The following is a 111,118-nucleotide window of genomic DNA, read 5'->3' as shown; positions in this document are numbered from 1 at the left end:
GGTGCGCCTGATATACCCGACGAAGATAACCGCGCTTGGGGACATAGCGGAACGGCCAGCGGCCATGCACCAGCCCGTCATGCAGGAAATAGTAGATGACGCCATAGCAGGTCACGCCCACGGCGATCCACCACGCCAGATCCGACCCGAGCGCCCCGACCGCGAAAAGAACGATCGCGATGACCGCGAAGACGACACCATAGAGGTCGTTCTTTTCCAGCGCGTGATCGTGATCCTCGTCGTGATGCGACTTGTGCCAGCCCCATCCGATCGGGCCGTGCATGATCCAGCGATGGACGGAATAGGCCGTCAGCTCCATCGTGGCGACGGTCAGGACGACGATCAGGATTGCGGCCCAGATGCTCATGCCGAAACTCTCTTGCATAATTCGGCGGTCAGGCTACGCCGGTTCGGCTGCCATGACCAGCGGCGGGGGGTGCGGCGAAAATGCATCAAGCCTCCTGCAGGGGGGCGCGGCGAAGGGCCGCCAGATCGGCGCTGCCCGTGCAGAACATCGCGATCCGCAGCTGCTGCGCCACGTCTGACAGATGCGCGACCAGCGCCTCGGTGCCGGTGCGTGCCGCGCTGAGCGCGCCTGCCGCCTGCCCCGCGATATCCGCGCCCAGCCGGATTGCGCGCGCCACGTCCAACCCATGCCTGATCCCGCCCGATCCGATCAGGATCCGGCCCTGCCCCATCAATGGCGCCGCCGCCCGCAACGCATCCGCCGTCGGTATGCCCCAGTCGTGAAAGGGTGCGGCAATGGCCTGGAGCTGGGCATCGCCGCGTTCGGCCTCGACCCGCGCCCAACTGGTCCCGCCGGTGCCTGCCACATCGAAGATGCGCACCCCGGCATCGCCCAAGGACCGGATGACCGACGCAGACAGGCCCGAGCCCACCTCCTTTGCCCCGATCGGCACGGGCAGTGCATGGGCCAATTCTTCGATCCGGGTCAGAAGCCCTGAGAAATTGCGATCCCCTCCGGGCTGGATCGCTTCCTGCAGGGGGTTCAGATGAAGGATCAGCGCGTCGGCCTCGATCATGTCCACGGCGCGGCGGGCTTCGTCGATGCCGATGGCATAGTTCAGCTGCACCGCGCCGATATTGCCCAGGATCGGTACATCGGGCGCAGCACGGCGCAGCTCGCGCCCCAATCCGCCCGCATCGCCATGTTCGACCGCGATCCGCTGAGAGCCGACCGAAAGCGCGATCCGCAATTCCTGGCAGGCTTCGGCGATATGGGCGTTGATGCGCCCCGCCTCGACCGGGCCGCCGGTCATCGCGGATATCAGCAATGGCGCGCGCAGTTCGCGCCCCAGGAATGTCGTCCCCAGGTCGATCGCATCGAAGTCCAGTTCCGGAAGGGCGCAATGCCTGAACCGCACGAGGTCCAGCCCGGTGGGGACCCGGTCCTGCGCGCCCCGGCCTTCGGTGACGATGCGCAGATGCTCGGACTTGCGCAGCGAGATGTCGGTCATGCGGTCGGGAAATCCTGTAAAGCCACGGAACAACATGGCCGCGCGCCATCCGTTCCCATCGACCCAAAGGGTTTCACGACGGGGGGCGGATTGGCAACAGTCCGGGCGCGTTTTCCCACGACCACATCGACCCGCAAGGGTCTTTTCGGTGTCCGATATTCGTGGAAGTGGTCGGGGCGAGAGGATTCGAACCTCCGACCTACGGTACCCAAAACCGTCGCGCTACCAGGCTGCGCTACGCCCCGACGAAAACGGCTTTAGCCGATTGTCCTGACAAGGGAAAGACCTAGTCGCACGCGAAGGTCGCATCGCCGCCAAGCGCCGGATGCGCCAGGGCCTGACCGACAGCCAGCCCGTGGCGATCCGCCTCGCCCCCGCCGATTTCCAGCACCATCAGGCGATCGGGCGACGGATCGCCCACGGCGGCACCGGGGATCGGCGTTTCGTCCAGCGGGCGAGCATTGCGATGAATGTGCCGGATCACGCCCTGCATGTCGATGAAGATCAGGTCCAGCGGGATCAACGTGTTCCGCATCCAGAAGGATACCGGCTGAGGCGATTCGTAGATGAACAGCATCCCGGCATCCGGGTCCAGCTGCCTGCGGAACATCAGCCCCCGGGCGCGTTCGGCCGCATCGTCGGCGATTTCGACCGAGATGCGGACATCCGCGCTTGCCGTTCCGATCACGACGCTGTCGGCGGTGCATTCCACGGCCCCTGCCATTCCCGGCAGGGCCATCGCCAACAGCAGGGCGGCCCTATTCGGCCACATGAGCGAGGAACGACCCGTCATCTGTGGCATCGGGCTTGTCGCCGGCCTCATCCGTCCGGTCGTGCAGGGCCAGGTCCCAGGCGGTGATCTGAGCGGCCATCAGGCCGCGCGGACCCTCGACGACGCGGACGCAGATCGCCTCGCCTATGACGAGGTCCGAGAACCCGGAATGGCGCAGCACCTCGATATGGATGAAGACGTCTTCGGGATGCCCGAAGATGTTGGCGAAACCGAAGCCCTTGGCCTTGTCGAACCATTTGACGCGCGCGGGACGCAGCGGCAACGAATCCAGATGCTCGATAACCTCGGCGTCCAGATCGGCGATGGGCGGCTGGCCGTCGGTTTCGGGCGGCTCGATCGACATGACCTCGGCCGCCTGAACGCCGCGTTGGGTATCCTGAACCTTGACGGTCACCCGTGACTGATCCGCGACCGAACTGCGGCCGAAGTTGCGCAGGACATTCGCGTGCAACAGAATGTCCGCCCCGCCTTCGCTGTTAAGAATGAAGCCGTAACCTTTGGCGGGGTCGAACCACTTCACCAATCCGGATACCAGCTTCATGCCGCTGTCGTCAGTCATCTCGATCCCACTGTCACGAATTAATAAGTCAAGTTACCTTTAGATATTACCCGACCGAACCCTTCACAACTGTATAGCTTTCATATGAGGGACTTGTCGCTATTTATTTACCACGGCGGCGCAGAACTGCCGATGTTCAGGGGCAAAGCCGCTGGATTGCCCACTTTGATTGCGTGTTTCTTGTCCATACAAATCTGTCGTGCAAACGGAATGCGCCGTCGGCCCAAAACTCGATCTGGGTCGGTCGTATCCGGAAACCGCCCCAGAACGGCGGCCGAGAGGGCGCGGTCCCGTGCCGCAGCCCGACCTTCGCGACCTCGGTCATGAGCGAGGTCCGGCTGTCCAGCGGGCGCGACTGCGCAGAGGCCCAGGCGCCCAGCCTGCTCTGCAGTGCCCGACTGTCGTAATAGGCATCGGCCTGGGGTCCATCCTCGCGCACGACCTCTCCGCGGACCCGTATCTGGCGGCGCAGGGATTTCCAGTGCATCACGAAGGCCGCCTGGGCGTTCTGGGCAAGCTGCTGCCCCTTGGCGCTGTCGTAATTCGTGTAGAAGACGAAGCTGCCATCCTCACCCTGCCCGTCCACGTCCTTCAGCAGCACCATCCGCACGTCGGGCATCCCCGAAGCGTCCGCGGTGGCAAGCGCGATGGCGTTGGGGTCGTTCGGCTCGCTCGCCTCGGCCTCCTTCATCCAGGATCGGACGATCTCGAACGGGTCGTCGCCTGCGAATATTCCGCCACGGTCGGTCATCAGAACGGTCCTTGTGCTTGATGCGGCACGGCACTTGGCCTAATCACCGCTGATAATGGGTTGAAAGCGCGGGGGACATTACATGTCAAGCGATCACACGGGCGGCCTGATGGCCGGCAAGCGCGGCCTCATCATGGGGCTGGCCAATGACAAGTCCATTGCATGGGGCATCGCCAAGGCGCTTGCATCCGAGGGCGCCGAGCTTGCCTTCAGCTACCAGGGCGAGTCCCTGAAGAAGCGCGTCGACCCGCTTGCGGCCCAGCTGGGCTCGGATACCGTGCTGCCCTGCGACGTCTCGGACGAGGGCTCGATCGACCAACTGTTCGGCGCATTGTCGCAGAAATGGGGCAAGCTGGACTTCATCGTCCATGCCATCGGCTTCTCGGACAAGGAACAGCTGCGCGGCCGCTATGCCGAGACCACGCGCGAGAACTTCCTGATGACCATGGATATTTCGGTCTACAGCTTCACCGCCGTGGCACGCCGCGCCGCCGCGATGATGACGGATGGCGGGTCGATGCTGACGCTGACCTATTACGGCGCCGAACGCGTGATGCCGCATTACAACGTCATGGGCGTCGCCAAGGCCGCGCTCGAGGCGAGCGTGCGTTATCTGGCCGAGGATTTCGGCAAGAACAACATCCGCGTCAACGCCATCAGCGCCGGCCCGATCAAGACGCTGGCCGCCAGCGGCATCGGCGATTTCCGCTACATCATGAAGTGGAACGAGCTGAACGCCCCCCTGCGTCGCAATGTCACGCAGGAAGATGTCGGGAATTCGGCGCTGTATCTGCTGTCGCGTCTGGGTGCCGGCGTCACCGGCGAGACGCATCACGTCGATGCGGGTTATCACGTGGTGGGCATGAAGGCCGTCGACGCACCCGATATCGCCACGACCAAGAAGGACTGACGGGCGCGGGGCCATGCTGAACATCACGCCCGATCAGCTGGCCCTGTTCGTGGCCACATTGGCCGCCGCCATCCTGTCGCCCGGACCGGGCGTGATCGCCGTCAGCCAGGGCGCCTTCGCCCTGGGTCGCCGCGCCGCGCTGTCCTATGGCTGGGGGCTGGCGGTCGGCGCGTCCTTCTGGTGCCTGTTCGCGCTGCTGGGGCTGACCGCGCTGTTCCGCATCGCGCCCTGGACCCTGGTCGCGATGAAGATCATGGGCGGCGCCTATCTGATCCATATCGGCGTGAAGATGTGGCGCCATGCGGCCGATCCGCTGCCCGACGCCGCAAGTGCCGCGATGGGCTTTGCAGGCGGCGTCGCATTGAACATGTCCAACCCGAAACCCGCGCTTTTCTATTCCGCCGTGCTGTTGTCGATCTTTCCGGCCATGCTTGCCCCGATGGACAAGGGCGCAATCTATCTGACAGCCTTGTCGGTCGAGCTTTTCTTCTATACCGCGCTTGCATTGCTCATGGCGTTGCCGGTTCTCCGGCGGCGCTATCACGCTGCCAAGTTCTGGATCGACCGCGGCGCGGGGCTGGCCATCGCCGCCCTGGGCCTTTCGCTGATCCTGCGTCACTAGGGGCCACCAGGCCCGAACAGAAGGATGGGAAAGATGAACGATCGCCTGCCCCACGAAAAAGGCTTTCATGTCAGCTGGGATCAGCTGCACCGCGATGCGCGCGCACTTGCGTGGCGGCTGGACGGCAGGGACTGGCGCGCCGTCGTCGCGATCACCCGCGGCGGCCTTGTGCCCGCGATGATCGTCGCGCGCGAACTGGACATCCGCACGATCGACACGATCAGCGTGAAATCCTATCACAAGCAGGAACAGGGCGGGCTGAAGGTCCTGAAATCCCCCGATGCCGAACTGATGGGCGACGGCGAGGACATCCTGGTCATCGACGATCTGGTCGATTCCGGACGCACGCTGGAACTGGTCCGCCAGATGTATCCCAAGGCGCATCTGGGCACCGTCTATGCCAAGCCCAAGGGCAAACCGCAGGTTCACACTTATGTGACCGAAGTCAGCCAAGACACCTGGATCTTCTTCCCGTGGGACATGGCCCTGCAATATGTCCAGCCTTTTAGGGGCGAGGACTGACGAATCACCCCCTTCGGGCGGCATCTGGGGCACCGGCGATTTTCGTCCGGTGCCCTTTCTCTTGGGAACCGTGCTTTCAGATTGCGCATTGGTCAGACATCCAACGTGGCGACGCGCCACGCAGTCAAAGAGGAGATTGACATGCGCAACATTCTGATGACAACCGCCCTGGTTCTGCCGCTCGGCTTCGGTGCCGCTTATGCACAGGACAGCACGGCCACCGAACCCATGAACGACGACGCGATGACCCAGACCGAGCCGATGGCCACGGATCCGTCGAACGACCCGGCAGGCGAAGACGCCATGGCAGCCGATGCCGAAGTCGATGCATCCGAGGCCGAGGAGCAGGCAGCTGCCGCCGAAGCCGCGAACATGGTCGAGGTCGAGCAGGCGATGAACGAGCTGCGCGTCGACTGGATCACCGGCACGACCGTCACCTCGCCCGAAGGCGATGACATCGGCGATATCAACGACCTGATCATCGACGGCGACACCGGCGAGATGAAGGCGGCGGTCATCGGCGTCGGCGGCTTCCTCGGTATCGGCGAAAAGCAGATCGCCCTGCCCTGGACCGACCTGACGGTGAATTCCGATGCGCAGGAAATCACTGCCACGCTGACGCAGGAACAGGCCGATGCCGCACCGGAATACGTCTTCCGCGATCAGGCCGCGACCGAAGCTGAAACGACCGATGCCATGAGCGGTGGCGACGCCGCCGATCCGATGGCCGCTCAGCCGATGGAAGGCGAGACCGAAGCCATGGAAGATCCGGGTGCCGCACCCATGGAGGGTGCCGACATGGAGCCCGAGATGGATACCGAAGCGAACATGGAAGAAGCCGAGAGCGACATGACCGGCAACGACCCGAACGCACCGGAAACCACGACCCCGGCGAACTGATAGATCACCGGATCACGGATACGAAAGGCGACCCCTCGGGGTCGCCTTTTTCATTTCAGCCATTTCCGCGGACGAAACGCGCGGCAGCTTCGGCCGCACGGTGCAGGGCGCGGCTCTTGTTCACCGTCTCCTGGAACTCGGCCTCGGGGTCGCTGTCATAGACGACCCCGCCCCCGGCCTGGATATAGAGGCTCTCGTCCTTGATGACGCCGGTGCGCAGGGCGATGCACATGTCCATCTCGCCATTGGCGGCGAAATAGCCGACCGCCCCGCCATAGACGCCGCGCTTCTCCGGCTCCAGCTCGTCGATGATCTCCATCGCGCGAACCTTGGGCGCACCGGAAACAGTCCCCGCAGGAAGACCCGCCAGCAGCGCCGACAACGCATCCTCGCCCTCGCGCAGCTCGCCCACCACGTTCGAGACGATATGCATGACGTGGCTGTAGCGTTCGATCACGAATTTCTCGGTCGGGCGGACGGTGCCCGGACGGGCGACCCGACCCACATCGTTGCGACCCAGATCCAGCAGCATCAGATGCTCGGCCAGTTCCTTGGGATCGGACAGCAGATCCTCTTCCAGCGCGCGATCCGCGGCCTCGTCGGCGCCGCGCGGACGGGTGCCGGCGATGGGACGGATCGTCACCTTGCCCTCGCGCAGGCGCACGAGGATCTCGGGGCTGGCACCCACGATGTGGAAACCGCCCATGTTCAGATAGAACATGAAAGGCGAAGGGTTCGTGCGCCGCAGGCTGCGATAGAGCGCGAAGGGCGGCAGCGGGAAGTCCATCTTCCAGCGCTGCGAGGGCACGACCTGGAAAATGTCGCCCGCGCGGATATAGTCCTTGGCCTTCTCGACCGCGATCAGGTAATCCGCCTTGGCGAAGTTCGACACCGGCTCGCCGATCTGGCGATCCTCGCCCAGGGCACGCGGCTCCGACGGCTGACGGTCCAGCGACCGCAGTGCCTCCATGACGCGTTCGGCGGCGCGGGCATAGGCAGCGCGGGCATTGTCGTTTCCGTCATGCCATGCCGGCGCGCACAGCGTCACCTCGCCCTTGACCCCGTCCAGCACCGCCACGACGGACGGGCGCATCAGGATCGCGTCGGGCAGATCTAGCGGATCGGGGTTCACGGCGGGCAGGTTCTCGACCAGCCGGATCATGTCATAGCCCAGATACCCGAACAGACCCGCCGCGACCGGCGGCACACCGTCGGGCATGTTCTCGATCCGGCTTTCGGCGATCAGGGCGCGCAGGCTGTCCAGCGCGGGGCGCGTGTCATCCTCGAAGCTGTCCGAGAAACGCGCCTGCCGGTTGATGCGCGCCTTGCCGTCGCGGCACTGCCAGACCAGGTCGGGCTTCATGCCCACGATCGAATAGCGCCCGCGAACCTCTCCTCCGGTCACGGATTCCAGCATGAAGCTCTGCGGTCCGGCCTCGGCCAGTTTCAGCATCAGGCTGACGGGTGTGTCCAGATCGGCGGCAAGGCTGATCGTGACCAGCTGATTGCGACCGGCATTCCATTCGGCCTCGAAGGCCGCGAACTCGGGTTGGATCTGCATCACTGCACCTGGGAATTGACGGATTCGACGGCCTGCTGGTTCACCGTCACATCCAGGTTGCGCTGCACATGGCGCGCATAGAAGTCGAAGATGTCGCCCTGCAGCGACTGGTTCAGCCGCGCGCTCAGCGCATCGCGAATACCGGCGGCGTTGTCGTCCGACAGGTCGGCCTCGGTCACCTGGTCCAGCCGCACGAGGAAGACGCGATCGCCCGCATCGACGACCTCGGTCTCGCCCGGCTCGTCCAGATCGAAGGCCTGCGCCAGAAGCTGCGGCGGCAGCCCGTCCATATAGGCGTCGCGCGACAATCCGGTCTCGCTCTGCCAATCGAGGCTGGCCACGGTCTGTTCATCGGCGGGTTGTTCGTCTGCCGGCTGATCGTTGGCGGGCTGATCGTCCACGACGGGCACTTCGTCGGACATCTGCTGCAGGCGCAGGTCGGCGGCGCGGGCCAGCAGCTGACGGTGCAGTTCGGACCTGCGCCAATCGGCGGCGACCTCGTCGCGGACTTCGTCGAAGGGGATCAGCGTCGGCTGCACGATTTCATCGAGGCGCAGCGCGAAAACGCCGCCATCGGCCAGTTCGTGCAGTTCCGGGAAGTCGCTGGTCGACACCTCGGCCGCGATCTCTCGGAAACCGTCATAGCCCGCGATGCTGCCGCCCTCGGGGCGCAGCTCGGCGCTCCAGTCGATCTGGCCCAGCTGCATCTCGGTATCCTCGGCGACCTCCTCCAGCGGGACGCCACCTGCCAGCAGATCCTCGTAATCGGCGCTGCGGGTGGCGATCTGACGTGCGGCACGGTCGATCGCGGCCTCGGTGCGCAGGTCTTCCTGTGCCGCCTCGAACGGGATGTCGATCGGATCGAGGATCGCGTTCACCTGGAACAGCGCCGGGCCCAGATCGGTCTGCAGCGGGCCCACGACGCCGGTATCGGCCAGCGCGAAGACATCCGCGCCGTTGGCACCAAGATCGGCCTCGGTCACCTCGCCCAGTTCGGCGTCTTCGGCGGACAGCCCGCGCGCGGTCACGAAGCTGTCGAAATCGGCCTCGCCCGCGGCGATCTGCGCCTGCGCGGCCTCGGCCTCATCGACCGAGGGGAAGACGAGGCGGCTGACGATGCGACGCTCGGGCTGCTGGTATTCCGCGATATGCTGCTCGTAGGTCTCGCGCAGGGCGGCCTCGTCCAGCTCGACCTCGGGGGCCAGCCGGTCGGGCGTGACCCAGGCATAGGTCAGCTTGCGGATCTCGGGGGCGGTGAAGCGGTCGGCATTGGCCTCGTGCCATGCGCGAAGGGCCTCCTCGTCCGGGGTCGCGATCTCCTCGATCAGGTCGTCCTCGGACAGCTCGACCCAGGACAGGTCGCGCGTCTGCAGGATCCAGCGCGCGGTCTGATCGACCATCGCTTCGGGTGCCACGACGCCGCCGGTGACGGCGCGCTGCAGGATCAGGCGCGCTTCATCCTCGCGGATCTGCTCTTCGAAGGTGGATTCGGTATAACCTTCGCGCTGCAGCACCTGCCCATAGGCCGTCCGGTCGAAATCGCCGTTCGGGCCCTGGAAGGCACCCAGTTCGCGGATCGCCTGCGCAACCTGCTGATCGCCGACGGATACGCCGATGCGGTCGGCCTCCTCGGCCAGGGCGGCGGCGGACACGAGCTGCTGCATCACCGATTGCGGCACGCCCATCTCGCGCGCCTGCGCCATGGTGATGCGCTGCCCGGTCTGCTGGGAAATCGCGTTGATCTGGGCCTGCAGCGCGCGGCCATAGTCCTGGGCGCTGATGTCGGTATCGCCGACCTTGCCCAGACGGCTGGACCCGCCCGAGAAGCTGGTGACGCCGAAGCCGCCCAGCCCCATCACCATCAGACCCATCAGGATCCAGACGATGGACGATTTCCCCTTGGTGCGCAGATTGGGCATGGTCGGCATTCCTCGTGGTCTTGTCGCTGCCGTCTTTAGGACGCGTGCACGTCCGCCACAAGTCCGGCAAGCCTGTCGGACAGCCCCGCGATGCCATCGGCATCCACATTGGCGAAGGCGATGCGCAGATGGCGCGCGCCCTGGGGGTCGTGATCGGGGGTAAACATCGTGCCCGGCAGCGCCAGGACCCCGACCTCGCGGACCATCCGCCGCGCGAGGTTGTCCGAGGCTTCCGCGAACGGATGTTCCAGCCAGGCGAAATAGGCGCCCGCGCTCTTGAGCGTCCAGCCTGGGATCGCGCCCAGCCTGTCCATGGTGGCCGCGCGGCGGGTCAGGATCTCGGCCCGTTCGCCCTGCACCCAGTCGCCCAGGTTCCGCATCCCCCAAAGCGCCCCGATCTGCCCCAGCTGGTTCGGGCAGATGGCCACGGTATCGAGGAACTTCTCGATCTGGATCATGAATTCGGCATCCGCGATCAATGCGCCCACGCGATGCCCCGTCAGCCGATAGGCCTTCGAGAAGCTGTAGAGCTGAACGACCCGCGCCCCTTCGCGCGCCCGCAGGTCATGGACCGGGCCGGAACGCGAATCGAAATCGCGATAGGTCTCGTCCACGATCAGCGTCACCCCGGCGCGGGTCGCGACATCGTGGAAGGCCGCGACAAGGCCCTGCGGATATTCGGCGCCCGTGGGGTTGTTCGGGGTCACCAGCACGATGGCATGGGTGCGATCGGTGATTAGGCGGGCCGCTTCCTCGGGGTCGGGCAGCATTCCCTCGCGGCAGGGCAGCGGCACGGCGCGCACGCCCGCCATGTCCAGCCACATCTTGTGATTGAAGTACCAGGGCGTCGGCAGGATCACCTCGTCCCCCTGCCCGGCCAGCGCCGCGATCGCCGCGCAGAACGCCTGGTTGCAGCCCTGTGTGATCGCCACCTGAGACGCGTCCAGAACGACCCCCGGCAACGAGAATGCGTCCGCAACCTCCTGCCGCAATTCGGGATGGCCCATCACCGGACCGTAAAGATGCGCCTCGGGCAGGTTCATCGCCGCCTCCGCGATCACGCGGCGCAGATCCTCGGGCGGGGGCGCGACGGGGGCGGCCTGGCTTACATTGATCAGCGGGCGTTCCGGCGCGAACTGCACGCCCTCCAGCCAGCGGCGCGCCTCCATCACCGGGGGCAGGAAGGTCTGGGTCAGGGCGGGGTTCAGCGGGCGCATCAGCGTTGTTCCATTCCAGGCAGGTCAGAGAGGTCGGGCGGCAGCGACAGGTCCAGCGCGGGCTGCGGCAGCGCGGGCGGCTGCGTGTCGCCTGCCTGCGGTCGGTCGGGCAGCCCGTCGGGGGCGGCGCCCGGTTCGGGACGGATGGCGGCGGTATCGGTGCGCATGACCTGGGGCGCGGCGGGAACCGCCAGGCTCGGGGCGTCCTCGGACGCGGCGGGTCCTTGCTGCACGGGCGTGATCGGATCCGCCGCGGTCTGCGGCCGGGCGTTGTCCACGGGCGCGCGGACGGGCGCGGGCTCGGCCACGGGTGCGCGGACCGCCATGGGTTCGGATTGGCGCGCGGTTTCCGCCACGGGCGAAGGCAGGTTCGGGGTCACGTCGCCGCCGCGCCCGAACTCCGATCCCACGGGCAGATCGACGGCATCGGCCAGGGGCTGGTCCGGCTGTCGTTCGGGGGGCGGCGCTTCGGCTGCGGGCAGCGCGGCTTCCGGGGTCGTCTCATTCCGGGCGGGCGGTTCCTGCCGCGACTGGGGCGCGATCAGGGACAGCACCACCAATCCCGCGACCCCGATCATTCCGCCGTGAAACGCCCCTTTCCAGAAACCCTTCGCCATTCCGTCCCGCCTTCGTTTCCGGTCGCGACAAATTGCAGCGTCCGTGCCTGTTCTCATGCGGGTTTTCGGGCGCCTGCCCTTGACCCCCGCATGTGCTTTGCCACATCTATAGCCGACGCCGAAGCAGGGGGAAACCGCCCCTGCACCCTCTGCACGACCCCAAGCCAACAGGTGGCCACGATGATCCTTCTGATCGACAATTACGACAGCTTCACCTGGAACCTGGTCCATTACATGGGCGAGGCCGGCGCCGAGGTGGTCGTGCGCCGCAACGACCAGATCACGGTCGAGGAAGCCCTGGCCATGAAGGCCGATGGCATCGTCATCTCGCCCGGTCCCTGCGATCCCGCGCAGGCGGGCATCTGCGTCGAGCTGATCCGCGCCGCGGCCGAACGCGAAATCCCGCTCTTTGGGGTCTGCCTGGGGCATCAGGCCATAGGCGAGGCATTCGGCGGCAAGGTCGTGCGCGCGAACCGCATCCTGCATGGCAAGGTCGATGCGATCAGCCATGACGGCACCGGGATCTTCGCGGGCCTTCCCTCGCCCATGAACGCGACCCGCTACCATTCGCTGACGGTCGAACCCGACAGCCTGCCCAACAGCCTGCGCGTCACGGCCACGTCGGATGATGGCACGATCATGGGCCTGATGCACGAGGCCCTGCCGATTGAGGGCGTGCAGTTCCACCCCGAATCCATCGCATCCGAAAACGGCCACGAGATGATCCGCAACTTCCTTCGCCGCTGCGAAGCCGCAAAGGAAGCGGCATGACCGACATCCGCCCGCTGATCGGGATCGCCGCCACCCGCCCCCTGACCGGCCCCGAGGCCGAAGAGGCCTTCTCGATCCTCTTCGACGGTGCCGCGACCCCTGCCCAGATCGGCGGCCTGTTGATGGCCCTGCGCGTCCGAGGCGAGACGGTGGATGAAATCGCCGCCGCCGCCAGCGCCATGCGCGCCCGCATGAACCGCATCACCGCCCCGGATGGCGCGATGGACATCGTGGGCACCGGTGGCGATGGCAAGGGCACGCTGAACATCTCGACCGCGACGGCCTTCGTCGTGGCGGGTGCGGGCATTCCGGTCGCCAAGCACGGCAATCGCAACCTCTCGTCGAAATCGGGCGCGGCGGATGCGTTGACGCAGATGGGGATCAACGTCATGGGCGGCCCCGCCGTCGCGCAGGACGCGCTGGACCGCGCGGGCATCTGCTTCATGATGGCGCCGATGCATCATCCCGCCATGCGCCATGTCGGCCCGCCCCGGACCGAGCTTGGGACCCGCACCGTCTTCAACCTGCTGGGGCCGCTGACCAATCCCGCCGGCGTCCGACGTCAGCTGACAGGCGCCTTCAGTGCCGACTGGATCCGCCCCATGGCCGAGGTGCTGCGCGATCTGGGCAGCGACGCGGCATGGCTGGTTCATGGCGGCGACGGCACGGACGAGCTGTCGATCGCGGAATCCAGCCGCGTCTGTCAGCTGAAGGACGGCCAGATCACCGAATTCACCATCACCCCCGAGGATGCGGGCCTGCCCCGTCACCCGTTCGAGGCCATCATCGGCGGTGAACCGTCATACAACGCCGCCGCCTTCCGCAGGCTGCTCGACGGCGAAAACGGCGCCTATCGCGATGCCGTGCTGCTGAACTCGGCTGCCGCATTGCTCGTGGCGGGCAAGGTCGACGACCTGCGCGAAGGGGTGGCGATGGCCGCGACCTCGCTCGACAGCGGCGCGGCCAAGGCCAGCCTGACCGCCCTTTCCGATGTCACGGGCGCGCCGGAAACGTGAGACCGCCCGAGCCTTGGGCCCATCTGGCCTTCTTCCGGAACGAATGGCCCGCAATCCGCGAGAGGTTGCCCGACGGCTTCCTGCCCGGCCCCGAGCGCGTCTTTGCCGCGCTGGACGGGCTGCGGCCGCAGGATGTGCGCGTCGTGATCCTGGGTCAGGACCCCTATCCGACGCCCGGGCATGCGAACGGCTTCGCCTTTTCGGTAACGCCCGGAACGCCCCTGCCGCGGTCGCTGGCCAATATCTACAGGGAAATGGCCGACGATCTGGGCGGCCGCCCACATGATGGCGATCTGTCGCATTGGGCGGCCCAGGGCGTCCTGCTTCTGAACACCGCGCTCAGCGTGATGCCGGGTCAGGCGGGGGTTCACGCCAAATGGGGCTGGGACGCCTTGGCACGCCAGGCCGTGGCCGAAGCGCAAACCCATCGCCCCCTGGCCTTCATCCTTTGGGGTGGGCACGCGCAGAAGGCGCTGAAGGGACTGCCCCGGGATCGGGATCTGGTGATCGAGACCGCGCATCCCTCGCCCCTCTCCGCAAGACGCGGATTTTTCGGCAGCCGCCCCTTCAGTCGCGTGAACGACTGGCTGATCGCACGGGGCGAACCTGCCATCGACTGGATCGGAGCCGGGGGACTTTTCGCGCCCCCGCAGGAAGGATAGAAGACGGCCATGGATATTCTGGACAAGATCAAGGCCTACAAGCTGCAAGAGATCGCCGCCGCCAAGGCCGCGCGGCCGCTTGCGGATGTCGAGGCCGCCGCCCGTGCCGCATTGCCCGTTCGCGGCTTTGCCACCGCGTTGACCGAAAAGGCGAAAGCGGGGCCCGCGCTGATCGCCGAGATCAAGAAGGCCAGCCCGTCCAAGGGACTGATCCGGCCCGATTTCGATCCGCCCGCACTGGCCCGCGCCTATCAGGCAGGCGGCGCGGCCTGCCTGTCAGTTCTGACCGACGGCCCCAGCTTCCAAGGTGCGCCGGAATTCCTGACCGCCGCGCGCGATGCCTGCGATCTGCCTGCGCTGCGCAAGGATTTCGTCTATGACACCTATCAGGTGGCCGAGGCGCGCGCCTGGGGTGCGGACTGCATCCTAATCATCATGGCTTCGGTCGACGATGCCCTTGCGGCCGAACTGGAAGACGCCGCGATCCACTGGGGCATGGACGCCCTGATCGAGGTTCACAACGCCGATGAAATGGACCGCGCGCTGCGCCTCAAATCGCCGATGATCGGTATAAACAATCGCAATCTCAAGACCTTCGAGGTTACTCTTGATGTGACGCGCGAACTTGCGCCGCGCATTCCCGACGATCGCGATGTGGTCTGCGAAAGCGGCCTGTTCACCCCCGCCGATCTGGGCGCGATGATGCAGGTCGGGGCGCGGCGCTTCCTGATCGGGGAAAGCATGATGCGGCAGGACGATGTCGCGGCGGCCACCCGCGCGATCCTGGATGTCCCGGCATGAGCCTGACGCATTTCGACGCCCAGGGTCAGGCGCATATGGTCGATGTGTCCGACAAGGACGAGACCCGGCGCGAGGCGGTGGCCACCGGTCACGTGATCATGTCCCCTGCGACGCTGGATCTGGCACGCGGTGGCGCGGCCAAGGGTGATGTCATGGGCGTGGCGCGTCTGGCCGGGATCATGGGCGCCAAGCGGACTTCGGACCTGATCCCGCTGTGCCATCCGCTGCCGATTTCCAAGGTGGTGCTGGATCTGGAACCCGATGACAGCTTGCCCGGGATCCGTGTCACCGCCACCGTTCGCACGACCGGACGCACGGGCGTCGAGATGGAGGCCCTGACCGCCGTCAGCACCGCCTGCCTCACGATCTATGACATGCTGAAGGCCGCCGAGAAATCCATGCGGATCGAGGGCATCCGCCTGCTTCAGAAATCCGGCGGGAAATCCGGCGATTTCGTGGCCGTGCCATGATCCCCGTCGACGAGGCCCTGGCCAAGGTCCTGGCACTTGCGCGCGGGCCGCGGCACGAAGTCGTCGGGCTTGCCGATGCCTTCGGTCGGGTTCTGACGAAGCCCGCCACGGCCCGCCTGACACAGCCGCCCTTCGATGCCTCGGCCATGGACGGCTATGCGATGCGACTGGCCGACATCCAGTCGAAGCTGCCGGTCGTGGGCACCAGTGCCGCGGGCCATCCGTGGCAAGGCAAGCCGGCCCCCGGCACGGCGATCCGCATCTTCACCGGCGCGCCCGTCCCTGAAGGTTTCGACCATGTCGAACTGCAAGAGAATGCGGAGCGTGCGGGCGACGATATCCGTGTGATCCAGGCCTCTCGTGGGCGCAATATCCGCAAACGCGGAAATGATTTTGCCGAGGGCGATCAGCTGCAGCCCGGACGCAGGCTGAGCGCCGCCGATATCGGGTTGCTTGCCGCGATGAACGTGGCGCAGGTGACCGTGGCCGCGCGTCCGCGCGTGGCGATCCTTGCAGGGGGCGATGAACTCGTGCGCCCCGGCGAGGATCCGGGCCCAGGTCAGATCGTCAGTTCGAACGATCTGGCAATCGCGGCGCAGGTTCGCGATGCCGGCGGCGAGCCCACGATCCTGCCCATCGCCCGGGACACCGAAGAAAGCCTGCGTCAGGCGTTCGACGCCGCGCGAGGGGCCGATCTTTTGGTAACCATCGGAGGAGCGTCGGTCGGTGACCATGACCTGATCGCCAAGGTCGCGGAAAAGGTCGGCGTCGACCGCGCCTTCTACAAGGTGGCAATGCGTCCGGGCAAGCCCCTCATGGCGGGAATGATGGCGGACACCGCAATGCTAGGCCTTCCGGGAAATCCCGTGTCCGCAATGGTTTGCGGCATGATCTTCATGCAAGCCTTGATCAGGCGGATGTCCGGGATGACGGATACCGACCGATCAGAGATGCTGCCGCTAGCCGTTGACTTGTTGCCCGAAGGGCCACGCCAGCATTACCTGCGCGCGGCCATCACGCGGCGGAACGGTCAGGTTCTGGTAAGGCCCTTCGAGGATCAGGATTCGGCGCGCCTGTCGATCATGTCGCAAGCCGATGCCCTGCTGGTCCGTCCCGCGAATGATCCTGCGCGCGCAGCAGGAGAGCCCGTGACGGTCATCAGGATCGGCCGTTAACCCCTTGTTCATCCTCATGTGCTGTTGTGATTGACGCGATTCATGCGCTGGTCTAGAACAATAACGGAACATAGATGACGAGGGCGGGCATGCTCACCAAAAAGCAGATACAACTGCTGGAATTCATCCAACGCCGCATGTCGCGCGATGGGGTACCGCCATCCTTCGATGAGATGAAGGACGCGCTGGACCTTCGCTCGAAGTCCGGCATTCATCGGTTGGTCACGGCGCTGGAGGAACGGGGCTTCATTCGCCGTCTGCCCCATCGTGCCCGTGCGCTGGAGGTTCTTCGGCTGCCGGATGCCCTGACGCATCTGACGGAAGACAAACCCGATACCGCCGTCAAAGAGAGCGGCTTCACGCCCCGCGTCATCTCGAATGCCCGGCCTGCACGGCCACGGGGCGCGATGACGGTCGTGGACAGCCCCGCCGTCCAGCTGCCCCTGATGGGCCGCATCGCCGCCGGTGTGCCGATCGAGGCCATTTCCGAAATCTCGCATCATGTCGCCGTGCCCGGCACCATGCTGGCCGGGCGCGAACATCATTACGCGCTGGAAGTGACCGGCGATTCCATGATCGAGGCGGGGATCAACGATGGTGATGTCGTTGTCATCCGCGAACAGGACACGGCCGAGAATGGCGATATCATCGTCGCTCTGATCGATGATCAGGAGGCGACGCTGAAACGCTATCGCAGGCGAGGGTCGATGATCGCGCTCGAGGCCGCCAATCAGGCATACGAGACGCGGATGCTGCCGGAATCGCGCGTCCGTGTACAGGGTCGCCTGGTCGGTCTGATCCGCAGTTACTGACCCTCAGAGGGTCAGGAACCCCGGGCCGGCGCGCTTTAGCAGCTCGTCGGCCAGATCGCGGCCCATTGCCGCACCATCGCTGATCGAACCCTCTCGCGTTCCTGCATGGACCTCGCTGCCATCGGGACGCAATATCTCTCCGCGCAGAACTAGACGGTCACCGACCAGATCGGCCAGACCCGCAATGGGGGTCTCGCAGGATCCATCCAGACGCGCCAGGAATGCGCGTTCGGCGGCGATCCGGTCGGCGGTCGCGATGTCGTTGATCGGCGTCAGAAGCGCTGCCACCATATCGTCATCCGCACGCCTCTCGATGCCGATGGCACCCTGGCCCACCGCGGGCAGCATTTCATCGGGATCGACCGCCCCGCGTGCGACATCGGTCATGTCCATGCGGCGTAGACCTGCCATGGCAAGAAACGTCGCTTCGGCCACGCCATCCTCCAACTTGCGCAGACGGGTCTGCACATTGCCGCGAAACTCGACCAGCTGCAGATCGGGACGACGATGGGCCAGCTGCGCGCGACGGCGCAGGCTGGAAGAGCCGACCACGACACCCTTGGGAAGCGCCGCGATGCTGTCGTGCTTCAGGCTGACGAAGGCGTCGCGCACGTCATTGCGCGGCAGCAGGCAATCGATCAGCAGCCCATCGGGTTGAAGCGTCGGCATGTCCTTCATCGAATGCACCGCGATGTCGATCCCGCCCTCGGTCAGGGCTTCCTCGATCTCTCGGGTGAACAGCCCCTTGCCGCCGATTTCACGCAGGGCGCGGTCGGTGATGCGGTCGCCGGTCGTCTTGATGACGACGATCTCGAACGCGTCAGCGGGAAGGCCATGGGCCGCCATCAGACGGTCGCGCGTCTCATGCGCCTGGGCCAGGGCCAGGATCGAGCCTCGGGTGCCGATTTTCAGGGGGCGGGTGGGGTCGGGCATCGTGTTCATGGGCTTGGCATAGCTGCATGTGCGCGGGTTGACAACGGGACCATGGTGACCTTGATGACCTGCAGGAGGCCATATGACCAAACTTCTGCTGCGCGCCCTCGCGGGCGAGACCCTGCCCACCCCGCCGATCTGGATGATGCGCCAGGCCGGGCGCTATCTTCCTGAATATCGCGCGACGCGTGCCAAGGCAGGCGACTTCCTTTCGCTGTGCTACAATCCCGACCTTGCGGCCGAGGTGACGCTGCAGCCGATCCGGCGTTACGGCTTCGACGCGTCGATCCTGTTCGCCGACATCCTGCTGGTGCCCCAGGCGCTTGGCTCCGATCTGTGGTTCGTGACAGGCGAAGGGCCGCGGCTATCGACGATCACCACGGCCGAACAGGTGGATCAGCTGCGCCCGGCAGACGAGGTTCACGAGACGCTGAACCCAATTTACCGCACCGTGTCGATCCTGGCTGCGGAACTGCCACGCGAAACGACGCTGATCGGTTTCGCGGGCGCGCCCTGGACGGTTGCGACCTACATGGTCGCGGGACGCGGCACGAAGGACCAGGGTCCGGCGCATGCATTCAAGGATGCCGACCGCGCGGCCTTTACCCGTCTGATCGACCGCATCACGGATGCGACGATCGAATATCTGTCGGCCCAGATCGACGCAGGGGCCGAGGTCGTAAAGCTGTTCGACAGCTGGGCCGGCAGCCTGAAGGGCCGCGACTTCGACGACTTCGCGATCGCGCCCGCGCGACGCATCATTGCTGATCTGAAGGCGCGTCATCCGGGCGTTCCCGTCATCGCCTTCCCGCGCGAGGCGGGCGAGCGATATGTCGGTTTTGCCAAGGCCACGGGCGCGGATTGCGTGGCCATCGACAATTCGGTCGCATCCGAATGGGCCGCGAAACACGTGCAGCCCGAAATCTGCGTGCAGGGCAACATGGACCCGCGTCACATGGTCACGGGCGGCCCTGAACTGGTGGCCGAGGCCCAACGGATCACGCGCAATCTGCGCAACGGGCCGCATGTCTTCAACCTTGGGCATGGCATCACGCCGGATGCCGATCCGGACAACGTGGCCCGCATGATCGAGGCGGTGCGAACCGCCTAGCGCGCGACGGCCCCGGCGAAGCCCCCGACACGAAGATCGGCCAGCGCGGCGACCAGCGCCGCGCGTTCGCCGAACGGTCCCGCAAGGATGATCCGCGGGCCCTCGTCGCCGGACGGCCTGATCTGGGCCGTGGGATGCCCCCTGCCCGCGATCCGGCGCAGCGAGGCATCTGCGCTCGCATCGTCCGCGAAAATGCCCACCTGCACATATCTTGCCCCTGCGGGGATCATGTCGCCCTTGGGCTGCGCTGCGGCCTGGGCTGCGTCGGCGGTGGCTTTCGGGCGCTCGATCTCGGCCGATCTGACCTTGGGGGCCGCAGGTCGAACCAGGGGCGCGGCAGGCACAGGCGCGGCAAGCACAGGCGCGGAAGGCACGGGCTTGGCATCCCCCAGCTTCATGCCAGGGCACAGCCCGATACCTGATGACGCATCGGGCGCGCCTGCATATCCCAGCCCTGCGCAGACGTCATCCTGCGCCGACAGGCCCGTCCGCCGGTCCAGCACGGGCTGGATCGCGATAGAGGTCTTGATCGCCTCCTGCAGCGGATCGGGGCGCGAAGGTTCGGGCGCGGGGCCGCGCGTTTCCAGGGGCGTCGGGTCGGCGGTGAATTCTCCGGGGCGAAGCCCTTCGGCCAGGCGCTCGGTCAGGATCGCCTCGGGGTCGGGCGTTGCCGGGGCGGGCGCAGATCCCAGGCTGGGGGGAAAACCGCAGATCCCCGCGCCCGCATCGTCCAGATGCGCGGTCCATTGCCCGCCCGCCCGGCGAAAGACGCAACCCGCGGCATCGATATACTGATCGCCCTGATATTCCGGGGGTGGCGGAGGCACGGGGGCGGCCGAAACCGCCCCCCCGATGCAGATGCCGATCAAACCGTATTGCCAAGCCGCCACAAGCCGCCCCCTTCCATTCCTTGCGTCTTGATAGGGCCGCAAGGTCTAAGGCGGGGTTAACACTCGGCCTTATTTCGTGCCGAACATGCGGTCGCCCGCATCGCCCAGACCCGGCACGATATAGCCGTGATCGTCCAGCTTATCGTCCAGCGCGGCGGTGAAGATCGGCACGTCGGGATGGGCCTGGCGCATCCGCTCGACGCCCTCGGGGGCGGCAAGCAGGCACAGGAAGCGCAGGTTCTTCGCGCCGCGTTCCTTCAGCATGTCGATGGCCGCGACCGAGCTGTTGCCCGTGGCCAGCATGGGATCGACCACGATGGTCATGCGGGCGTCCAGCTCGCGCGGGACCTTGCAGTAATATTCGACCGGCTTCAGCGTCTCGGGGTCGCGATACAGCCCCACGAAACCGACCCGCGCACCCGGGATCAGTTCCAGGATGCCGTCCAGAAGCCCGTTGCCCGCACGCAGGATCGAGATCAGCGCAAGCTTCTTGCCTTCCAGCGTGGGGGCCTCCATCTCGCAGATGGGGGTCTCGATCCGGGCGGTGGTCAGTTCCAGCTCTCGCGTGACCTCATAGGCCAGCAGCAGGCTGATTTCGCGCAGCAGGCGGCGGAAACCGGCAGTCGACAGATCCTTCTGGCGCATGACGGAAAGCTTGTGCTGAACAAGCGGGTGTTTGACGACGGTCAGATGGGGTTGGGTCACGAGAGCTCCTTTCGCAGGCGGGCGCGGGTATCGTCGTCGCAGAAGGCGGCGTCAATGGCCCAATGGGCGATGCGGTCGAATTCCGGCTCGGCAAAATCGAAGACGCGGGCCAGCGCGTCGTATTCCTGCCGCATCGTGGTGTGGAAGAATGGCGGATCGTCGGTGGACACGGTCACCCGGACGCCGCGTTCGATCAGCTTCGCGATGGGGTGATCGCGCAGCCGGGGATAGACCCCGAGCGCGATGTTCGACCCCGGGCAGACCTCCAGCGTGATCCCGTCCTCGGCCAGGCGATCCACCAGCGCGTTGTCCTCGATCGCGCGGACGCCGTGGCCGATGCGCGTGCAGCCAAGCGACAGCGCGTCGCGGATGCTGTCGGGGCCGGCCCATTCGCCCGCGTGGCAGGTCAGGCCCAAGCCCGCCTCGCGCGCGCAATCGAAGGACCAGGCATAATCGGTCGCGCGGCCGACGCCCTCGGCCCCACCCATGCCGAAGCCCGTGACCCAGCCGCCCGCGGTCTCGGCCGCGCAGATCGCCGTGGTCTTGGACCGCTCGGGGCCGAAATGCCGGATCGAGGTCAGGATCGCACGGCTGTCGATCCCCTGCCCACGCATCTTCGCGGCCATTTCCGTCATCGCGTGCAGATGCTCGTGCCAGGCCGCCAGATCGCCGCCGCCGCAGAACTCGGGCGAGACGAACAGCTCGGCATAGATCACGCCGTTCTCGGCGCAGTTCTGCAGCACCACCTCCAGCAGGCGGGCATAGTCTTCGGGTCCGCGGATCACGCTGGTCGCTGCCTCGTAGACCTTCAGGAACTCGTCGAAGCCGCGATAGGCGTAATTGCCCCGTTCGTCGAAGATGCGGCCGATATCCTCGGATTTTCGTGCGGCCAGATCGCGGACGAGGCCCGGCGGGGCCGCGCCCTCCAGATGCAGATGCAGTTCCAGCTTCTTCACAGGAAGCTCCTTCCATGTTCGGGCGCGGGCAGGCCCAGATGGGCCATGACCGATGCCCCGATATCGGCAAAGCCCACCTGCCCCACGGCGCGCGGCCCGACGCCATGGCCCAGGACCGGCACCCGTTCGCGGGTATGGTCGGTCCCGCGCCAGGTCGGGTCGTTCCCGTGATCGGCAGTGAATATCGCAAGATCGCCGGGGCACAGGACATCCATCAGGCGACCGGCGATGCCGTCGAACCATTCCAGCTGCGCGGCATAGCCCGGCACATCGCGCCTGTGGCCGAAATTCGTGTCGAATTCGACGAAATTGGCGAAGGTCAGGCTGCCATCCTCGGCCTCGCGTCCCAGTCTCAGCAGATGCTCGGCAAGATCCGCGTCGGATCTTCCCTTGTGCAGATGGGCGATGCCGCGGTGGCTGAAGATGTCGCCGATCTTGCCGATCGCATGGGTGACCCGCCCCGCCCCTGCCGCGATGTCCAGGATGGTCTGCGCGGGCGGCGCGATGGCGAAATCGCGACGGTTCGGCGTCCGTTGAAAGTTCCCCGGTCCGTCACCCAGGAAGGGACGCGCGATGACACGGCCCAGCCGCATCTCGTGCAGCATGGGGGCCAGCCCCTGGCACAGCGCGATCAGGCGATCCAGCCCGAAGACCTCTTCGTGGGCGGCGATCTGCAGCACGCTGTCGACCGAGGTATAGCAGATGGGCCGTCCCGTTTGCAGATGCTCGGCCCCGAAATCCTCGATCACCTGCGTGCCCGATGCGTGGCAATTCGCAAGGATGCCGTCCGTGCCCGCGATCTCGCAGATGCGGGCCGTGACCTCGGGGGGAAAGGCGGGCTGCGTGTCGGGAAAGTAATGCCAGTCCCAAGGCACGGGAACGCCCGCGATCTCCCAATGGCCGGACGGTGTGTCCTTGCCGTTCGAAACCTCGGTCGCGGCACCCCAGAGGCCCTGCGGTTCGCCGCCAAGGCCCGGCGCGTCCAGCCCCGAGGCCAGCCGAACCGCGGCCCCCAGACCCAGGCGCGCAAGGTTGGGCATCGCAAGACCCTGCGCCTGCGCGATATGGCCCACGGTATTGGCACCGGTATCGGGCAGACCGTCGTTGAAGAAGCGGTCGGCGTCGGGGGCACCGCCGATGCCCACGCTGTCCAGGACGATCAGAAAGGCGCGGCTCATGCGGTGATCCTTTCGCGGACAAGGGGGCCGGGTTCGGTATCGCCCGCACCGTATGCGGCCTGCACGGCGGCGATGGCGATATCGGCGGCGGTGTCGTCGGCCGCATGGACCATCGCCAGCGGGCGGTCGGGTCCGGTCTCCTCGCCCAGTTTCGCAAGCGCGGTCAGCCCGACCGCATGGTCGATCGCCTCGTCCTTGCGCACACGCCCGCCGCCAAGCGCCACGACCGCATGGCCAAGCGCCGTCACGTCGATGCGCCCCACCCGACCCTCGGGTGCGGGCACGGGCCGGATCACCGGGGCCTGCGGCAGATGCGTCTCGGGGCGGTCCACCAGATCGGCGGGCCCGCCCTGGGCTGCGACCATCCGGCCGAAGACCTCGGCCGCGGCACCGCTGTCCAGCAGCCCCGCCAACCCGTCCGAGGGGCGCCCCGCCAGTGCCAGGCATTCGCCCGCAAGCGCCAGCGTCAGGTCGCGCAAGGGGCCGTGTTCGCCCTTCAGGACGCGGATCGCCTCGTGCACCTCGACCGCGTTACCTGCCGAACGGGCAAGCGGCTGGTCCATGTCGGTGATCAGCGCCGAACAGCGGCATCCCGCGCCATTCGCGGTGGACACAAGCGCCTGCGCCAGACGCTGCGCGCCGCCATCCTCGCGCATGAAGGCACCGGAGCCCGCCTTGACGTCCAGAACAAGCGCGTCGATCCCGGCGGCCAGCTTCTTGGACAGGATGGACGCGGTGATCAGGTCGATGGATTCGACCGCCCCGCTTTCGTCGCGGATGGCATAGAGCCTGCGGTCTGCAGGTGCGACATCGCCGGTGGCCGAGACGATGGCACAGCCGATGCGGGTGACGATGCGGCGGAACGCGTCCTCGGGCTGGTCGCATCGGAAACCCGGGATCGCCTCCAGCTTGTCCAGCGTCCCGCCGGTATGACCCAGACCCCGCCCCGAGATCATCGGCACGAAGACCCCTGCCGCCGCCAGCAGCGGCGCAAGGATCAGGCTGGTCGTGTCCCCGATGCCGCCGGTCGAATGCTTGTCCACCACGGGTCCGGGCAGGTCCCAGTGCAGCACGTCGCCGGAATCGCGCATCGCCCGCGTCAGCGCCACGCGTCCGGCATCGCCCGTGCCCCGCGTCAGGACCGCCATGGCGAAGGCCCCGGCCTGCGCGTCGCTGACCGAACCGTCGGCCAGCCCCTGCGCGATCAGCGCCGCACCCGGACCGTCCAGCCCGCGCCCGTTGCGCACGGCCGCGATGACAGGTCTGGGATCGGTCATGAGCGCGCCATGTGGGCCGCGTCGAATCGACCGGGCAGAAGATCGCCGATGGTGGTCCGCAGCGTCACCCCGTCCGTCGTGGCCAGCGTGACGGGCGTGTCGGCATCCCCGAATTCGGCCAGCTTCTGGCGGCACCCGCCGCAGGGCGGCACCGGGGCCGGGCTGTCGGCGATGACCGCAACCTCGGTCAGGCGGGTCTGGCCCGCGGCGATCATGGCGGCGATGGCGCCGGCCTCGGCACAGGTTCCTTCGGGATAGGCCACGTTCTCGACGTTGCAGCCCGCATGGATGGCGCCGTCGGGGCTGCGCACCGCAGCGCCCACCTTGAATCGCGAATAGGGCGCATAGGCGCGTTCGCGCACATCGCGCGCGGTTTCCAGCAATGTCATCTGTTCGGTCGCCATCCGGCCGCCCTCCTGCGTTCTTCGGCGTCATTTCTGCGCCCGCCCGACGGGCGGTGCAAGGCCGCTGTTCTTGCCCGCCAAAATGATTTAACGGTCAACCAATTCCGGAACCGGAGGCAGATATGGAAGACCGCAGGCAGGACAAGGCGCGACAGGCAGCGCTGGATTATCACGAATTTCCCCGTCCGGGTAAGCTGGAGATCCGCGCGACCAAGCCGCTTGCAAACGGGCGCGACCTGTCCCGCGCCTATTCCCCCGGCGTGGCAGAGGCCTGCCTCGAGATCAAGGCCGACCCCTCGACCGCCGCACGCTATACCAGCCGCGGCAACCTGGTGGCGGTCGTCAGCAACGGCACCGCGGTGCTGGGCCTGGGCAATATCGGGGCGCTGGCATCCAAGCCGGTGATGGAGGGCAAGGCCGTCCTCTTCAAGAAATTCGCCAATATCGACTGCTTCGACATCGAGCTGGACCAGCCCGATCCCGAAAAGCTGGCCGAGATCGTCTGCTCGCTCGAACCGACCTTCGGCGCAATCAACCTGGAAGACATCAAGGCGCCCGACTGCTTCATCGTCGAGAAGATCTGCCGCGAGCGGATGAACATTCCCGTCTTCCATGACGACCAGCACGGCACGGCCATCGTGGTGGGCGCGGCAGCCACCAATGCGCTGCGCATCGCGGGCAAGAAGTTCGAGGACATCAAGATCGTGTCCACCGGCGGCGGCGCGGCGGGCATCGCCTGTCTGGACATGCTACTGAAGCTGGGCGTCAAGCGCGAGAACGTCTGGCTGTGCGACATTCACGGCCTGGTCCACGAGGGCCGGACCGAGGACATGAACCCCCAGAAGGCCGCCTATGCGCAGGCGACCGACAAGCGGACCCTGGGCGAGGTGATCGACGGCGCGGACCTGTTCCTGGGCCTGTCCGGTCCCGGGGTGCTGAAACCCGAGATGGTCGCCCGGATGGCCAAGCGCCCGGTGATCTTCGCGCTGGCGAACCCCATGCCCGAGATCATGCCCGACCTGGCCCGCGAGGTCGCCCCCGATGCGATCATCGCCACCGGGCGCAGCGATTATCCGAACCAGGTCAACAACGTCCTGTGCTTCCCCTTCATCTTCCGCGGTGCGCTGGACGTGGGTGCGACCACGATCAACGACGAGATGAAGATCGCCTGCATCGAAGGCATCGCCGCACTGGCCCGCGCGACCACCGCGGCCGAGGCTGCGGCCGCCTATCGCGGCGAGACGCTGACCTTCGGGCCCGATTACCTGATCCCCAAGCCATTCGACCCGCGCCTGGTCGGCATCGTCAGCAGCGCGGTCGCCAAGGCCGCGATGGACAGCGGCGTGGCCACGCGCCCGCTCGAGGACGTGAACGCCTACAAGCAGAAGCTGGACAATTCGGTCTTCCGCTCGGCGCTGATCATGCGCCCGGTCTTCGATGCCGCCGCCACCGCGACCCGCCGCATCGCCTTTGCCGAGGGCGAGGACGAGCGCGTGCTGCGCGCCGCCAATGCCATGCTGGAGGAAACCACGGACGTCCCGATCCTGATCGGCCGCCCCGAGGTCATCGCCATGCGCGCCGAACGCGCGGGCCTGCCCATCCGCCCCGAACGCGACTTCGAGATCGTGAACCCCGAAAACGATCCGCGCTATCGCGACTATTGGGAAACCTATCACCAGCTGATGGCGCGCCAGGGCGTCAGCCCCGACATCGCGCGGGCGATCATGCGCACGAACACTACCGCGATCGGCGCCGTCATGGTCCACCGGGGCGAGGCCGACAGCCTGATCTGCGGCACCTTCGGGCAGTACAGCTGGCACCTGCGCTATGTCCGCGAGATCCTGGCACGCGGCGGCCTGCGTCCGCAGGGCGCGCTGTCGATGATCATCCTGGAGGACGGGCCGCTGTTCATCGCGGATACCCAGGTCCATCAGGAACCGACGCCCGAACAGATCGCCGAAACCGTCTGCGGTGCCGCCCGCCATGTCCGCCGCTTCGGCCTGACGCCGCGCGTGGCGCTGTGCAGCCATTCGCAGTTCGGCAACCTGGACAGCGAGAGCGGTCGCAAGATGCGCGACGCGATGGCGCTGCTGGACCTGCGCGAACCCGATTTCATGTATGACGGCGAAATGCATGTGGACAGCGCGCTGGACCCCGACATCCGCCAGCGCATCTTCCCGGGATCGCGGCTCGAAGGCGTGGCGAACATCCTGGTCTTCGGCAATGCCGATGCGGCCTCGGGCGTGCGAAACGCGCTCAAGATGAAGGCCGGCGGGCTGGAGGTGGGGCCGATCCTGATGGGTCTGGGCAACCGCGCTCATATCGTCACCCCCTCGATCACGACGCGCGGGCTCTTGAACATGAGCGTTCTGGCGGGCACGCCCGTCGCCCATTACGGCTGATCTTTGCAAACAGGCGGCGGCGGTCCTTCGGGGCCGCCCTTCGCTTTCGGCCTTTGCAAACTGGGCCGAACGGTTTGCGAATGCAGGGCGCTAACACGCTTGCATCGCGCCCCCTCACCCGCGCTAGGATGGCGCCGAGGGAGAGGGAGGAATTGCCATGTCGTATCGCGACATCCATGCCGCGTGGAAGGCCGACCCCGAGGGGTTCTGGGCCGAGGCCGCGCAGTCGATCGATTGGGACCACGCGCCATCGGCGGCCTTCTTCGACCAGGGGCCGGTTGGGGAATGGTTCGCGGACGGGATGGTCAATACCTGCTGGAACGCGGTGGACCGCCATGTCGCTGCGGGCCATGGCGACCGGGTCGCCATCATCCATGACAGCCCGCTGACGGACAGCATATCGCAGCTGACCTATGCCGAACTTCAGGACCGGACGGCGCGGCTTGCCGGGGCCTTGCGGGCGCGCGGTGTCGGCATGGGCGACCGGGTGATCATCTACATGCCGATGATCCCCGAGGCGCTGGTCGCGATGCTGGCCTGTGTAAGGCTGGGCGCGATCCATTCGGTCGTGTTCGGCGGCTTTGCGGCGCATGAACTGGCCGTCCGGATCGACGACGCGCAGCCCCGCGCCATCATCGCCGCATCCTGCGGGATAGAGCCCGGACGCATCGTCGCCTACAAGCCGCTGCTGGACCGCGCCATCGACGAGGCCCGTCACAAGCCCGATCTGTGCGTGATCCTGCAGCGCGAACAGGAACACGCCGCCATGGTCGCGGGTCGCGATCTGGACTGGCAGGACATCACGCGCGATGCCGAACCCGCCGATTGCGTGCCGGTGCCCGGGAACCACCCGGCCTACATCCTCTATACCTCGGGGACGACCGGGCAGCCCAAGGGCGTGGTGCGTCATACGGCGGGCCATATGGTCGCCCTGGCATGGAGCATGGCGCATATCTATGCGATCCGGCCGGGCGACGTGTTCTGGGCGGCCTCGGACGTGGGCTGGGTCGTGGGCCACAGCTATATCTGCTATGGCCCGCTGATCGCGGGGGCCACGACCATCGTCTTCGAGGGCAAGCCCGTCGGCACCCCCGATGCGGGATGCTTCTGGCGGGTGATCGCCCAGCACCGGGTCAAGAGCTTCTTCACCGCGCCCACCGCGATCCGCGCCGTGCGCCGCGACGATCCGGATGGACGGATGATCCCGGATCACGACATATCCTGCCTTCAGGCACTGTTCCTGGCGGGCGAACGCGCCGATCCCGACACGATCACCTGGGCCGAGGATCACCTGAAGATCCCCGTCATCGACCATTGGTGGCAGACCGAGACCGGTTGGGCCATCGCCGCCAACCCCCTGGGGATCGAGACCCTGCCCGTGCGCAAGGGCAGCCCCGCGGTCGCCATGCCCGGATACGACGTGCAGATCCTGGATCCCGATGGCCGGGCGGTGCCGGCGGGGCAACTGGGCGCGATCGCGATCCGCCTGCCCTTGCCGCCCGGCACGCTGCCGACGCTCTGGAATGCCGAGGACCGGTTCCGCAAGGCTTACCTGGATCGGTTTCCGGGCTTCTACGAGACGGGCGATGCGGGCTATGTCGATGATGACGGGTACCTGTTCATCATGGCGCGGACGGATGACGTCATCAACGTCGCGGGGCACCGCCTGTCGACCGGCGCGATGGAGGAAGTGCTGGGCAGTCATCCCGCCGTCGCCGAATGCGCCGTCATCGGGATCGCGGATGCCCTGAAGGGTCAGATCCCGCTTGGGCTCTTGTGCCTGAAAAAGGGCGTCACGACCCCGCCCGAACAGATCGTCAGAGAGGTGATCGCCATGGTCCGCGACCAGATCGGACCCGTGGCCTGCTTCAAGCTGGCCTGCATCGTGGAACGCCTGCCCAAGACGCGCTCGGGCAAGATCCTGCGCGCCGTCATGGCCAAGATCGCGGACGGGCACGAGGTGACGACCCCTGCCACCATCGACGATCCCGCCATCCTGACCGAGATCGAGGCCGCCCTTGCGGCGCTTGGATATCCCATGAAGGCCAGCGCGTGAAAAAGGGGGCCGCGGCCCCCTTTCCCTTACCCGAAACTTGCGCCCAGGCGTTCCATCAGCGGCACGAAATCGGGGAACGAGGTCATGATCGGACCGGCATCGTCGATACCGACGGCGTTTTCGGCATTCAGGCCCAGAACCATGAAGGACATCGCGATGCGGTGGTCCAGATGGGTCACCGCCTGCGCCCCGCCCGGAACGCTGCCGGTGCCGTGGACGGTCATGCTGTCCTTCGTCTCCTCGACCTTGACGCCGTTCGCCTCGAGGCCGCGGGCCATCGCGTCGATCCGGTCGCTTTCCTTCACGCGCAGCTCGGCCACGCCGTTCATCACGGTCGTCCCTTCGGCATAGGATGCGATCACCGACAGGATCGGGAATTCGTCGATCATGCTGGATGCCCGTTCGGCCGGAACGGTGACACCCTTCAGCGGCGCATGGCGGACCAGAAGATCGGCGACCGGCTCTCCGCCTTCCTCGCGCGGGTTTTCGAAGGTGATGTCGGCGCCCATCTCCAGCAGGGTGACATAGAGGCCGTCGCGCGTCGGGTTGCGGCTGACGCCCGGCACGCGGATCTCGGATCCCGGCACGATCAGGGCAGCCGCCACCGGGAATGCCGCGCTGGAGGGATCGCGGGGGACCGCGACGTCCTGTGCGCGCAGCTCGGGGCGGCCCTGCAAGGTGATGACATGGCCGTCCGCCGTCGTCTCGGCGCGGATGTCTGCGCCGAAGCCCGCCAGCATGCGTTCGGAATGGTCCCGGGTGGGTTCGGCCTCGATCACGACGGTTTCGCCGGGGACGTTCAGCCCGGCCAGCAGGATCGCGGACTTGATCTGCGCACTGGCGACCGGTGTGCGATAGGTGACGGGAACCGGATCGGCAGCCCCCTCGATGGTGATGGGCAGGCGGCCGCCTTCGCGGGCGGTGATGCGCGCGCCGAATTCCGCGATCGGGTCGGTCACGCGCGCCATCGGGCGGCGCGACAGGCTGGCATCGCCCGTGAAGGTCGCGGTGATCGGCGTCGTGGCGACAGCACCCATGATGAGGCGCACGCCCGTGCCGCTGTTGCCGCAGTCGATCACCCCCTCGGGCGAGGCGAAGCCGCCCACGCCCACGCCGTCCACCGTCCAGCTGCCGGGTCCGTGGCGCGTGACGGTCGCGCCGAACGCCTCCATCGCCTTGGCGGTGTCCAGCACGTCCTGACCTTCCAGCAGGCCCGTGATGCGCGTCTGCCCCACCGACATCGCGCCCAGGATCAGCGCGCGGTGGCTGATCGACTTGTCGCCCGGCACCAGCGCCTCGCCCGACAGCGGGCCGCATTTGCCAGAGGTCATCGGACGGGGTTCGGCGGAATGGGACATGGGTCTACCTCGTGATTTCGCGAAGGTTCTATCGTGGGGCGCAGGGCACTGCCACCATCTTCTTGCCGCCGCGCCCGGGGATTTCTAGAAGGGCCGAAACGGAAAGGACCGCAAGATGCAGGAAATCGAACAGCTGCGCGCACTGGCCAACCCCGAGCGCGCCGCGAAAATGGCCGCGCGGCACAAGCGCGACCGCGAGACGCTTGGCATCGCGCCCGCCGAACTGGAGCCGCTGGTCGCAGGCTGGCGCGCCGCCATGACCCCGGACGAACGCGTGGCACTGGCCCGCGACCTGTGGGAGGCCGACATCCACGAGGCCCGCATCGCCGCGGCCAAGCTGCTGCTGCAGGCGCGGATGCGGCCCGATGCGGATGCATGGGCCACGATCCTGGAATGGGCCCCCGCGATCGACGCGCTGGACATCGCCGACGCGGTGGCCGCCGCAGGTCAGCGCAGGTTGGCATCGGACCCCGAGCGGCTGGCCGATCTGGAGGGCTTTGCCGAGGCGAAGAACCCGCTGCAGCGGCGGTTGCTGATGACGATCACCAATGCCTGGGCCAAGATGAACCACCCCAAGCCCGCGGATCTGCCGATCCGGGACCGGGCGCTGGAATGGGCATCGCATCTGCATCACGACGGCAATGGCGCGGTGCGTCAGGCCGTGGCCGCATGGCTGTCCGACCTTGCCCGCCACGACCCCGAACGGGCCGCGGCATGGGCGCCCGCCGAGAAGGTCGTCGATCAGGTCGCCGAGGACGACCGGCCCGATCAGGACCCCGAATAGACCTCGAGCGTCGGCAGATCCGTCAGCGACACGCCCAGCAGCTGCAGCGCGGACAGGGAAACCTGGCTGCCGCTGCCGCCGCCCGTCAGGGGGATCAGTTCGACCTTGGCGGATTTGCCGCTGGCGGGATGCACGATCCGGCCGGGCATGCGCGACTTGACCAGCGGCGTCTTCATCCACAACCCGCCCTCGGTCGGATTGCCGAGCGACCCGACCGTGGTGCCCAGCTTCTGCTCGGCCGCGTCGGTCGGCACTTCGGCGGCCGCGGCACGCTGTTCGGGCGTCGTGGTGTCCAGCTGCGCGACGGTCGCGCGGGCGGCAGGACGGGGTGCGGGCGCACGGGTGATCGCGGTCGCGGCGGATACCTGTTCGGCGGTGGCCGGTGTGGTCTCGGGCTTGGCCGTGGTGGTCCCGCTGCCCGTCATCTGCGTGCAACCGGCCAGCGCCACGCCGATTCCCGCTACTGTCGCAAGGGTGCTGATACGCATTGGGCTCTCCTCATCAGGCTTGGGCGACAGATTGCACGGGCCATTGCCAAAGGTCCACCACCCCCGACATCACGCCCGCGCTTGTGAGCGGCGCGTCGCATGCCTAGATTGCACCGCATGAGCCAGATGCCGCATCCAGCCCCGCTGATCGATCCCTTCGCCCGCCCGATCTCCTATCTTCGGGTGTCGGTCACCGACCGCTGCGATTTCCGCTGCGTCTATTGCATGGCCGAGCATATGCAGTTCCTGCCCAAGGCCGAGCTGCTGACGCTGGAGGAACTGGACCGCCTGTGTTCGGCCTTTGTCGGCATGGGCGTCCAGAAGCTGCGCATCACCGGCGGCGAACCGCTGGTGCGGCGCGGCATCATGGGCTTCTTCCGCAACATGTCGCGCCATCTGGGCAACGGCCTGGAAGAACTGACGCTGACCACGAATGGCAGCCAGCTGGGCCGCTTCGCGCAGGAATTGTTCGATTGCGGTGTCCGCCGCGTCAACGTGTCGCTGGACACCTTGGACGAGGGCAAGTTCGCGCAGATCACCCGTTGGGGCCGCCTGCCCCAGGTTCTGGACGGCATCCGTGCCGCCAAGGATGCAGGCCTGCGGGTCAAGCTGAACGTCGTGGCGCTGAAGGGCGTGAACGAGGACGAGCTGTTCGACATCACCCGCTGGTGCGCCGAAGAAGGCCACGACCTGACCTTCATCGAGGTGATGCCCATGGGCGATCTGGGCGGCGAGGATCGGCTGGACCAGTATTGGCCGCTATCGGACCTGCGCGCCCGCCTGGCCGAGCGTTACACCCTGACGGAGCTGCCCGAACGCACCGGCGGCCCCGCCCGCTATGTCCGGCTGGAGGAGACGGGCCAGAAGATCGGCTTCATCACGCCCCTGACGCATAATTTCTGCGAAAGCTGCAACCGCGTCCGGCTGACCTGCACCGGAGAGCTGTTCATGTGCTTGGGCCAGGAGGATCGCGCCGATCTGCGCGCACCGCTGCGCGCCCATGGCGACGATGCCCCCCTGCGCGAGGCGATCCGCGCGGCCATCGCCCGCAAACCCAAGGGCCATGATTTCGACTATTCCCGCCAATCCGTCGGCGGGCAGATGACGCGGCACATGAGCCATACGGGCGGCTAGGCCGCCATTCCACGCGCGATGATCGACTGCCCTTCAGGCAGCGGTCGCCCTGACCGCATTTTTCGCCCCGGCACCGCAGTCGGGAATGGTCCATGGCACAGGCCGCCGCAGGGCGTCATCTTCGGGGGCGTGCTGCCGCATGGACAATTCCACGTGGCAGCACCGTCACCGATCCGCGTTCAGGCCGTGGCCTCTGCCTCGGCCTTTTCGGCCTCCAGCTTGGCGGCGCGTTCCTCGACCAGTTCGACGATATGATCGACCATCTGTTCGTTCGACAGCTTGTGGCTCTGCTTGCCGGCCATATAGACCATGCCGCTGCCCGCGCCGCCGCCGGTAAAGCCCAGATCGGTCATCAGCGCCTCGCCGGGGCCGTTCACGACGCAGCCGATGATCGACAGCGACATCGGCGTCTTGATGTGTTCCAGCCGCTGTTCCAGCGTCTCGACCGTCTTGATGACGTCGAAACCCTGCCGTGCGCAGGACGGGCAAGAAATGATCTGCACGCCGCGCGTGCGCAGCCCGAGGGATTTCAGGATCTCGAACCCGACCTTCACCTCCTCGACCGGATCGGCCGAGAGGCTGACGCGGATCGTGTCGCCGATCCCCATCCACAGAAGGTTGCCCAGACCCACCGCCGATTTCACCGTGCCGCCGACAAAGCCGCCGGCCTCGGTGATGCCAAGGTGGATCGGCTTGTCCGTCGCATCGGCCAGCTGCTGATAGGCGGCAGCGGCCAGGAAGACGTCGCTCGCCTTCACGCTGATCTTGAATTCGTGAAAGTCGTTGTCCTCGAGGATCTTGATGTGGTCCAGCCCGCTTTCGACCATCGCGTCGGGACAGGGTTCGCCGTATTTTTCCAGCAGGTGGCGTTCCAGGCTGCCGGCATTCACCCCGATCCGGATCGAGCAGCCGTGGTCGCGCGCGGCCCTGATGACCTCCTTCACGCGATCCGGGCTGCCGATATTGCCGGGATTGATGCGCAGGCAAGCGGCGCCGGCCTCGGCGGCCTCGATGGCGCGCTTGTAGTGGAAATGGATGTCGGCCACGATCGGCACCGGGCTCTCGCGGCAGATTTCCTTCAGGGCCCGCGTCGTGTCCTGATCGGGGGCCGAGATGCGCACGATATCCGCGCCCGCATCGGCGGCCCGGATCACCTGATCCAGCGTGGCACGCACATCGCGCCCGTCGGTATTGGTCATCGTCTGGACGCTGATCGGCGCGTCGCCCCCGACGGGGACATTGCCGACCATGATCTGGCGAGATTTGCGGCGTTCGATGTTCCGCCAGGGGCGGATCGGGTTCAGCGACATGTGGCGTTCTCCGTGTTCGCCCCACGAGATAAGCCATGAGGCGGGCAACGACAACCGCCCCGGCGTCAAAGCGCCGCCAGCACCTGTCCCAGGCAGTCGCGCGGCAGCATGACCAGCATCGGGCCCTCGATTTCCAGCGTCACGGGGCCCGTCGCGCGATTCGACGTGCCGACCCGCAGGGCGGGCGCGAATTCCAGCCCGTCGATGGGCCATTCGAGGCCCGTGCCGCGCCCCCGTGCCGGCCCCATCGGGAACAGCGAAACGCGGGTGCCCGCAGCGATATCCAGGCGCAGACGCGCGGGCGCGGCCAGCACGACATCCTCGGGGGCCAGCATGACCACCCGCGGGGCGCCGGGCGCGACCATCGCGGTCAGCGCGGCCAGGTTGTGATCCAGCCGCAACCCGGCGAACCCCACCGCCATGATCAGCGGCGCATGGCTGCGGCGCAGGCACTTGGTGAAATCGGTGCTGTCCTGTTCGGCGATGTGATGGATGCGATCGGGTGCGATCCGGGCACGGGCATGGTCGCCAAGGCTGTCCAGATCGCCGATGACGTGATCGGGTATCCGCCCAAGGCGCAGCGCACTGTCGGCCCCGCCATCGGCCGCGACCAGCAAGGGCGCCACCGCCAGGGCCTGCGTCAGATCGGCGTCATCCACGGCACCGCCGCCGATGACGGTGATGCCCTTCGGATGGGCGATCATTCGCGCCCGACGCCGTTGAAGATGCGCCGGAACGGGAATGCCCAGAGGACGCCCAGCAGGATGTAGATCCCGACCTCGACCAGGATCGGCTGACGCCCGAAGCGGGCGTCGAGCCAGTTCATCAAAGTGACCGCCACGACCACGTAGATCGGCATCACCACGACCAGCACCAGGATCGAGAGCCTCTTGCGTGTCTGCAGCTTCATGGCGGTCCCTTTCCGATCAATCCGCGAAGGGATCGGTCACCAGGATGGTGTCGTCACGCTCGGGGCTGGTGGAAAGCAGCGCGACCGGGCACTGGATCAGTTCCTCGACGCGGCGGACATACTTGATCGCGGCGGCGGGCAGATCGGCCCAGCTGCGGGCACCGGCGGTCGATTCCTGCCAGCCGTCCATCTCTTCGTAGATGGGGGTGACGCGGGCCTGCTGCGCGGCGGCGGTCGGAAGATAGTCGTATTCGACGCCGTCGATCTCGTAGCCCGTGCAGATCTTCAGCTTCTCGAACCCGTCCAGCACGTCCAGCTTGGTCAGCGCGATGCCGTTCACGCCGCTGATGGCGCAGGTCTGGCGGACCAGGACCGCATCGAACCAGCCGCAGCGACGCTTGCGGCCCGTCACGGTGCCGAATTCATGGCCGCGTTCGCCCAGCCGCTGTCCGTCATCGTCGTTCAGCTCGGTCGGGAACGGGCCTTCGCCCACGCGGGTGGTGTATGCCTTGACGATGCCCAGCACGAAGTCGATCGCACCCGGCCCCATGCCGGTGCCCGACGCCGCCGCCCCCGACATCGTGGTCGAGGAGGTGACATAGGGATAGGTGCCGAAATCGACATCCAGCAGGCTGCCCTGCGCGCCTTCGAACAGGATGCGCTTGCCGGACTTGCGGGCCTCGGCCATCACCTTCCAGACGGGGCGGGCATAGGGCAGCAGCTTGGGCGCGATCTCCTGCAGCCTGGCCTTCAGCTCGGCCCGGTCGATCGGTTCGGCGCCCAGACCCTGACGCAGCGCGTCGTGATGGGCCAGCAGGCGGTCCAGACGGTCGTCCAGCGTCTGCTCGTCGCCCAGATCGGCGACACGGATCGACCGGCGGCCGACCTTGTCCTCGTAGGCCGGGCCGATGCCGCGACCGGTGGTGCCGATCTTGGCCTTGCCGGCGGCTTCCTCGCGCAGCTTGTCCAGGTCCTGGTGCAGCGGCAGGATCAGCGGCGTGTTCTCCGCGATCATCAGGCTCTCGGTCGAGATCTGGACGCCCTGCCCGGTCAGCTTCTCGATTTCCGAGAACAGCGCCCACGGGTCCAGCACGACGCCGTTGCCGATCACGGCCAGCTTGCCTTCGCGCACGATCCCCGAGGGCAGCAGCGACAGCTTGAACACCTTCTCGCCGATGACGAGGGTGTGGCCGGCATTGTGGCCGCCCTGGAAGCGCGCAATGACATCAGCGCGTTCGCTGAGCCAGTCCACGATCTTGCCCTTCCCCTCGTCGCCCCACTGGGCGCCGACAACCACGACATTGGCCATGAGCCATCCTTCCGTTTTACCGAAACTGCTTTTCGCCCCGGCTCTAGCGCATCATGCGCGACTGTGAAAGCACTGAAAACGCGCCTACCAGTGCGGAGGCCGCTGATCGGCCAGCGGGATCGAGCCGTCGGATTCGGATTGCCGCTGCGCCTCGGCCTGCATCAGCATCTGCATCCGGCCCGCCAGCCGGTCGATGACCCGGTCCTGCCGCGCGATCACCTCGGACAGATCCTCGGTCACGCGGGCCAGATGGGCCAGCTTTTCCTCAAGCTCGGTGATCCGTGCCTCTGCGTTCTTGTCCATGTCGTCCCCTTCCGTTATGGCGTCCATCGGATTTGGCCCCGTAAAGGCAACAAGACCATGGCAAAAGACCAGAAGAAACAGCCCCGCCCCAAGGCAGAGACGCCAAAGGGCTTCCGCGACTATTTCGGTGCGGAGGTGACGGAACGCAAGTCGATGCTGGACCGCATCGCCGAGATCTATCATCGCCATGGCTTCGAGCCGCTGGAAACGAGCGCGGTCGAGACGGTCGAGGCACTGGGCAAGTTCCTGCCCGACGTGGACCGCCCCAATGCCGGCGTCTTCGCCTGGCAGGAAGAGGCCGTGCCCGGCGGCGGCACCGCGGGCGACTGGCTGGCGCTGCGCTATGACCTGACGGCGCCGCTGGCGCGCGTGGCTGCGCAGTATCGCAACGATCTGCCCAGCCCCTATCGCCGCTTCGCGATGGGCCCCGTCTGGCGCAACGAGAAACCCGGTCCGGGGCGTTTCCGCCAGTTCTATCAATGCGATGCCGATACGGTGGGCAGCGCCTCGGTCGCGGCGGATGCCGAGATCTGCGCCATGCTGGCCGATGCGCTGGAAGGCGTGGGGATCGATCGCGGCGACTACATCGTGCGGATCAACAACCGCAAGGTCCTGAACGGCGTGCTCGAGGCCGCCGAGGTCCGTGCCGACCAGGCCGAGGACGTGCTGCGCCAGATCGACAAGTTCGACAAGGTGGGCCGCGACGGAGTGCTGGCCCTGTTGACCGAAGGCCGCAAGGATGACAGCGGCGCCTTCATCGACGGCGTCGGCCTGTCCGTCGATCAGGCCCAGCCGGTGCTGGCCTTCCTGACCTCGAAGGGTGACGACAACGCGGCCACGCTGGCGAACCTGCGCGCCGCTGTCGGTGCATCGGCCATCGGCGCCGAGGGTGTGGACGAGCTGTCGCAGATCGCGGGAATGCTGGCCGCGATGGGCGTGTCCGAGGATCGCGCCGTCATCGACCCCTCGATCGTGCGGGGGCTTGGATATTACACCGGCCCCGTTTTCGAGGCCGAACTGACCTTCGAGATCCTGGACGAGAAGGGCCGCAAGCGCCAGTTCGGCAGCGTCGCGGGCGGCGGTCGCTATGACGGCCTGGTCGAGCGGTTCACCGGCCAGAAGGTCCCCGCGACCGGCGTCAGCATCGGCGTGGACCGCCTGCTGGCCGCGCTGCGCGCCAAGGGGCTGGCGGGTGCCGACAGCCAGGGTCCGGTCGTCGTGACCGTGATGGATCGCGACCGCATGGCCGATTACCAAGCCATGGCCGCGGAACTGCGGGCTGCGGGCATCCGGGCCGAGGTCTATCTGGGCAACCCCAAGAATTTCGGCAACCAGCTGAAATACGCCGACAAGCGCGGCGCACCCGTCGCCATCATCCAGGGCGGGAACGAGGCCGAACAGGGCGTCGTGCAGGTCAAGGATCTGGTGCTGGGCGCCAAGATCGCCGCTGAGGCCAGCTTGGACGAATGGAAATCCCAGCCCGCCCAGACCGAGGTGCCCCGCGCCGATCTGGTGGCCGAAGTGCGGCGGATCCTGTCATGATCCCCAAGCGCGACAAGCAGAACGTCGGCCAGCGCCTTCTGGCCGCCTTTCGCGACGCGGGCGGGGTCGAGGTCGCGCCCGACCTGCTGCTGCCCGCCGAAAGCCTGCTGGATCTCTATGGCGAGGATATCCGCGCCCGCGCCTATGTCACCGCCGACCCGATCCGGGGCGAGATGATGCTGCGCCCGGACTTCACCGTCCCGGTCGTGCAGGCGCATATGCAGAACGGTGCGGAACCCGCCCGCTACTGTTACCTGGGCGAGGTGTTCCGCAAGCAGGACATGGGCGACACCCACCCCGCGAACCCGCGCGACAGCGAATATCTGCAGGCCGGGTTCGAACTGTTCAGCCGCGATCCCGATGCCGATGCGGAACTGTTCGCGCTGTTCCACGACCTGCTGTTGCCCCTGGGGCTGACCGCGCAGATCGGCGACATGGGGCTGCTGCTGGATGCCGTGGCCGCCCTGCCGCTGCCCGACACGCGGCGCGATGCGCTGATGCATCAGATCTGGCGGCCCGGTCGCTTCCGCAGGCTGCTGACCTCGTTCGGGGAACCCAGCATTCCGCGCAGCTTCCCCGAAAGCGACAGCCCCTGGGCCGGTCTGCGATCCGAGGATGAGATGATCCGCCGCATGGCCCGCCTGAAATCCGATGCCGCCGTGGCCCCGCTGGCCCCGGTCTGGTCAGAGCGGCTGGACCGGTTGTTCGCGCTGCAGGCCCCCGCGAACGAAGTGGCACCGATGCTCTATGAACTGGCGCAGGACATGCCCGCCATCGCGCCTGCCGTGGACCGCATCACCGCGCGTCTGCGTGCCATCGCGGATCGCGGGATCGACCTGTCGGGCATCACCTTCGATGCCAGCCACGGGCGCACCACGCTGGAATATTACGACGGCTTCACCTTCAGCTTCACCGCCGACCGTGCGGGCTGGCCGCCCGTCGCATCGGGTGGACGATACGACGCGCTGACCCGCGTCCTGGGCAAGGGCCGCGAAATCCCGGCGGTGGGCGGCATCATCCGCCCCGGCCTGGTTGCCGAACTGGAGGGCGCAGCATGATCCGCCTTGGCGTGCCGTCCAAGGGGCGGCTGATGGAACAGACCTTCGACTGGTTCGCCGATCGCGGCGTCACCCTGTCGCGCAGCGGGTCCGACCGCGAATATGCGGGCCGGGTCGAGGGCGCGGATGGCGTGTCGCTGGTGCTTCTGTCGGCGGGCGAAATCCCGCGCGAACTGGCCGCGGGCCGGATCGAGCTGGGCGTGACCGGCACCGACCTCGTGCGCGAGAAGCTGGCCGGCTGGCGCGATCTGGTGGCCGAGGTCGCACCGATGGGCTTTGGCCATGCGGACCTGATCATCGCGGTGCCCGCCTGCTGGCGCGACTGCAGCGATCTGGACGATCTTGCCGCCATCGCCCGCGACTTCCGCGAGGAACACGGCTTCCGGCTGCGCATCGCCACCAAGTATCACCGCCTGGTGCGGGCATGGCTGTCCGAGCACGAGGTCGCGGATTACCAGCTGGTGGACAGCCAGGGCGCGACCGAAGGCACGGTCGCGAACCAGACCGCCGAGGCGATCGCGGACATCACCTCGTCGGGGGCGACGCTGCGGGCGAACAACCTGCGCATCCTGGACGAGGAACCGATCCTGCGGTCGCAGGCGACGCTCTTTGCCAATCGTGCGGCGATGGGCCCCACGATGAACGCGTTCCTGACGCAGCTGGGCCTGACCTAGATCAGCAGAAGAAGCGACAGGGCCGCGACCAGCAGCCCTGCCGCAAGCTGTGCGACGCCCGGCAGCCAGCGCGCGGCCGGACCGTCCGCCAGCGCGGCCGCGCTGCCGCGTCGTGCCCAGACCGACAGCATGGCCACGGCCAGGGTGACCAGCGCGGTGCCCAGGCCCATGGCAAAGGCCCCCAGCACGCCGATGCCGAAGATGTCCATCCGCCAGGTCAGGATCAGCAGGAACAGCGCCCCCGTGCAGGGACGTGCCGCGATGCCCGCGATGACGATCAGCCCGTCGCGAAGCCCGTGGACATGAGCCGCCTGGTCGATGCTGGGCCCGTGCGAATGCCCGCAGCCGCAGCCCTCGTGATGATGATGGTGGTGGTGCCCCCCGGCATTGCGCAGCTGGCGCAGCCCGCGCCATGCCAGCCACAGTCCGACGCCCGCGATCAACAGCGCGCTCAGATCCGCCATGTGCCGCTCGGTCAGGTCGGTCAGCCTCTCGCGGCCCAGGTCCAGCAGGCTGATGCCGCCCCAGACCAACAGGACGGCCATGCCCGCCTGCGCCAGCGACGATGCCACCGACAGCAGCGCCAGCCGACCCATCGGCACATCCGCGCCATAGCCATAGCTGCCGATGACCATCTTGCCATGCCCCGGCCCGACCGCATGCGCCACGCCATAGCCGAAGCACAGCCCGATCAACGTCCAGACGGCGCCCGGCTGACCCGCGCGCAGCCCGCGCAGGGCACCCGCCATCAGGGTCTGCGTTTCGCGCTGAACGGACACGGCCCAATGCTCGATGCCCGTCAGCCCGCCCGTGACCCACAGGATCAGCAGCAAGGCACCGACCAGCAGCCCCGACAGGCTTATCGCGCGCGCCGCGCTCATGCCGGGCCCTGGCAATCCAGCCGCAACTCGTCCGCACCCGTCGCGCCGATATCGACCGACAGCATCTCGGTGGCGGTGTCGTCGTCTTCCTCCAGCGCCTCGGCCACGGCGCGGGCATAGGCATCGGCGGCGGCATAGGGATCGCCGGTCAGAAGCCGCGTGCTGCATTCCGCACCCTCGATGGCCGGGTTCTCCATCAGCGCGAACTGGACGTAATATTCGGGGTCATAGACCTGCGCCCGCAGATCGCCGGCGGCATCCGCATCGCCCGACACCTTGCGCACATGGTGCGAGATCAGGCGCCCGTCGCGATATTCCGCCGTGAAGTCGCGCGGATCGTCCAACGCGATGCGCCGATCCCCGTCCGAGAGATAGAGCCGCCCGTCGAAGCCTTCCTCCCAGTCGCCGTCGAAACCCTGGATCGCCGCATTCTCGGCCTTGGTCAGGACGCCGTCGCCATCGGGATCGAGGCCCATATCCTCGATGATCAGCAGCGAATAAAGTTCGTCGTAACTCCATTCGACCGTGATATCGGTCAGGCGCCCGTCTTCGAAGCGGAAGGCCAGGGACGCGTCGATGAAGACGTGCGGATGGGCCGATGCGACCTGCGGCAGGGCCATCAGGGATGCGATCAGGGCAGCGCGGCGAAGGGACATCACGTCGTTCCGTCTTGAATGGCGGGACCAGTTAGGCGCAAACGGGGGGCATTGCAAATCACCCCGGCGGCATCCGCCGGGACATGCCGGGGAATTGCCGATGAGGGGGTGGAGAAGGATGCTGGGGATCGCGAGCCTGTTCGCAGCTCTGGGGGGATGCGCGCTGATCGATGCCCGCGCCACCCAACGAGAGCGCAATTTCGAGACCACGCATCCGCCCTCGGGTCAGTTCATCGAGGTCGATGGCCGCCGCGTCCATGTGCTGATCGCGGGCGAAGGCCCCGACCTGGTCCTGCTGCACGGGGCCAGCGGCAATCTGCGCGACTTCACCTTCGATCTGGTGGACCGGCTGCAGGACCGTTACCGCGTCATCGCCTTCGACCGGCCCGGTCTCGGCTTCAGCGACGATATCGGGGCGCAGAACCACAGCCCGATATCGCAGGCCGAATTCCTGCGCCATGCGGCCGATCAGCTGGATGTGCGCAATCCCATCGTGATGGGTCACAGTTATGGCGGCGCGGTGGCGCTGGCATGGGGGATGCGCGCGCCCTCCGAAACGGCGGCGCTGGTCGTCGTGTCGGGCGCGACCGAACCCTGGCCCGGAGAGCTGGAGGGCTGGTACCGCTTCGTGGGCACCCCCATCGGCAACCGCGTCGGCCCGCCGCTGCTGACCGCGCTGGCCCCCATGTCGCTTGGCGATCGGATCATGGCGGGCATCTTCGCGCCCGACCCCGTCCCGGAGGGGTATTCGGACCATATCGGCGTGGGCCTTGCGGCGCGGCGGGCGAATTATCGCAACAACGCGCGCCAGATCACGCAGCTGCGCCCCTTCCTGCGCGTCATGTCCCGACGATACGAAGACCTGGACCTGCCGGTCGAGATCCTGCACGGCGCCGACGACCGCGTCGTGCCCGCGCGGATCCACGCGATGCCCCTGGCCCGCGATCTGCCCAATGCGAACCTGACGATCCTGCCGGGCGTGGGCCACATGCCACAGCATTCCGACCCGCAGGCGGTCGTCGATGCCATCGACCGCGCGGCGCTGCGGGCCGGATTGCTTGCATCGCTGCCGGCCGCGCCCCAAGCTGCCCCAAACTGACGAAGGACACCCTATGCTGGTCATTCACGGCGTCACGCGGTCGCGCGCCTCGCGCATCATCTGGCTCTGCCACGAACTGGACCTGCCCTTCCGGCAGGTGCCGGTCATCCAGGCCTATCGCACCGTCGATCCCGACGCGCTCAGCACGGCCAGCCCCGAATTCCTGGCCCTGTCGCCCGCCGGTGCGATCCCCGTGATCGAGGATGACGGCCTGGTCCTGTCCGAGAGCATGGCCGCGAACCTGCATCTTGCGCGCAAGCATGGCGGCACGGTCGGCCCGCAGGACGCATCCGAGGATGCGCTGATGATGCAATGGTCCTTCTATGCCGCCACCGCGATCGAGGATGACGCGCTGACGATCCAGATGCTGACCCGCCCCGAGGCCACCGACGAGGACCGAGAGATCATCGACGAGGCCATCGCCCGGCTGGAACGCCCGCTGGCCGTGCTCGAGGCGCATCTGACGGCCCATGCCTATCTGGTGGGCGGGCGCTTCACCGTCGCGGACCTGAACATGGCCGAGGTGATCCGCTATGGCTGGAACGACCAGCGCCTGCATGCCGCATGGCCCGCGATCAGCGAATGGCTGGACAGCTGCCACGCCCGCCCGGCCTTCCTGCGCATGTGGGAGGCCCGCCTGCAAGAGCCCGTCTGAAAGGCATCCCTTGGGGCGCGGCACCCTGCGGACCACAAGCCCTTGCCGCCCTGCCCCATGCCATGAGATAACCGCCGCCAGACCAGACGACAGGACGACAGATACATGGCCGACGACCTTCTTTCGGGCGACATGAACGACGACAGCTACTCCGCCTCCTCGATCGAGGTGCTGGAGGGGCTGGAGCCTGTCCGCAAACGCCCCGGCATGTATATCGGGGGCACCGACGAACGCGCGCTGCATCACCTCGTGGCCGAAATCCTCGACAACTCGATGGACGAGGCCGTCGCGGGTCATGCCAGCCGGATCGAGATCGAGCTGCTGGCCGATTACAGCGTCGTCGTGCGCGACAACGGGCGCGGCATCCCCATCGACCCGCACCCCAAGTTTCCGGGCAAGTCCGCGCTCGAGGTGATCCTGTGTACGCTGCATGCGGGCGGCAAGTTCTCGGGGGATGCCTATCAGACCTCGGGCGGTCTGCACGGGGTGGGCGCGTCGGTCGTGAACGCGCTGTCGGACCTGATGGTCGTGCAGGTCGCGCGCAGCAAGGAACTGTTCGAACAACGCTTCAGCCGCGGCATTCCCGAAGGCCCGGTCCAGAAGATCGGCGCGGCGCCGAACCGCCGCGGCACGACGGTGACCTTCCACGCCGACGAGGAGATCTTCGGCCATCACCGCTTCAAGCCCGCGCGGCTGATCAAGATGGTGAAGTCCAAGGCCTACCTGTTCAGCGGAGTCGAGATCCGCTGGAAATCCGAGATCGACGACGGAGAGACCCCGCGCGAGGCGACGTTCCATTTCCCCGGCGGTCTGGCCGATTACCTGACCGAGACGATGGCCGGGTCCAGCACCTATGCCGAACGTCCCTTCGCGGGCAGCGTGGATTTCAAGCGGTTCAACGTTCCGGGCAAGGTGGATTGGGCGATCAACTGGACGCCGTCGCGCGACGGGTTCATCCAGTCCTATTGCAACACCGTTCCCACCCCCGAGGGCGGCACCCACGAGGCGGGCTTCTGGTCAGCGATCCTCAAGGGCATCCGCGCCTATGGCGAGTTGGTCAGCAACAAGAAGGCCGCGCAGATCACGCGCGATGACCTGATCACCGGCGGCTGCGCGCTGGTCAGCTGCTTCATCCGCGAACCTGAATTCGTGGGCCAGACCAAGGACCGCCTTGCCACCGTCGAGGCGCAGCGCCTGGTCGAGAACGCCGTGCGCGACCATTTCGACAACTGGCTGGCCTCGGACACGAAATCGGCAGGCGCGATCCTGGACTTCCTGGTCCTGCGGGCCGAGGAACGCCTGCGCCGCCGGCAGGAAAAGGAAACCGCCCGCAAGACCGCGACCAAGAAGCTGCGCCTTCCGGGCAAGCTGGTCGATTGCAGCGCGACCAACCGCGAGGGGACCGAGCTGTTCATCGTCGAGGGCGACAGCGCGGGCGGCAGTGCCAAGATGGCCCGCCAGCGCGCGACGCAGGCCCTGCTGCCCCTGCGCGGGAAGATCCTGAACGTGCTGGGTGCGGCATCCTCGAAGATGGGTGCCAACCAGGAGATCAACGACCTGTGCCAGGCGCTTGGGGTCGGGCTGGGGTCGAAGTTCAACATCGACGATCTGCGTTACGACAAGATCATCATCATGACCGACGCCGACGTGGACGGCGCGCATATCGCATCGCTGCTGATGACCTTCTTCTTCACCCAGATGCGCCCGATGATCGATCGCGGGCATCTCTATCTGGCCTGTCCGCCGCTCTATCGTCTGACGCAGGGGGCGCATCGCGTCTATGTCGCCGACGACGCGGAGAAGGAGCGGATGCTTCAGAAGGGCCTGGGCGGGCGCGGCAAGATCGACGTGCAGCGCTTCAAGGGTCTGGGCGAGATGGACGCCAAGGATCTTCGCGACACGACGATGGATCCCAAGACGCGCAAGCTGATCCGTGTCAGCATCGATGACGACGAAGGCGGCGAGACCGGCGACCTGGTCGAACGGCTGATGGGCAAGAAGCCCGAGCTGCGCTTCGAATACATCCAGGAGAACGCGCGCTTCGTCGAGGAACTCGACCTCTGATCCGCGGTGCGGGCGGCCGGAGGGATCCGGCCGCCCGTTTCCCTGTCAGCCCGGGCGGCCAAGCCGCCAGACGATGCGCGGCGCGTCCCACAGCGTGGGCAGAAGCACCAGCGACACGGGCGCAGCCGTCACGACGATGAAGCTCTGCAGCTTGCCGATGCCGCCCGATCCGGACGAGATCAGGATCAGCGCCATCACCCCCATCGCCACGCCCCAGAAGGCCCGCAGCCAGGTCGAGGGTTCGCCCTCGGACATGGATTGCGCGATGACGAAGCTCATGGAATCGCTGGTGGTGGCGACGAAGGCCATTGTCAGCACGAGGAACGCGACCGACAGCAGGAAGCCCAAGGGGAAGGCCTGCGTGATCGCCAGAAGGCCCGCTGGCAGGTCCAGCCCCTCGAACGGGACGGATACCGTGCCGGGGTCCAACTGTTCGAAGGTGATGCCCGACCCACCGATGATCGTGAACCAGAAATTGGTGACGATGGGCGCGATGACCGCCAGCATGACGATGATCGACCGGATCGACCGCCCCCGGCTGATCCGCGCAATGAAGATCGCCATCAGCGGACCGTAGCCGATGAACCAGCCCCAGAAGAAGACCGTCCACCAGCCCAGCCATTCGCTGTCCCCGATGATCCCCGCATCCCCGCGATAGAGCGCGAGCCCGAAGAAGTTCTGGACATATGTGACGAAACCGCCCGCGAAATTGCCGAAGATCGCGCCTGTCGGCCCCGCCAGCAGCATGAAGACGAGCAGCGCGAAGACCAGCAGGACGTTGAACTGCGACAGGATACGGATGCCCTTGGACAGCCCCGTGACCGCCGACACCGAATAGATCCCGACCAGCGCCAGGATCACCGCCGCCTGGGTGCCGAAATCGTCGGGGATCCCGAACAGCGCCTGCAGGCCATAGCTCATCTGCAGGCCGAGAAATCCGATCGGTCCGACCGTGCCCGCCACGACCGAGATCACGCAGCAGGCATCCACGATCAGCCCCAGGGGGCCGGTCAGCACCCGGTCGCCGAACACCGGATAGAGCAGCGTACGCGGCGCCAGCGGCAACCCGCGATCATGGTGGTAATGCATCAGCATGATCGTCCCCAGGGCGCCCAGGATCGCCCAGGCCAGGAACCCCCAATGCAGGAAGGACTGTGCCAGCGCCGCATGGGCGCGCGCCCTGGGGTCGCCCGACAGGTCGCCGAAGATCGGCGGCGTGGACAGGTAATGGGCGATCGGCTCTCCTGCCGCCCAGAAGACACCGCCACCTGCCAGCAGGGTGCACATGATCATCGAGGCCCATTGCAAGGTGGAGAACTCGGCCCGCGCAAGCCCGCCCATCCGCGTCCGCGCGCCCGGCAGCAGGCAGATCGCCAGCCCGATCAGGAAGGTCGCCAGCAGCAGCACCTGCCAGTAGAATCCGAACCAGCGGGCCGAGACGGCAAAGCCCGCATCGACCCATCCCGACAGCCGGTCCAGATCGACCAGCGCCAAGGCGCAGAATGCAAGAATGAAGCCACTGGTCAGGATCACCAATGGCAGATCGAGGCCCTTGGATCGGCCTGAAGGGCCGTCCGGGCTGGAATTGTCAGACATGTCGTCCTTTCGTGAGACGCTTTTGGGAATGCGACCGCGCGGCCCCTGTGCCGGGCGGAGGGCGGCATCATGGGCATCCGACGGGATGCGTTCGGTCAGGCGAAAGGATCGGACCCTCTGCCGCCTGTTCGGGCGGCGTCCCTAACCGCGGGTCCGGGGCGGGTCAACCTTGTTTCCGGCGCGAAGCAGCACAAGCCCGCGAAAGGTTTCCGACAGGCCCGGTCGGGCGGCCCGCCCCCTTTGCGGGGGCGGGCGCTTCAGGCGCGGATCGTCAGACCCATTTGGCCAAAGGCGGCAAGCTCATCAGAACCGCATCGGCGTTGTGGCCGGTTTCCAGCCCGAATTTCGTGCCGCGATCATAGACGAGGTTGTATTCCGCATAGAGCCCGCGATGGATCAGCTGCGCGTCGCGATCCGCATCGGTGAAGGGCTGCGCCATGCGCGCCTCGGCCAGGGGCAGGAAGGCCGGAAGGAAGGCCGCACCCACGTCGCGGGTGAAGGCAAAATCGGCCTCCCAGTCGCCATTGTTCAGGTCGTCGAAGAAGATCCCGCCGACGCCGCGTGCGCGACCGCGATGGGGGATGAAGAAATACTCGTCGGCCCAGGCCTTGAAGCGGTCGTAATACCCTTCGTCATGGGGATCGCAGGCGCTGCGCATCGCGGCGTGGAAATGGGCCGTATCCTCGGGGTATTCGATGCAAGGGTTCAGGTCGGCGCCGCCCCCGAACCACCATGCGCCGGGGGTCCAGAACATGCGGGTGTTCATGTGCACCGCGGGCGCATGCGGGTTCTGCATATGGGCGACCAGGCTGATGCCGCTGGCCCAGAAGCGCGGATCGCCCTCGATCCCCGGCACGCCGCGCGCGGCCATCGCCTTCTGGGCTGCGGGCTGCAGGGTGCCGTGGACTTCGGACCAGTTCACGCCGACCTTCTCGAACACCCGACCGCCGCGCATGACCGACATGATGCCACCGCCGCCATCGTTGGCGCGGGTGGTCGGCGTCACCTCGAAGCGGCCCGGCGCGGAATCGCCGCCCGCGCGATCCTCCAACGCTTCGAAGGCGGCGACGATGCTGTCGCGCAGTTCGTGGAACCATCTGGCGGCACGTTGGCGCTGGTCTTCCATCGGTTTGTCCCCATTCGTGAATTGCATTGGCCCCATCCGGGCGGCTAGGCTCTAGCATCGCTGTAATGAGAGCCGCCATGCGTCGCAACACCGCCCCCCTGGCGATCATCGCCCTGCCCCTGCTTCTGGCCGCCTGCGGCACGCCGCAGGACCGCTGCATCAGCCGCAACACGGATGAATACCGCACCGTCAGCGCCCTTCTGGCCGAGGTCGAGGGGAACATCGCGCGGGGATATTCGTGGGAGGAACGGCAGGTCGTGCGCACGCGCTTCGGCCAGTGCCGCGATGTCAGGCGCGACAAGGACGGCAACCGCGAGATCGTCACGCGGGGTTGCTGGCGCGATTACGTGGACGAGGAACGGTACCGCGTGCCGATCGACCCCGCAGCCGAGGCACGCAAGCGCGACAACCTGGCCAGCCGCAAGGCCGCACTGGCCCCAAGCGCGGCCAGCGCCGTCAGCGCCTGCCGCGCGGCCTTTCCCGAGGAAACCTAGAGGATCTGCGCCGTCACCGGGTCGGCCAGGCTGCGCCCGCCATCGACGGTGACGATCTGCCCCGTGACGAAGCGCGCGCCGTCGCTGACAAGGTATTGCGCCGTCTCGGCCACCTCGTCGGCGGGGGCGATGCGGCCCATCGGGGTGCCCGCGATGATCTGGCTGCGCTTTTCCGGGTCGGCCTTCAGGGCGCATTGCAGCTCGTGCGACATGACGCTGCTGAAGCTGACGCCGTTCACGCGGATGCGGTGCGGCGCCAGGGCCAGCGCCAGCCCGCGCGTCGCCTGTTCCTGCGCGGCGCAGGCGATGGAATAACCCAGCATAGAGGGAATGGGCCGACGCGCGGCCAAGGTCGAGATATTGACGATGGCCCCGGCCGAGGTGCCGTCGCTGTCGCTTTCGGATTGGCGGATCATGCGCTTGGCGACCAGCTGGGACAACCGCATCTGCGACATCAGGTTCTGGCGCAGCATCTCCTCGAGCGTGTCCATGTCGGTGGCCAGCGGATCGCTGTCGCGTACGAAGCGATGCGCATTGACCAGGATGTCCACCCGGTCGAACGCGTCCAGTGTGGCCGACAGCAGGTTCGCCATCACCAGCTTTTCCGACATGTCGCCGGCAAACCGCTGGACGGTGCCCTCGTTGTCATAATCCGAGACCGCACCCGCAAGGGCCGCATCCTCGCAATCGGCGAACATCACCATCGCACCGCGTTCGACGAAATGGCGCGCGATCGCCAGACCGACGCCGCGCGCGGCCCCGGTCACGATGGCGACCTTGCCCTGGATGGAAAGGGTCATCGCCGTCCGCCCTTCCGAGTGGCGGCAGAGCCGCGATTGGCGGCGGTGGCCTCGATCACCTTGAAGCGGTTGTCGCCGCCGATCTCGTGGACCTGACCGAAATATTCGGCCAGCACGGCCTCGTAGGGCAGATGGCGGTTGGCAACCATCCACAGGCGTCCGGCCCCGGTCAGGATCCGCGCAGCCGTCGCGATGAAGGCCGCGCCCAGCTTCGGATCGGCCTGGCGCCCCTGATGGAAGGGCGGGTTCATGATCACCCCGTTCACCGGATCGGGCAGGCGGAAATCGCGCGCATCGGCCCAGTGGAACGTGGCACGGGGGTCGGTGATGTTGCGCCGCGCGCTCTCGATGGCGGCGTGATCGGCCTCGACCAGGTGCAGTTCGCTGACGCCTGCACGCGACAGTGCCTGCGCCGACAGCCAGCCCCAGCCTGCGCCCAGATCGACCACGCGGGTCGGCAGCTTCTCGGGCAGGTGCTGCGCCAGCAGGGCCGAGCCCGGGTCGATGCCATCGGCCGAGAAGACGCCGGGAAGCGTCACGAATCCGGGGGCCGCCTCGTGTTCGCGGGCGTGCCATTCGGCGGGAATCCAGTCGCCCTGCGGAATTCCGACCCGGAAGATCTTGCCATGGGCCTTGCTGGTCACCTCGTCGACATGGGCCAGCTTGCGCAGTTCCTTCAGGATCGAATCAACGCCGTCGGTCTTCTGCCCGTCGATCCAAAGCGAAGCGCCCGCGGGCAGATGGCCGGCAGCCAAGGCGATATCGGCACGGGCCGCGGCCTTGGCGCGCGCAAGCCGCACGATCGCCAGATCGAAGCGGGCGTCGCCTGAAAGCGCGGTCACCGCCTCGATCCCGCGGGCCTTCAGCCCGGCATGGTCGGCATATTGGCGCTGCAGGACGGTCAGGGTCTCGGGGGACAGCGGATGCAGGTTGTCACCCGCGGCTGCGCCCACAAACAGCAACTTCCCCTCGGGCGTGCCCTGGGGGAAGGCAAGTTCCAGTCGTGATTGGGTCACGTGATTACTCTTTTTCCATGGTGCATTGCAGGGGATGCTGCTGGCGCCGGGCCAGTTCCATCACCTGGGCGACCTTCGTTTCGGCCACCTCGTGCGAGAAGACGCCGACCACCGCGACGCCCCTGCGATGGACGGTCAGCATGATCTCGATCGCCTGGGCGTGGCTCATGTGGAAAAGCCGTTCGAGAACATGGACCACGAATTCCATCGGCGTGAAATCGTCGTTCAGAAGCAGCACCTTGTACATCGGCGGTCGCTGCGGCCGCGTCCGGGGCTTGACCGCGAGGTCGGACTGATCATCGGGCTGGTCGGGATCGCTCATCCAATGCGTCATCGGTGCCTGATCGTTCCTGGAATGCTGCTGAATCGGATTGCGGCAATTGCCGTCAGACACCCGAATATAGGTAAGTTTGCGCCAGATGAAAGCCCCCCGCGGCTGCGGGCCTGAAGCGGCGTGTCGGGCGATGATGCAAAATTGGGAAAATCCGCTGTTTCATGGATAATTCGGTCGTGATATTATGAATACATTAAGGACGGGCATGCGATCAACGACATGTCCGCACGAGGCAGAAAGACAGCGACAGTGACCCGATTCAAATCCTTGTACCGGCTATGCTGGTTTGCACTGGTTGCCGCCATGCTGATCGGCGCCCAGGCGCGGACCGTTCAGGCCGCCCCCTTCGCCGCCTATGTGATGGACGCGCGCACAGGCCAGCCCATCTACCGTCAGAACTCGGACACGCGGCTTCACCCCGCATCCCTGACCAAGATGATGACCCTCTACTTGGCGTTCAGCGCCATCGAAAGCGGTCAGGTGCGGCTTGATTCGCGCTTTACCGTGTCGTCGAACGCGGCCGCCGAACCGCCCTCGAAGCTGGGCCTGCGCGCGGGCCAGCAGATCGAGCTGCGCTATCTTCTGCGTGCGGCGGCGATCAAGTCGGCGAACGACGCGGCCACCACGATCGGCGAAGGCATCGCGGGATCCGAACAGGCATTCGCGGCGCAGATGACCCAGATGGCGCGGGCACTGGGGATGAACAACACCCAGTTCCGCAACGCGCATGGCCTGACGACCGAGGGGCATTTCTCGACCGCCCATGACATGAGCATCCTGGGCCGCCACCTGTTCTACGACTTCCCGCAATACTACAACCTCTTCTCGCGCCGTTCGGCGGATGCGGGCGTGACGCAGGTTTCCTCGACCAACCGCCGCTTCCTTGACGATTACGCGGGCGCGGATGGCATCAAGACGGGCTATACCCGCGCGGCGGGCTTCAACCTGACCGCATCGGCACAGCGCGGGAACAAGCGGCTGATCGCCACGGTCTTCGGCGGCACCTCGACGGCGCAGCGCAACCAGACCATGGCCGAACTGCTGGACAACAGCTTTGCCCGTGTCCCGGACCGCGTTCGCGAAACGCGCCCGGCCAAGCCGCGCATGCTGGTCCAGGCCACGACGCGGCGCGCGCAGGTCGAACCCAAGCCCGAAGCCACGCGCCCCGAACCGCAGCGCATCGTGCTGGATTCCTCGCCCGCTCCGGTCGCGCGGCCCGCCGCATCGGCAAGCCTGGTCGCCGCCGCGGCAAAGCCCACGGTCAGCCTTGACGAGGCGCTTGCGCGTGCAACCGAAGGCGCGACCATCGCGGCATCCAGCACCCTGTCGCTGGCAGCCAGCGCACGGCCCGTTTCGCGACCCGGCAGCCGCAGCGACGCGGTCGAGACGGCGATCGCGCAGGCCGTTGCATCCGATAACGGGTCGGCCAGCCTCGCTTCGCCCGTGATCGAGGCCTCGGCCCGGCCCGAACCCTCGCCCGACACGACCGCGCCCGCAGCATCCGTCACGCCGGGCAGCCTGACGCTCGAGCGGTCCTCGGCCCCGCGTCGCCGGTCGGAAACGGTTATCCTGGCCGCTATGGGCGAAGGCGACCTGAGCGACCCCGCAGCACTGGAGATCGTCACCCGCCGCGCCGACAGCGGACGTGGCTTCGGCATCTCGCTCGGGCTTTATCGCACGCGCGCCGAGGCTCGCGATCTGCTGATGCAGCTGGCGCTCCAGGACGGCAAGCTGTTCGGCGGAGCCGAGCGTCACGTGGCCGACACCGCCCGCGGATGGGAGCCCCGCTTCACGCGCCTGTCGAAGTCGGATGCCGAACTGGCCTGCGGCCGCCTGGCGACGCGCTCCCAGGATTGCACCGTCATCGCCAACTGATCTCGGCAGCATCCCGAACAAGAAAGGGCCGCAGCGCAAGCTGCGGCCCCTTTTCGTTCCGGACCCTGTCGGGACCGTGGAATGATCAGGTGTTGAACAGGAAATGCAGGACGTCGCCGTCCTTCACCTCGTAGGTCTTGCCCTCGACGCGCAGCTTGCCGGCCTCGCGTGCGCCGCTTTCGCCATTGCCCGCAACGTAATCGTCATATGCGACGGTTTCTGCGCGTATGAAGCCCTTCTCGAAGTCGCCATGGATCACGCCTGCCGCCTGCGGGGCCAGCGTTCCCTTGCGGATCGTCCAGGCGCGGGCCTCTTTCGGACCGACCGTGAAATAGGTCTGCAGCCCAAGCAGGTCGTAGCCCGCCCGGATCAGTCGATCCAGACCGGCCTCGGTCAGGCCCATCTCGGTCAGGAACATCTCGGATTCCTCGTTGTCGAGCTGGCTGATCTCCTCCTCGATCTTGGCCGAGATCACGACATGGCCCGCGCCCTGTGCGGCGGCCATCTCGGCCACCTTGTCGGACATGGCATTGCCCTTGGCGGCTTCGCCCTCGTCCACGTTGCAGACATAGAGAACCGGCTTCGCGGTCAGCAGCTGCAGCATGTCCCAGGACTTGCGCTCATCCTCGGACACCTCGACGGTGCGGGCGGGGCGGCCATCCTCCAGCGCGACAAGGGCGCGCTTCAGCAGATCCTGCTGTTCGGCGGCCTCCTTGTCGCCGCCCTTCAGCTTGCGCTGCAGGTTGGCCAGCCGACGCTCGATCGATTCCATGTCGGCGATCATCAGCTCGGTCTCGATCACCTCGGCATCGGCCAGCGCATCGACGCGGCCCTCGACATGGGTGACATCGTCATCGGCAAAGCAGCGAAGCACATGCGCGATGGCATCGACCTCGCGGATATTGGCCAGGAACTGGTTGCCCAGGCCCTCGCCCTTGCTGGCACCCTTCACGAGGCCCGCGATATCGACGAAGGTGATCCGCGTCGGGATGATCTGCTTGCTGCCGGCGATGCCCGCCAGCGTGTCGAGGCGCCGATCCGGCACCGCGACCTCGCCCACGTTCGGCTCGATCGTGCAGAAGGGAAAATTCGCCGCCTGCGCCGCGGCGGTTCTGGTCAGCGCGTTGAAAAGGGTGGACTTGCCGACATTCGGCAGCCCGACGATCCCCATGCGAAAGCCCATTGCGGCCCCCTTCGTGTTTGGCGGAACTGGTTTGGCGCCGCTGTTACGCGCACAGCGTCCGCAAGTCCAGCCTGCGCGCCGCCTTCGCATTGCGCGCGGGGCGCAACGGGGCTAGTGCTGTGACCAACAGAATGCGGGGGCAGTGATGACCAGAATCGAACGGACTTTCGAGGCGCTGAAGGCCGATGGCAAGAAGGCCTTCGTGGCCTACATGATGGCTTCGGACCCCGATGATGCCACCGCGCTGGAGATCATGCGCGGCATGCCCGAGGCCGGCGTCGACATCATCGAGCTGGGCATGCCCTTCACCGACCCGATGGCCGACGGCGCGACGATCCAGGCCGCGGGCCAGCGCGCGCTGGCCAATGGCGGCTCGGTCGATCGAACCTTGCAGATGGTCCGCGATTTCCGGGCGACCGACGACACGACGCCGATCGTGCTGATGGGGTATTACAACCCGATCTATGCGCGCAAGGGCAGCGTCGAGCGCTTCGTGGCCGAGGCCGGGGATGCGGGCATCGACGGGCTGATCATCGTGGACCTTCCCCCCGAGGAGGATGACGAGCTGTGCCTGCCCGCGACGCAGGCCGGGCTGAACTTCATCCGCCTTGCGACCCCCACGACCGACGACCGTCGCCTGCCGGCAGTCGTCAAGAACACCTCGGGCTTCGTCTATTACGTCAGCGTCACGGGCATCACCGGCGGCCCCGCGGCCAATGCGGCCGAGGTCGCCCCCGAGGTCGCGCGCATCCGCGCATCCGCCGGACTGCCCGTCGTGGTGGGCTTTGGCATCTCGACGCCCGATGCGGCGAAGAACATCGCCTCGGTCGCGGATGGCTGCGTGGTGGGCAGCGCCATCGTCAAGAAGATCGGCGAAGGCCGCCCCGTCCCCGAGGTGCTGGAATTCATCCGGTCGCTGGCAGAAGGCGCGCATGCCGGCTGAGGAGATCCGCCTGCGCCCGGCCCAGCCCGAGGATGCCGCATCGGTCGCGGCGATCTGGAACCCGATCATCCGCGATACCGCCATCACCTTCTGGCCCACGGAACGGTCAGAGCCGGAAATTGCGGGCATCATTCGCGACCGGCTGGCATCGGGACGCGCCTTTCTTCTGGCGGTATCGGACGATCGGGTGCTGGGCTTTGCGACCTATGACCAGTTCCGCGGCGGTCTGGGCTATGCCCGCAGCATGGAGCACAGCATCAACCTTGCGCCCGCGGCGCGTGGCCGGGGCATCGGACGGCTGTTGCTGCGGGCGGTCGAGGAACATGCCACGGGCCGCGGTCATCGCCTGATGATCGGCGCCATCACCGCCACGAACCAAGGCTCGATCGCGTTCCACCGGGCCATGGGCTATGCCGAATGGGGCAGGATCCCGGCTGCGGGGTGGAAGTTCGAAACTTATCACGACCTTGTTCTGATGGGGCGCGACCTGCGGTCGTGATCGCCAATGCGTGACAATGCGCCCCTATCGCAGCGCATGCTTTGACGCTAGAATTGGGGGATGGATTGCTGCAACACGCCAGATATCTGCCACGGCCCCTGCCCTGAACTGCCGAAGCCCCGCAGCTTCTGGCAGCGCATCGGCGATCGCATGGCGGTATTCCTGCAATCGCGCCGTCCGGCCACCCCGCCCGAACGCTCCGTGGCATTCACCATCGCGGTGATCGCGCTTGGCGCGAAGCTGGCCAAGGTGGACGGCACGGTCGAGCGGTCCGAGGTCGCGGCCTTCCGCCGTGTCTTCATCATCCCGCGCGCCGAGGAGAAGAACGCCGCCCGCGTCTTCGACCTCGCCCGTCGCGATGTCGCGGGCTATGACGCATGGGCGCGGCGGATCGCCGCGATGTTCAAGCCGGGCGATCCGGTCCTGTTCGACGTTCTTGAAGGGCTGTTCGTGATCGCCGTGGCCGATGGCGACCTGCACGAGGCCGAGATCGCCTTTCTCGACGAAGTGGGCGCGATCTTCGGCATCACGCCCATCCAGATCGCGACGATCCGGCACAGGCATGATCCGGGTGCCGCCTGCCCGCCCTGCCAGATGCTGGGCATCAAGCCCGACACCCCCCTGCCCGAAGCCCGCAAACGCTGGCGCGAATTGCTGCGCGAGAGCCATCCCGACCGCGCGATCGGGCGCGGCCTGCCCCCCGAAGCCATCCGCCTGGCCGAGGCCCGCACCCGCCGCCTGAACGAGGCATGGGAGCAGTTCCGCAACATGCATCGCGATTCGCCGGCCCAAGGCGCGGCGTGATGCTGCGGGCGCCCGGGCTTGCGGTCGTCATGGCGCTTGCAACGGTCGTTCCGGCGAATGCTGAACCGGACGGGATCATGGGCTTCATGCTGGACAGGTTGACCGATGGCGCGGACCTGGACGCCCTGTCCGAAGGTCTGCGGCAGCTGGGGCCCATCGTGTCGGGCCTGGCGCAGCAGATCGACGATCCGCGCAACTTCGACGCGCCCGAAACCCTGCCCAATGGCGACATCATCCTGCGGCGCAAACCGGATGTCCCGAAGGCGCTGCCCCCCGTGGACCCGGATCAACCGCAGTTCAGCCTCTGATCAGGGGCGGTTCGCATCGGCGACAAGACGGCGCAAGCCGCGCGCCTCGGTCAGCAACTCATCCAGCCGGGTGATGCCCTTGCCCTGCAGGGCGCGCGTCAGTTGCAGGAAGGCCCGCGCGGTCGCGATGCTGTCGCCCATGGCGGTATGGCGATCCTGGGGCGGGATGACGATGCCCAGCCTATCGCTCAGCGCGTCCAGCGAATGATCGGCGGAAGCGCCCCAGATCATCGCCGACATCGCGACCGTATCGAGGACCACGTTGTCGAAACGCGTCCCGGTCAGCGGCTGCGCCCGGCGCAGGAAACCCATGTCGAACGGCGCGTTATGGGCAACCAGCACCGCATCGTCGCAGAAATGCCGGAACGCGGCCAGGGCGGCCGCCAGATCGGGGGCGCCCGCCACCATCGCATCCGTGATGCCGTGGATCCGGGTCGAGCCCGGGGGGATCGGTCGCCCCGGATCGACCAGCGTCTCGAACCGCTCGCCTGTCAGGCGGCCCCGCGCGATCCGCAGGCCCGCGATCTGCACGATGGAATCCTCGGTCCCGAGGCCGGTCGTCTCGGTGTCGAAGACCACGCAGGTCAGGTCGCCCAACCTGTCCGAGGCGGCCCCCCGTCGCGCCAGCGCAAAATCATAGGTCACGCCGTGATCGCTGCCGATATCGGGGGCGATGGCCAGCGGCATCACCAGCCTTGCCACGTTGCAGTCACCTTCCGGCCAGATGCCCGTCGCATGGCGGGCAAGGATCTCGGCGCCGGTCAGGTCGGGCTGGCCGGGATCGGGACATTCGGCCAGCCATGCCTCGAGCCGGTCCATGGGAACGGGATCGCCTTGCCATTCAAGCGTGATCTGCGCCTCGTCCGCGGTGAGGGCCGTCAGCTGCGCCTGCGCTTCGGGCAGACGCCCCCACAGCGACAGCAGCAGCGCGTTCATCGCATCGGCATCGGCCCGAAGCCGCAGGCCGGGCAGATCGGGCGCCGGAATGCCCGCAAGCAGTTCCGACGGGCGCGCGGTGTTCAGCGTCACGTCGTCGGGCGCCGCCAGGGCGCGCAAGGCCTTGGCCAGGCCCTGCCCCTCGGCCCGGATCGCACCTGCCAGGGCGGGCGGGATCGGCCCGTCCAGCGCATCCAGCATCGGAACAAGGGTCGAGGCATGGCGGCGCAGCAGCTCCATCTGATCGCGCGTGGCGGGCCTGCGGGCCGCATCGCGCAGGATCAGCAGACGGCCGTGATCCATCTGCCGTATCCGCCCCGACAGGCGCAGCCCGCCATGCGTCAGGCAGGACATGTCGGTCGCGCTGCCGCCCGCCTTCAGCCGCCCCTCGGCAGCGGTCAGCCCCGCATGCTGCAGATGCCGGTCCAGCGGCTGATCCAGCCCCAGCCCCGGCATCAGTCTTGCGGCCGACGCATTGTAGAAGACGACCCGCCCCCGCCCGTCGACCATCACCGCCCCCGCGCCGAAATCGGCAAGGATCTCCTCCAGCGCGGCTTTTTCGCGCTGGATCTCGGCGGCGTGGTCGTCCAGCGCATCCGACAGCGCACGTTCGGTCGTGGCACGGGCGCGGGCGGCATCGGTCGCGGCCTGGCCCAGGTCCGTCAGCCAGGACGAGGGCGCGCCGGTCGGGACGCGCCCCGTGCGCAATGCGCCCGCGATGGACTGGATCGGGCGGGCGACATGTCCGTCCAGCAGATACCAGGCCCCGATCAGCCCGCCCGCAAACCCGAAGCCCAGCACCGCCGCCGCCTGCGCGATCCCGTCCGGACCCGGCATCCGCGCCACGATGAACAGCGCTGCCGCGATCAGCCCTGCCGATATGACCAGCAGGCCCGCGAAGACCGCCAGCAGCCGCCGCCTCAGCATCGTTCCAGAAGGCGTGCGATCTCGGCCCGCAATTCGGACAGCTCGAAGGGTTTGGCGATGAACCCGTCCGCCCCGAGCGCGAGGCCCTTGCGCCGTTCGACCACCGAACCGCGCGCGGTCATCAGCAGCACGCGCGTTCCGGCCAGGCCGGGGTCGGCGCGAAGGTCCTGCACGATCTGATAGCCCGAGATGTCGGGCAGCATCACGTCCAGCAGCACGAGGTCGGGCCGGTCGCGGCGGATGCGTTCCACCGCGCCTTCACCGCAGGCCATGCGGTCATGGTTGTGCCCGTCGCGCGACAACAGGAAATCGAGTGCGGCGGCGATGTTGTCCTCGTCCTCGATGACCAGGATGTCAGCCATTTGCACCCCCGCAGACGGCGGCAAAGGCGACGTCGTCGCCCGGTGCATCGACCCAGTCGCCCCGTGCCGGTCGGATGCGATTGCCCGTGCAGTCGAACTGCTGCGGCACAACCAGCGTCTGCCCTCGCCGTTCGACCAGGATGATCTCGGCCTGGCGGTTGCCCTGATCGGTGGGCCGGACCGTGGCGGGGTCCAGCGCGGCAAAGCGCACCTCGACCGGGGCCAGATAGGTCCAGGGCGCCCATGGCTGGCTGTCGCGTCCGACCAGCAGGACCTGTGCGCCCTGGGGCAGCCTGTCCTGCGCGCGCCCGAACCATGCGTAATCGTTCCAGACCGAATAGCCGATCATCGCAAAGCCGATCATCGCGGGCAGAAGCCATGGCGCGGGCGACAGCCCCAGCTTGCGTGCCAGATGCATCGCGGCATAGCCCACGGCCGCCGCACCGATGCCCACCGCGATCACGCCCAGAAGTTCGACACCCACGCCCGTCATTGCAATATTCCCTTTCCATGGCCTATGGCCGATTGCATCCCCCGCACGACGACGAATGCGTCACGCAGATGGCTGCGTTCGAAATCCGGCAGATCCGCCGGTGACAGATAGTTGTCGGGCTTGCGCCCCGCCGCGACCAGCTGCGCCTGATTGTCCAGCCGCGCGGTCTGGATCATGTCGTATGCCGCGATCAGATCGCGCGCACCCGCCCCCGACACGACCTGCCGATCCTCGGCATCCTCGAGCCTTGCGCGGGTGTTCACCGCCCGGATGCGCCCCTGCAGGGCATAGACGCGGGCAAGATCGGTGACCGGCACGACCCCGTTATGCTTCATGTCGATATGGTGGCGATGTTCGCCCGAACGGATCGTCGCAAAGCCCCCGATCAGCCCCAGTGGCGGGCGATGCTTGAGCGAATTGGCGATCATGTGCGCTACGAAGATCGAATTCTTCGACGCCGCCAGAAGCGTGTCGCGCTGCAGCCCCTCCAGCAGGGTGGCATCCCCGCCGATGGCCCGCAGGTCGAACATGACCGAGGCCAGCATCTGCGCCTCGGGGCTGGGATGGGCGATCCAGTCGCGGAAATAGCCCTGCCAGACCGGCAGGGGCTGACGCCAGCGCGAGTTCGTGGCCATCATGTCGCCCGGACAATGGACATAGCCGCAGGCATGCAGCCCGTCCGACACGAAGCCTGCGAAATCGGTGAACCACGGGTCCTGCGGATCGGCATCTTCGGCCAGGATCAGGCAATTGTCCTGATCGCTGACGCCGGTCTGTTCCTGCCGCCCCTGGCTGCCGCAGGCCGCCCAGCACCATGCGGCAGGTGCAGGCCCGAACCGTTCGACCCCCAGATCCAGCAGGCGACGGGTCACCGCGTCGGCCACGTCGGTGATCATGCGGGTGATGATCTCGTGCCGCTGGTTCGCCTTGACCAGTTGGACCAGCAGCTCGGGGATGCGGGCAGTGATGCGGGTCATCTCGGACGGGCTGTCGGACTGGGCGATGTCGCGGATCAGGCCCGGTGCGGAAATCGCCTCCACGCGCATCAGGTCGGTCTGGCTGATCATGCCGACGAAGCGGCCATCCTCGACCACGGGCAGATGGCCGACGCGGCGTTCCAGCATCGCGTTCAGCACGTCATAGCCAAGCGCGTCGGGCGACAGCGTGATCGGATCGGGCGTCATGACCCCACTGACCGGGCTGCGCATGTCCAGACCCTGCGCCACGACGCGGTTCGACATGTCGCGGATGGTGACCAGCCCGATCAGCGCGCCGTCCTGCGTGACCCCCAGGCTGCTGATCGCGGCATCGCGCATCTGCCGCGCGGCCTCGATCACCGGGGTATCGGGCGCGCAGGACAGGGGCGCGCGGGTCAGCAGGTCCTGCACCTTCAGCGCTGCAAGGTCCGATCCGCGCGCCGGGCCGCGCCCCCGGTCGAAGAAGCGCGCGACGCTGCGGTGATCGCGGATCAGGCGCTGCAGATCCTCGCGCGGCAGCATCAGGATGCGGCACTCCTCCTTGGCCATGGCGGTGGTGACGGCGACCCCGTCGCGCAGCAGGCCGCGTTCCCCGAAGCTGTTGCGCGGTCCCAACTGCGATACGCTGTCGCCGTTGCGGTCGGTGACCACGACCCTGCCCGACCGGATCAGATAGATCCCCGGCAGGCGTTCCCCGAAGGCATAGACGGTCTGCCCCGCCGCGAAATCCCTTTGGCGGAAGGAGCGGGCGACACGCGCCCGCTCGTCCTGCCCAAGGCTGTCATAGGGATGCACGGTCGCGATGAATGCTGCGATCTCGTCCGTCATGCGCGCCCCCTGTTGAAGATGCCCGCCCCCGGCTACCGGGGACGGGCGGATGTGTCAGTGGCTGACCGCATCGCCTGCGCCACGAGGGACGCGGATGCTCTCGACCAGTTCCTGGACTTCCAGCGGGGGCTCCTCGGTCGCGTTCGACACGACGAAGGCCACGCCGAAGTTGATGAGCGCGCCGACCACCCCGAACGAGGCGGGCGAGATGCCCAGAACCCATTCCGCCGGAACGTCGTTCAGCGAATTGGTGCCCGAGATGAAGAACCACCCCTTGTAGAGGAAGATGTAGAGCAGCGTGGACAGGATCCCCGCCAGCATCCCCGCGATCGCGCCCTGCTTGTTGATGCGCTTCGAGAAGATGCCCATCATCAGCACCGGGAAGATCGAGCTTGCCGCAAGACCGAAGGCGAGCGCCACCGTCTGCGCCGCAAATCCGGGCGGGTTGAGGCCCAGGATCGTCGCCACCAGGATGGATGCCGCCATCGAGATGCGCGCGGCCAGAAGCTCGCCCTTCTCGCTGATGTTGGGGTTCAGCGCGCCCTTGACCAGGTCGTGGCTGACCGCCCCCGAGATCGCCAGCAGAAGACCCGCCGCCGTGGACAGCGCCGCCGCAAGGCCGCCTGCGGCCACGATGGCGATCACCCAGCCCGGAAGGTTCGCGATTTCAGGGTTCGCCAGCACCATGATGTCGTTGTTCACGGTGGTCAGCTCGTTGCCCTGCAGACCCTGCTGGGCGACGACATCGGCCAGTTCACCATCGGTCGCGCCGGCCTCGTTGTAGTACTGGATGAGGCCGTCGCCGTTCTTGTCCTCCCAGTTCAGAAGGCCGGTCACCTGCCAGTTGCGCATCCACTGCTTGTCGGGATCGTTCTCGATCGCGTCCAGCGACACGGCCGGTTCGCTGAAGGTCTGACCTGTCGCTGCCCCCGGCCACATGGTGGTGTTCAGGTTGAAGCGCGACATCGACCCCACCGCCGGTGCGACGGTATAGAGCAGCGCGATGAAGACCAGCGCCCAGCCTGCCGACTTGCGCGCATCCGACACCTTCGGCACGGTGAAGAAGCGGATGATGACATGCGGAAGGCCCGCGGTGCCGATCATCAGCGCCAGCGTGAACATGACCATGTTCAGCGTCGTCCCGTGATGCCCGGTATAGGAGTTGAAGCCCAGATCGGTCACCACCTGGTCCAGCGTGGCCAGGAACTTGGCGTCATTGGCGTTCAGCGAACCGAAGAGGCCCGTCTGCGGCAGCACATGCCCCGTCAGCTGCAGCGCGATGAAGACCGCCGGGATCGTGTAGGCGATGATCAGCACGACATATTGCGCGACCTGCGTATAGGTGATGCCCTTCATCCCGCCGAGAACGGAATACATGAACACCATCGCGGCCCCGATCCACAGCCCGGTCGAGTTCGACACCTCGAGATAGCGCGAGAAGGTGACGCCGACGCCGGTCATCTGGCCGATCACATAGGTGATCGAGATGATCAGCAGACAGATCACGCCGATGATCCGCGCGGTCTTGGAATAGAACCGGTCCCCGATGAATTCCGGGACGGTGAACTTGCCGAACTTGCGCAGATAGGGTGCAAGCAGCATCGCCAGCAGCACGTAGCCGCCCGTCCAACCCATCAGATAGGTCGAGTTGTCGTAGCCGGTGAAGGCGATCAGCCCGGCCATCGAGATGAAGGACGCGGCCGACATCCAGTCGGCAGCGGTCGCCATGCCGTTCATGACGGGGCTGACACCCCGGTTCGCGGCATAGAATTCTGCGGTCGAACCGGCACGCGCCCAGATGGCGATGCCGATATACAGCGCGAAGCTGAGACCGATGAAGATCAGGTTGAGGGTGAACTGGCTCATTTCTGGGTCCCCCTCACTCGTCCACGCCGTGGTCGCGGTCTAACCGGTTCATCCGCGCGGCATAGAAGAAGATCAGCGCGATGAAGACCAGGATCGACCCCTGCTGGGCGAACCAGAACCCCAGATCCGTGCCGCCGATCTTGATGGCCGACAGAAGCGGGCGCAGGATGATGGCAAAGCCGTAGGATACCAGCGCCCATATCGCGATGCAGATCCAGATGATCCGGATATTGGCCTGCCAATAGGCATTCGATGATTGCTTGTCAGTCATGTCCTGAGGTCCCTCCCTGTTCAGGCATGTCGGTCCCGCCCTTTTCGTTTCCGTCGCTCCCTGGCCGGCGGGTCAGCCGAAAGCGGTTGGCGCGCGCGACGCTCCTCCCTCGTCGCGCGCGTATGTCGTTCAGCCGCGGTTCATGCGGTTCTCGATCAGGTCGTCCACGACCTCCGGCTCGGCCAAGGTCGAGATGTCGCCGAGGCTGTCGTGATCGTTTTCCGCGATCTTGCGCAGGATGCGGCGCATGATCTTGCCCGAACGCGTCTTGGGCATGCCGGGCGCCCATTGGATCAGGTCGGGCTTGGCGATCGGGCCGATCTCGTTGCGGACCCATTTCTCCAGCTCGGAACGCAGCTCGTCCGAAGGCTCGACCCCGTTCATCAGCGTGACATAGGCATAGATGCCCTGCCCCTTGACCGGATGCGGATATCCCACGACGGCCGCCTCGGCGACCTTTTCATGGGCCACCAGCGCGCTCTCGACCTCGGCCGTGCCCATGCGGTGGCCGCTGACATTGATGACATCGTCCACGCGGCCCGTGATCCAGTAATACCCGTCCTGATCGCGGCGGCAGCCGTCGCCGGTGAAGTAATAGCCGGGATACTGCTGAAAATAGGTCTCCATGAAGCGCTGGTGATCGCCCCAGACGGTCCGCATCTGGCCGGGCCAGCTGTCGGCGATGCACAGCACGCCCTCGATGCCGTTGCCTTCCAGCACCTCGGCGCTGGAGGGATCGAGGATCTCGGGGCGGATGCCGAAGAAGGGCACGGTCGCCGAGCCGGGCTTCGTCTCGGTCGCACCGGGCAATGGCGTGATCAGGTGGCCGCCCGTCTCGGTCTGCCACCAGGTATCGACGATGGGGCAGCGGCCCTTGCCGATATTGTCATTGTACCAGTTCCACGCCTCGGGGTTGATGGGCTCACCCACGGTGCCAAGGATGCGCAGGCTGGACAGGTCGTGCCCCTCGATGAACTCGGTCCCCTTGCCCATCAGCGCGCGGATGGCGGTGGGCGCGGTGTAGAACTGCGTGACCTTGTGCTTGTCGCAGACCTCCCAGAAGCGGCCCGCATCGGGGAAGGTCGGCACGCCTTCGAACATCAGCGTCGTCGCACCGTTGGCCAGCGGCCCATAGACGATGTAGCTGTGGCCCGTGACCCAGCCCACATCCGCCGTGCACCAGAAGACGTCGCCGTCATGGTAGTCGAAGGTGTATTGATGCGTCATCGCGGCATAGACGAGATAGCCGCCCGTCGAATGCACCACGCCCTTGGGCTTGCCGGTCGACCCCGAGGTATAGAGGATGAACAACGGATCCTCGGCCCCCATCGGGCGGGGCGGGCAATCCGGGCCGACATGCTTCATCTGTTCCTTGACGTCGACATCGCGCCCGTCGATCCAGGTGGTCTGGTCGCCCGTATGCTTGACGACAAGGCAACGCACCTTGTCCGAGCAGTGCAGCAGCGCCGCGTCGGTGTTGGATTTGAGGTTCGTGCGACGGCCGCCGCGCGGTGCGGTATCGGCGGTGATGACGATCTTGGCCGCCGAATCGTTGATCCGGTTGGCCAGCGCATCCGGCGAGAAACCCGCGAAGACGATGGAATGGATCGCGCCGATCCGCGCGCAGGCCAGCATCGCATAGGCGGCCTCGGGGATCATGGGCATGTAGATCACGACGCGGTCGCCCCGCATCACGCCCTGGCTCAGCAGGACGTTGGCAAAGCGGTTCACGCTGTCGGACAGTTGGGCATAGGTGATGTGCTGGGCCGGATCCTTGGGATCGTCGGGTTCCCAGATGATCGCCGTCTGGTTCGCGCGCGTGGGCAGGTGGCGATCGACGCAGTTCACGCAGGCGTTCAGGATGCCATCCTCGTACCACTTGATATCGACCTGACCGAAGGTGAAATCCGAGTTCTTGACGGTCTTGTACGGGGTCATCCAGTCGAGGCGCTTGCCCTCGCGCCCCCAGAAGGCGTCCGGGTCCGATACCGATTCTTCGTAAAGCCGCGCATAATCCTGCGGGCCGGCATGGGCGTTCTCGACCCCCTGAGGTATCGGATGTTTCTGGATATTTTCGACCGTCATGTGTTCCCCTCCTCGTGGCGGATCGGGTCTGCGGCTGCAGCGACGCAGGTTCCGGACCGCCTGTCGGGAACAGTTAAGCATGATGAAGGCGTCAGGTTAAGTCATTTTTTTCGCTGGATTTTCCTGTAAACGAATTGACCAGATCGCGATCAGTTCCGTAAATTGTTGACAGACGAAGGGGCCGCGACCGATGCCGCAGCCCCCAGTGCCCCTATTGCGGGCGATCCATCCGCGCATAGATGCAGACGCTGCCGCGCGTGGGCTGGGACCATTGCAATCGCAGCTGACGCTTGCTGCCGCCCTGTTCGGTCTCGACATAGGGGGCGGGATCGATCCGCTGGTTCGAACCGTTGAACATCGCGGTCTCGTTCACCACCGACAGCACCGATTTCGCCCAACCCTGGAAGGGCAGCCCCTCGATCACGGGCAGCGTCCAGGTGCTGGCGGCATTGGCCTGCGTGTACTGAACCATCAGCGGGTTCGCGACATAGGTACTGACCCCGTTGAAGGTATTCGCCTCGAACTGCAGGTTTCGCATTCGGTTGTAGTTCAGATCCGCGATCGAGGTATCCACCCGGTCGATCCGGTCCACATCGCCGTAAAGCGCCTTGAACACGTTCCCCACGACCATCAGCCCCTGGACGAAATGCCCCGTGCCGAATGGTTTGACGGTGATCCAGGTGAACCAGGACGCGGTATCGGAACACAGGAAGGTGTTGCCGATGATCGTCAGCCCGCCAAAGCTGTACTGATTTCCGGTGAAATCGGGCAAGGCGCTGTGCTCGTTCGTCCATTCGATCGAGGCGTTGTCGATGTAGTTGTCCGACACCGTCGTCTGGATGTTCGTCTGCGTCAGTACCAGGCCCGCATAGCGCAGCCCCTGCCCCGATCCGTCCCCCTGGAACCAGTGGTTGTTCGTGATCATGTGCCCACCGCCATTGGCCACCATGAAATGGGCGAAGCGGACGAAGCGGTTGCCGCGGATCTTCACGTCGTTCGCGTTGACGTTGATGCCGACGGTCGTGCGGTCCTGCGCCGGCAGGTCCAAGTCCGACGACAGGAATTCGCAGCCATCGACCTGCATGCCCTGACAGGCCCGCCCGACCGACGTGATCGCGCGATCCTTGGGCTTGGTGAAGTAGCAGTCGCGGAACTGCATCAGTTCGCCCCGCGCGGGCAGCATCACGGCGCTGGCCTCTCCGTCGCAGGCGAAATCGAGATTGCTGAAGTTCAGCTTGCTGATTTCCGTCCCCGTGAAATCGAAGAGATAGCGATACCTCTCGAAGCTGTAGCTGCGCGTGGCCGCCCCGCCATGCAGGGGTTGCGACAGGGTCAGGGTCTTCTGCGCGACGTTCCGGCCCGCGACATAGACCTCGCGGCCCACGCCATTGCCGATGACGCGGCTGCCGATCTCGATCGCGCCGACATTGCCCACATTGGTCAGCAGGTTCGGGTTCGCGGGATCATAGGTCGCCACGCTGGTCCAGCGCCCCGTGTTCCAGGCAGCCCCCGGCTTGGCCAGCACCGACCCGTTCTGGATCACGCGCCGGTTCGCGAAGCCGCCCAGACCCGGCGCGATCTCGGCCACCACGATCGGCTCCTCCAGATCGACACGGCGACCGCAAAGGTCCAGCACCACGTGATCGGTATATCCCAGAAGCGCCTGAATCGCCTTCTTCAGGCCAAGCGTCTCGTCCCCGAATGCCTTGGCATAGGTCGGGTAATCGAAGCTCTGCATGAAGGCCACGCGGGTGCTTGTGGGCGTGGTGATGCGGCCCCGGAAGCGGATCGGGCTGTCGATGGACAGGTCGCCCGAAATTAGGAACTCGCCCTCGGGGACAAGGACATGACCGCCATTGGCCGCACGGTCGGCTGCGATGAAGGCCGCGCGGTCATTCGTCGTGCCATCGCCCCGTGCGCCGAAATCGCGCACATCCACCCAATCCAGAAGCGATGGCACAAAGGCCGCCGTCACATCCTCGATCTGCACGGATTCGATGCGGAAGGCCCCGCCATTCGATCCGATCAGATCGACGCCGAAATGCCCGTATGTCGGCGCGGTGCCCCAGCTCATGTCCACGCCCGATCGCGCGCCCACGCCCACGATGGCGCTGACCTCGATGATGTCGCCATAGGCGGTCATGGGCACTGCGGGCCCGGCCTCGACCAGTCCGGTGACGTGGTTTCGCGATCCGTTCCCCGCCCAGGCCCCGATCCGGGCCGAGGCCAGCGCCCCGGCCACCGCCTTGACCCGCGCCGAAACGCGAAGGTAGACACCGGGGATCATCGGGGTTTCGCCCATGAAGCGGATGCTGGTCGTGCCCTGCTGCTTCACGATTTCCAGGCAGGCACCGAAATCCTGATCCGCCGGGATCAGCGCGGCATTCGCGGCATTGGCCCAGGTCGCGCTGCCCGAGGTGCCATTGGTCTGCGACCAGGCGTTCAGACCCGCGCGGAAGGCTGGCGGCATCAGCAGAAGCCCGTTCGTAATGGCGATGTTCATAAGGCTGTCCCCCAGTGATCGGCATGTCAGCCGGGCGACTGCACCCGGCACGATGCGAAGGGGAATAGTTGAGAAAGTCTTAACGCCGCCTGAACCCGGCGGGCGTTGCATCGCGCCCCGTCGCAACGGGGCGCGGTATCGTCAGGCGTCGGCGACCAGTTCGCCCGCCAATGCGCGTTCGATCAGATCGCGCGTCTCGTCGATGCCATAGAGCGCGATGAACCCGCCGAAACGCGGCCCTTGATCGGCACCCAGAAGAACCTGGTACAGCGCGCCGAACCAATCGCGCAGCGGTTCGAACCCATGTTCCTTGCCGACGGCGAAGACCATCGACTGCAGCACCTCGGGATCGGCGGGCTGATCCCATGCGGCCAGGCGACCGGCCAGATCCTCCATCGCGCGGCGCTCGATCTCGGTCGGTTCGCGGAAGGTCCGCGTGGGGGCGACAAAATCGTTGAAGTAGCGGACCGCGAAGCCCGTCGCTTGATCCAGACCCGGATGCGTCTCGGGGCTGGCCTCGGGGGCATAGCGGCGCATGAAGCCCCAGAGGCCCTCCTTGCCCGCGGCGCCCGCGACCGATGCCAGGTTCAGCAGCATCTGGAACGGCACGACCATGTCGGATGCGGGAACCTTGCCGCCGTGGATGTGGAAGACCGGGTTCGCCGCCTGCTGTTCGGGCGTCTGATCGGGGAAGGCGCGCAGCTGCTGGTGGTATTCGTCCACCGCCTTCGGGATCACGTCGAAATGCATCCGCTTGGCCGTCTTCGGCTTCTGGTACATGAAGTACGACAGGCTCTCGGTCGAGGCATAGGTCAGCCATTCGTCGATCGACAACCCGTTGCCCTTCGACTTGCTGATCTTCTGGCCGTGCTGATCGAGGAACAGCTCGTAGGTGAAATGCTCGGGCTTCTTCCCGCCCAGGATCTCGCAGATGCGGTCGTAGATCGGCGTGTTGGTGCTGTGATCCTTGCCGTACATCTCGAAATCGACATCCAGCGCGGCCCAACGTGCGCCGAAATCGGGCTTCCACTGCAGCTTCACCTGGCCGCCGGTGACGGGAAGGGTGATCTCCTCGCCATCCTCGTCGAAGGTGATCGTGCCGGCCTTGGCATCGACATGCTTGATGGGCACGTACAGCACGCGGCCCGTCTTGGGGCTGATCGGCAGGAAGCAGCTGTAGCTCTGCTGGCGTTCCTCGCGCAGGCTTTTCAGCATGACTTCCATGATCTGGTCGTATTTCTCGGCGGCACGCAGCAGCGTCGCGTCGAAATGACCGGCCTTGTAGTATTCGGTCGCGCTGATGAATTCGTATTCGAACCCGAAGGTGTCGAGGAAGCGGCGCAGCATCGCGTTGTTGTGGTGGCCGAAGCTCTCGTATTCGCCGAACGGGTCGGGAACCGAGGTCAGCGGCTTTTGCAGATGCTCGTGCAGCATCTCGTTCTGGGGCACGTTGTCGGGCACCTTGCGCATCCCGTCCATGTCGTCCGAGAAACAGATCAGGCGCGTGGGAATGTCGCTGATGATCTCGAAGGCGCGGCGGATCATCGTGGTGCGGGCAACCTCGCCGAAGGTGCCGATATGGGGCAGGCCCGAGGGACCGTAGCCGGTCTCGAACAGGACGTATCCCTTTTCGGGCGGGGCCTTCTCATAGCGTTTGAGGACCCGGCGCGCCTCTTCGAACGGCCAGGCCTTCGACTGCATCGCGGCATCGCGCAGGGTGGTCATCTCATCTCTCCTATGAATGCTCGGTCCGCTTATTGAAAGCGCAGGGCATCGTCAATAATCTGATGGGGAACCAAGGAGAAACCCATGACATCCGAGCTGCCGTCCCTGTCGCCCTGCGACGCCCTTGTCGCCGTGATGGTGGCCGTTTCGGCCTCTGACAGCAACATCCGAACATCCGAACTGGTTGCGATCCAGCGCATGGTCGATCACGCACCCGTCTTTGCCGATTACGACGATCAGCGCATCCGTGCGGTCAGCCAGACGGTCATGACCCTGTTCGAGGAAGAGGACGGGCTGGATGCCCTGTTCGGACTGCTGCGCGACGCCCTGCCCCCCTATCTGAACGAGACGGCATATGCGCTGGCCTGCGATGTAGGTGCGGCCGACGGTCGGCTCTATGACGGAGAGATCCGCATGCTGGCCGAAATCCGCGAGGAGCTGGAGATCAGCCGCCTGCACGCAGCCGCGATCGAGCTGTCGGCGCGGGTGCGCCACATGACGCTTCAGGACTGAAGGCGCGCGTCGAAGGCGGCGATCACATCGCGTTGCAGCGATTTCGCCGCCCTCGTCCAGGTCGAAACGCCCGCGGGCAGTTCCGCGCCGATGGATGCATCCCGCCGCGCGGGGTCGGCGCAGAAGATCGCGAAGACCCCCTCCTGGCCCTGCGGGGTCGTGACATATCCGGAAAGGTTCGACACGAAGTTCAACGTTCCTGTCTTGGCGCGGACGACGTGACGGGCATGGGGGTCCGTGCCCAGATCCTCGGCCAGGGGATTGCGTTTGAGGATCGCGGGAAGCCCCAGGTCGCGGCCCGGCCCCGCAAGGATGCGCGCCATCGCGAAGGCACCGATGCGGCTATCGGATGCAAGGCCCGAATGATCCGACAGGCGCATTCCATGTCCCAGATCGCCCAGCCATTCCTGCATCGCGCCGCTGGATGCGGGCAGATCGCCCCGACCGCTTGCATGCAGTCCCAGCACCTCGGCCGTCAGGTTCGTGGAATAGGTCAGCATGTCCTGCAGCAGCTGGATCAGCGGTTGGCTGTCATGGCCCGCCAGTTCGCGCCCCTGCGGTGCGCGATCCGCAAGCTCTGGCGTGGGCAGCACCAGGCCGCGCGCGCGGCACAGCGTCTGGAACACGTCCCCGGCATAAAGCTCGGGCAGACGGACCGGCAACCATCGGCTGCCCGCACGGCGGATCGCAGCGCGAGAGACCGTCCAATATTCGCGATCCTCGTCGCTGCGATATCCGAACAGCTGCGCTTGATCGGCGGGGGCCGCCGTGATCGTGTAGGCGCGTGGCGATTCCCGTGCGGCGCGTGCCTGCACCTGCATGTCGGCCCCGGCAGCGCTCCAGCCCAGATGCACGCGGTTGAAATTCAGGATCATCCCCGAAATCGACGGGTTGTAGGCCAGGTAAGGCGCCTGTTCCGGCGTGATCTGCCCAAGGCGCGGCAGGGCGCCGCCCCAGACGGCAAAACGCTTGGGCGCTGCCGTTCCAGCGGCGACCAGATCATCGGCCAATGACGCTAGATCGTCGGTGCTGAGGACGGGATCACCGCCCCCCGCCAGAACCAGCGTATCGCCCTGCAGCACGACCTTTGTACGGAACCGGTGCTGCGGGCCCATCCGGTCCAGCGCATAGGCTGCGGTGATGGCCTTCATCGTGCTGGCGGGGGCCATGCGCAGCGCCGCCTTGCCAAGCGACAGCGGCGTTCCGCCGATGGCGATCAGGGCATGACCGACCTCGCCCGCAAGGCCCGAGGCCGAAACGACATCGGAAGGCGCCAGCGCAGGCTTGACGGGCGGACGGATGGTCAGCGGATCGGCACGCAGCACCGAGGGCGCGGCAATCGCCGCAAGGGAAGAACCCAGGAAATGTCGGCGCGTCAGCATCATCCGCCCGCCCTGATCATGGTCGAGGACAGGGGCGACATCGGCAGGTTCAGGAACACCCAGGCCGGCGCCTTCATGCCCGGCAGCAGGGCCGCGCGCGTTTCGGGGATGCGGTGGCCGCGCAGCATCTGGGCGGCAGGGGCGTTGCGTGCCGCCAGCCGGGTTCCCGGACGTGCCAGCACCGCAAGGGGCATAGTCGCCGCGATCCTGCGCCAGCGGTCCCATTTGTGAAATTGCAGAAGGTTGTCCGACCCCATCAGCCAACAGAAATCGACATGCGGATATTCGGTCCGCAGCGCGGCAAGGCTGTCGGCGGTCATGCGGGTGCCCAGGTCCTTCTCGATCCCGGTCACGACGATGCGCGGATCCCGGGCGATCGCTTCGGCACGCGCGGTCCGGTCGGACATGGGGGCAGGTCCACGCGTCTTGAGCGGATTGCCCGGAGAAACCAGCCACCAGACCCGGTCCAGCCGCAATCGCGACAACGCCGCCTGCGAGATTTGCAGATGCCCGTCATGGGCCGGATCGAACGAACCGCCGAGGATTCCGATCCGCTGTCCGGGTGTCGCTATGGGGAAACCGTGCCTCATGCCGGTGCAATAGCCGACGCGGCCCGTATTGCCAACGGGCCGCGCCACTGGCTCGGGTCGCTTACTTTACCGTGATGCGACCATCGGTATAGGGCTCGTATCCGCCCTGTGCCGCGCCCAGGTATTCGGCCACGACCTCGGCCAGGTCCGGACCGAAATCATAGGCCTGCTGGCCCTTCTCGGCGAAGATCGAATAACCGTCGCCGCCACCGCGCATGTAGTTGTTGGTCGTCACGCCATAGGTTGCCTGGGTGTCGATGGGGACCCATTCCTCGCCCTCCATCACCATCACGTCGCTGATGCGCGAACCCACCTCGGCTGCGGGATCGACGGTGTATTTCAGACCGGCGACCTGCGCGAAACGACCGGCAAGTTCCTCGTACTGGCTTGCGCCGTTTTCCAGCGCCGCCACGACCGAGGCACCATCCAGCTGGAAGGTCGCAAGCGTGTTCTGGAAGGGAAGGACGGTATAGACCTCGCCCATGGTCACCTCGCCCTCGTCGATCGAGGCGCGAAGCCCGCCGCCATTCTGGATCGCGATGGTGACGCCCTGATCCTTCACCCGTTCAAGCATGGCATCCGCCACGAGGTTGCCCATCGCGCATTCCTGCTGACGGCAGATCTCGCGCGATCCTTCGATGGTCCCGGCGGACTGGGCGACGACCTTGTTGCGCAGTTCGGCAATCGGCTCGGCCATCTCGGCCACGCGCGCGGCGATGGCCTCGTCCTCGGGGACCGACGCGTCCAGCAGGATCGGCTCGCCCTCGACCGCGGTGACCTTGCCCTCGTCGTCGAAGGTCAGCTTCAGATGGCCGACATACTTGCTGTAGGCGTAGGCCTGCGCCACCGGCACCTGGTTGCCGTCCGGGCCGGACACCATCGTCGGATAGGCACCTTCGGCGCCTTCCATCTGGCCCAGCAGCGTGTGCGAATGACCCCCGATGATCGCGTCGATCCCGGGGATCTGCGCCGCGAATTCCTGATCGCGCAGATAGCCCACATGGGTCAGCGCGATGATCTGGTTCACGCCCTCTTCCTCCAGGGCCTCGGCGGCGGCCGTCAGGCTCTCGACATCGTCCTGGAAGATCACGTCATCGCCGGGCGAGGACGTCTCGGGGGTGTCCATGGCCAGCGCCGATATGATGCCGATCTTCTGTCCGTCCTTCTCGATCACCAGGTGCTTGACGACCTTGCCGGACAGGTCCGACTGCGACAGGTCGAGGTTGCTGGAAATCACCGGGAAATTCACGCCATCGGCCAGGATCGCAAGGCCGCCGGGGCCATCGTCGAATTCGTGGTTGCCGACCGCCATGGCGTCATAGCCGATGGCATTCATGAACTCGACGACCTCCTCGCCCTTGTAGGTCGTGTAGAACATCGACCCCTGGTACTGGTCGCCCGCGTCCAGCACGATGACCGGCTCGCCCTCCGCCTCGATCTGCTGCTTCAGCTCGGCGATCTTCGTGGCGATCCGCGCGACGCCGCCGAAGCATTCGTTGGCGGCCTGGGTCTCCTCGTCGCAGGTACTGTCATACTTGTTGATGGGCTCGATGCGGCTGTGGACATCGTTGGTGTGCAGGATATGCAGCACGCTGTCCGCATGCGCTGCGCCCGACATCAGTGCAATTGCAGAGGTCGCGGCGAACAGGCTTTTGATCATGGGTGATTCCTTCCAATCCCAGACGGTCGGCGTCGAAAGATTGGCCCGTGGATTTGCACAGGTCAAATGGAAGGTGACTTCGCGCTTGACCGGTGACGCCGCGGCACGGCAAATGCCCGCATGCTGATCTACAAGGTATTCCGAGCGGCCGAATGGGCCGACATGCAACGGCTGGGCGAGACGCCCGGCGCGCCCGTCGATCTTGCCGACGGCTATGTCCACATCTCGACCGCCGAACAGCTTGCGGGCACGCTTGCCAAGCATTTCGCGGACGAGGACGACCTGACGCTGCTGGCCTGCGAGGCGGATGCGTTGGGTGACGACCTGCGGTGGGAACCGTCGCGCGGCGGCGCGCTGTTCCCGCATCTCTATCGCAATCTGCGGATGGAGGATGTCGTCTGGACGCGCCCCATCACGCTGAGGGACGGCGTCCACGTGACGGGGATCGAACCATGAGCATGATCGAGAAGCTGGGCCTTGCCGCGCTGCACAGGCTGGACCCCGAACACGCGCACGACCTGTCGATCAGGGCATTGCGCACGGGGCTGGTTCCCATGCCGGGCGGGCCCGTCACCAGTCCGCGCCTGCGGACCACGCTGGCCGGGATCGACATGCCGAATCCCGTGGGTCTTGCCGCGGGATACGACAAGAACGGCAAGGTGATCGGCCCGCTGATGAAATCCGGCTTCGGCTTCATCGAGATCGGCGCGGCCACGCCGCGTCCGCAACCGGGCAATCCCAAGCCGCGCCTGTTCCGCCTGACGGGCGACCGTGCCATCATCAATCGCTTCGGTTTCAACAACGAAGGGATGGAGGCCATCGTCGAAAGGCTTCGGGCCAGGCCCGCGGGCATTCCGGTCGGCCTGAACCTCGGGGCGAACAAGGACAGCGCCGATCGCGCCGACGATTACGCCAAGGTCCTGCGTCTGGCCGCCGATACGGCCGATTTCGTGACGGTGAATGTCTCCTCGCCCAATACCGAGAAGCTGCGCGACCTGCAGGGTTCCGACGCATTGGCGGCGCTTCTGCGGCATGTCCTGCAGACCCGCGACACCGTACGGGCGGGGCTGCCGGTCCTCCTGAAGATCGCGCCCGACCTGAGCGATGCCGAGATCGAGCAGATCGCGGGTGTTGCGACCGATTGCGGCGTCGATGCCATCATCGCGACGAATACCACGCTGTCGCGCGACGGCATCGCGGACGCCCAGGCGTCGCAGGCGGGCGGGCTGTCCGGGCAGCCATTGTTCGATCGTTCGACACGGGTGCTTGCGCGTCTGTATCGGCAGACGGGTGGCAGGTTGCCCCTGATCGGGGTCGGCGGGATCTCATCGCCCGAGGATCTGTGGCAGAAGATCCGCGCGGGCGCGTCGGCCGTGCAGATCTACTCGGCGCTGATCTATCAGGGAATGTCGCTGGCGCCGCAGCTGGCGCAGTCTCTGGACCTGCGCCTCGAGGCCGAGGGAACGACCTTGGCCGAACTGACCGGCAGCGGGGTGGACGACTGGGGCTGATCCCTCAGTCGCCACCACCCAGCAGGTGGTTCATGCTGTGCGAGGGTTCGGGACAGCCCGCATCCCCGATGATCTGCGCCGGAACGCCCGCCACGGTCTTGCAGGGCGGGACCTCGTGAACGACCACCGACCCCGCGGCGATCCGCGAATGGTGCCCGACCTCGATATTTCCCAGCACTTTCGCGCCCGCACCAATCAGCACGCCCTGCCCGATCTTCGGATGGCGGTCGCCATCCTCCTTGCCGGTGCCGCCAAGCGTCACCGAGTGCAGCATGGACACGTCGTTGCCCACCACCGCGGTTTCACCGATGACGATGGAATGCGCATGGTCGATCATGACCCCCGTGCCGATCCTTGCAGCGGGGTGGATATCGACACCAAAGCACTCCGAGCAGCGCATCTGCACGAAATACGCCATGTCGCGCCGCCCCTGGTTCCACAGCCAATGCGCCATGCGATAGGCCTGCAGCGCCTGAAAGCCCTTGAAGAACAGGATCGGCTGCAGCAGCCGATGGGTGGCCGGATCTCGATCGTAGACGGCCATCAGATCGGCCCGCGCGGCATCCCCCAGCTCCGAGGTGGCGCCGTAGGCCTGATCCGCGATCTCGCGCAGGATCTGTTCGCTCATCTCGCCCGAGGCCAGCTTCAGCGAGAAGCGGTAGGCCAGAGCCCCCTCGAGGCTCTGGTGATGCAGCAGCCCGGCATGGATCAGTGCCCCCAGAAGCGGCTCGTTCGCGACGGCGGCGCGTGCCTCGTCGCAGAGCTGCGTCCAGATGGCATCCCGATCAAGGCTGAGCGGTGTCTTGTTCGCATGCTGCATGTTCATCCTGAGGCCCACCCGGTTCCTTCTTGCCATCGGTCTTAGACCAAGTGGGCATCGGGTGGAACCCGGGCAAGCCCTTGGAGAGCATTAGGACGGCAAACGCATCTCCAGCCAGTGGACCGCAAGGGCCACCCTGCCGCCCGCGAACTCGCCGCCATCGGCAGTCAGGATCAGCGGTTCCGGCTGCCAGTAGGTCATCGGCGTTCCCAGCATCCCGCGCGCCCAGGAATCCTGCGCAGTGCCCAGGCCGCGCCCGAAGCGATCCGTACCGTCCATCGTTCCCAGCCGCCAGCTTGTGAGCGTGCCGGTGATGGCATCCTTGACCCGTGCGGTCGCACCGATGACCATGGCACCGCCCGGAATGACGATCCCGGTGATCACGGTCGCACCCGCGGTCAGGGTCACCTCGCCCTCGGCGATCCCCGCGATCAGACCGGACCCGCCCTGCCCCATGGTCAGCGCCCCGACGGCCCAACCAGCGCCGTCATGCACAGCGTCTGCCCCGCAATCGCGCACGAAGGCGCGCATCCCGGCACGCGGCGGCACGAACAGCCATCCGCCATTCGATCCGATGGCGATCGCCTCGTCCTGACCGGACCAGTCGCCGGTTGCGCCCTGGGGAACGCCCCAGCATTGGCCGTCCAGAACGGTGCCGGGCGGCACCGCGGTCGAGACGCTCTCGAGGACCAGGTTCACCAGCCCGTCAAGGCGCATCAGGGCCTCGTTGACGGTCACGTGCTTCTGAGCCTGTGCAGGCATCAGCAGCGACATCTGCAGGCGTGCGGTTTCATTCGACATGGAAATCTCTCCTTGCAAAGGGTCCGGTGCCTACAGTGGCCGAGATCTGCGCGACCTCGACCGTCAGGATGCCCGTCCCGGTTCCGTCCCGCAGCGTGCCCAGATCGAAGAAGGCGCTGCCGGTCTGTGTCTGATGGATCAGTTCACCGTTCATGCTCAGCCGAAGCAGGTATTCCTCGCGGTCCTCTCCCAGGGGGATGTCGGTTCCTGCCCAGTTGTCGCCACCGATCCTGCTCCGGCGGGTCCAGCCGAGCAGCCTGCCGTTCTTGCGGACATGGCAGGGCGCATAGGGCCGCAGCCCCGTGCCGCCAACCGTGACCGTCATGTCCTGATAGCTTGCGTCATCAGGCGCACGCAGTCCGGGGCCGATCCGCCAGAACCGCTCCTGTCCAAGGCTGGATGGTGGCAGGTCGACCTGCCGAACCGCATTGTCCAGCAGCACGACAAGGCTGCCTGCGGGCCATGCCTGCGGCATGATCCCGTCGGTCCCCGCCTGCCCGCGCAGACGGCTGCCGATTTCCCAGACCTCCGGTTCGACCAGCCGCGCATCCGAGAACTGCATCACCTCCCACGGCCCGCCTGCACCGTCGCCGATGGCCAATGCGTTGGCCCCGGACAAAAGCGCGGCGCGATTGACCGAACGCAGCGTGCCGTAAGGCAGCCTGATGCGCAGGCCCGGTCCACGATCGACCATTCCGGCACGCGCGGCGGGCAAGGCGTCCAATGTCCGCCCGATGCGCGCACGACCATCCAGCAGCCGGTTCAGTTCGAACCCGCCATCCGCCTCGGTCGAGACATAGGCGGCCACCGTTCCGGGCCATGGATCCGCCGTCACGGCAAGCCACGGGGCATGCACCACCTCGTCGCCCCGCAGCAGCGGCAGATCCAGGAACACTGGAAAGACCGGCATCGGCGGGGAATAGGTCCCGATGCTGCCCTGCCCGGCGAAGCTGACGCGCGCCGAGTAGCTGCCGGGATCGACGCGGGTCGCATCCACCGTGATCGCGCCCGAACGCTCGACCCGGTCGATGCGCCAGCGCCGTTCAGGCTGGCCCGATATGCGCGACAGGACGATATCGCCCGCCGCGACATTCCCCCTGCTGGGCGGAAGCGCGAAGCGCGCGGTGTCGCGGGCCGTCTCGGCCTCGGAGATCCAGCGATCCGCAATGGCCTGGCCCTCGGGCCGTGTCAGCATCATCGAGAACTCGCTGTCCGAAACCGACTGACGGTCATCGTCGCCAAGGGTAGATTCGACAGTGGCGGCGGAATAGTCCCCGCCCGCTGCCACATGGCTTAACCGGATCCTGCCTGCGTTCGATGCCTCGACCTGCCGCGTCTGTTCGAAACCCGTGACATCGTCGCCCAGTGCAAGGTCGTCATCCGTCACGATCGCGCCCGCCAGCCCGTCACGGGCCACGAAATGCAGCACGCCTTCGCGTTCGACCGCATCGAAACCATGCGCAAGCATCAGCGGCTGCAACGCGGCACGCGCGCTTTCATTCGCCTGCAGGGCATATCCGCGCACGACACCCGAAATCCGCGTGACGTCCACCGAGGCGACGCCCGCCATCCGGCAGATATCGCGCACCACCGCCCGAAGCGTCACGGCACCCGCACGACCGTTCAGCCAATGGCCGCGATCCCAGGCAGGCCCGTCCGACCACAGATCGTCGCGCCCCGGAAAGGCGGGATAGGGGCGCGCGTCCCAGCACCAGACATGCATGCGGTCGGTATCGACCATCGCCATGCCATCGGCGTTCACAGGATTGTTCGCCCTCTCCCTCCAGAACCCCGTCGAGGCTTCCATATAGGCCGCCTGGAGCGCGTCATTCCGCGTGCCGTTGGAATACCAGGGCAACTGGCTCTCGCTGCTCATCGCATCGAGGAACTTGTTCGGCTGGTTCGTGGCCTTGTCCAGGGCCGCGCAGCCCAGTTCGGTGAACCAGACGGGCTTCGATCCCGGCACCCACGCGGTCGGATCGCGGTCCCGAACGCCGCCCGGCCTTTCGTAGTGGTGGTTCTGCCACCATCCCGCGATGTCCTTGTAGCGCCAGACCCAGGCCTCGTCGTAATGGCTGTCGGTGATCGGAGTACGGATCTGGGCATCGCGGTCAGTCGGGCTGGCATAGTACCAGTCGTAACCTTCACCCCCGGCCACGTTGGTCTTGAGGTAGTCGATATTGTCGATCCTGCCCCAGCGCGCATCGAGGTGATCCTCGCCATCGCGCCAATCCGACAACGGCATGTAATTGTCGATTCCGATGAAATCGATGTTGGCATCCGCCCACAGGGGATCCAGATGGAAGTACAGCTCACCGCCCCCCGGGTGATGACCGAAATATTCGGACCAATCAGCCGCATAGCCGATCTTGACCGATGCCCCCAGGATCGCGCGGACATCCGCGGCAAGGCTGCGCAACGCCGTCACGGCAGGATAGCTGTTATCCCTTCCCCGGATCTGGGTCATTCCGATCATCTCGGACCCGATGAGGAACGCATCGACGCCCCCAGCGGCCTTGCAGAGATGGGCATAGTGAAGGATGAACCGGCGATAGGACCATTCTGCCGGACCGTCGTAACGAACGGCGTCGCCGTCGATGACGAAATCGGCAATGTCGGCTGCACCAAAGAACGCGGCGACCTCCGCCTCGGCGGCTGGGGTATTGTCGCTGCTGCCCTCAACACCCGCAGCGATCGCCGTCGTGATACGGCCACGCCACGGCATGACGGACTGTTCCTGGGCACCATAGGGATCGGCCAACCCGTTCCCCGCCAGCTGCTCCATCAGGATGAACGGATAGAAGACCGCCTTCCTGCCAGACGCGTTCAGGGCGCGCAGCCCCTCGATCACCGAACCGTCCGACGGTGTCCCCCCATAGATGGGACGCCCGTCCTTTCGTGCGACCTCCTGCGCCTCGCTGCGTTTGATCCCTCCGGCGCGCCAAGGCATCTCGGTTCCGTCCACATCGGCATATTCGACCTTGGGCTGAACGGTGCATTCGCCGATCCGCAGGTCGCTGCCGAACCAGGACACGATCAACGAGACCGAACCCACCTCGGGCAGTTCTCGTCCCAAGACGTCCAGCGACGCGGAAAAATCCGTCCCACCCATCGGCGTGTTCACGTTGAAGCTGCGGCTTGCGCCCAGATCGCCGCGGTGGTTCACGGCCGTGGTCGCAAGCGAATACTCCCCCGTTCCCGGGATCATCGCCACCGCCCGCACATCCGTGCAAAGACCTGTCCCGTCCTGGGCGGGACAAGTCACTTCGAAGCTCAGCTGCGGCATCCGGTTGCCCCAGCGTTCCAGCACCAGGTTCTCCAGCACGACATAGGCGATCCCGCGATAGGCGGGTGCCGCCTCGTCCTCATGCGCAGCGATGATCGGGTCGGGCAGCTGGGTATCGCAGCCCCGGTAGATCCGCATGTTCAGATCGTCCTGGGCGATCTCCTCGCCATCCGCCCAGACGCGCCCGACGCCCAGTATTTCCCCTTCGCACAGGGCCAGCGCGACCGAGAGGCGATAGGTCAGGCTCGTCACCGTCGTCTTCGGTGCCCCTTTGCCGCCACCTGCGTCCTCGGTGCTGCTCAGCTCCTCCAATGGCGATGCCCAGATCACATGGCCGGGCATCCGCATCTGACCCCAGATACGGGGTACGGGCACGCCCTCGCCTGCCGTTTGCAACCTCAGACGGTCGATGCGGCCGGTCTCGACGGCACGCGCACCGCCGCCCAACAGCCTCTGATCGATGGCGCGGCCCACCACGGCACCGGCTGCACGGCCGATCAACGCGCCGGACAGCCCCAGCGCCGTGCCGCCAAAACCCGCACCCAGCGATGCACCCACCGCTGACAGGACAATCGTGGCCATCTTGGCCTCCTTCGTTGGATCGGTTCAGGGAAAGCGGAAGCGCGCCACAACGCGCGCCGCCCAGGGCCGCGTCAGCGGGCTCTCGATGACCCCGTGATAGTTGTAGGCATGGATGAATCGCGGTTCGAGGCCATCGTGGGACAGGATCCCCAGATGCTTCGCGATCGCACCTTGGCGCATCCGGAACAACAGCACCTGCCCCGCCTGCCATTCGTCAGCTGCCGGAAGTTCATCCATATGGCGCATCGCGGCATTCCACAGCACCTCGTCGCGCCCGCATTCCGCCCAATCGGCGGTATAGGCGGGCGGCGTCTCGGGCTCGGCACCTTGAAGCTCTCTCCAGACGCCACGCAGAAGGCCCAGGCAATCCGTACCGCAACCCCTGGTGCTGGCCTGATGGACATAGGGCGTTCCGATCCACCCTTCCGCGATCCGAACCACCTCAGACATTGCGACCACCGGTCTGCGGGGCCATCAGCCAATCCTCGGACGGCAGATGGGGAAAACCGCGGAAGTTCAAGAAGTTCGCAAATTTCAGGCGACAGGTCGACGACGCCTTGTCGCAGCCCGCCTCGATCCTGATGCGGTCGCCCGGCGCGGGGATGATATTCAGCCCCGCCCACAGTTCGACGATGCGCCCCCCGGCCTCTGGCACGCGGTCGTTCTTGACACGGCCCTGAAGGCCTTCCGCCTCTCCGCTCAGAACGACGATGCGGCCATGCTCGAACCAGTCGGCATCATAGCTTGCGAAGCTGTCGAAACGAAGGATGCGGCCCTCTTCGATGCGATCCACGGTCAGCTCGACGGACAGACCCTCGCGCCGGGTATCGACGCCGCATGCCGTATCCCCCAGCATGGCCGAACAGCGTGGATGGAAAACGCGACCCTGCGGGGCATTCAGACGATCGGTCAGGCCGCGCAATTCGGCCCGGAACGACCCGTTGCCATGGCTTACCTCACCCAGCGACCCGCGGAACATCAGCTTGCGATCCTCGGGGTCGATCCAATCCACTTCCCACATGCGGATGGTGGCCGCATCCCAGCGTCCGGCCATCAGGTCGCGCTCGGTAATGGCATCGTCGCTCAGCGCTCCGGTGGCTTCGGCGTTGTCGACCGACAGCCCCGTCGCCTGCAGCAGCGCCGAGGCATCCAGGCCGTGATCCGGCTTGAAGACGATACCGTCGAAGCTCAGTTCGCAATCGTGGTCGGTAAAGCCCAGCTGCAGCCCGTCCGCGCGCGTCACGCACCAGGCGCGTGCAATCGTCGTGCTCATATGCGCACCTCCAGCACCGGGATGTCGGGCACCTGACCGGCGTTGAACGATGCCACGGATACGAGGATCCGATCCGCATCGAAGCGGACCGGCACGTCGAATTCGAAGCCCGCGGTGATATCCGCTCCCGTTTCGGGCGGCTGGTCGAAACTGATCACGCCCGAGGCGTCATCAACCTCGTAATGCGTGCCCAGATGGACCTCGACGCCGCCGATCCCAGCACGAACCGTGCCCGTGACAGGCTTCTTGACAGGACGGCGATATGTCTGCCCCCCCGAGACATAGCCCTTGGTCAGCTGAAAGCGGGTCGTCTGCCCGTCCCCCCGTCCGATGACCTGATCGTCGAAGGCGATGGTGCGTGACGGCAGGCAGCTCTTCCAGTCCGACCAATCCTTCCAGCGGAACCCGTGCAACTGACCCGCCCGCGCCTCGAAGAAGGCGGTCACCGCTGCCAGATCGTCCAGCGACCGCAGCCCCATCCCCGCATCATAGCTTCTGCGCGAATGTGCCCAGGGGGAATTCCGATCTTCGTGGCCATTCGCCATCGAGACGATCTCGGTCCTGCGTTCGGGGCCCCCCATGGCCCCGAATGACAGGTTGGTTGGGAACCGAACCTCGTGAAATGCCATTCTGCTCTCCTCAGCCGATACGGTCCGCGCGCGACAGTGCACGCGACATCTGCGCCGCGATCTGCGACTGACTTTTCTGGAAGCCCGCCACGTCCGGGGTCTGGATATTGAAGGTGACGTTGGTCGAACCGCCCCCGCCCGCCGCGGCAACCCCCAGCCTGCCATCCGCACCGCGTTGCAGCGGCATGATGGCTTCGGGGCCCGCTTCTCCCATCAGGCCCGCCCCGCCCCGCATGGCAAAACCGGTGGCCGAGCCCACGACATCGGATACCCGCCCCGAGGCGAAGGTCCCGCCTTTGGCGAATGCCTCGACACCTGGCACACCCAGCGCGCCGAACAGGCTGCCGATGGCCCCCGATACCGCGCCCTCGACCGGCTTCATCGCAATGCCATAGACGGTATCGGCAAGGCTCTCGGCCAGTCCTGCCAGAACATCGCTCAGCTTGTCGCCGTGCAGTGCCAGGTCGTCCACCGCCCGCCCGACGCCTCGCTCGATCCCGGATCCCAGCGTTCCCGCCTCGCGCGAGGTCAGCGTCATCGCGGATCGCAGCCGCGTCAGCTCGGCCTCGAAGGCCGCGGCCATGCCCGCGCTGTCGGACAGGCTCTCGTCAAGTTGGTCATCAAAGGGATCGTCACTCATGATGGCTCTCCTGCAGCGGGGTCTCGGTCCCGACGCGACAATCCTCCGCGTCGGGATATCTTGCAGCCAGTTCGGCCAGGCGGTTCCGGCTCATGCGCGGGACCGAAGGGCCAAGCCCCAGCATCAGTGCCAGCTCGGCAGGCGTCAGCGACCAGAACTGGTCGGGGTGCAACCGCAACCCGACCAACCCCGCACGCATCATCCCGGGCCAGTCCATCGCACCGGGCAGGCTCATCCGGGCATCCGGAAGGCCAACGCCAGAAGTCGCGCCGCTGCCTGCGCGGCAGCGACCGGTCCGCCTGCGATGTCGCAATCCACGAGATCCGAGGCCTGTCCCTGCCATCCCCCGCCGCGCAGACCTGCGGTCAGAACCGCCAGAACCTCGCGCCCGGAAATACGGCCCGCCTCCATCCGCGCGACGACGCCCTGCAGATCCGCCTCACCCAGCACAGCCTCCAGCTCGGCCAGTGCACCCAGCGTCAGGCGTGCCGCGTGCGGATGACCGTCCAGCGTCACCGCCACTTCTCCGCGCATCGGGTTTGCCATCAGATCGCGACGAAGCTCAGGGCGCCCGCCGATGCCAGCGCCATTTCATAGGTGGCCTCGCCGTCATGGCTGCCCGCATATTCCAGCGAGGTGATCTGGAAGCGCCCCTCGATGCGCCCGAAATCGGGCACGACGACCTGGAACTGCGGCATCTCGGCATCAAAGAAGGCCTGCCTTGCGCGGCCGTCCGTGGCCTCGTCGCGAAACACCCCCGACCCCGAGATCGAGGCGCTACGCACCCCTGCGCCACCCAGCAATTCGCGCCAGCCGCCTTCGCTGTCCATGCTGGTGACATCGACCGTCTCGGCGTTGAAGGCGATCCGGGTGGCGCGCAATCCCGCCACCGTCTCGAAACTGCCGTCGCCGTTCATGTCCATCTTGATCAGCAGATCACGTCCGTTCTGTACCGCCATTGGCTTTCACTCCTCAGCCGAAATCGATGCGCGCGCGAAAGGTCAGATCGACCTGCCGCGCGACGCCATTCTCAACCTTGCGCGCCTTCGCACGCAGGAACTGCATGGCCACCAGGTGGCCACGGCTCAGATCCAGATCGGCATCCTCCAGCGCGTCGGCGACAGCGACCGCGGCCTGCTTGACCACGCCGAAGCCCGCGCCTTCATCGGCACCCGATGCCACGGTCACGATCAGATCGTGTCGGGCACCCCGCGCGGTGACATCACCGCGTCCCACCGCATCCTCGGGCCCGAGCGAGACGAAGACCCCGCTCGGGGCCTCGACCGGCATCGCGTCGAAGATCGCATCGCCCACCAGCGCGCCCAGGGCCTCGTCGCCCCGCAGCTGATGATAGACGGCCGCCTGCAGCGCCGCCCCCGCTCCATAGCTCATGCCTGGTCCTCCTCTCGGGCAAAGCAGTCGAGATGACGCCCCCCCGCTTCGGCCACCGCCTCGATCACGAAGACCCGGGTTCCGTTGCGCAGGCGCTGGCCGGGTTCGGGCCTGCGCGGATCGCCCGCGGGTGCCGCATGTGTCGTGATGCGCCACTGCACGACGCTGACCATGCCCAGCCGGGTCGTCTTCTCACGCCCCGATCGCGCATCCATCGCGCACCACAGACGCCCAAGCCTCCGCCAGCCCGTCGTCCAGCCACCCATCCCGTCGGCGACACGGTCCGGCGCTTCCAGGTCCAGCGCGACATTCAGTTCCGGTGTCGACATCAGCGCACCTCCCGCGAACCGCGCCCGACCAAGGTCCGGACCGCCCGCCAACGCTCGATCAGCGCGCTGACCCCGAAGGGCATCCCGTGCCGCCCGCCATCCTGCCCACGATCGTCGTGGTACTTGGCAGCCAGCATGATCGTCGCCTGTGCCAGGTCCGCCGGCACATCCGCCCATTCCGCCCCGAAACCCGCGGTAAAGGTCACCGTGACCGTCCCGCTTCGGGGCACATGCGGCAGGATCACGCCCGCAGGCAGGATCATCGGCCGCTGCATGTCGGGCAGAAGCCGCCACCCGTCCGGGTCCAGCACCGTCAGCGTGCCCGAACCATCCTCGATCTCGATCTTCTCGACCGACTGGACGGGCGCCAGAGGCAGCGTCTGCCCCAACCTGTCCCGCCAGTCGTCCAGCTGCATGCGGAACCGCCGCCGCAGCATCACCTTGCCCGTCCGCCCCTCGATCGCCGCGATCGCCGCGCGCAGGAACCCCGCCAGGGCCGCGGTCTCGGCCGGATCGTCCGGCGTGTCGAAACCGCTTGCCAGACGCAGATGTCCACGCAGCGCAGCGATGGGCAGCGCCTCGATGGGCGGCGCCGTTTCCTCGATCAGCATCATTTCGCGAACCTCCCGTCCAGCTGTCCGCAGATCATTAAGATGGCCGGAGCCCGAAGGCCCCGGCCGAACCGCCCCGCACGGATCGGCAAGGTCGATGTGCATCCCGCGCCGGCCATCAGCGCGCGCGGACAGTTGCTAAGCCGGTATGCCCGGCACCCGATGCGCATCGCCCACCCGATCCTGCCGCTTCAGATCACGAGAACTGCAGCAGCTTCACGGCGCGGAAGTCGGTAACGCCGCCGCCGACGCGCTTGGTGGCATAGAACAGCACATGCGGCTTGGCGCTGAAGGGATCGCGCAGGACGCGCAGATCGGGACGTTCGACGATGGTATAGGCGGCGCGGAAATCGCCGAAGGCCACCGACAGCGATGCGGGGGCCATGTCGGGCATGTCCTCGCTGATCAGGACCGGATGGCCCAGCAGCTGCGGTTCCTGCCCCGCGTTCAGCGCATCCGTCCACAGGAAGCGGCCATCCGCATCCTTCATCTTGCGGATGCGGGCGGCGGTCTTCGAATTCATCATGAAGGCCGCATTGGCGCGGTATTCCGCACCCAGGGCATAGATGAGGTCGATCAGCGTATCGGCCGAGGACTCGCCGAAATCGCCCAGAGAGCCGCTCGAGACGGTGCCGATCTGGCCATCGCCCGCATCCGCATCGGCGGCCACCGGATAGCTGAGAATACCGCGCGGCTTGTCCACGCCGTCGCCGCTGACGAAGGCCGCGGCTTCGGCGCGGGCGAACTTGTCGGCAATGCGTTCGGCCAGCCAACCCTCGACATCGAAGGCCGCATCGTCCAGCAGACGCTGGCTGGCCTTCGGCATGGCCGACAGTTCGTGGACCGGAATGGTGATCCGCTCCAGACCACCGGCCGAGGTTTCGGCGGAAGCCGCCTCGGTCGCCCAGCCCGCACCCTGATCGCCCTTGTCGACCAGGACCTCGAAGGCCGCGCTTTCGATGGCCACGACATTGGCGACGCGGCGCAGCGATGCACTGCCGCGCAGAACCTTCTGCACGGTTTCCGCAACCTGCGGCGCCGCCAGGAAACCACCGTCCGAGGCGACGGTCAGACCCTTCTCCTCGATGGCAAGGCCACGCAGGCCGTCATCGTCGCCGCTGCGAAGATAGGCGTTGAAGGCCTTCTGATGCGGCACCTCGACCTCGGCGGTGGCGGACAGGGGCGCGCGGCCCCGGATGGCGGTCTTGCGGTCGATCATGTTCATGCGCTCTTCCTGTGCATTCAGCCTGGTTTGAATATCTTCGCGGAACCCCTTGAGTTCACTTACGAACCCGGACATTGCCCCGCGCAGGTCGGCAGCCGTGCCGGCTGCGCCCGCGGCTTTCACCTCGGTCATCGTCTTCTCCTCGTCGACTGGAAGGGGCCGCGCCCCTGCATTCGCCCCGCATTCGGGGGCAAACCTCGTGTCGGGCCTGCGCATCATGCGCGGCCCGAAATCTCATGCGCCCCGAAGGGCTTCGGCAGCATCCGTCAGCAGCGCCGCCATCTCGCGCAGATCGTCGGCGTCCTTGCGGCCGACCTTGGCCTCGGGCAGCATCGGAAAGGTCACCAGCGACACCTCCCAAAGCTCGACCTCGGTCAGCATCCGGCGGCCCTTGCCGTCGCGTTCCGCCCGGATCGCGCGGTAACCGATGGAAAGCCCGTCGATCGCACCGGCCTGCAGCAGCGCCGCCGCCTCGCGCGCCTGCGCCACCTCGGACAGCAGCCGCCCGCGAACCCACAGGCCTTTGCCGTCCTCGCGGATCTCCTCCCACACGCCGATGGGACGGGCCGGATCGTGCTGCCACAGCATCCGGACCTTGCCGCCCGTCGCAGCCAGCCGTTCCAGGCTGGCCGCGAATGCGCCCGGCTGAACCGCGTCGCCCCCCTGATCGGTCAGACCGAACAGGCTGGCATAGCCTTCGATCACCTGCCCATCGGACAGCACGGGCTGACCGCCCGCGAATTTCACTTCAAGCCCCGGAACCATCCGTCAGCCTCCTTTCGGTGCAAATTCGATTATCCCCTGAACGGCCTGTGTCAGGATCACTGCGACGACCCCGTAGACCGTCATCCACAGCCGCCGTTCCAGCCCCTCGATCAGCGCCTCGATCCGTTCCAGACGCCGCTCGACCTGCCCGAATTGCAGCGCCATGATCCGCTCCTGCGCCTCGAAGCGCTGGTCATGCCACAGCCCGTCGCCCGGGAAACGCGACCCCTCCATCGGCTCAGGCCTCGTCGATGGGCGGCAGCCCCAGAAGCTGACGCTTCTCGGCATCGGTCAGAAAACCGGCCTGCGCCACGCGCGTCCACTGCCGGTCGCGTTCCTCGGCCAGGGCCGGGACCTGGTCCGGATCGGGCCGTAGCTCGATCTCGGCGCCAAGATGCTCGGACAGCCACCAGGCGACCCCCGCCGCGACCCGCGTCGCCAGCGGCAGCACCGTCAGGCGATAGAAGGCCCGATGCGCCTCGGCATAGTTGGCATAGGTCGCATCGCCCGGGATCCCCAGCAGCATGGGCGGCACGCCGAAGGCCAACGCGATCTCGCGCGCGGCGGCCAGCTTCGTCTCGTGGAACTCCATGTCGCTCGGGCTGAACCCCATGGGCTTCCAGTCCAGACCGCCTTCCAGCAGCATCGGCCGACCCGCATTGCGCGCGCCCTGATGGTTCATCTCGATCTCGCCCACCAGCCGGTCGTATTGCTCGGGGCTCAACGTGCCCTGGCCGTCCACCCCGCCATAGACGATGGCCCCGCTTGGCCGGGCCGCATTGTCCAGCAGCGCCTTCGACCAGGCCGAGGCGCTGTTGTGGACATCCACCGCCACGGCTGCCGCCTGCATCGGCGACAAACCGTAATGGTCGTCCGAGGGGTGGAAGCTGCGCAGGTGGCAGATCGGATCGGGGCTGCCCGTCATGTCGAAGCGATGCTTGCGCCCGCCGACCTGGTATTCATAAGCGACGGGCCAGCCATCCGCGCCGGGAACGACGCTCATGCGGTCCGACCGCAGGACGTGCAGTTCCTCGGGCAGACCGTTCTGCGCAAGACCCGCCGCCTCCAGGTACCCGTTCCCCGACAGCAAGACCTGACCGAACAGCGCCTCGAACAGCTCGGCCCGGCCCTGACCCGGGTTGGGGCGGCGCAGCAGGTCAAGAACCGGGTGCAGGTCATATCGACGTGTCGTGTCCGCGCAGATCAGCGGCACCGCCGCGCCTGCCTCGGCAATCAGCTTGACGCAGCGAAACCCGATCGGGTTGCCCATGAACCCACCGCGCGTCAGGCTGGCATGATCCCTGGCCGACCAGATGGGCCGCCCCGAACCCGATGCGAAGGCCATGACCCGGCCCGTCGCGCTTGCCTTTCTTTCGGGCGCGGGGGCGGCTGCCCTTTCCCCACGCGTGAACAAACGAAATGCCATCTCCGCCTCCTTCATCCGCAAATGCAAAAGGGCCGCCCCACGGGGACGGCCCTTCCTGCCTGCATGAATTTCACCTTACAGCCGCCGCATCTGCGGTCTGCGCCACTGGGCCGAGGGCTCGATCAGCAGCTCGTGGACCGCCCAGACCAGCGCATCCAGCCGGTCCGGGCTGCCGCGCCCCTCGTATCCCCGCACCGTCATCTGGCACATCTGATCCTCCAGCGGGCCAAGCCCCCTGACATGTCGGATGCGCCCCTGTTCATACAGCGCGGCGACCGGCTCGGCCCGCAGGCCCTTGCCGCGCGTGGCCCGCAGCGCCCGGAAGGGCACCAGCGGATCGATCTGGCGAATCACGCTCTCGACCAGATCGCCGCCCTGGTTCACCTCGGCCACCAGCCGCTCGGCGCCATGCCGATCCATCGCCGCGATCGCCGCCCGCGCCCAGTCCGTCGGGCTGCCCCGCACGCTGGCATCCTCCAGCACGAAGGCCCGCCAGTCCTTCGGCTCGCCCTGGGTCACCGCGCCGACGACGACGATACCGCATTCATCGCTGTTGCTGCCTGCCGTGACGGCCGGATCGACTGCGACGACCACGCGGTCCAGCTTCGGGACATCCGCGATCCGCGCCGCCTCCAGCATGGATGTCGTCCACAGCGCGCCTTCCACATCGTCCAGCAGCACCCCGTCCAGCTCCTGCCGCCCCAGACGCGTCCCGCCATAGCGCGCCTCGACCTCGGCCAGAAAGCTCTCGGCCAGATAGGCGCGGTTCGCTTCGGTGGGCGCATGGGTCACGACGGTGCTTGCGTTCTGCAGGATGCGCTTCAGCACGCCCACATTGCGCGGCGTCGTGGTGACGACCTGCTGCGGATGATCGCCCAGGCGCAGCGCGAATTGCAGCATGTCCCAGACATCCTCGGATTTCTTCCACTTGGCCAACTCGTCCGCCCAGGCCGCGTCGAATTGCGGGCCGCGCAGCGCTTCGGGCTCATGCGCGCTATAGACCGTGGCCGTCGCGCCATTCGCCCAGACCAGCCTGCGCCGCCCGGCCTCCCAGACGGGTCGCCTGTCAGGCGGAGTGCAGGCCAAGATGCCGGATTCCCCGAAGACCATCACCTCGCGGACCTGGTCGAACGTCTCGCCGACCAGTGCCACGCGGTGGCAGCGACCGGGCGCGGCGGCGGTCGGCCCCTCGACCATCCGCCGCACCCATTCCGAACCCGCACGGGTCTTGCCCGCGCCGCGTCCGCCCATGATGACCCATGATTTCCAGTCGCCCTCGGGGGGCAACTGGTGCGGCAGGGCCCAGAACTCGAACAGCCAGGGCAGGCTCATCAGCGCGTTTTCCGACAGCCCGCCCAGGAAATCCTCAACCTCCTCCGGCCCGGCGGAGGCAAGCCAGGCGGCGCCCGATCTCGTCTCTTGCGGCGTCAAGGTCGAGGCTGCCCCCTCCGACCCCGCCTGCGATGTCCTTGCGAAGTTTCTCAACCTTGTTCCTTTCCGCCATGAGCAGCTGCACCGCCTCTCGGACGGTCTTCGCCGTATCCATGGCCTTTTTCAGCCGCGAGGTGTCGACCTCACCCGCGCCTTGTGCCCGAAGTTCGATCTGATGCGTCCTGAGGTCCTTCACGTAATCCCAGAACAGCCAGCGAAGGACGTCGATCTCGTCCTCGCCATCCGCGACCGGGGGCATGTCCCCAGGGGTCATGCCAGCCGTGAAAGGTCCCTCGGGTTGCCCCGTCCCGCCCCATTCCATGTCATTCATCAGAAACTGCCCCGCCTCGTGTCCTGTCCGCACGAGCCAAGAAACGAAAAAGCGGCCCGAGGGGTCACCCCCTTGGCCGCTTGCCCATTTCTCCCAGCATGTAAACCTTCTACCTAAGGCCGTTCGCAAAGTCAATTGCTATACCTTGGGTTGTGCGCAACGGGCGAACTTGTCGTCTGTTTACAATGACTTGGCCCATGCAACACCCGTTGCACCCTTATGCAACGCGAACCCGGTCAGCCCCGCGCGGCGGCGATGAAATCGCGAATCCGCGCGGGATCCTTGATACCCGGCGCGGCCTCGACCCCGGAACTGACATCGACGACGGGGGCCCCGGTCAGGCGCACGGCCTCGGCCACGTTATCGGGGGTCAGGCCGCCCGCCAGCATCCAGGGGCGCAGCCAGCGCCGCCCGACAAGCAGCCGCCAGTCGAAGGCCAGCCCGTTCCCGCCCGGCAGCACGGCATCCTTCGGCGCCTTGGCGTCCACCAGCAGCATGTCGGCCACGAGCCCGTAATCGGTCAGTTGCGGCAGGTCCTCGGCCCCCGAGATGCCGACCGCCTTCATCACCGGCAGCCCCGTCAGTTCTCGAACCTCGGCCACGCGGTCAGGGCTCTCCTTGCCATGCAACTGGATGATGTCCAGCGGAGCCTTGGCCAACACCTCCTGCAGCAGCGCATCGTCCGGATCGACGAACAGCCCGACCCGGGCCACGCCCACGGGAACCTCGGCCACCAGCGCGGCGGCCTCGTCCGGGGTCACCGCGCGCGGCGATTTCGCAAAGAACACGAAGCCCACGAAACGCGCGCCGGCCTCGACGGCCGCGGCAAGCTGGGCCGCATCGCGCAGCCCGCAGATCTTCACATCGGCCATGATCTCAGCGCGCAGGCAGGCTGGTGCGCGACTTGGGCGCCGAGGGTGCCTCGAGGATCGCCACCACGTCGTCCTTGGGCGCCTTGTGACGCTCGCGCAGGTGATCGACCTCGGATTCCAGCTTGTTGACCTCGACATTGCCGCGCTTGGCGGCACGGCGGTAATGCGCCTCGCGCAGCCATTCCCAGATCAGCCCGGCCAGCATGCCGACGGCAAAGGCCACGAAGATGATCAGGAACAGCGGCAGCTCCAATGCCCAGGATCCGCCCAGGAAACGGCCCATATCGGCAGGAAACGCCTTCAATAGGACGGGCTGACGGTTCGCCAGCGCGACGGCGACCAGCACCAGCGCCAGAATGGCGACGAAGATCAGGCGGATGAAACGCATACGGGCTTTCCCTCGACAGGTTTGGGGCTCAAAGCGGCCCGCGACCTTTCTACGACGATCATGCCTCGTCGTTCAACCGATCCCGAAGCAGCTTGCCGGTCTTGAAGAATGGAACGTGCTTTTCATCGACATCCACGGATTCGCCGGTCCGCGGGTTGCGCCCCAGGCGTGCATCGCGCTTCTTGACGGAAAATGCCCCGAAACCCCGCAGTTCGACCCGATCGCCACGCGACATGGCGTCGATGATCTCCTCGAAGACCGTGTTGACGATCCGCTCCACGTCTCGGCGGAACAGATGCGGGTTCTCGTCGGCGATCATCTGGATCAGTTCGGACCGGATCATGCTTCCCTCCAATGGACCACTTGGCAATCAACGCGCGATGCAAATCGGTGGTTCACAGCGTTGCCAGCTTTAATGGGGGCACGCAAGCGCCATGGCGGTCAACCCTTCGTATAGTCACGAAAAAGCCCGCCCCGCGATCTGCGGGGCGGGCGATGTCATCGGAAAGATCCGAAAGCGATCAGTTGCCGCGGTTCAGGGCAGCACCCAGGATGTCGCCCAGCGACGCGCCCGAATCCGAGCTGCCGTACTGGTCGATGGCTTCCTTTTCTTCGGCGATCTCGCGTGCCTTGATCGACAGGCCCAGACGACGGGTCTTGGTGTCGATGTTGGTGACGCGGGCATCGACCTTGTCGCCGACCTGGAAACGCTCGGGGCGCTGGTCCTGACGGTCGCGTGCCAGATCCGAACGGCGGATGAACGACTTGACGCCGTTGTATTCCACCTCGACGCCGCCTTCTTCGATGGCGGTGACTTCGACGGTCACGACGGTGCCACGCTTCACGCCGTCAACGGCTTCGGCCATGCCTTCGTTTTCCAGCGACTTGATCGAGAGCGAGATACGCTCCTTCTCGACATCGACGTCCTGCACGACGGCCTTGACGACGTCGCCCTTGCGGAAGTCCTGGATCGCGTCTTCGCCGCGGGCATCCCAGCTGATGTCCGACAGGTGGACCATGCCGTCGATATCGCCTTCGAGGCCGACGAACAGACCGAACTCGGTGATGTTCTTGACTTCGCCTTCGATGACGGTGCCCGACGGATGGGTCTCCGAGAAGACTTCCCACGGGTTGCGCATGGTCTGCTTCAGGCCCAGCGAAACGCGACGCTTGGCTTCGTCGATCTCCAGGACCATGACGTCGACTTCCTGCGAGGTCGAGACGATCTTGCCCGGATGGACGTTCTTCTTGGTCCAGCTCATTTCCGAGACGTGGACCAGGCCTTCGACGCCGGCTTCCAGTTCGACGAACGCACCGTAATCGGTGATGTTCGTGACGCGGCCCTGGTGGACCGACTCGATCGGGAATTTCGACGCGACGGTATCCCAGGGATCGGCCTGCAGCTGCTTCATGCCGAGGCTGATGCGGTGGCTTTCCTTGTTGATCTTGATGACCTGAACCTCGACCGTCTCGCCGATCGCCAGGATCTCGGACGGGTGGTTCACGCGGCGCCACGCCATGTCGGTGACGTGCAGCAGACCGTCAACACCGCCCAGATCGACGAAGGCGCCGTATTCGGTGATGTTCTTGACGACGCCCTTGACCGTCTGACCTTCGGTCAGGTTGGCAATGACTTCTGCACGCTGCTCGGCGCGGCTCTCTTCCAGGATCGCGCGGCGCGAAACCACGATGTTCCCGCGGCGGCGGTCCATCTTCAGGATCTGGAAGGGCTGCTTCAGACCCATCAGCGGGCCGGCGTCGCGCACGGGGCGGACATCGACCTGCGAACCGGGCAGGAAGGCGACCGCACCGCCCAGGTCGACCGTGAAGCCGCCCTTGACGCGACCGAAGATGGCGCCTTCGACGCGCTCTTCGTCGGCATATGCCTTTTCCAGACGATCCCAGGCTTCCTCGCGGCGGGCCTTCTCACGGCTGATGCTGGCTTCCCCGCGGGCGTTCTCGACGCGGTCCAGATAGACCTCGACTTCGTCGCCGATCGACAGGGTGGCATCTTCGCCGGGATTTGCGAATTCTTTCAGATCGACGCGGCCTTCCATCTTGTAGCCGACGTCGATGATGGCCTGACCTGCCTCGATGGCAATGACACGGCCTTTGACAACCGAACCTTCGTCCGGGGTGTCGATCTCGAGGCTTTCGTTCAGGAGGGCCTCGAATTCCTCCATGGTCGCTTTAGCGCACATGCGTTTACAGTTTCCTTTACGTCCGTTTGACTGGCCTGACGGTTGGCTCCGCCGGTCTGTAGCGCCCCCCGTGGCAACGACAAAAGGTCCGGCGAAATCGCCCGACCCATGTGCAAGCGGTCTGTTCTGACCATGTCGCCCGTGTGACTGCGGCCCACATAACGCCGATCGGGGGAAAACTCAACGCCTAAACGCGGGCCCAGCGCCCATCCTGCAAGGCATAGTCGCGGATCTCGGGGGGGGCGAACCCTTCGCGGTTCATCGGCGCGACATGGCGTTCCAGCCTGACCGCACCCGGTGCGATGTCCAGCACCGCGAATTCGTTCTGCAGATCGCTGATGCGCGCGCACAGCGCCGTCCCCGCCTGCAATTGCAGCAGCCCCGGAAAGCGGTTCGTGGCCAGCAGTTCGTCCAGGGCAAAGATATGCAGATGCCCCGACAGCGCGATGCCGACGCCCGCGTCCTGAAGCCGGCTTGCGGCCTCGTCCGCGCGCCGCGCCGTGCGTTTCTGGACGGTGGGCAGCTGCTCCAGCGGATGATGCAGGGCGACCACGTTCATCGCCTGCGGGTCGATCCCGCCGATCAGCCGCCCGATCTCTCCGCGCCGGAACAGGCCGCGCTGCCATGCGAAGGGATCGGCGCTGTTGACGCCCAGCACGCGGACATCGCCCGCCTGCGCGACCGGGCCCAGCGGCCCGCCGAAATGGCGCAGGTAACCGCGAAACGGCCATAGCATCCGCGCAAGCGGGTTCAGCAGCGGAATGTCGTGATTGCCCGGAACGATCAGCGTCGGCGCCTCGATCCGGTCCAGAAACCGCGCGGCCTCCTCCATCTGCGGTTCCAGCGCGCGATGGGTCAGATCGCCGGTGATCACCACCAGTTCGGGCCGCGCCTCGGCGATCCGGTCCAGCAGCGGGGCGATCAGCGCCTCGCGGTGAAAGCCGAAATGAAGGTCCGACAGATGCACCAGCCGCGTCATGAGGTGGTCTTGCTCTGACCGTCGACGGGCAACAGCACCCGCAAGGCGCCCTGTCGCACCTTCAGGCGGAACGGGCTGCGCAGGCGCGTCTTCTCGCCGTCATGGGCGACCAGCTGCGCGCTGTCGGGTGTCTCGATTTCGATGCTGTCGGTCACGATCATCTCGAAATCCTCGTCCCGTGCGCTGTGCCCGAAGGCCAGCCGCAGCGCCGACCGGAACAGCGGCATGGCCCTGCTGGCCTTGGCGATCAGCACGACCATCTTGCCGTCACGGATCGCATCGGCCCCCTCCAGCCCGAAGGTCTCCAGCTGATAGGCGCTGCGCGCGACAAAGACCAATGCGCTGGTATGACTGCGTTCCTGCCCGTCCACATGGGCGGTCAGCTGCATGGGACGGCGCAACCGCCGCAATGCCACCGCCACCGACCAATAGGCCGCGATCCGCGACCGCCCCCAGCGACGATAGATCCCCTCTCGGGTCTTGAGGATCTGCGGATAGGCGCCGAGGCTGATATTGTTGAGAAACACGAGGCCGTTGACCTCGCCCAGATCGGTGCTGCCCTTGCGGGCATTCAGGATCGTGTCGATCCCGTCCTCGATCGTCTCGCCCACGCCCAGATCGCGGGCGAAATAGTTGAACGTCCCGCCGGGCAGCACGCCCATGGCGGTATCGCTGCCTGCCAGCGCGCCCGCCACCGCCGATTGGGTCCCGTCGCCCCCGACCGCGATGACCAGGTCGAAGCCCTCGTCCGCGACCCTGCGCGCCAGATCGGGCAGATCGCGGCCGCGTTTCGCGACGCGGATCTCGAACCGCCCGCAGGCGGGGGCGATCCGTTCGTTCAGCGTCCGAGAGATCTCGTGATGCTTGCGGCGACCCGATCCGGCATTCATCACCGCGCAGACCCGGGCCTGACCCAGATCGAACTGCCCGCTGCCGTCATTCATGATGCCCTGTCCCTGTCTGCGCATGTTTCGCGCAAGGGCAACACCACGACCGGCGGCCGGGTTTCATTCCGTCCCCGTGATCCTGTGGGGATGGCTGAACAGATCGAACCCCCCGCCCCGCGCCAGCGCCGCGACGGTCAGCCCCGCCCCGTCGGCCAGGCGCAGCGCATGGGCCGTCGGCGCCGATACCGCGATCAGCACGCCCGCCCCGGCCATCGCGGTCTTCTGCACCATCTCGACCGACACGCGGCTGGTCAGCACGATCGCCCCTTGGCGCGCATCCATCCCCTGCCGCGCCATCGCACCGATCAGTTTGTCCAGCGCGTTGTGGCGGCCCACATCCTCTCGCGCCATGACGATGCCCTGCCCCGGCAGCAAAAAGCCCGCCGCATGCACGGCCCGCGTCGCGTCATGCAGGGGCTGCATCTGCCGCAGCGCGTCGGTGGCCCCGGCCACTTCGGATGCCGGGATGCCGACACCCGTCACCCGCGGCAGATCGCGGATCGCGGACGACAGGCTCTCGATCCCGCAGAGCCCGCATCCCACCGGACCCGCCATGCTGCGACGACGCGCGGCCAGCCTGTCGCCCCGGTCGCCCGACAGCCACATCTGCGCCTCGATGCCCGCGTCATGGGCCACCACGCGGATCTCCTCGATCTGGGCGGCTTCGTCCACGACGCCCTCGGTCAGGGTAAAGCCCGTGGCGAAATCCTCGATATCCTGGGGGCTGGCCATCATCACCGCATGGGTCGATCCGTGATAGACCATGGCGATGGGCGTTTCCTCGGGCAGGTCGCGCAGGCCCGGGCTGCGGTCCGGATGGCGGACCGACGCGTAAGCGGCAAAGGGATGCGGGATCATGGTGCCTCGCTTGTGTTCCACGCATCGGGACATATCGCGAAACGCGGCGCCGCGCCATCGGGATGCCCCGTGCCCGATCGGCGCGGGGCATCCCGGGTTCAGGTCATGCGCCCTGCCGCACGGCGATCACGGCCACGCAATCGCCCAGCTGCACAAGGCCCGGGAAATGCCGCGCCGCGATCACGCCCGCCATATGGGCGCGCAGCTCGACCGGGGCGGCACCGGTGCGGTCCTTGGCCCAGATGCGGGCGATGGGCTGGTTCGCCGACACCTCGTCGCCCAGATCGACCAGCGGATGCAGCAGCCCCTCGCGTTCGGCAAAGTGGAAGCAATCGTCCCCCGGCATGTCCAGCATCGCGCTGTCGCAGGTCTCGATCGCGGCCCGAAGGATGCCCGCATGGGCCAGCACGTTCCGCGCCCCGCGAATGGCGATGCGCGCGGATGCGGCGGTCGCCGTGCCGCCGCCGCCCAGCTCGGTCGTGACGAAGACCTTGCCCTTTTCCTCGACCGCGGTGTCGAACATGCCGACCGCGTCGATTTCGCGCATCATCATCGAATAGGGCGCGCCGAAGGCCCGCATCGCCGCGACGCAGGCCGCCTGCTGGCCCGCATCGTCCAGGTAATGCGCCGCCGCATAGGGCAGGAAGTCCAGCGTCTTGCCCCCCGAATGGTAATCGAGGACGACATCCGCCATCGGCACCAGCACGCTGTCGAAGTAATGCGCGATCTTCTGGGTCACCGTGCCGTCGGGCTTGCCCGGAAAGCAGCGGTTCATGTTGACCTGGTCGATCGGGCTGACCCGCGTGCCCGCCGCGAAGGCGGGCGTGTTCAGATAGGGCGCGATGATGACGCGCCCGGTGATGTCCTGCGGCTCCAGCTCCCATGCCAGCTGCTGCAGCGCGATGGGGCCCTCGTATTCATCGCCGTGATTGCCGCCGGTCAGAAGGGCCGTCGGCCCCTCTCCGTTGGCGATGACGGTGATCGGGATCATCACGCTGCCCCATGCGCTGTCGTTGCGCGAATGGGGCAGACGCAGGAAGCCGTGATGCTTGCCGGGCCCGTCCAGCGGGATGGTCGGACTGATCGGGTTCATGCCTTCACCAGCATTCGGCGCGGGATGTTGCAGAACAGCTCGGGTTCCCGTTCGGTGATGACGATGGATTCCGTCGTCTCATAGCCCCAGCCCTCCATCCACAGACCGGTCATGAAGTGGAAGGTCATCCCCGGCTTCAGTTCGGTCTGGTCGCCGCGGCGCAGGGACATGGTGCGTTCGCCCCAGTCGGGCGGATAGGACAGCCCGATCGGATAGCCGGTGCGGTTGTCCTTGACGATGCCGTAGCGGTCGAGAACCGTGAAGAAGGCGTTGGCGATATCCTCGCAGGTGTTGCCCGCACGCGCGTTTTCCAGCCCCGCTTCCATGCCTTCCAGCACGGCCTTTTCCGCATCCAGCATTTCCTGCGGCGGCGTGCCCAGGAAGATCGTGCGCGACAGCGGCACGTGATAGCGCTGATAACAGCCCGCGATCTCGAAGAAGGTGCCCTCGTCCTTCTTCAGCGGCAGGTCGTCCCAGGTCAGATGCGCGGCCGCGGCATCCGGACCCGACGGCAGCATCGGCACGATTGCCGGGTAATCGCCGCCATGCTGGGACCATTCGTCGTAACGCAGCCCGGCATCGTAGATTTCGGCCACGAGGTCGCATTTGCGCATCCCCACCTCGATCTTGTCGGCGATGCGGCGATGCATGCGTTCGACGATGCGGGCGGCCTTGCGCATATAGGCCAGTTCCTTGGGCGTCTTGACCGCCCGCTGCCAGTTGACCAGCCCCGTCGCGTCCAGGATCTGCGCGTCCGGCAACCCGTAGACCAGCCGTTCATGCGCCTTGGCGGAATACCAGTAATTGTCCATCTCGACGCCGATGAAGCCGGTATGCCAGCCCCGATCGGCCAGCTGCGCCCACAGGTAGTCCATCGGATGCCGTTCGACCGACATGACATAGTAGTCGGGATAACCCAGGATGCAGTCCTCGGGCATCCAGACGGTGCGCAGCGCGCCGGGCGCGTCGATGCCGCGTCCGTACCAGATGGGCGGCCCATCCGGCCCCACGATGACGCATTGATGGACATAGAACGACCAGCCGTCATAGCCGGTCAGCCAGGCCATGTTCGACGGGTCGCTGACGATCAGCAGATCAAGCCCCAGCTTCTCCATGCTGGCGCGGGTCTTCTTCAACCGTTCCTCGTATTCCTCGGTCGAGAAACGCTCGGGGGTCCTTTGCAGTTCGGGCATTCACGTGTCTTTCGAAAACGCGGCAAGCGCGTGTGTGGCAATGGCGGTGTCCTGCACGCCGGTACCCGTCAGATCGCAGATGGTGATCTGATCGGGATCTGTTCTGCCGGGGCGCTGCCCGGCAATGATCTGCCCCAGTTCGGGGATGTCCGCGCCGTCATGGGCGCCTGCGGCGATGGCGGCGCGCAATTCGCCCATCAGCCGCGTCTGGTCCGCGCGATCCGCCACATAGAGATCGGCGCGGGTGATGCATTCGGGGGCCAGCTCGTTCTTGCCGGGCTGGTCGCTGCCCATCGCGGTGACGTGCTGACCGGGCCGCAGCCATTCGGCCCGCAGGATCGGCTGGGTCGCGGGGGTGGTGGTGACGACGATATCGGCCATGCCCACGGCCTCGGCCGGGTCGGCGGTCGCACCGACGCGCAGGTCCGGGTCGTCCAGTTCGCGCGCCAGTGCCGCGGCGCGGTCGATGTCGCGCGCCCAGATGGTGGCGCGTGTGATCGGCCTGACCAGCCGCAGCGCCTGAAGCTGCATCCGTGCCTGCAGCCCCGCCCCCATGATCGCGGCCGTGCTGGCATCGCCCCGCGACAGGTGCCGGGCGGCGACGCCCCCTGCCGCGGCCGTCCGCAGATCGGTCAGGTATCCGTTGTCCAGCAGCACCGCCCGCACCCGCCCGGTCTGTGCATCCAGCACCACCATCAACCCCGAGGTCGAGGGCAGCCCCCGCGCCGGGTTGTCGAAGAAACCGGGTGAGATCTTGACCGCAAAGCCCTGAAATCCCGGGACATAGGCGGTCTTGACGTCCACCTCTCCGTTCACTTCGGGCAGGTGCATGGACATGACCGGCGGCATCACGACCCCGCCAAGGGCCAGCCTGCGAAACGCATCCTCGACCACGTCGATCGCGGCATGGTCCAGGTGCAGCCTCTCGCGCAGCTGTGCCTCGGTCAGGGTGGTCGTCATGGCGCACCCCGCAGGATCGCCGCATGGGCGGCCGGGTCTATGTTCGCGCCCGACACGACCAGCACCACGGGCCCCGCCGAGACCAGCCGCCCCGACAGGATCGCGCCCGCGCCCACGGCGGCCGCGCCCTCGACCACGTGACCTTCGGCGGCAAGGTGGCGGATGCCGGCGGCGATGTCGTCTTCGGGCAGCAGGATCAGGTCGTCCATCAGCTTGCGCACCATGGCGAAGGTCAGGCGGTTCTGCAGGCCGATCCCCCCGCCCAGGCTGTCGGCCAGGGTCGGCAGTTCCCGAACCTCGACCGGGTGGCCGGCGGCAAGGCTTGCGGCCATCGCGGCGCCGCGTTCCATGCTGATCCCCACGATACGGATATCGGGACGCCGCGCCTTCAGGGCCGCGGCGACACCCGCCAGCAACCCGCCCCCCGACAGCGGAATGGCGACCGTGGCGGCATCCGGCACCTGCTCCAGCAGTTCCAGCCCCAGGGTGCCCTGGCCCGCGATCACGTCGGGATGGTCGAAGGGCGGGATCAGTGCAAAGCCCTCGTCGCGCTTCAGGCGGCGGGCCTCGTGGAACGCGTCGTCTTGGCTGTCGCCGACGATGCGGGCCTCGGCCCCCAGGTCGCGGATCGCGTCCAGCTTGTTCTGCGGCACAAGCGACGACATGCAGATCACCGCGGGCGTTCCGGCCTGGCGCGCGGCATGGGCCAGCGCCCGTCCGTGATTCCCGGTCGAGGCCGTGGTGACGCCCGCCACCCGGCCCAGCCGCATGACGGCATTCGTGGCCCCGCGCAGCTTGAACGCGCCGGTCGTCTGGCGATGTTCCAGCTTCAGCCAGACCGGCACGCCCGCGCGTTCGCCAAGCGCGATCGACTGCGCCACCGGCGTTTCCAGCACCTGCCCCGCGATGCGGTCGCGGGCGGCAAGGATATCCTCCAGCCCTACCACGTCCGCAGTCCGAACAGCGTCCCCGGACCCGTGGCCGGGATCCGCGCCTGATCCAGCATCGACCAGAACAGCGCCTGGTTCGAACTGATGACCGGCTTGCCCAGCCGTTCCTCGATCTCGGGGATCAGGGTCATGACCGGCAGCGCCGTGCAGCTGATGAACAGTGCCTGCGCGTCGGGATGGTCGCTGTCCAGCGCCATGTCGATGATCCGGTCGGGCGGCAGCACCGCCATGTCGCGGTCGTCGGGGAAATTCATCGAGACGCGGCGCACCACGTCGATGCCATGCGCCTCGAAATAGTCGCCGACCAGATTGGTCGTGGCCTCCAGATAGGGCGTCATCAGCGCCACGCGGGTCACGTCCAGCACCGCGAAGCCCCGCAGTGCCGCGCCCGCGGGCGTGGTCACATGCGCCCGCCCCCCGGCCAGCGCGTCCATCTGATCCCCCAGCACGGCGGCGGCCGAGGTGCAGCCGAAGCCGATCCCGTCCAGGTGAACCCCCGGCACGATCAGGTCCACCGCCGCGCGCAGGCGCGGGCCGGTATTGCGCAGGTTCTCCTCGGTGGTGGGGTTGTCGAATTCGATCCGGGTGACATGCAGCCGGGTGCCCTCGGGCATGACCAGCCGGGCGTCGCCCTCCATCGTCATGTCGGTCGCCAGCGCGATCATCCCGAAGCGGCGGATGTCGTCGTTCCACATCTCAGGCACCCCTCAGACGGTCAGCACGGGACAGGGCGCAAGCCCCGTCACCTTGTGGCTGACCGACCCGAGCAGATAGTTCTCGGTCGCGCCCAACCCACGAGAGCCCAGCACGATCAGGTCGCATTCCTTTTCCCGCGCGACCGCCACGATGGTCCGCGCGGGCTGACCCGCCCGGATGAAGGCGCTGACACGCGCGACGCCCGCATCCTTCGCCACGCTTTTCGCGTAATCGGCCGCGTCACGGGCATGGCCGCGCATCGCATCGTCAAGGCTGCCGCCCTGGTCGCGGGCGCCGCGCGTCATCGACAGCGACGCCTCCAGCATCGAATGATGGCGATAGACGGTCAGCACGATCAGCTGCGCATCGCACAGCTTGGCCAGATCGGCCGCCTTGACCAGCGACCTTTCGGCACCGTTCGATCCGTCATAGGCCACAAGGATACGTTCGAACATGGATCACTCCGCGAAGGCCAGGTCGCGCAGGAACAGCGCGATGTCGGGGAAGAAGATCAGCGCCACCGCGACCGACAGCAGGATCACGATGAAGGGCGGCGTGCCCGCGATCACCTCGGCATAGGGGCGCTTGAAGACGGCGATGGCGGTGAAGATGTCGCAGCCGAAGGGCGGCGTGGCGCTGCCGATGGCCACCTGCAGGGTGATGATCGTGCCGACCAGCACCGGGTCCAGCCCGACCGACGCCACCACGGGCGAGAAGATCGGCACGAGGATCAGGATCACCACGATCGGATCGACGAACATGCAACCCACGAAGAACGCGATCGAGATGGTGAACAGCACCCCGTAAGGGCCCATGTCGTCGATCCCGATGCCGCCCAGGATCGCCTGCGGGATCTGCGCGAAGCTGATGATATAGCTGAAGGCCGCGCCCGCACCCACCAGGATGAAGACCACCGCGGTGATCAGCCCGGTCGATTTCGCCGTGGCATAGAGCTGCTTGACCGACAATTCGCGGAAGACGATCATTTCCAGGATCAGCGCATAGAGAACGCAGGCCGCCGCGGCCTCGGTCGGCGAGAAGATCCCGCCATAGATGCCGCCGATGATGATCAGCGGAAAGCCCAAGGGCCAGATGGCGCGACGGATGGCGCGGCCACGCTCGGCCCAGGTCGCGGGCGGTTCGGTCGGCACGTTGTGGCGCACCGCATAGATGTAGGCATAGATCGAGAACAGCACGAGGATCAGCACCCCCGGCCCGATACCCGCGATGAACAGCTCCGAGATCGAGGTGCCCGAGACGACGCCATAGATGATCATCCCGATCGAGGGCGGGATCAGGAAGGCGATGTCGGAGGCGTTGATTATCAGCGCCAGGCTGAACTTGTCGCTGTAGCCGGCCTTCAGCAGGCGCGGGCGCAGCGGGCCGCCGATGGCGACCACCGTGGCCTGCGTGGACCCCGACACGGCGCCGAACATCGTGCAGGCCCCGGCGGTGGAAATCGCCAGACCGCCCTTCACATGGCCCAGGAAGGCCATGACTAGGTCGATCAGCCGTTCCGCCGATTGTCCGCGGGTCATGATGTCGGCGGCGAAGATGAACATCGGCACCGCGATCAGGCTGGCGGGCTGGATGCCCGCGATGACCTGCTGGACCAGCGTGTCCAGCTGTCCGATGCCGCCGAAGATGGCGACGAAGCCCACGGTCGCGCCGATGATCAGCGGCACCATCATCGGAAAGCCCGCAAGAAGAAGGACGATCATCGTCCCCAGGATGGCCGTTGTCATCGCTCAGACCTCTTCTTCGTCGTTGTGGTCATAGCCTTCGAGCGTCGAGGTCGAGAGCCAGATCGCCGGGTCGATCACGTTCTTGATCGCCGTCAGCGCGTATTGCAGGCCGGTCAGGAAGAACCCGAGCGGCGCCCAGACGAGGATCCACCAGTTGGGGATCTGCAGCGCGGGCAGCACCCGGCCCCGCTGCGCCTGCGTCATGACATAGTCGAACGCGTACCAGGCCAGCGCCAGCATCACGACGGCCGTCACGGCCGAGATGACGAACATCGCGAACTTGCGTGCGCGGAAGGGCAGCGCGTCGAAGAATGCCGACATGCGGATATGGCGACCGTGCCGCGCGGCATAGCTGATGCCCGCGAAGGTTATCAGCACGATCAACGCGGTATTCACCTCTTCCGAGAAATAGAGCGAACGTCCGAAGCCGAAGCGGCCGACCACGTTCGCCGTGGTGTTCAGCGCCATCAGCAGGACGCCCGTGGCCAGAAGCACCGCCTCGATCCGGGCGATCACGGTATCCACGACCCCCAGGATGCCGGGCAGCCCCGAGGAATAGGCGCTGTCGTCGATATCGTCATCGGCCATCGAGAGCGCCTCGGCGGCGGCGATGACGTCGGGATCGACAACGGGTTTGCGTTCGCTGTCGGGGTCGGGGCTGGATGTCATGGCTGGTATCCGATGGGAAGGGGTCGGAATGCCGGTCCCGTTGCGGGGCCGTCTGGTCGGGTGGCCTTCGGGATTGCGGGCCGCGACGGACGCGGCCCGCGATGTCGTCGGATCAGCCCTCGTCGCCGGCTGCGGCCTCGAGGTCGGCCTTCATCTGGTCGAGCACTTCCTGCGCGCGCGGACCGCCGATCTCGAGGAAGGTCGCCTCGACCTCGGACGCGGTCTCGCGGAAGGGCGCACGCTGTTCCGGGGTCAGCTCGGTCACGGTCATGTCGGGCTTGGCCTCCATGATCAGGTCCAGCGATTCATCCGTCAGACCGTCCTGATATTCGACGATATGGTCGAATGCCGCATCCACGGCGTTCTGCACGACGGTCTTGTCCTCGTCGGACAGACCCTCGAAGAACTCCTGGTTGGCCATCAGCGCGGTGGTGAAGTTGTTGTGGCCCAGGCGCGTGATGTGGTCGGTGACCTCGTACATGCGGGTGGATTCGATATAGAAGGCCGGGTTCTCCTGGCCGTCGATGATGCCGGTCTGCAGACCGCCATAGACCTCGCCCCATGCCAGCGGCGTGGGCGTCGCGCCGAATGCGCGATAGCTTTCGACCAGCAGCGGGTTGGTCATGACGCGGACCTTCACGTCGTCCAGATCCTCGGGGCCCGAGACCGGCTCCTTGGTGGTCAGCATGACCTCGCCTTCGGGATACATGGTCAGCAGTTCCAGGCCCTGCTCGGCATAGAGCTCGGGGAAGATCGAGTGGATCGTTTCCGAATTGCGGAAGAAGCTGACCAGCTGCTCCTGATCCTCGGGCAGCAGATAGGGCACGAAGAAGACCTGCGCCTCGGGGATGACCGCGCCGGTGAAGCCGGGCGACTGGTTCACGAATTGCAGGATGCCCGACTGGGTCTGTTCAAGGATATTGTCGCTTTCGCCCAGCGTGCCATAGGGGAACAGCTGCACCTCGTGATCGGAATTGGCCTCGACCTCTTCCTTGAACTTCTGGGCGAAGACGCCCTGCACCTCGTCCAGCGCCTCCTCGAAGGCATAGCGCCAGGTGTCGGCGGTGGCTGCGCCCGAACCCAGCATCATGGCTGCGATACTGGCGGCGGTCAGGGTCTTGATGGTCATGGTACCTCCTTTGGGGGGTCGTTTTTTCTCGCGTGTCGCGTCCGGCCCTCGGGGTTGCGGGAAAACCGGCGGTAATCCCGATGGCGCATGGGCCGAGAGTTCTGCCCAAGCGATTTCCAAGTCAATTTCTATATTAAACCATGACAATTATGCGGATGGGTGTCAAACCGCTGGCCGATTGTCCTGCTTTTCCGATGATCTCAGCCGCGCAGAATTGCCGAAAGGCTGCGCAGGGCCTGATCCAGATCCGAGGTCTGGACGCCCCCCAGCGATACGCGGATCGCGGGCCCCGATGGCAGCACGGCAAAACCCGCCCCGGGGGCGATGGCGACCTGGCGATCCAGCGCGCGGGCCACCACGGCAGGTTCGTCCGTGCCCTCGGGCAAGGGCAGCCAGCGATGCAGACCGTGCAAAAACCCTTGCGCATCAGTCCCCAGCACGCGCAGCGCCATCCGGTTGCGGGCCGCCAGCTCCACCCGCTGCGCGTCCAGCAGGCGGTCGGCAGTGCCGTCGGCGATCCAGTCCTGCGCGATTTCCGCCATCAGCGGCGTGGCCATCCAGGCCATCGACAGATGCCGGTTCAGCGCGGCTTCTGCCCATTTTTCAGGCAGGGTCAGGAAACCCAGACGCAATCCCGGCGACAGGCACTTGGACAGCCCCGTGAAATAGAAGCTGCGCTCCGGGGCAAAGCTGGAAATCGCGGGCGGGCGGCGTGGCGGCATGGGGCCGGTGGGGTCGCTTTCCAGAATCACCAGGCCCGCGGTGGCGGCGGCCTGGGCCAGCGCCTCTCGGCGGTCGCGATCGACGATGCGGGCCTGCGGCCCCCCGCCCGAGGGCAGCAGGAACACCGCCCGCATCCGTCCGCCCGACCGTGCGGCCTCGCGGATCAGCGCCTCGGGGATCATGCCGCGTTCGTCGCACTCGATCCCCTTCAGCCGCAGGTGCAGATGCTGGGCCGAGGGCTTGATCGTGTGGCAGGTCACCGATTCCGTGGCGATCCAGTCGCCCGGCTGCGCGACCGTCATCAGCGCCACGAACATCGCGGGCGTCGTGCCGTTGGTGATCAGGATGCGCTGCGCGGGCACGGTGATCCCGCAGCGCGACAGCCAGCCCGCCGCCATCCCGCCATAGAGCGACATGGTCTGGCGCGGCCGGAAGGACAGCATCGCCGATTGCGGCAGCTTGTGGGCCAGCCGGGTCATGCTGTCGGCCCAGGCCTCGGCGATCTGGGGCAGATGCACGGGCGTCATCATCGACAGATCCACGGGCGGCCTGTCGGTCGGCGCGCGGAACCACGGCACCTCGATCGATTCGCGGGGACCGGACTTGATGAAGCTGCCGCGCCCCACCTGCCCAGATATCAGGTCGGCACGGATCAGCTCCTCGTAGGCGCGGCTGACTGTCTGGACCGACACGCCCAGCTGCCATGCCAGGTCGCGATGCGGCGGCAGGCGCTGACCCGGACGCAGGCTGCCCGCATCGATGGCGGCGGCGATGCCCTGGGCAAGGCTGCGATAGGCGGGTCGGGTGATATCCTCGCGGCGGAGTGGCCAATGCGACATGGCCGCAAGATCGCCGCGCCGGAAGCCATTGTCCAGATTGACAATCGCACGATCCGGCGAAACAACCCGGACATGACCCCGCCCAACGCCCTGAAACTGGACGATCGCGACATCGCGATCCTTGCGACCCTGACCCGAGAGGGCCGCATCGCCAAGACCGAGCTTGCCGCGCGGGTGAACCTGTCGCCCACCCCCTGCTGGGACCGCATGAAGCGGCTGGAGAAGGCGGGCCTCATCAGGGGTTACCGGGCCGAGATCGACCTGACCCGCATGGGCCCGCATGTGCATGTCTTCGTCACGGTCGAACTGGACAGCCACCGCGCCGAAAGCTTCCAGACATTCGAACGCGTGATGGCGCGAATGGAGGCGGTGACCGGCTGCTGGGCCATCGGCGGGGGCTACGATTACCTCATGTCGGTGATCTGCCGCGACATCGCGGCCTTTCAGGACCTGATGGACGGGCTGCTGGAAAGCCGCGCGGGCGTGCGCCGTTATTTCAGCTATATCGTGACGAAGCCGGTCAAGGACCTGCCGCCCGCCACCGCGCTTCTGAGCTGAACGGGGAATCCTCGGGACGGGCCGCCTTGGACAGAGGATTCCTCTGCCCCCGAACTTGCATTCAGTGAAAATCACCCCCGCGCCGGCGTCATCCTGTCCACGCAAACAGCCAGGAGGTGCCCCATGTTCGACGATCACCGCAGCCCGCTGGAAGATCGGCTGGCCGATCGGGGCCTGCTGCCCGGATCAGGCGATTTCCCCGCATCGGGCCGGTTGGCCGTTCGCGACCCCGCCACGGGCGAGCTGGTCGCCCAGGTCGCCGTCAGCGACGACAGCGGCGCCCGCGAGGCGGTCGAGGCCGCGCAGGATGCCTTTCTTCCCTGGTCCACCACCCTGCCCCAGAACCGCGCCGCGATCCTGCATCGCTGGCACGCGCTGCTGATCGAGGCCAAGGAGGATCTGGCCCGCATCATGGTCGCCGAGCAGGGCAAGCCCATCTCCGAGGCGCGGGGCGAGATCGACTATGCCGCAAGCTTCATCCAGTTCTATGCCGAAGAAGCCCTGCGCCCGAATATCGAGGGCGTCACCAGCCACCTGGCGGATGCCGAGATGGAGCTGTGGCGCGAACCCGTGGGCGTCGCCGCGCTGGTCACGCCCTGGAACTTTCCCTGCGCAATGATCACCCGCAAGGCCGCCGCCGCGCTGGCCGCGGGCTGCACCGTGGTGATCCACCCGTCGGCCGAAACGCCGCTGTCGGCGCTGGCGCTGGCCGAACTGGCGCGGCGCGCGGGCTTCCCGGACGGCGTCGTGAACACGGTCATCGGCGATGCCGCGACCATCGTGGGCGAATGGACCGCCGATCCGCGCGTCCGCGCGCTGTCCTTCACCGGCTCGACCGAGGTGGGGCGGCTGCTCTATCGTCAATCGGCCGACACGGTGAAGCGCCTGGTGATGGAGTTGGGCGGCCATGCCCCCTTCGTCGTCTTCGAGGGCGCCGACCTGGACCGCGCCGTAGCCGAGGGCATCAAGGCCAAGTTCGCCACCAGCGGCCAGGATTGCCTGGGCGCGAACCGCTTCTATGTGCAGGACGGGATCTATGACGAGTTCTGCAGCCGCTTCGCCCGCGCGACCGAGGCGCTGACCATCGGCGCGGGCATGCAGGATCGCGATCTGGGGCCGCTGATCCACGACCGCCAGGTCGCGAAATCGCAGGCCCATGTAGATGACGCGCTGGACCGGGGCGCGCGCCTGCTGACCGGGGGCGGCGTCGATCAGGATCTGGGGCCGCTGTTCTTCCGACCGACCGTGCTGGCCGACGTCCCCGACGAGGCCGCCATCATGTCCGAGGAAACCTTCGGTCCCGTCGCGGCCATCAGCCGCTTCACCACCGAGGAAGAGGTCACCGCACGCGCCAATGCCAGCGAATACGGGCTGGTCGCCTATGTTCACAGCATGGACCCGCGCCAGATCTATCGCATGACGCGGGCGCTGCAATACGGCATGGTCGCCGTGAACAGGACGAAGGTCACCGGTGCGCCCATCCCCTTCGGGGGCATGAAGCAATCGGGCCTGGGCCGCGAAGGTGCCCGCCAGGGCCTCGAGGCATTCACCGAAATCAAATACATCTGCCGCAACTGGGCGTGAAAGGAGCAATCATGCTGACGAATGACGAACTTGCGAAATGGGACCGCGAGAGCTTTTTCCATCCCTCGACCCATCTCGGTCAGTTCGAACGCGGCGAAGCTCCGCAGCGGATCGTGACGGGGGGCGAAGGCGTCCATATCACCGACCGTGACGGCAACCGCCTGCTGGACGGTTTCGCGGGGCTGTACTGCGTGAACGTGGGTTACGGCCGCACGCAGATCGCCGATGCCATCGCCAAGCAGGCGCACGAGCTGGCCTATTACCACTCCTATGCCGGGCACGGGTCCGAGGCGTCGATCACGCTGGCCAAGATGGTGATGGACCGCGCCCCCGAAGGCATGGCGCGCGTCTATTTCGGCCTTGGCGGGTCGGACGCGAACGAGACGAACGTCAAGCTGGTCTGGTATTACAACAACATCCTGGGCCGCCCGAAGAAGAAGAAGATCATCAGCCGCTGGCGTGGGTATCACGGATCGGGCCTGGTGACCGGATCGCTGACCGGCCTTGAACTGTTCCACAAGAAGTTCGACCTGCCCCTGTCGCAGGTGATCCATACCGAGGCGCCCTATTACTTCCGTCGCCCCGACGCGAACATGTCCGAGGCCGACTTCACCGCCCATTGCGCGCAGAAGCTGGAGGAACTGATCGAGGCCGAGGGTGCCGACAGCATCGCCGCCTTCATCGGCGAGCCCGTGCTGGGCACCGGCGGCATCGTCCCGCCCCCCGCAGGCTACTGGGAGGCGATCCAGAAGGTGCTGGACAAGCACGACATCCTGCTGATCGCGGATGAGGTCGTGACCGGCTTCGGCCGTCTGGGCACCATGTTCGGCAGCGATCATTACGGGATGAAGCCCGACCTGATCACCAGCGCCAAGGGCCTGACCAGCGCCTATGCGCCGCTGTCGGCCACCATCGTGGGCCAGCGCATGTGGGAAGTCCTGTCGCGCGGCACCGACGAGAACGGCGTGTTGGGCCATGGCTGGACCTACAGCGCCCATCCCATCGGCGCGGCTGCGGGCATCGCCAACCTGAAGCTGATCGACGAGCTGGGCCTGGTCGAGAATGCGGGCAAGGTCGGCGCCTATCTGAACGCGCAGATGACCGCTGCCGTCGGCGACCACGCCAATGTCGGCGAAGTGCGCGGCGAAGGCATGCTGTGCGCGGTCGAGCTGATGGCAGATCGCGACGGTCGCCGCTTCTTCGACGCGTCCGAGGGCAAGGGCGCGAAGGTCGTGGCCGCCATGCTCAAGCGCGGCGTCATCGCCCGCGCCATGCCGCAGGGCGACATCCTGGGTTTCGCCCCGCCGCTGTGCCTGACCGAGGCCGAGGCCGACAAGATCGTCGAGGTGACCCGCGACAGCATCGCCGAAGTCCTGGGCTGACGAAACGAACCCCCGCCCCGATCAGGGCGGGGGTTTTCCGTTCCCGCGGGGCCACGCCCCGCCAGGCGCATTGCGGCAAAGAAAAAGGGTCGCGTTCCGATACGGAGCGCGACCCTTCTTCAATCGACCGGACGGTCAAGATCTTACTTGATCTTGCCTTCCTTGTACTCGACGTGCTGACGGACGACCGGATCGTATTTACGAACGGTCATCTTTTCAGTCATCGTGCGGGCGTTCTTCTTCGTGACATAGAAATGCCCCGTGCCGGCGGTCGAGTTCAGCCGGATCTTGATGGTGGTCGGCTTCGCCATGATAATCGCTCCTGCTTCGGGGCAATCGCGCGCCGCAAACCCCGTGGAATTCGTATGGAAGCCGCCTTGTAGCCATTCACGCAGTGAAGTCAACAGGCTTTGCCAGTGTTTTTTTCACATGTTTATCCACAGGCGCGGGGGCGCGCATATGGCGGTTCTGACAGGCGGTTCGCGAAGGAATGAAGTGGCAGCCCGTAGGG

The 111,118-nt window shown here is 66.6% G+C and carries 114 protein-coding genes and 1 tRNA gene (1 of these 115 only partly in view); 34 read left to right on the top strand and 81 right to left on the bottom strand.

Going from position 1 to position 111,118, the window contains the following annotated elements:
• The 6 genes from KO490_RS13715 to pdxH all read right to left on the bottom strand — a co-directional run.
• A protein-coding gene (locus tag KO490_RS13715) for a sterol desaturase family protein (protein WP_216019964.1) crosses the window boundary here: on the bottom strand, positions 1-367 show its 5' portion. It extends 143 nt beyond the left edge of the window; the window shows 367 of its 510 coding nt (coding positions 1-367); it begins with the start codon at positions 365-367; its stop codon lies off the left edge, out of view.
• Positions 368-452: 85 nt separating this feature from the next.
• Positions 453-1,478 (bottom strand): type 2 isopentenyl-diphosphate Delta-isomerase, encoded by a 1,026-nt coding sequence (fni, locus tag KO490_RS13710; protein WP_216019963.1) that lies wholly within the window; start codon positions 1,476-1,478, stop codon positions 453-455.
• Between the two features lie 168 nt (positions 1,479-1,646).
• Positions 1,647-1,723, bottom strand: a tRNA-Pro gene (locus KO490_RS13705).
• Between the two features lie 41 nt (positions 1,724-1,764).
• Complete coding sequence (locus tag KO490_RS13700) at positions 1,765-2,250, bottom strand: DUF192 domain-containing protein (protein WP_252727179.1); 486 nt, start codon at positions 2,248-2,250, stop codon at positions 1,765-1,767.
• Positions 2,237-2,830, bottom strand: a complete 594-nt coding sequence (locus KO490_RS13695; protein WP_216019962.1) for a cold-shock protein — start codon at positions 2,828-2,830, stop codon at positions 2,237-2,239. The genes KO490_RS13700 and KO490_RS13695 overlap by 14 nt, the downstream gene beginning before the upstream one ends.
• 136 nt (positions 2,831-2,966) lie before the next feature.
• Positions 2,967-3,581, bottom strand: a complete 615-nt coding sequence (pdxH, locus tag KO490_RS13690) for a pyridoxamine 5'-phosphate oxidase (protein WP_216019961.1) — start codon at positions 3,579-3,581, stop codon at positions 2,967-2,969.
• A gap of 82 nt (positions 3,582-3,663) precedes the next feature.
• Here pdxH and fabI point away from each other — a divergent pair, with 82 nt between their 5' ends.
• From fabI to KO490_RS13670, 4 genes are all read left to right on the top strand, one after another.
• Complete coding sequence (gene fabI, locus KO490_RS13685) at positions 3,664-4,491, top strand: enoyl-ACP reductase FabI (protein ID WP_216019960.1); 828 nt, start codon at positions 3,664-3,666, stop codon at positions 4,489-4,491.
• Positions 4,492-4,504: 13 nt separating this feature from the next.
• On the top strand, positions 4,505-5,113 hold the full coding sequence (locus KO490_RS13680) for a LysE family translocator (RefSeq protein ID WP_252727178.1): 609 nt from the start codon (positions 4,505-4,507) through the stop codon (positions 5,111-5,113).
• A 33-nt stretch (positions 5,114-5,146) separates the two neighbouring features.
• Entirely contained in the window at positions 5,147-5,635 is a 489-nt protein-coding gene (gene gpt, locus KO490_RS13675) for a xanthine phosphoribosyltransferase (protein WP_216019959.1), read from the top strand.
• Positions 5,636-5,776: 141 nt separating this feature from the next.
• Positions 5,777-6,535, top strand: coding sequence for a PRC-barrel domain-containing protein (locus tag KO490_RS13670; RefSeq protein WP_216019958.1), 759 nt, complete (start codon positions 5,777-5,779; stop codon positions 6,533-6,535).
• A 55-nt stretch (positions 6,536-6,590) separates the two neighbouring features.
• On the opposite strand, the gene trpE is transcribed toward KO490_RS13670, so the two are convergent.
• Genes trpE through KO490_RS13650 form a run of 4 tightly spaced genes read right to left on the bottom strand, consistent with a single transcriptional unit; the run spans position 6,591 to position 11,849 of the window.
• Positions 6,591-8,096 (bottom strand): anthranilate synthase component I, encoded by a 1,506-nt coding sequence (trpE, locus tag KO490_RS13665; protein ID WP_216019957.1) that lies wholly within the window; start codon positions 8,094-8,096, stop codon positions 6,591-6,593.
• Complete coding sequence (locus KO490_RS13660; RefSeq protein ID WP_252727177.1) at positions 8,096-10,015, bottom strand: SurA N-terminal domain-containing protein; 1,920 nt, start codon at positions 10,013-10,015, stop codon at positions 8,096-8,098. Before KO490_RS13660 ends, trpE begins: the two co-directional genes overlap by 1 nt.
• Positions 10,016-10,050: 35 nt before the next feature.
• Entirely contained in the window at positions 10,051-11,232 is a 1,182-nt protein-coding gene (locus KO490_RS13655) for an aminotransferase (RefSeq protein WP_371822356.1), read from the bottom strand.
• A complete protein-coding gene (locus KO490_RS13650; protein ID WP_216019956.1) occupies positions 11,232-11,849 on the bottom strand; it encodes a hypothetical protein in 618 nt (205 codons plus the stop codon). Before KO490_RS13650 ends, KO490_RS13655 begins: the two co-directional genes overlap by 1 nt.
• A gap of 180 nt (positions 11,850-12,029) precedes the next feature.
• On the opposite strand from KO490_RS13650, the gene KO490_RS13645 reads away from it, so the two are divergent.
• The 7 genes from KO490_RS13645 (at position 12,030) to lexA (ending at position 17,556) form a co-directional block, all read left to right on the top strand.
• On the top strand, positions 12,030-12,620 hold the full coding sequence (locus tag KO490_RS13645; protein ID WP_216019955.1) for an aminodeoxychorismate/anthranilate synthase component II: 591 nt from the start codon (positions 12,030-12,032) through the stop codon (positions 12,618-12,620).
• The gene (gene trpD / locus KO490_RS13640) at positions 12,617-13,636 is read left to right on the top strand and encodes an anthranilate phosphoribosyltransferase (RefSeq protein WP_216019954.1); all 1,020 of its coding nucleotides are present in this window, start codon (positions 12,617-12,619) and stop codon (positions 13,634-13,636) included. Before KO490_RS13645 ends, trpD begins: the two co-directional genes overlap by 4 nt.
• On the top strand, positions 13,633-14,298 hold the full coding sequence (locus KO490_RS13635; protein ID WP_216019953.1) for a uracil-DNA glycosylase: 666 nt from the start codon (positions 13,633-13,635) through the stop codon (positions 14,296-14,298). Before trpD ends, KO490_RS13635 begins: the two co-directional genes overlap by 4 nt.
• A gap of 9 nt (positions 14,299-14,307) precedes the next feature.
• Positions 14,308-15,099 (top strand): indole-3-glycerol phosphate synthase TrpC, encoded by a 792-nt coding sequence (trpC, locus tag KO490_RS13630; protein ID WP_216019952.1) that lies wholly within the window; start codon positions 14,308-14,310, stop codon positions 15,097-15,099.
• Positions 15,096-15,569, top strand: a complete 474-nt coding sequence (moaC, locus tag KO490_RS13625) for a cyclic pyranopterin monophosphate synthase MoaC (RefSeq protein WP_216019951.1) — start codon at positions 15,096-15,098, stop codon at positions 15,567-15,569. Before trpC ends, moaC begins: the two co-directional genes overlap by 4 nt.
• Entirely contained in the window at positions 15,566-16,744 is a 1,179-nt protein-coding gene (glp, locus tag KO490_RS13620) for a gephyrin-like molybdotransferase Glp (RefSeq protein ID WP_216019950.1), read from the top strand. The genes moaC and glp overlap by 4 nt, the downstream gene beginning before the upstream one ends.
• 89 nt (positions 16,745-16,833) lie before the next feature.
• A complete protein-coding gene (gene lexA / locus KO490_RS13615) occupies positions 16,834-17,556 on the top strand; it encodes a transcriptional repressor LexA (RefSeq protein WP_216019949.1) in 723 nt (240 codons plus the stop codon).
• 3 nt (positions 17,557-17,559) lie between these two features.
• On the opposite strand, the gene hemC is transcribed toward lexA, so the two are convergent.
• Positions 17,560-18,498 (bottom strand): hydroxymethylbilane synthase, encoded by a 939-nt coding sequence (gene hemC, locus KO490_RS13610; protein ID WP_303462445.1) that lies wholly within the window; start codon positions 18,496-18,498, stop codon positions 17,560-17,562.
• A 73-nt stretch (positions 18,499-18,571) separates the two neighbouring features.
• On the opposite strand from hemC, the gene hemE reads away from it, so the two are divergent.
• On the top strand, positions 18,572-19,600 hold the full coding sequence (gene hemE, locus KO490_RS13605) for a uroporphyrinogen decarboxylase (protein ID WP_216019947.1): 1,029 nt from the start codon (positions 18,572-18,574) through the stop codon (positions 19,598-19,600).
• On the opposite strand, the gene KO490_RS16685 is transcribed toward hemE, so the two are convergent.
• The 6 genes from KO490_RS16685 to KO490_RS13575 form a co-directional block, all read right to left on the bottom strand.
• Positions 19,597-20,427 (bottom strand): SPOR domain-containing protein, encoded by an 831-nt coding sequence (locus KO490_RS16685; RefSeq protein ID WP_216019946.1) that lies wholly within the window; start codon positions 20,425-20,427, stop codon positions 19,597-19,599. The two genes, hemE and KO490_RS16685, sit on opposite strands and share 4 nt — an antisense overlap.
• A 132-nt stretch (positions 20,428-20,559) precedes the next feature.
• Complete coding sequence (gene upp, locus KO490_RS13595) at positions 20,560-21,195, bottom strand: uracil phosphoribosyltransferase (protein WP_216019945.1); 636 nt, start codon at positions 21,193-21,195, stop codon at positions 20,560-20,562.
• Positions 21,192-22,151, bottom strand: coding sequence for an adenosine deaminase (locus KO490_RS13590; RefSeq protein ID WP_303462441.1), 960 nt, complete (start codon positions 22,149-22,151; stop codon positions 21,192-21,194). Before KO490_RS13590 ends, upp begins: the two co-directional genes overlap by 4 nt.
• Entirely contained in the window at positions 22,148-23,329 is a 1,182-nt protein-coding gene (locus KO490_RS13585) for a phosphopentomutase (protein WP_216019944.1), read from the bottom strand. Before KO490_RS13585 ends, KO490_RS13590 begins: the two co-directional genes overlap by 4 nt.
• Positions 23,326-24,606, bottom strand: coding sequence for a thymidine phosphorylase (locus KO490_RS13580; RefSeq protein WP_216019943.1), 1,281 nt, complete (start codon positions 24,604-24,606; stop codon positions 23,326-23,328). The genes KO490_RS13585 and KO490_RS13580 overlap by 4 nt, the downstream gene beginning before the upstream one ends.
• Positions 24,603-24,995, bottom strand: a complete 393-nt coding sequence (locus KO490_RS13575) for a cytidine deaminase (protein ID WP_216020162.1) — start codon at positions 24,993-24,995, stop codon at positions 24,603-24,605. The genes KO490_RS13580 and KO490_RS13575 overlap by 4 nt, the downstream gene beginning before the upstream one ends.
• Before the next feature lie 137 nt (positions 24,996-25,132).
• Here KO490_RS13575 and KO490_RS13570 point away from each other — a divergent pair, with 137 nt between their 5' ends.
• Together KO490_RS13570 and KO490_RS13565 are read left to right on the top strand one after the other, a co-directional pair.
• Complete coding sequence (locus KO490_RS13570; protein ID WP_216019942.1) at positions 25,133-27,412, top strand: NADP-dependent malic enzyme; 2,280 nt, start codon at positions 25,133-25,135, stop codon at positions 27,410-27,412.
• A 157-nt stretch (positions 27,413-27,569) separates the two neighbouring features.
• Complete coding sequence (locus KO490_RS13565) at positions 27,570-29,468, top strand: propionyl-CoA synthetase (RefSeq protein WP_216019941.1); 1,899 nt, start codon at positions 27,570-27,572, stop codon at positions 29,466-29,468.
• Positions 29,469-29,494: 26 nt separating this feature from the next.
• Here the strand turns inward: KO490_RS13565 and aroA are convergent, their stop codons facing one another.
• Positions 29,495-30,826: a 3-phosphoshikimate 1-carboxyvinyltransferase gene (gene aroA, locus KO490_RS13560; RefSeq protein ID WP_216019940.1), complete on the bottom strand. Its 1,332-nt coding sequence runs from the start codon at positions 30,824-30,826 to the stop codon at positions 29,495-29,497.
• Between the two features lie 115 nt (positions 30,827-30,941).
• On the opposite strand from aroA, the gene KO490_RS13555 reads away from it, so the two are divergent.
• Positions 30,942-31,610, top strand: coding sequence for a DNA alkylation repair protein (locus KO490_RS13555; RefSeq protein WP_216019939.1), 669 nt, complete (start codon positions 30,942-30,944; stop codon positions 31,608-31,610).
• Here the strand turns inward: KO490_RS13555 and KO490_RS13550 are convergent.
• Positions 31,595-32,098, bottom strand: a complete 504-nt coding sequence (locus KO490_RS13550) for a hypothetical protein (protein WP_216019938.1) — start codon at positions 32,096-32,098, stop codon at positions 31,595-31,597. The two genes, KO490_RS13555 and KO490_RS13550, sit on opposite strands and share 16 nt — an antisense overlap.
• A 126-nt stretch (positions 32,099-32,224) precedes the next feature.
• Here KO490_RS13550 and moaA point away from each other — a divergent pair, with 126 nt between their 5' ends.
• Positions 32,225-33,232 (top strand): GTP 3',8-cyclase MoaA, encoded by a 1,008-nt coding sequence (gene moaA, locus KO490_RS13545; RefSeq protein WP_216019937.1) that lies wholly within the window; start codon positions 32,225-32,227, stop codon positions 33,230-33,232.
• A gap of 179 nt (positions 33,233-33,411) precedes the next feature.
• On the opposite strand, the gene ispG is transcribed toward moaA, so the two are convergent.
• The 5 genes from ispG to KO490_RS13520 all read right to left on the bottom strand — a co-directional run bounded on the left by ispG (position 33,412) and on the right by KO490_RS13520 (position 37,064).
• On the bottom strand, positions 33,412-34,542 hold the full coding sequence (gene ispG, locus KO490_RS13540) for a flavodoxin-dependent (E)-4-hydroxy-3-methylbut-2-enyl-diphosphate synthase (protein WP_216019936.1): 1,131 nt from the start codon (positions 34,540-34,542) through the stop codon (positions 33,412-33,414).
• Between the two features lie 65 nt (positions 34,543-34,607).
• A complete protein-coding gene (locus KO490_RS13535; protein WP_216019935.1) occupies positions 34,608-35,246 on the bottom strand; it encodes a thiamine diphosphokinase in 639 nt (212 codons plus the stop codon).
• Complete coding sequence (locus tag KO490_RS13530) at positions 35,243-35,452, bottom strand: DUF2842 domain-containing protein (protein ID WP_216019934.1); 210 nt, start codon at positions 35,450-35,452, stop codon at positions 35,243-35,245. Before KO490_RS13530 ends, KO490_RS13535 begins: the two co-directional genes overlap by 4 nt.
• Before the next feature lie 16 nt (positions 35,453-35,468).
• The gene (locus tag KO490_RS13525) at positions 35,469-36,761 is read right to left on the bottom strand and encodes an adenylosuccinate synthase (protein WP_216019933.1); all 1,293 of its coding nucleotides are present in this window, start codon (positions 36,759-36,761) and stop codon (positions 35,469-35,471) included.
• Between the two features lie 84 nt (positions 36,762-36,845).
• Entirely contained in the window at positions 36,846-37,064 is a 219-nt protein-coding gene (locus KO490_RS13520) for a SlyX family protein (RefSeq protein ID WP_216019932.1), read from the bottom strand.
• Between the two features lie 57 nt (positions 37,065-37,121).
• Between KO490_RS13520 and hisS the strand changes: the two genes are divergently transcribed.
• The 3 genes from hisS to hisG are packed head-to-tail and all read left to right on the top strand — an operon-like array spanning position 37,122 to position 40,338.
• Entirely contained in the window at positions 37,122-38,606 is a 1,485-nt protein-coding gene (gene hisS / locus KO490_RS13515; protein WP_216019931.1) for a histidine--tRNA ligase, read from the top strand.
• Entirely contained in the window at positions 38,606-39,664 is a 1,059-nt protein-coding gene (locus KO490_RS13510; RefSeq protein ID WP_371822363.1) for an ATP phosphoribosyltransferase regulatory subunit, read from the top strand. The genes hisS and KO490_RS13510 overlap by 1 nt, the downstream gene beginning before the upstream one ends.
• Positions 39,661-40,338, top strand: coding sequence for an ATP phosphoribosyltransferase (gene hisG, locus KO490_RS13505; RefSeq protein ID WP_216019929.1), 678 nt, complete (start codon positions 39,661-39,663; stop codon positions 40,336-40,338). The genes KO490_RS13510 and hisG overlap by 4 nt, the downstream gene beginning before the upstream one ends.
• Here the strand turns inward: hisG and KO490_RS13500 are convergent.
• Together KO490_RS13500 and KO490_RS13495 are read right to left on the bottom strand one after the other, a co-directional pair.
• Positions 40,335-41,219 (bottom strand): nickel/cobalt transporter, encoded by an 885-nt coding sequence (locus KO490_RS13500; RefSeq protein ID WP_216019928.1) that lies wholly within the window; start codon positions 41,217-41,219, stop codon positions 40,335-40,337. The two genes, hisG and KO490_RS13500, sit on opposite strands and share 4 nt — an antisense overlap.
• Positions 41,216-41,875, bottom strand: coding sequence for a DUF1007 family protein (locus KO490_RS13495; protein WP_216019927.1), 660 nt, complete (start codon positions 41,873-41,875; stop codon positions 41,216-41,218). The genes KO490_RS13500 and KO490_RS13495 overlap by 4 nt, the downstream gene beginning before the upstream one ends.
• A gap of 118 nt (positions 41,876-41,993) precedes the next feature.
• Between KO490_RS13495 and KO490_RS13490 the strand changes: the two genes are divergently transcribed.
• The 3 genes from KO490_RS13490 to parE all read left to right on the top strand — a co-directional run bounded on the left by KO490_RS13490 (position 41,994) and on the right by parE (position 45,693).
• Positions 41,994-42,974, top strand: a complete 981-nt coding sequence (locus KO490_RS13490; RefSeq protein WP_216019926.1) for an alpha/beta fold hydrolase — start codon at positions 41,994-41,996, stop codon at positions 42,972-42,974.
• 13 nt (positions 42,975-42,987) lie between these two features.
• On the top strand, positions 42,988-43,629 hold the full coding sequence (locus tag KO490_RS13485) for a glutathione S-transferase family protein (RefSeq protein ID WP_216019925.1): 642 nt from the start codon (positions 42,988-42,990) through the stop codon (positions 43,627-43,629).
• A 105-nt stretch (positions 43,630-43,734) separates the two neighbouring features.
• Positions 43,735-45,693 (top strand): DNA topoisomerase IV subunit B, encoded by a 1,959-nt coding sequence (gene parE, locus KO490_RS13480; RefSeq protein WP_216019924.1) that lies wholly within the window; start codon positions 43,735-43,737, stop codon positions 45,691-45,693.
• 45 nt (positions 45,694-45,738) lie between these two features.
• Here the strand turns inward: parE and KO490_RS13475 are convergent, their stop codons facing one another.
• Together KO490_RS13475 and hemF are read right to left on the bottom strand one after the other, a co-directional pair.
• The gene (locus KO490_RS13475; protein ID WP_216019923.1) at positions 45,739-47,289 is read right to left on the bottom strand and encodes a BCCT family transporter; all 1,551 of its coding nucleotides are present in this window, start codon (positions 47,287-47,289) and stop codon (positions 45,739-45,741) included.
• A gap of 271 nt (positions 47,290-47,560) precedes the next feature.
• Positions 47,561-48,415, bottom strand: a complete 855-nt coding sequence (gene hemF, locus KO490_RS13470; RefSeq protein WP_216019922.1) for an oxygen-dependent coproporphyrinogen oxidase — start codon at positions 48,413-48,415, stop codon at positions 47,561-47,563.
• A gap of 77 nt (positions 48,416-48,492) precedes the next feature.
• Here hemF and KO490_RS13465 point away from each other — a divergent pair, with 77 nt between their 5' ends.
• Positions 48,493-48,909: a hypothetical protein gene (locus KO490_RS13465; protein ID WP_252727176.1), complete on the top strand. Its 417-nt coding sequence runs from the start codon at positions 48,493-48,495 to the stop codon at positions 48,907-48,909.
• Here KO490_RS13465 and KO490_RS13460 read toward each other — a convergent pair.
• From KO490_RS13460 to clpS, 3 genes are read right to left on the bottom strand one after another with little or no spacing between them, the layout of a single operon-like run.
• The gene (locus KO490_RS13460; protein WP_216019920.1) at positions 48,906-49,709 is read right to left on the bottom strand and encodes an SDR family NAD(P)-dependent oxidoreductase; all 804 of its coding nucleotides are present in this window, start codon (positions 49,707-49,709) and stop codon (positions 48,906-48,908) included. The genes KO490_RS13465 and KO490_RS13460 overlap by 4 nt on opposite strands.
• Positions 49,706-50,725: a class I SAM-dependent methyltransferase gene (locus KO490_RS13455; protein WP_216019919.1), complete on the bottom strand. Its 1,020-nt coding sequence runs from the start codon at positions 50,723-50,725 to the stop codon at positions 49,706-49,708. The genes KO490_RS13460 and KO490_RS13455 overlap by 4 nt, the downstream gene beginning before the upstream one ends.
• 4 nt (positions 50,726-50,729) lie before the next feature.
• Positions 50,730-51,047, bottom strand: a complete 318-nt coding sequence (clpS, locus tag KO490_RS13450) for an ATP-dependent Clp protease adapter ClpS (RefSeq protein WP_252727175.1) — start codon at positions 51,045-51,047, stop codon at positions 50,730-50,732.
• 315 nt (positions 51,048-51,362) lie between these two features.
• On the opposite strand from clpS, the gene KO490_RS13445 reads away from it, so the two are divergent.
• Entirely contained in the window at positions 51,363-52,934 is a 1,572-nt protein-coding gene (locus tag KO490_RS13445; RefSeq protein ID WP_252727174.1) for a serine hydrolase, read from the top strand.
• A gap of 85 nt (positions 52,935-53,019) precedes the next feature.
• Here the strand turns inward: KO490_RS13445 and ychF are convergent, their stop codons facing one another.
• On the bottom strand, positions 53,020-54,117 hold the full coding sequence (gene ychF, locus KO490_RS13440) for a redox-regulated ATPase YchF (protein WP_216019917.1): 1,098 nt from the start codon (positions 54,115-54,117) through the stop codon (positions 53,020-53,022).
• Between the two features lie 145 nt (positions 54,118-54,262).
• On the opposite strand from ychF, the gene trpA reads away from it, so the two are divergent.
• The 4 genes from trpA to KO490_RS13420 are packed head-to-tail and all read left to right on the top strand — an operon-like array spanning position 54,263 to position 56,671.
• Positions 54,263-55,060 carry a tryptophan synthase subunit alpha gene (trpA, locus tag KO490_RS13435; RefSeq protein ID WP_216019916.1) on the top strand — a complete coding sequence of 266 codons (798 nt, stop codon included), beginning with the start codon at positions 54,263-54,265 and terminating at the stop codon, positions 55,058-55,060.
• A complete protein-coding gene (locus tag KO490_RS13430; protein ID WP_216019915.1) occupies positions 55,050-55,559 on the top strand; it encodes a GNAT family N-acetyltransferase in 510 nt (169 codons plus the stop codon). The genes trpA and KO490_RS13430 overlap by 11 nt, the downstream gene beginning before the upstream one ends.
• 60 nt (positions 55,560-55,619) lie before the next feature.
• A complete protein-coding gene (locus tag KO490_RS13425; protein WP_216019914.1) occupies positions 55,620-56,363 on the top strand; it encodes a molecular chaperone DjiA in 744 nt (247 codons plus the stop codon).
• Positions 56,363-56,671, top strand: coding sequence for a hypothetical protein (locus KO490_RS13420; RefSeq protein WP_216019913.1), 309 nt, complete (start codon positions 56,363-56,365; stop codon positions 56,669-56,671). Before KO490_RS13425 ends, KO490_RS13420 begins: the two co-directional genes overlap by 1 nt.
• On the opposite strand, the gene KO490_RS13415 is transcribed toward KO490_RS13420, so the two are convergent.
• The 9 genes from KO490_RS13415 to KO490_RS13375 all read right to left on the bottom strand — a co-directional run bounded on the left by KO490_RS13415 (position 56,672) and on the right by KO490_RS13375 (position 69,644).
• Entirely contained in the window at positions 56,672-58,534 is a 1,863-nt protein-coding gene (locus tag KO490_RS13415) for a 3'-5' exonuclease (protein WP_216019912.1), read from the bottom strand.
• Entirely contained in the window at positions 58,528-58,896 is a 369-nt protein-coding gene (locus tag KO490_RS13410; RefSeq protein ID WP_216019911.1) for a response regulator transcription factor, read from the bottom strand. Before KO490_RS13410 ends, KO490_RS13415 begins: the two co-directional genes overlap by 7 nt.
• Positions 58,889-59,389, bottom strand: coding sequence for a hypothetical protein (locus KO490_RS13405; RefSeq protein WP_216019910.1), 501 nt, complete (start codon positions 59,387-59,389; stop codon positions 58,889-58,891). Before KO490_RS13405 ends, KO490_RS13410 begins: the two co-directional genes overlap by 8 nt.
• A complete protein-coding gene (locus tag KO490_RS13400) occupies positions 59,386-61,194 on the bottom strand; it encodes a DUF294 nucleotidyltransferase-like domain-containing protein (protein ID WP_216019909.1) in 1,809 nt (602 codons plus the stop codon). The genes KO490_RS13405 and KO490_RS13400 overlap by 4 nt, the downstream gene beginning before the upstream one ends.
• Positions 61,195-61,248: 54 nt before the next feature.
• Positions 61,249-63,060, bottom strand: a complete 1,812-nt coding sequence (locus tag KO490_RS13395) for a sodium:solute symporter family protein (RefSeq protein ID WP_216019908.1) — start codon at positions 63,058-63,060, stop codon at positions 61,249-61,251.
• Positions 63,061-63,073: 13 nt separating this feature from the next.
• Complete coding sequence (locus KO490_RS13390; RefSeq protein ID WP_216019907.1) at positions 63,074-63,331, bottom strand: DUF4212 domain-containing protein; 258 nt, start codon at positions 63,329-63,331, stop codon at positions 63,074-63,076.
• A 129-nt stretch (positions 63,332-63,460) separates the two neighbouring features.
• Positions 63,461-65,416 (bottom strand): acetate--CoA ligase, encoded by a 1,956-nt coding sequence (gene acs / locus KO490_RS13385; RefSeq protein WP_216019906.1) that lies wholly within the window; start codon positions 65,414-65,416, stop codon positions 63,461-63,463.
• A 211-nt stretch (positions 65,417-65,627) separates the two neighbouring features.
• Positions 65,628-67,919 carry a glycoside hydrolase family 55 protein gene (locus KO490_RS13380; RefSeq protein ID WP_216019905.1) on the bottom strand — a complete coding sequence of 764 codons (2,292 nt, stop codon included), beginning with the start codon at positions 67,917-67,919 and terminating at the stop codon, positions 65,628-65,630.
• A gap of 141 nt (positions 67,920-68,060) precedes the next feature.
• Positions 68,061-69,644: a lysine--tRNA ligase gene (locus KO490_RS13375; protein WP_216019904.1), complete on the bottom strand. Its 1,584-nt coding sequence runs from the start codon at positions 69,642-69,644 to the stop codon at positions 68,061-68,063.
• 84 nt (positions 69,645-69,728) lie between these two features.
• Here KO490_RS13375 and KO490_RS13370 point away from each other — a divergent pair, with 84 nt between their 5' ends.
• Positions 69,729-70,157 carry a tellurite resistance TerB family protein gene (locus tag KO490_RS13370; RefSeq protein WP_216019903.1) on the top strand — a complete coding sequence of 143 codons (429 nt, stop codon included), beginning with the start codon at positions 69,729-69,731 and terminating at the stop codon, positions 70,155-70,157.
• Here the strand turns inward: KO490_RS13370 and dacB are convergent.
• From dacB to KO490_RS13355, 3 genes are all read right to left on the bottom strand, one after another.
• Positions 70,148-71,542 carry a D-alanyl-D-alanine carboxypeptidase/D-alanyl-D-alanine-endopeptidase gene (gene dacB, locus KO490_RS13365; RefSeq protein ID WP_252727173.1) on the bottom strand — a complete coding sequence of 465 codons (1,395 nt, stop codon included), beginning with the start codon at positions 71,540-71,542 and terminating at the stop codon, positions 70,148-70,150. The two genes, KO490_RS13370 and dacB, sit on opposite strands and share 10 nt — an antisense overlap.
• Complete coding sequence (locus tag KO490_RS13360) at positions 71,539-72,129, bottom strand: nicotinate-nucleotide adenylyltransferase (protein WP_216019902.1); 591 nt, start codon at positions 72,127-72,129, stop codon at positions 71,539-71,541. The genes dacB and KO490_RS13360 overlap by 4 nt, the downstream gene beginning before the upstream one ends.
• 61 nt (positions 72,130-72,190) lie before the next feature.
• On the bottom strand, positions 72,191-73,789 hold the full coding sequence (locus tag KO490_RS13355) for a bifunctional UDP-sugar hydrolase/5'-nucleotidase (RefSeq protein ID WP_216019901.1): 1,599 nt from the start codon (positions 73,787-73,789) through the stop codon (positions 72,191-72,193).
• A gap of 120 nt (positions 73,790-73,909) precedes the next feature.
• Between KO490_RS13355 and KO490_RS13350 the strand changes: the two genes are divergently transcribed.
• Both KO490_RS13350 and KO490_RS13345 read left to right on the top strand, forming a co-directional pair.
• Positions 73,910-74,245: a DUF952 domain-containing protein gene (locus KO490_RS13350; protein WP_216019900.1), complete on the top strand. Its 336-nt coding sequence runs from the start codon at positions 73,910-73,912 to the stop codon at positions 74,243-74,245.
• On the top strand, positions 74,242-75,300 hold the full coding sequence (locus KO490_RS13345) for a quinone-dependent dihydroorotate dehydrogenase (RefSeq protein WP_216019899.1): 1,059 nt from the start codon (positions 74,242-74,244) through the stop codon (positions 75,298-75,300). The genes KO490_RS13350 and KO490_RS13345 overlap by 4 nt, the downstream gene beginning before the upstream one ends.
• 4 nt (positions 75,301-75,304) lie before the next feature.
• Here KO490_RS13345 and cysE read toward each other — a convergent pair whose 3' ends face one another.
• The 36 genes from cysE to KO490_RS13165 all read right to left on the bottom strand — a co-directional run bounded on the left by cysE (position 75,305) and on the right by KO490_RS13165 (position 107,083).
• Positions 75,305-76,126 (bottom strand): serine O-acetyltransferase, encoded by an 822-nt coding sequence (gene cysE / locus KO490_RS13340; protein ID WP_216019898.1) that lies wholly within the window; start codon positions 76,124-76,126, stop codon positions 75,305-75,307.
• 84 nt (positions 76,127-76,210) lie between these two features.
• Positions 76,211-76,921 (bottom strand): DUF2793 domain-containing protein, encoded by a 711-nt coding sequence (locus KO490_RS13335; RefSeq protein ID WP_216019897.1) that lies wholly within the window; start codon positions 76,919-76,921, stop codon positions 76,211-76,213.
• On the bottom strand, positions 76,911-80,789 hold the full coding sequence (locus KO490_RS13330) for a glycoside hydrolase/phage tail family protein (RefSeq protein WP_216019896.1): 3,879 nt from the start codon (positions 80,787-80,789) through the stop codon (positions 76,911-76,913). The genes KO490_RS13335 and KO490_RS13330 overlap by 11 nt, the downstream gene beginning before the upstream one ends.
• A 24-nt stretch (positions 80,790-80,813) precedes the next feature.
• Complete coding sequence (locus tag KO490_RS13325) at positions 80,814-81,239, bottom strand: NlpC/P60 family protein (protein ID WP_216019895.1); 426 nt, start codon at positions 81,237-81,239, stop codon at positions 80,814-80,816.
• Positions 81,232-82,062 (bottom strand): DUF2163 domain-containing protein, encoded by an 831-nt coding sequence (locus KO490_RS13320; RefSeq protein ID WP_216019894.1) that lies wholly within the window; start codon positions 82,060-82,062, stop codon positions 81,232-81,234. Before KO490_RS13320 ends, KO490_RS13325 begins: the two co-directional genes overlap by 8 nt.
• Positions 82,059-82,691, bottom strand: coding sequence for a DUF2460 domain-containing protein (locus tag KO490_RS13315; RefSeq protein WP_216019893.1), 633 nt, complete (start codon positions 82,689-82,691; stop codon positions 82,059-82,061). The genes KO490_RS13320 and KO490_RS13315 overlap by 4 nt, the downstream gene beginning before the upstream one ends.
• A gap of 10 nt (positions 82,692-82,701) precedes the next feature.
• Positions 82,702-83,331 carry a phage tail tape measure protein gene (locus KO490_RS13310; RefSeq protein WP_216019892.1) on the bottom strand — a complete coding sequence of 210 codons (630 nt, stop codon included), beginning with the start codon at positions 83,329-83,331 and terminating at the stop codon, positions 82,702-82,704.
• Entirely contained in the window at positions 83,324-83,566 is a 243-nt protein-coding gene (locus KO490_RS13305) for a rcc01693 family protein (protein ID WP_216019891.1), read from the bottom strand. Before KO490_RS13305 ends, KO490_RS13310 begins: the two co-directional genes overlap by 8 nt.
• Positions 83,563-83,877: a gene transfer agent family protein gene (locus KO490_RS13300; protein WP_216019890.1), complete on the bottom strand. Its 315-nt coding sequence runs from the start codon at positions 83,875-83,877 to the stop codon at positions 83,563-83,565. The genes KO490_RS13305 and KO490_RS13300 overlap by 4 nt, the downstream gene beginning before the upstream one ends.
• Positions 83,877-84,290, bottom strand: coding sequence for a phage major tail protein, TP901-1 family (locus tag KO490_RS13295; RefSeq protein ID WP_216019889.1), 414 nt, complete (start codon positions 84,288-84,290; stop codon positions 83,877-83,879). The genes KO490_RS13300 and KO490_RS13295 overlap by 1 nt, the downstream gene beginning before the upstream one ends.
• A gap of 13 nt (positions 84,291-84,303) precedes the next feature.
• Positions 84,304-84,723, bottom strand: a complete 420-nt coding sequence (locus tag KO490_RS13290; RefSeq protein ID WP_216019888.1) for a DUF3168 domain-containing protein — start codon at positions 84,721-84,723, stop codon at positions 84,304-84,306.
• Complete coding sequence (locus KO490_RS13285) at positions 84,720-85,052, bottom strand: head-tail adaptor protein (protein ID WP_216019887.1); 333 nt, start codon at positions 85,050-85,052, stop codon at positions 84,720-84,722. Before KO490_RS13285 ends, KO490_RS13290 begins: the two co-directional genes overlap by 4 nt.
• Positions 85,052-85,666: a hypothetical protein gene (locus KO490_RS13280; protein ID WP_216019886.1), complete on the bottom strand. Its 615-nt coding sequence runs from the start codon at positions 85,664-85,666 to the stop codon at positions 85,052-85,054. Before KO490_RS13280 ends, KO490_RS13285 begins: the two co-directional genes overlap by 1 nt.
• Before the next feature lie 193 nt (positions 85,667-85,859).
• Positions 85,860-87,020 carry a phage major capsid protein gene (locus KO490_RS13275; RefSeq protein WP_216019885.1) on the bottom strand — a complete coding sequence of 387 codons (1,161 nt, stop codon included), beginning with the start codon at positions 87,018-87,020 and terminating at the stop codon, positions 85,860-85,862.
• Positions 87,021-87,122: 102 nt separating this feature from the next.
• Complete coding sequence (locus KO490_RS13270) at positions 87,123-87,653, bottom strand: HK97 family phage prohead protease (RefSeq protein ID WP_216019884.1); 531 nt, start codon at positions 87,651-87,653, stop codon at positions 87,123-87,125.
• A gap of 3 nt (positions 87,654-87,656) precedes the next feature.
• Positions 87,657-87,887, bottom strand: coding sequence for a hypothetical protein (locus KO490_RS13265; RefSeq protein ID WP_216019883.1), 231 nt, complete (start codon positions 87,885-87,887; stop codon positions 87,657-87,659).
• A gap of 4 nt (positions 87,888-87,891) precedes the next feature.
• Positions 87,892-89,079 carry a phage portal protein gene (locus KO490_RS13260; protein WP_216019882.1) on the bottom strand — a complete coding sequence of 396 codons (1,188 nt, stop codon included), beginning with the start codon at positions 89,077-89,079 and terminating at the stop codon, positions 87,892-87,894.
• Positions 89,080-89,154: 75 nt separating this feature from the next.
• A complete protein-coding gene (locus KO490_RS13255; protein WP_252727172.1) occupies positions 89,155-90,411 on the bottom strand; it encodes a DNA-packaging protein in 1,257 nt (418 codons plus the stop codon).
• A 34-nt stretch (positions 90,412-90,445) separates the two neighbouring features.
• A complete protein-coding gene (locus tag KO490_RS13250) occupies positions 90,446-90,841 on the bottom strand; it encodes a permease (RefSeq protein ID WP_216019880.1) in 396 nt (131 codons plus the stop codon).
• A gap of 236 nt (positions 90,842-91,077) precedes the next feature.
• A complete protein-coding gene (locus KO490_RS13245; protein WP_216019879.1) occupies positions 91,078-91,713 on the bottom strand; it encodes a phosphoribosylanthranilate isomerase in 636 nt (211 codons plus the stop codon).
• A gap of 4 nt (positions 91,714-91,717) precedes the next feature.
• Positions 91,718-92,101 carry a LapA family protein gene (locus tag KO490_RS13240; RefSeq protein WP_216019878.1) on the bottom strand — a complete coding sequence of 128 codons (384 nt, stop codon included), beginning with the start codon at positions 92,099-92,101 and terminating at the stop codon, positions 91,718-91,720.
• Between the two features lie 58 nt (positions 92,102-92,159).
• Positions 92,160-92,444: an integration host factor subunit beta gene (ihfB, locus tag KO490_RS13235; protein WP_022707351.1), complete on the bottom strand. Its 285-nt coding sequence runs from the start codon at positions 92,442-92,444 to the stop codon at positions 92,160-92,162.
• 178 nt (positions 92,445-92,622) lie between these two features.
• On the bottom strand, positions 92,623-94,302 hold the full coding sequence (gene rpsA, locus KO490_RS13230) for a 30S ribosomal protein S1 (protein WP_216019877.1): 1,680 nt from the start codon (positions 94,300-94,302) through the stop codon (positions 92,623-92,625).
• A gap of 187 nt (positions 94,303-94,489) precedes the next feature.
• On the bottom strand, positions 94,490-95,281 hold the full coding sequence (locus KO490_RS13225) for a metallophosphoesterase (protein ID WP_216019876.1): 792 nt from the start codon (positions 95,279-95,281) through the stop codon (positions 94,490-94,492).
• Positions 95,278-96,225: a diacylglycerol kinase family protein gene (locus KO490_RS13220; protein WP_252727171.1), complete on the bottom strand. Its 948-nt coding sequence runs from the start codon at positions 96,223-96,225 to the stop codon at positions 95,278-95,280. The genes KO490_RS13225 and KO490_RS13220 overlap by 4 nt, the downstream gene beginning before the upstream one ends.
• Before the next feature lie 63 nt (positions 96,226-96,288).
• A complete protein-coding gene (fdhD, locus tag KO490_RS13215) occupies positions 96,289-97,086 on the bottom strand; it encodes a formate dehydrogenase accessory sulfurtransferase FdhD (protein WP_216020159.1) in 798 nt (265 codons plus the stop codon).
• A gap of 103 nt (positions 97,087-97,189) precedes the next feature.
• Positions 97,190-98,179: a N(2)-acetyl-L-2,4-diaminobutanoate deacetylase DoeB gene (doeB, locus tag KO490_RS13210; RefSeq protein WP_216019874.1), complete on the bottom strand. Its 990-nt coding sequence runs from the start codon at positions 98,177-98,179 to the stop codon at positions 97,190-97,192.
• On the bottom strand, positions 98,176-99,372 hold the full coding sequence (gene doeA / locus KO490_RS13205) for an ectoine hydrolase DoeA (RefSeq protein ID WP_216019873.1): 1,197 nt from the start codon (positions 99,370-99,372) through the stop codon (positions 98,176-98,178). The genes doeB and doeA overlap by 4 nt, the downstream gene beginning before the upstream one ends.
• Positions 99,373-100,332 carry a cyclodeaminase gene (locus KO490_RS13200; RefSeq protein ID WP_216019872.1) on the bottom strand — a complete coding sequence of 320 codons (960 nt, stop codon included), beginning with the start codon at positions 100,330-100,332 and terminating at the stop codon, positions 99,373-99,375.
• Positions 100,329-101,279, bottom strand: coding sequence for a hydroxyectoine utilization dehydratase EutB (eutB, locus tag KO490_RS13195; RefSeq protein ID WP_216019871.1), 951 nt, complete (start codon positions 101,277-101,279; stop codon positions 100,329-100,331). The genes KO490_RS13200 and eutB overlap by 4 nt, the downstream gene beginning before the upstream one ends.
• Complete coding sequence (locus tag KO490_RS13190; protein WP_216019870.1) at positions 101,273-101,977, bottom strand: ectoine utilization protein EutA; 705 nt, start codon at positions 101,975-101,977, stop codon at positions 101,273-101,275. The genes eutB and KO490_RS13190 overlap by 7 nt, the downstream gene beginning before the upstream one ends.
• Before the next feature lie 12 nt (positions 101,978-101,989).
• Positions 101,990-102,433 carry a universal stress protein gene (locus tag KO490_RS13185; RefSeq protein ID WP_216019869.1) on the bottom strand — a complete coding sequence of 148 codons (444 nt, stop codon included), beginning with the start codon at positions 102,431-102,433 and terminating at the stop codon, positions 101,990-101,992.
• A 3-nt stretch (positions 102,434-102,436) separates the two neighbouring features.
• Entirely contained in the window at positions 102,437-103,723 is a 1,287-nt protein-coding gene (locus tag KO490_RS13180) for a TRAP transporter large permease (protein ID WP_216019868.1), read from the bottom strand.
• A gap of 3 nt (positions 103,724-103,726) precedes the next feature.
• Positions 103,727-104,311 carry a TRAP transporter small permease gene (locus KO490_RS13175; protein WP_216020158.1) on the bottom strand — a complete coding sequence of 195 codons (585 nt, stop codon included), beginning with the start codon at positions 104,309-104,311 and terminating at the stop codon, positions 103,727-103,729.
• A gap of 193 nt (positions 104,312-104,504) precedes the next feature.
• Positions 104,505-105,521, bottom strand: a complete 1,017-nt coding sequence (gene dctP / locus KO490_RS13170) for a TRAP transporter substrate-binding protein DctP (protein WP_216019867.1) — start codon at positions 105,519-105,521, stop codon at positions 104,505-104,507.
• A gap of 200 nt (positions 105,522-105,721) precedes the next feature.
• Positions 105,722-107,083, bottom strand: a complete 1,362-nt coding sequence (locus tag KO490_RS13165) for a PLP-dependent aminotransferase family protein (protein WP_216019866.1) — start codon at positions 107,081-107,083, stop codon at positions 105,722-105,724.
• Positions 107,084-107,155: 72 nt separating this feature from the next.
• Here KO490_RS13165 and KO490_RS13160 point away from each other — a divergent pair, with 72 nt between their 5' ends.
• The 3 genes from KO490_RS13160 to KO490_RS13150 all read left to right on the top strand — a co-directional run bounded on the left by KO490_RS13160 (position 107,156) and on the right by KO490_RS13150 (position 110,607).
• Positions 107,156-107,641, top strand: coding sequence for an Lrp/AsnC family transcriptional regulator (locus KO490_RS13160; protein WP_216019865.1), 486 nt, complete (start codon positions 107,156-107,158; stop codon positions 107,639-107,641).
• A 123-nt stretch (positions 107,642-107,764) separates the two neighbouring features.
• Entirely contained in the window at positions 107,765-109,225 is a 1,461-nt protein-coding gene (locus tag KO490_RS13155; RefSeq protein WP_216019864.1) for an NAD-dependent succinate-semialdehyde dehydrogenase, read from the top strand.
• Positions 109,226-109,236: 11 nt separating this feature from the next.
• Positions 109,237-110,607, top strand: coding sequence for an aspartate aminotransferase family protein (locus KO490_RS13150; RefSeq protein ID WP_216019863.1), 1,371 nt, complete (start codon positions 109,237-109,239; stop codon positions 110,605-110,607).
• Positions 110,608-110,750: 143 nt separating this feature from the next.
• Here the strand turns inward: KO490_RS13150 and rpmG are convergent, their stop codons facing one another.
• Complete coding sequence (gene rpmG, locus KO490_RS13145; protein WP_022707377.1) at positions 110,751-110,918, bottom strand: 50S ribosomal protein L33; 168 nt, start codon at positions 110,916-110,918, stop codon at positions 110,751-110,753.
• Positions 110,919-111,118 lie beyond the last annotated feature (200 nt).

Origin of the sequence: Paracoccus sp. C2R09 (assembly GCF_018860625.1) — a bacterium.
GTDB lineage: Bacteria > Pseudomonadota > Alphaproteobacteria > Rhodobacterales > Rhodobacteraceae > Paracoccus.
The sequence above is the reverse complement of the archived record's forward strand: the minus strand, read 5'-3'. Positions and strand labels throughout refer to the sequence as shown.

What these genes read in the sequence shown, in the direction of transcription:
- fni (WP_216019963.1), bottom strand. Translation starts at nt 1,478, where the DNA reads ATGACCGACATCTCGCTGCGCAAGTCCGAGCATCTGCGCATCGTCACC.
- KO490_RS13700 (WP_252727179.1), bottom strand. Translation starts at nt 2,250, where the DNA reads ATGTGGCCGAATAGGGCCGCCCTGCTGTTGGCGATGGCCCTGCCGGGA.
- KO490_RS13695 (WP_216019962.1), bottom strand. Translation starts at nt 2,830, where the DNA reads ATGACTGACGACAGCGGCATGAAGCTGGTATCCGGATTGGTGAAGTGG.
- pdxH (WP_216019961.1), bottom strand. Translation starts at nt 3,581, where the DNA reads ATGACCGACCGTGGCGGAATATTCGCAGGCGACGACCCGTTCGAGATC.
- fabI (WP_216019960.1), top strand. Translation starts at nt 3,664, where the DNA reads ATGTCAAGCGATCACACGGGCGGCCTGATGGCCGGCAAGCGCGGCCTC.
- KO490_RS13680 (WP_252727178.1), top strand. Translation starts at nt 4,505, where the DNA reads ATGCTGAACATCACGCCCGATCAGCTGGCCCTGTTCGTGGCCACATTG.
- gpt (WP_216019959.1), top strand. Translation starts at nt 5,147, where the DNA reads ATGAACGATCGCCTGCCCCACGAAAAAGGCTTTCATGTCAGCTGGGAT.
- KO490_RS13670 (WP_216019958.1), top strand. Translation starts at nt 5,777, where the DNA reads ATGCGCAACATTCTGATGACAACCGCCCTGGTTCTGCCGCTCGGCTTC.
- trpE (WP_216019957.1), bottom strand. Translation starts at nt 8,096, where the DNA reads ATGCAGATCCAACCCGAGTTCGCGGCCTTCGAGGCCGAATGGAATGCC.
- KO490_RS13660 (WP_252727177.1), bottom strand. Translation starts at nt 10,015, where the DNA reads ATGCCCAATCTGCGCACCAAGGGGAAATCGTCCATCGTCTGGATCCTG.
- KO490_RS13655 (WP_371822356.1), bottom strand. Translation starts at nt 11,232, where the DNA reads ATGCGCCCGCTGAACCCCGCCCTGACCCAGACCTTCCTGCCCCCGGTG.
- KO490_RS13650 (WP_216019956.1), bottom strand. Translation starts at nt 11,849, where the DNA reads ATGGCGAAGGGTTTCTGGAAAGGGGCGTTTCACGGCGGAATGATCGGG.
- KO490_RS13645 (WP_216019955.1), top strand. Translation starts at nt 12,030, where the DNA reads ATGATCCTTCTGATCGACAATTACGACAGCTTCACCTGGAACCTGGTC.
- trpD (WP_216019954.1), top strand. Translation starts at nt 12,617, where the DNA reads ATGACCGACATCCGCCCGCTGATCGGGATCGCCGCCACCCGCCCCCTG.
- trpC (WP_216019952.1), top strand. Translation starts at nt 14,308, where the DNA reads ATGGATATTCTGGACAAGATCAAGGCCTACAAGCTGCAAGAGATCGCC.
- moaC (WP_216019951.1), top strand. Translation starts at nt 15,096, where the DNA reads ATGAGCCTGACGCATTTCGACGCCCAGGGTCAGGCGCATATGGTCGAT.
- glp (WP_216019950.1), top strand. Translation starts at nt 15,566, where the DNA reads ATGATCCCCGTCGACGAGGCCCTGGCCAAGGTCCTGGCACTTGCGCGC.
- lexA (WP_216019949.1), top strand. Translation starts at nt 16,834, where the DNA reads ATGCTCACCAAAAAGCAGATACAACTGCTGGAATTCATCCAACGCCGC.
- hemC (WP_303462445.1), bottom strand. Translation starts at nt 18,498, where the DNA reads ATGAACACGATGCCCGACCCCACCCGCCCCCTGAAAATCGGCACCCGA.
- hemE (WP_216019947.1), top strand. Translation starts at nt 18,572, where the DNA reads ATGACCAAACTTCTGCTGCGCGCCCTCGCGGGCGAGACCCTGCCCACC.
- KO490_RS13585 (WP_216019944.1), bottom strand. Translation starts at nt 23,329, where the DNA reads ATGAGCCGCGCCTTTCTGATCGTCCTGGACAGCGTGGGCATCGGCGGT.
- KO490_RS13580 (WP_216019943.1), bottom strand. Translation starts at nt 24,606, where the DNA reads ATGACCGATCCCAGACCTGTCATCGCGGCCGTGCGCAACGGGCGCGGG.
- KO490_RS13575 (WP_216020162.1), bottom strand. Translation starts at nt 24,995, where the DNA reads ATGACATTGCTGGAAACCGCGCGCGATGTGCGCGAACGCGCCTATGCG.
- KO490_RS13570 (WP_216019942.1), top strand. Translation starts at nt 25,133, where the DNA reads ATGGAAGACCGCAGGCAGGACAAGGCGCGACAGGCAGCGCTGGATTAT.
- KO490_RS13565 (WP_216019941.1), top strand. Translation starts at nt 27,570, where the DNA reads ATGTCGTATCGCGACATCCATGCCGCGTGGAAGGCCGACCCCGAGGGG.
- aroA (WP_216019940.1), bottom strand. Translation starts at nt 30,826, where the DNA reads ATGTCCCATTCCGCCGAACCCCGTCCGATGACCTCTGGCAAATGCGGC.
- KO490_RS13555 (WP_216019939.1), top strand. Translation starts at nt 30,942, where the DNA reads ATGCAGGAAATCGAACAGCTGCGCGCACTGGCCAACCCCGAGCGCGCC.
- KO490_RS13550 (WP_216019938.1), bottom strand. Translation starts at nt 32,098, where the DNA reads ATGCGTATCAGCACCCTTGCGACAGTAGCGGGAATCGGCGTGGCGCTG.
- moaA (WP_216019937.1), top strand. Translation starts at nt 32,225, where the DNA reads ATGCCGCATCCAGCCCCGCTGATCGATCCCTTCGCCCGCCCGATCTCC.
- ispG (WP_216019936.1), bottom strand. Translation starts at nt 34,542, where the DNA reads ATGTCGCTGAACCCGATCCGCCCCTGGCGGAACATCGAACGCCGCAAA.
- KO490_RS13535 (WP_216019935.1), bottom strand. Translation starts at nt 35,246, where the DNA reads ATGATCGCCCATCCGAAGGGCATCACCGTCATCGGCGGCGGTGCCGTG.
- KO490_RS13530 (WP_216019934.1), bottom strand. Translation starts at nt 35,452, where the DNA reads ATGAAGCTGCAGACACGCAAGAGGCTCTCGATCCTGGTGCTGGTCGTG.
- KO490_RS13525 (WP_216019933.1), bottom strand. Translation starts at nt 36,761, where the DNA reads ATGGCCAATGTCGTGGTTGTCGGCGCCCAGTGGGGCGACGAGGGGAAG.
- KO490_RS13520 (WP_216019932.1), bottom strand. Translation starts at nt 37,064, where the DNA reads ATGGACAAGAACGCAGAGGCACGGATCACCGAGCTTGAGGAAAAGCTG.
- hisS (WP_216019931.1), top strand. Translation starts at nt 37,122, where the DNA reads ATGGCAAAAGACCAGAAGAAACAGCCCCGCCCCAAGGCAGAGACGCCA.
- hisG (WP_216019929.1), top strand. Translation starts at nt 39,661, where the DNA reads ATGATCCGCCTTGGCGTGCCGTCCAAGGGGCGGCTGATGGAACAGACC.
- KO490_RS13500 (WP_216019928.1), bottom strand. Translation starts at nt 41,219, where the DNA reads ATGAGCGCGGCGCGCGCGATAAGCCTGTCGGGGCTGCTGGTCGGTGCC.
- KO490_RS13495 (WP_216019927.1), bottom strand. Translation starts at nt 41,875, where the DNA reads ATGTCCCTTCGCCGCGCTGCCCTGATCGCATCCCTGATGGCCCTGCCG.
- KO490_RS13490 (WP_216019926.1), top strand. Translation starts at nt 41,994, where the DNA reads ATGCTGGGGATCGCGAGCCTGTTCGCAGCTCTGGGGGGATGCGCGCTG.
- KO490_RS13485 (WP_216019925.1), top strand. Translation starts at nt 42,988, where the DNA reads ATGCTGGTCATTCACGGCGTCACGCGGTCGCGCGCCTCGCGCATCATC.
- parE (WP_216019924.1), top strand. Translation starts at nt 43,735, where the DNA reads ATGGCCGACGACCTTCTTTCGGGCGACATGAACGACGACAGCTACTCC.
- KO490_RS13475 (WP_216019923.1), bottom strand. Translation starts at nt 47,289, where the DNA reads ATGTCTGACAATTCCAGCCCGGACGGCCCTTCAGGCCGATCCAAGGGC.
- hemF (WP_216019922.1), bottom strand. Translation starts at nt 48,415, where the DNA reads ATGGAAGACCAGCGCCAACGTGCCGCCAGATGGTTCCACGAACTGCGC.
- KO490_RS13465 (WP_252727176.1), top strand. Translation starts at nt 48,493, where the DNA reads ATGCGTCGCAACACCGCCCCCCTGGCGATCATCGCCCTGCCCCTGCTT.
- KO490_RS13460 (WP_216019920.1), bottom strand. Translation starts at nt 49,709, where the DNA reads ATGACCCTTTCCATCCAGGGCAAGGTCGCCATCGTGACCGGGGCCGCG.
- clpS (WP_252727175.1), bottom strand. Translation starts at nt 51,047, where the DNA reads ATGAGCGATCCCGACCAGCCCGATGATCAGTCCGACCTCGCGGTCAAG.
- KO490_RS13445 (WP_252727174.1), top strand. Translation starts at nt 51,363, where the DNA reads ATGCTGATCGGCGCCCAGGCGCGGACCGTTCAGGCCGCCCCCTTCGCC.
- ychF (WP_216019917.1), bottom strand. Translation starts at nt 54,117, where the DNA reads ATGGGCTTTCGCATGGGGATCGTCGGGCTGCCGAATGTCGGCAAGTCC.
- trpA (WP_216019916.1), top strand. Translation starts at nt 54,263, where the DNA reads ATGACCAGAATCGAACGGACTTTCGAGGCGCTGAAGGCCGATGGCAAG.
- KO490_RS13430 (WP_216019915.1), top strand. Translation starts at nt 55,050, where the DNA reads ATGCCGGCTGAGGAGATCCGCCTGCGCCCGGCCCAGCCCGAGGATGCC.
- KO490_RS13425 (WP_216019914.1), top strand. Translation starts at nt 55,620, where the DNA reads ATGGATTGCTGCAACACGCCAGATATCTGCCACGGCCCCTGCCCTGAA.
- KO490_RS13420 (WP_216019913.1), top strand. Translation starts at nt 56,363, where the DNA reads ATGCTGCGGGCGCCCGGGCTTGCGGTCGTCATGGCGCTTGCAACGGTC.
- KO490_RS13415 (WP_216019912.1), bottom strand. Translation starts at nt 58,534, where the DNA reads ATGCTGAGGCGGCGGCTGCTGGCGGTCTTCGCGGGCCTGCTGGTCATA.
- KO490_RS13410 (WP_216019911.1), bottom strand. Translation starts at nt 58,896, where the DNA reads ATGGCTGACATCCTGGTCATCGAGGACGAGGACAACATCGCCGCCGCA.
- KO490_RS13405 (WP_216019910.1), bottom strand. Translation starts at nt 59,389, where the DNA reads ATGACGGGCGTGGGTGTCGAACTTCTGGGCGTGATCGCGGTGGGCATC.
- KO490_RS13400 (WP_216019909.1), bottom strand. Translation starts at nt 61,194, where the DNA reads ATGACGGACGAGATCGCAGCATTCATCGCGACCGTGCATCCCTATGAC.
- KO490_RS13395 (WP_216019908.1), bottom strand. Translation starts at nt 63,060, where the DNA reads ATGAGCCAGTTCACCCTCAACCTGATCTTCATCGGTCTCAGCTTCGCG.
- KO490_RS13390 (WP_216019907.1), bottom strand. Translation starts at nt 63,331, where the DNA reads ATGACTGACAAGCAATCATCGAATGCCTATTGGCAGGCCAATATCCGG.
- acs (WP_216019906.1), bottom strand. Translation starts at nt 65,416, where the DNA reads ATGACGGTCGAAAATATCCAGAAACATCCGATACCTCAGGGGGTCGAG.
- KO490_RS13380 (WP_216019905.1), bottom strand. Translation starts at nt 67,919, where the DNA reads ATGAACATCGCCATTACGAACGGGCTTCTGCTGATGCCGCCAGCCTTC.
- KO490_RS13375 (WP_216019904.1), bottom strand. Translation starts at nt 69,644, where the DNA reads ATGACCACCCTGCGCGATGCCGCGATGCAGTCGAAGGCCTGGCCGTTC.
- KO490_RS13370 (WP_216019903.1), top strand. Translation starts at nt 69,729, where the DNA reads ATGACATCCGAGCTGCCGTCCCTGTCGCCCTGCGACGCCCTTGTCGCC.
- dacB (WP_252727173.1), bottom strand. Translation starts at nt 71,542, where the DNA reads ATGATGCTGACGCGCCGACATTTCCTGGGTTCTTCCCTTGCGGCGATT.
- KO490_RS13360 (WP_216019902.1), bottom strand. Translation starts at nt 72,129, where the DNA reads ATGAGGCACGGTTTCCCCATAGCGACACCCGGACAGCGGATCGGAATC.
- KO490_RS13355 (WP_216019901.1), bottom strand. Translation starts at nt 73,789, where the DNA reads ATGATCAAAAGCCTGTTCGCCGCGACCTCTGCAATTGCACTGATGTCG.
- KO490_RS13350 (WP_216019900.1), top strand. Translation starts at nt 73,910, where the DNA reads ATGCTGATCTACAAGGTATTCCGAGCGGCCGAATGGGCCGACATGCAA.
- KO490_RS13345 (WP_216019899.1), top strand. Translation starts at nt 74,242, where the DNA reads ATGAGCATGATCGAGAAGCTGGGCCTTGCCGCGCTGCACAGGCTGGAC.
- cysE (WP_216019898.1), bottom strand. Translation starts at nt 76,126, where the DNA reads ATGAACATGCAGCATGCGAACAAGACACCGCTCAGCCTTGATCGGGAT.
- KO490_RS13335 (WP_216019897.1), bottom strand. Translation starts at nt 76,921, where the DNA reads ATGTCGAATGAAACCGCACGCCTGCAGATGTCGCTGCTGATGCCTGCA.
- KO490_RS13330 (WP_216019896.1), bottom strand. Translation starts at nt 80,789, where the DNA reads ATGGCCACGATTGTCCTGTCAGCGGTGGGTGCATCGCTGGGTGCGGGT.
- KO490_RS13325 (WP_216019895.1), bottom strand. Translation starts at nt 81,239, where the DNA reads ATGTCTGAGGTGGTTCGGATCGCGGAAGGGTGGATCGGAACGCCCTAT.
- KO490_RS13320 (WP_216019894.1), bottom strand. Translation starts at nt 82,062, where the DNA reads ATGAGCACGACGATTGCACGCGCCTGGTGCGTGACGCGCGCGGACGGG.
- KO490_RS13315 (WP_216019893.1), bottom strand. Translation starts at nt 82,691, where the DNA reads ATGGCATTTCACGAGGTTCGGTTCCCAACCAACCTGTCATTCGGGGCC.
- KO490_RS13310 (WP_216019892.1), bottom strand. Translation starts at nt 83,331, where the DNA reads ATGAGTGACGATCCCTTTGATGACCAACTTGACGAGAGCCTGTCCGAC.
- KO490_RS13305 (WP_216019891.1), bottom strand. Translation starts at nt 83,566, where the DNA reads ATGAGCCTGCCCGGTGCGATGGACTGGCCCGGGATGATGCGTGCGGGG.
- KO490_RS13300 (WP_216019890.1), bottom strand. Translation starts at nt 83,877, where the DNA reads ATGGCAAACCCGATGCGCGGAGAAGTGGCGGTGACGCTGGACGGTCAT.
- KO490_RS13295 (WP_216019889.1), bottom strand. Translation starts at nt 84,290, where the DNA reads ATGGCGGTACAGAACGGACGTGATCTGCTGATCAAGATGGACATGAAC.
- KO490_RS13290 (WP_216019888.1), bottom strand. Translation starts at nt 84,723, where the DNA reads ATGAGCTATGGAGCGGGGGCGGCGCTGCAGGCGGCCGTCTATCATCAG.
- KO490_RS13285 (WP_216019887.1), bottom strand. Translation starts at nt 85,052, where the DNA reads ATGTCGACACCGGAACTGAATGTCGCGCTGGACCTGGAAGCGCCGGAC.
- KO490_RS13280 (WP_216019886.1), bottom strand. Translation starts at nt 85,666, where the DNA reads ATGATGCTGATCGAGGAAACGGCGCCGCCCATCGAGGCGCTGCCCATC.
- KO490_RS13275 (WP_216019885.1), bottom strand. Translation starts at nt 87,020, where the DNA reads ATGACCGAGGTGAAAGCCGCGGGCGCAGCCGGCACGGCTGCCGACCTG.
- KO490_RS13270 (WP_216019884.1), bottom strand. Translation starts at nt 87,653, where the DNA reads ATGGTTCCGGGGCTTGAAGTGAAATTCGCGGGCGGTCAGCCCGTGCTG.
- KO490_RS13265 (WP_216019883.1), bottom strand. Translation starts at nt 87,887, where the DNA reads ATGGAGGGGTCGCGTTTCCCGGGCGACGGGCTGTGGCATGACCAGCGC.
- KO490_RS13260 (WP_216019882.1), bottom strand. Translation starts at nt 89,079, where the DNA reads ATGGCATTTCGTTTGTTCACGCGTGGGGAAAGGGCAGCCGCCCCCGCG.
- KO490_RS13255 (WP_252727172.1), bottom strand. Translation starts at nt 90,411, where the DNA reads ATGAGCCTGCCCTGGCTGTTCGAGTTCTGGGCCCTGCCGCACCAGTTG.
- KO490_RS13250 (WP_216019880.1), bottom strand. Translation starts at nt 90,841, where the DNA reads ATGAATGACATGGAATGGGGCGGGACGGGGCAACCCGAGGGACCTTTC.
- KO490_RS13245 (WP_216019879.1), bottom strand. Translation starts at nt 91,713, where the DNA reads ATGGCCGATGTGAAGATCTGCGGGCTGCGCGATGCGGCCCAGCTTGCC.
- KO490_RS13240 (WP_216019878.1), bottom strand. Translation starts at nt 92,101, where the DNA reads ATGCGTTTCATCCGCCTGATCTTCGTCGCCATTCTGGCGCTGGTGCTG.
- ihfB (WP_022707351.1), bottom strand. Translation starts at nt 92,444, where the DNA reads ATGATCCGGTCCGAACTGATCCAGATGATCGCCGACGAGAACCCGCAT.
- rpsA (WP_216019877.1), bottom strand. Translation starts at nt 94,302, where the DNA reads ATGTGCGCTAAAGCGACCATGGAGGAATTCGAGGCCCTCCTGAACGAA.
- KO490_RS13225 (WP_216019876.1), bottom strand. Translation starts at nt 95,281, where the DNA reads ATGACGCGGCTGGTGCATCTGTCGGACCTTCATTTCGGCTTTCACCGC.
- KO490_RS13220 (WP_252727171.1), bottom strand. Translation starts at nt 96,225, where the DNA reads ATGAATGACGGCAGCGGGCAGTTCGATCTGGGTCAGGCCCGGGTCTGC.
- fdhD (WP_216020159.1), bottom strand. Translation starts at nt 97,086, where the DNA reads ATGATCCCGCATCCCTTTGCCGCTTACGCGTCGGTCCGCCATCCGGAC.
- doeB (WP_216019874.1), bottom strand. Translation starts at nt 98,179, where the DNA reads ATGAACCCGATCAGTCCGACCATCCCGCTGGACGGGCCCGGCAAGCAT.
- doeA (WP_216019873.1), bottom strand. Translation starts at nt 99,372, where the DNA reads ATGCCCGAACTGCAAAGGACCCCCGAGCGTTTCTCGACCGAGGAATAC.
- KO490_RS13200 (WP_216019872.1), bottom strand. Translation starts at nt 100,332, where the DNA reads ATGACGACCACCCTGACCGAGGCACAGCTGCGCGAGAGGCTGCACCTG.
- KO490_RS13190 (WP_216019870.1), bottom strand. Translation starts at nt 101,977, where the DNA reads ATGTGGAACGACGACATCCGCCGCTTCGGGATGATCGCGCTGGCGACC.
- KO490_RS13185 (WP_216019869.1), bottom strand. Translation starts at nt 102,433, where the DNA reads ATGTTCGAACGTATCCTTGTGGCCTATGACGGATCGAACGGTGCCGAA.
- KO490_RS13180 (WP_216019868.1), bottom strand. Translation starts at nt 103,723, where the DNA reads ATGACAACGGCCATCCTGGGGACGATGATCGTCCTTCTTCTTGCGGGC.
- KO490_RS13175 (WP_216020158.1), bottom strand. Translation starts at nt 104,311, where the DNA reads ATGGCCGATGACGATATCGACGACAGCGCCTATTCCTCGGGGCTGCCC.
- dctP (WP_216019867.1), bottom strand. Translation starts at nt 105,521, where the DNA reads ATGACCATCAAGACCCTGACCGCCGCCAGTATCGCAGCCATGATGCTG.
- KO490_RS13165 (WP_216019866.1), bottom strand. Translation starts at nt 107,083, where the DNA reads ATGTCGCATTGGCCACTCCGCCGCGAGGATATCACCCGACCCGCCTAT.
- KO490_RS13160 (WP_216019865.1), top strand. Translation starts at nt 107,156, where the DNA reads ATGACCCCGCCCAACGCCCTGAAACTGGACGATCGCGACATCGCGATC.
- KO490_RS13155 (WP_216019864.1), top strand. Translation starts at nt 107,765, where the DNA reads ATGTTCGACGATCACCGCAGCCCGCTGGAAGATCGGCTGGCCGATCGG.
- KO490_RS13150 (WP_216019863.1), top strand. Translation starts at nt 109,237, where the DNA reads ATGCTGACGAATGACGAACTTGCGAAATGGGACCGCGAGAGCTTTTTC.
- rpmG (WP_022707377.1), bottom strand. Translation starts at nt 110,918, where the DNA reads ATGGCGAAGCCGACCACCATCAAGATCCGGCTGAACTCGACCGCCGGC.